The organism is Streptomyces sp. TAA486 (assembly GCF_000426165.1).
In genome coordinates this window covers 1-114,249 of the sequence record NZ_AUEV01000002.1, presented here as the reverse complement: position 1 = coordinate 114,249, position 114,249 = coordinate 1, and the positions used below count along the sequence as shown (strand labels likewise).

General features: G+C 70.8%; 105 protein-coding genes and 2 pseudogenes (1 of these 107 only partly in view). 53 read left to right on the top strand and 54 right to left on the bottom strand.

Features of this window, described 5'->3' with window-relative positions:
• A protein-coding gene (locus tag I004_RS40140) for a sensor histidine kinase (RefSeq protein WP_028434487.1) crosses the window boundary here: on the bottom strand, window positions 1-56 show its start. The gene continues 1,213 nt to the left of window position 1, outside the view; the window shows 56 of its 1,269 coding nt (coding positions 1-56); the start codon lies at window positions 54-56; the stop codon falls past the left edge of the window.
• On the bottom strand, window positions 49-819 hold the full coding sequence (locus I004_RS32185) for a response regulator transcription factor (protein ID WP_051344700.1): 771 nt from the start codon (window positions 817-819) through the stop codon (window positions 49-51). The genes I004_RS40140 and I004_RS32185 overlap by 8 nt, the downstream gene beginning before the upstream one ends.
• A gap of 124 nt (window positions 820-943) precedes the next feature.
• Here I004_RS32185 and I004_RS0104450 point away from each other — a divergent pair, with 124 nt between their 5' ends.
• The 3 genes from I004_RS0104450 to I004_RS32180 all read left to right on the top strand — a co-directional run bounded on the left by I004_RS0104450 (window position 944) and on the right by I004_RS32180 (window position 3,158).
• On the top strand, window positions 944-1,618 hold the full coding sequence (locus I004_RS0104450; RefSeq protein ID WP_051344699.1) for a glycosyltransferase family 2 protein: 675 nt from the start codon (window positions 944-946) through the stop codon (window positions 1,616-1,618).
• A 209-nt stretch (window positions 1,619-1,827) separates the two neighbouring features.
• The gene (locus I004_RS0104445) at window positions 1,828-2,442 is read left to right on the top strand and encodes a DUF2064 domain-containing protein (protein ID WP_028434485.1); all 615 of its coding nucleotides are present in this window, start codon (window positions 1,828-1,830) and stop codon (window positions 2,440-2,442) included.
• Window positions 2,439-3,158, top strand: a complete 720-nt coding sequence (locus tag I004_RS32180) for a methyltransferase domain-containing protein (RefSeq protein WP_051344698.1) — start codon at window positions 2,439-2,441, stop codon at window positions 3,156-3,158. The genes I004_RS0104445 and I004_RS32180 overlap by 4 nt, the downstream gene beginning before the upstream one ends.
• Here the strand turns inward: I004_RS32180 and I004_RS0104435 are convergent.
• Window positions 3,145-4,605 carry a hypothetical protein gene (locus I004_RS0104435; RefSeq protein ID WP_037975004.1) on the bottom strand — a complete coding sequence of 487 codons (1,461 nt, stop codon included), beginning with the start codon at window positions 4,603-4,605 and terminating at the stop codon, window positions 3,145-3,147. The two genes, I004_RS32180 and I004_RS0104435, sit on opposite strands and share 14 nt — an antisense overlap.
• 727 nt (window positions 4,606-5,332) lie before the next feature.
• Here I004_RS0104435 and I004_RS0104430 point away from each other — a divergent pair.
• Window positions 5,333-5,788, top strand: a complete 456-nt coding sequence (locus I004_RS0104430) for a hypothetical protein (protein WP_158677000.1) — start codon at window positions 5,333-5,335, stop codon at window positions 5,786-5,788.
• Window positions 5,789-6,218: 430 nt separating this feature from the next.
• On the opposite strand, the gene I004_RS0104425 is transcribed toward I004_RS0104430, so the two are convergent.
• Window positions 6,219-7,649, bottom strand: a complete 1,431-nt coding sequence (locus tag I004_RS0104425; RefSeq protein ID WP_028434482.1) for a lipase maturation factor family protein — start codon at window positions 7,647-7,649, stop codon at window positions 6,219-6,221.
• 142 nt (window positions 7,650-7,791) lie between these two features.
• Here I004_RS0104425 and I004_RS0104420 point away from each other — a divergent pair, with 142 nt between their 5' ends.
• Entirely contained in the window at window positions 7,792-8,796 is a 1,005-nt protein-coding gene (locus I004_RS0104420; protein WP_028434481.1) for an acetylxylan esterase, read from the top strand.
• Between the two features lie 18 nt (window positions 8,797-8,814).
• On the opposite strand, the gene I004_RS0104415 is transcribed toward I004_RS0104420, so the two are convergent.
• From I004_RS0104415 to xylB, 6 genes are all read right to left on the bottom strand, one after another.
• Window positions 8,815-9,027 carry a hypothetical protein gene (locus tag I004_RS0104415; protein WP_028434480.1) on the bottom strand — a complete coding sequence of 71 codons (213 nt, stop codon included), beginning with the start codon at window positions 9,025-9,027 and terminating at the stop codon, window positions 8,815-8,817.
• Window positions 9,028-9,157: 130 nt separating this feature from the next.
• On the bottom strand, window positions 9,158-10,651 hold the full coding sequence (locus I004_RS0104410) for an acyl-CoA synthetase (protein ID WP_028434479.1): 1,494 nt from the start codon (window positions 10,649-10,651) through the stop codon (window positions 9,158-9,160).
• A gap of 43 nt (window positions 10,652-10,694) precedes the next feature.
• Window positions 10,695-11,471, bottom strand: coding sequence for a bestrophin-like domain (locus I004_RS0104405; protein ID WP_028434478.1), 777 nt, complete (start codon window positions 11,469-11,471; stop codon window positions 10,695-10,697).
• A gap of 72 nt (window positions 11,472-11,543) precedes the next feature.
• Complete coding sequence (locus I004_RS32175; protein ID WP_158676999.1) at window positions 11,544-12,170, bottom strand: hypothetical protein; 627 nt, start codon at window positions 12,168-12,170, stop codon at window positions 11,544-11,546.
• Between the two features lie 320 nt (window positions 12,171-12,490).
• On the bottom strand, window positions 12,491-13,696 hold the full coding sequence (locus I004_RS0104395) for an ROK family transcriptional regulator (protein WP_028434477.1): 1,206 nt from the start codon (window positions 13,694-13,696) through the stop codon (window positions 12,491-12,493).
• Between the two features lie 72 nt (window positions 13,697-13,768).
• The gene (xylB, locus tag I004_RS0104390; protein ID WP_028434476.1) at window positions 13,769-15,199 is read right to left on the bottom strand and encodes a xylulokinase; all 1,431 of its coding nucleotides are present in this window, start codon (window positions 15,197-15,199) and stop codon (window positions 13,769-13,771) included.
• A gap of 127 nt (window positions 15,200-15,326) precedes the next feature.
• Here xylB and xylA point away from each other — a divergent pair, with 127 nt between their 5' ends.
• Entirely contained in the window at window positions 15,327-16,493 is a 1,167-nt protein-coding gene (xylA, locus tag I004_RS0104385) for a xylose isomerase (RefSeq protein ID WP_028434475.1), read from the top strand.
• A gap of 48 nt (window positions 16,494-16,541) precedes the next feature.
• Here the strand turns inward: xylA and I004_RS0104380 are convergent, their stop codons facing one another.
• Window positions 16,542-17,579: a sigma-70 family RNA polymerase sigma factor gene (locus I004_RS0104380; protein WP_028434474.1), complete on the bottom strand. Its 1,038-nt coding sequence runs from the start codon at window positions 17,577-17,579 to the stop codon at window positions 16,542-16,544.
• A 329-nt stretch (window positions 17,580-17,908) separates the two neighbouring features.
• Window positions 17,909-18,175, bottom strand: coding sequence for an SGM_3592 family protein (locus I004_RS0104375; RefSeq protein WP_037974999.1), 267 nt, complete (start codon window positions 18,173-18,175; stop codon window positions 17,909-17,911).
• A gap of 351 nt (window positions 18,176-18,526) precedes the next feature.
• Between I004_RS0104375 and I004_RS32170 the strand changes: the two genes are divergently transcribed.
• Window positions 18,527-20,017, top strand: a complete 1,491-nt coding sequence (locus I004_RS32170) for an amino acid permease (protein ID WP_051344697.1) — start codon at window positions 18,527-18,529, stop codon at window positions 20,015-20,017.
• Between the two features lie 68 nt (window positions 20,018-20,085).
• Here I004_RS32170 and I004_RS32165 read toward each other — a convergent pair whose 3' ends face one another.
• Both I004_RS32165 and I004_RS32160 read right to left on the bottom strand, forming a co-directional pair.
• Complete coding sequence (locus tag I004_RS32165) at window positions 20,086-21,144, bottom strand: EamA family transporter (RefSeq protein WP_078510817.1); 1,059 nt, start codon at window positions 21,142-21,144, stop codon at window positions 20,086-20,088.
• A gap of 379 nt (window positions 21,145-21,523) precedes the next feature.
• The gene (locus I004_RS32160; RefSeq protein WP_486579734.1) at window positions 21,524-21,961 is read right to left on the bottom strand and encodes an ATP-binding protein; all 438 of its coding nucleotides are present in this window, start codon (window positions 21,959-21,961) and stop codon (window positions 21,524-21,526) included.
• A 231-nt stretch (window positions 21,962-22,192) separates the two neighbouring features.
• Between I004_RS32160 and I004_RS0104355 the strand changes: the two genes are divergently transcribed.
• From I004_RS0104355 to I004_RS0104330, 6 genes are all read left to right on the top strand, one after another.
• Window positions 22,193-23,017, top strand: coding sequence for a helix-turn-helix domain-containing protein (locus I004_RS0104355; RefSeq protein WP_486579733.1), 825 nt, complete (start codon window positions 22,193-22,195; stop codon window positions 23,015-23,017).
• Between the two features lie 3 nt (window positions 23,018-23,020).
• A complete protein-coding gene (locus I004_RS32155) occupies window positions 23,021-23,308 on the top strand; it encodes a DUF397 domain-containing protein (protein ID WP_051344696.1) in 288 nt (95 codons plus the stop codon).
• A complete protein-coding gene (locus tag I004_RS0104345; protein WP_028434470.1) occupies window positions 23,271-24,098 on the top strand; it encodes an SAM-dependent methyltransferase in 828 nt (275 codons plus the stop codon). The genes I004_RS32155 and I004_RS0104345 overlap by 38 nt, the downstream gene beginning before the upstream one ends.
• Before the next feature lie 470 nt (window positions 24,099-24,568).
• Entirely contained in the window at window positions 24,569-25,369 is an 801-nt protein-coding gene (locus I004_RS0104340; RefSeq protein WP_028434469.1) for an SGNH/GDSL hydrolase family protein, read from the top strand.
• A gap of 320 nt (window positions 25,370-25,689) precedes the next feature.
• Complete coding sequence (locus I004_RS0104335; RefSeq protein ID WP_028434468.1) at window positions 25,690-25,872, top strand: hypothetical protein; 183 nt, start codon at window positions 25,690-25,692, stop codon at window positions 25,870-25,872.
• Between the two features lie 74 nt (window positions 25,873-25,946).
• Window positions 25,947-26,825: a hypothetical protein gene (locus I004_RS0104330; protein WP_158676998.1), complete on the top strand. Its 879-nt coding sequence runs from the start codon at window positions 25,947-25,949 to the stop codon at window positions 26,823-26,825.
• Between the two features lie 41 nt (window positions 26,826-26,866).
• Here the strand turns inward: I004_RS0104330 and I004_RS0104325 are convergent, their stop codons facing one another.
• Window positions 26,867-27,652, bottom strand: a complete 786-nt coding sequence (locus tag I004_RS0104325; protein ID WP_028434466.1) for a hypothetical protein — start codon at window positions 27,650-27,652, stop codon at window positions 26,867-26,869.
• A 91-nt stretch (window positions 27,653-27,743) separates the two neighbouring features.
• On the opposite strand from I004_RS0104325, the gene I004_RS0104320 reads away from it, so the two are divergent.
• Window positions 27,744-28,649: an oxygenase MpaB family protein gene (locus I004_RS0104320; RefSeq protein WP_028434465.1), complete on the top strand. Its 906-nt coding sequence runs from the start codon at window positions 27,744-27,746 to the stop codon at window positions 28,647-28,649.
• Between the two features lie 73 nt (window positions 28,650-28,722).
• Here I004_RS0104320 and I004_RS0104315 read toward each other — a convergent pair whose 3' ends face one another.
• Together I004_RS0104315 and I004_RS0104310 are read right to left on the bottom strand one after the other, a co-directional pair.
• Window positions 28,723-29,331, bottom strand: a complete 609-nt coding sequence (locus tag I004_RS0104315) for a methyltransferase domain-containing protein (protein WP_028434464.1) — start codon at window positions 29,329-29,331, stop codon at window positions 28,723-28,725.
• Window positions 29,332-29,408: 77 nt separating this feature from the next.
• Window positions 29,409-29,837 carry a PPOX class F420-dependent oxidoreductase gene (locus I004_RS0104310; RefSeq protein WP_028434463.1) on the bottom strand — a complete coding sequence of 143 codons (429 nt, stop codon included), beginning with the start codon at window positions 29,835-29,837 and terminating at the stop codon, window positions 29,409-29,411.
• Between the two features lie 128 nt (window positions 29,838-29,965).
• On the opposite strand from I004_RS0104310, the gene I004_RS0104305 reads away from it, so the two are divergent.
• Both I004_RS0104305 and I004_RS32150 read left to right on the top strand, forming a co-directional pair.
• On the top strand, window positions 29,966-30,358 hold the full coding sequence (locus I004_RS0104305) for a roadblock/LC7 domain-containing protein (RefSeq protein WP_028434462.1): 393 nt from the start codon (window positions 29,966-29,968) through the stop codon (window positions 30,356-30,358).
• A gap of 149 nt (window positions 30,359-30,507) precedes the next feature.
• Complete coding sequence (locus tag I004_RS32150) at window positions 30,508-31,599, top strand: DUF6397 family protein (protein ID WP_051344695.1); 1,092 nt, start codon at window positions 30,508-30,510, stop codon at window positions 31,597-31,599.
• Here the strand turns inward: I004_RS32150 and I004_RS0104295 are convergent.
• Together I004_RS0104295 and I004_RS0104290 are read right to left on the bottom strand one after the other, a co-directional pair.
• Window positions 31,580-32,446, bottom strand: coding sequence for an acyl-CoA thioesterase (locus I004_RS0104295; RefSeq protein WP_028434461.1), 867 nt, complete (start codon window positions 32,444-32,446; stop codon window positions 31,580-31,582). The genes I004_RS32150 and I004_RS0104295 overlap by 20 nt on opposite strands.
• Window positions 32,447-32,480: 34 nt before the next feature.
• On the bottom strand, window positions 32,481-35,009 hold the full coding sequence (locus I004_RS0104290; RefSeq protein ID WP_028434460.1) for a DEAD/DEAH box helicase: 2,529 nt from the start codon (window positions 35,007-35,009) through the stop codon (window positions 32,481-32,483).
• A 184-nt stretch (window positions 35,010-35,193) separates the two neighbouring features.
• On the opposite strand from I004_RS0104290, the gene I004_RS0104285 reads away from it, so the two are divergent.
• The gene (locus tag I004_RS0104285; protein ID WP_028434459.1) at window positions 35,194-35,988 is read left to right on the top strand and encodes a metal-dependent hydrolase; all 795 of its coding nucleotides are present in this window, start codon (window positions 35,194-35,196) and stop codon (window positions 35,986-35,988) included.
• Between the two features lie 70 nt (window positions 35,989-36,058).
• On the opposite strand, the gene I004_RS0104280 is transcribed toward I004_RS0104285, so the two are convergent.
• Both I004_RS0104280 and I004_RS32145 read right to left on the bottom strand, forming a co-directional pair.
• Window positions 36,059-37,930 carry an ABC transporter ATP-binding protein gene (locus I004_RS0104280; RefSeq protein WP_078510815.1) on the bottom strand — a complete coding sequence of 624 codons (1,872 nt, stop codon included), beginning with the start codon at window positions 37,928-37,930 and terminating at the stop codon, window positions 36,059-36,061.
• Window positions 37,927-39,849 carry an ABC transporter ATP-binding protein gene (locus tag I004_RS32145; protein ID WP_051344694.1) on the bottom strand — a complete coding sequence of 641 codons (1,923 nt, stop codon included), beginning with the start codon at window positions 39,847-39,849 and terminating at the stop codon, window positions 37,927-37,929. The genes I004_RS0104280 and I004_RS32145 overlap by 4 nt, the downstream gene beginning before the upstream one ends.
• Before the next feature lie 237 nt (window positions 39,850-40,086).
• On the opposite strand from I004_RS32145, the gene I004_RS0104270 reads away from it, so the two are divergent.
• Together I004_RS0104270 and I004_RS0104265 are read left to right on the top strand one after the other, a co-directional pair.
• Window positions 40,087-40,869 carry a L,D-transpeptidase family protein gene (locus tag I004_RS0104270; protein ID WP_486579732.1) on the top strand — a complete coding sequence of 261 codons (783 nt, stop codon included), beginning with the start codon at window positions 40,087-40,089 and terminating at the stop codon, window positions 40,867-40,869.
• A gap of 238 nt (window positions 40,870-41,107) precedes the next feature.
• Window positions 41,108-42,475: an alpha-amylase gene (locus I004_RS0104265; RefSeq protein ID WP_028434456.1), complete on the top strand. Its 1,368-nt coding sequence runs from the start codon at window positions 41,108-41,110 to the stop codon at window positions 42,473-42,475.
• A gap of 88 nt (window positions 42,476-42,563) precedes the next feature.
• On the opposite strand, the gene I004_RS0104260 is transcribed toward I004_RS0104265, so the two are convergent.
• Window positions 42,564-45,527: an FAD-binding and (Fe-S)-binding domain-containing protein gene (locus I004_RS0104260; RefSeq protein ID WP_028434455.1), complete on the bottom strand. Its 2,964-nt coding sequence runs from the start codon at window positions 45,525-45,527 to the stop codon at window positions 42,564-42,566.
• Between the two features lie 201 nt (window positions 45,528-45,728).
• On the opposite strand from I004_RS0104260, the gene I004_RS32140 reads away from it, so the two are divergent.
• The gene (locus I004_RS32140; RefSeq protein WP_078510814.1) at window positions 45,729-47,645 is read left to right on the top strand and encodes an ABC transporter ATP-binding protein; all 1,917 of its coding nucleotides are present in this window, start codon (window positions 45,729-45,731) and stop codon (window positions 47,643-47,645) included.
• Window positions 47,646-47,764: 119 nt separating this feature from the next.
• Complete coding sequence (locus I004_RS32135) at window positions 47,765-48,583, top strand: endonuclease/exonuclease/phosphatase family protein (protein ID WP_158676997.1); 819 nt, start codon at window positions 47,765-47,767, stop codon at window positions 48,581-48,583.
• Window positions 48,584-48,636: 53 nt separating this feature from the next.
• On the opposite strand, the gene I004_RS40135 is transcribed toward I004_RS32135, so the two are convergent.
• The 4 genes from I004_RS40135 to I004_RS0104230 form a co-directional block, all read right to left on the bottom strand.
• On the bottom strand, window positions 48,637-49,182 hold the full coding sequence (locus I004_RS40135) for a PP2C family protein-serine/threonine phosphatase (protein ID WP_486579795.1): 546 nt from the start codon (window positions 49,180-49,182) through the stop codon (window positions 48,637-48,639).
• On the bottom strand, window positions 49,119-49,601 hold the full coding sequence (locus I004_RS40130) for a hypothetical protein (protein WP_486579731.1): 483 nt from the start codon (window positions 49,599-49,601) through the stop codon (window positions 49,119-49,121). Before I004_RS40130 ends, I004_RS40135 begins: the two co-directional genes overlap by 64 nt.
• A 392-nt stretch (window positions 49,602-49,993) precedes the next feature.
• The gene (locus I004_RS0104235) at window positions 49,994-51,883 is read right to left on the bottom strand and encodes a propionyl-CoA synthetase (RefSeq protein ID WP_028434454.1); all 1,890 of its coding nucleotides are present in this window, start codon (window positions 51,881-51,883) and stop codon (window positions 49,994-49,996) included.
• 299 nt (window positions 51,884-52,182) lie between these two features.
• On the bottom strand, window positions 52,183-52,761 hold the full coding sequence (locus I004_RS0104230; RefSeq protein WP_028434453.1) for a TetR/AcrR family transcriptional regulator: 579 nt from the start codon (window positions 52,759-52,761) through the stop codon (window positions 52,183-52,185).
• A gap of 200 nt (window positions 52,762-52,961) precedes the next feature.
• Between I004_RS0104230 and I004_RS32125 the strand changes: the two genes are divergently transcribed.
• The 3 genes from I004_RS32125 (at window position 52,962) to I004_RS0104215 (ending at window position 55,825) form a co-directional block, all read left to right on the top strand.
• Entirely contained in the window at window positions 52,962-53,819 is an 858-nt protein-coding gene (locus I004_RS32125) for a DUF817 domain-containing protein (protein ID WP_078510813.1), read from the top strand.
• A gap of 156 nt (window positions 53,820-53,975) precedes the next feature.
• Window positions 53,976-54,908: a TIGR03619 family F420-dependent LLM class oxidoreductase gene (locus I004_RS0104220; RefSeq protein ID WP_028434452.1), complete on the top strand. Its 933-nt coding sequence runs from the start codon at window positions 53,976-53,978 to the stop codon at window positions 54,906-54,908.
• A 131-nt stretch (window positions 54,909-55,039) separates the two neighbouring features.
• Window positions 55,040-55,825 carry an aldo/keto reductase gene (locus I004_RS0104215; RefSeq protein WP_199779340.1) on the top strand — a complete coding sequence of 262 codons (786 nt, stop codon included), beginning with the start codon at window positions 55,040-55,042 and terminating at the stop codon, window positions 55,823-55,825.
• 88 nt (window positions 55,826-55,913) lie between these two features.
• Here the strand turns inward: I004_RS0104215 and I004_RS0104210 are convergent, their stop codons facing one another.
• Window positions 55,914-56,915, bottom strand: coding sequence for an aldo/keto reductase (locus I004_RS0104210; RefSeq protein ID WP_028434450.1), 1,002 nt, complete (start codon window positions 56,913-56,915; stop codon window positions 55,914-55,916).
• A gap of 169 nt (window positions 56,916-57,084) precedes the next feature.
• Window positions 57,085-58,080 carry an aldo/keto reductase gene (locus tag I004_RS0104205; protein ID WP_037974998.1) on the bottom strand — a complete coding sequence of 332 codons (996 nt, stop codon included), beginning with the start codon at window positions 58,078-58,080 and terminating at the stop codon, window positions 57,085-57,087.
• A 105-nt stretch (window positions 58,081-58,185) separates the two neighbouring features.
• Between I004_RS0104205 and I004_RS0104200 the strand changes: the two genes are divergently transcribed.
• The 3 genes from I004_RS0104200 (at window position 58,186) to I004_RS0104190 (ending at window position 63,097) form a co-directional block, all read left to right on the top strand.
• On the top strand, window positions 58,186-59,094 hold the full coding sequence (locus I004_RS0104200; protein WP_028434448.1) for a LysR family transcriptional regulator: 909 nt from the start codon (window positions 58,186-58,188) through the stop codon (window positions 59,092-59,094).
• 171 nt (window positions 59,095-59,265) lie between these two features.
• Complete coding sequence (locus tag I004_RS32120; RefSeq protein ID WP_078510812.1) at window positions 59,266-62,568, top strand: amidohydrolase family protein; 3,303 nt, start codon at window positions 59,266-59,268, stop codon at window positions 62,566-62,568.
• A gap of 115 nt (window positions 62,569-62,683) precedes the next feature.
• Window positions 62,684-63,097: an HIT domain-containing protein gene (locus I004_RS0104190; RefSeq protein WP_028434447.1), complete on the top strand. Its 414-nt coding sequence runs from the start codon at window positions 62,684-62,686 to the stop codon at window positions 63,095-63,097.
• A 74-nt stretch (window positions 63,098-63,171) separates the two neighbouring features.
• On the opposite strand, the gene I004_RS0104185 is transcribed toward I004_RS0104190, so the two are convergent.
• Window positions 63,172-64,914, bottom strand: a complete 1,743-nt coding sequence (locus I004_RS0104185; RefSeq protein WP_037974996.1) for a bifunctional 3'-5' exonuclease/DNA polymerase — start codon at window positions 64,912-64,914, stop codon at window positions 63,172-63,174.
• A gap of 94 nt (window positions 64,915-65,008) precedes the next feature.
• Complete coding sequence (locus tag I004_RS0104180; protein ID WP_028434445.1) at window positions 65,009-66,298, bottom strand: glycoside hydrolase family 18 protein; 1,290 nt, start codon at window positions 66,296-66,298, stop codon at window positions 65,009-65,011.
• Between the two features lie 383 nt (window positions 66,299-66,681).
• Here I004_RS0104180 and I004_RS0104175 point away from each other — a divergent pair, with 383 nt between their 5' ends.
• A complete protein-coding gene (locus I004_RS0104175; protein ID WP_028434444.1) occupies window positions 66,682-67,857 on the top strand; it encodes an acyl-CoA dehydrogenase family protein in 1,176 nt (391 codons plus the stop codon).
• A gap of 72 nt (window positions 67,858-67,929) precedes the next feature.
• Here the strand turns inward: I004_RS0104175 and I004_RS0104170 are convergent, their stop codons facing one another.
• Both I004_RS0104170 and I004_RS0104165 read right to left on the bottom strand, forming a co-directional pair.
• Complete coding sequence (locus I004_RS0104170; protein WP_486579730.1) at window positions 67,930-68,601, bottom strand: endonuclease; 672 nt, start codon at window positions 68,599-68,601, stop codon at window positions 67,930-67,932.
• Between the two features lie 125 nt (window positions 68,602-68,726).
• Window positions 68,727-69,116, bottom strand: coding sequence for a hypothetical protein (locus tag I004_RS0104165; protein ID WP_028434442.1), 390 nt, complete (start codon window positions 69,114-69,116; stop codon window positions 68,727-68,729).
• Window positions 69,117-69,316: 200 nt separating this feature from the next.
• Between I004_RS0104165 and I004_RS0104160 the strand changes: the two genes are divergently transcribed.
• The 5 genes from I004_RS0104160 to fxsA all read left to right on the top strand — a co-directional run bounded on the left by I004_RS0104160 (window position 69,317) and on the right by fxsA (window position 75,463).
• A complete protein-coding gene (locus tag I004_RS0104160; RefSeq protein WP_028434441.1) occupies window positions 69,317-69,757 on the top strand; it encodes an Lrp/AsnC family transcriptional regulator in 441 nt (146 codons plus the stop codon).
• A gap of 43 nt (window positions 69,758-69,800) precedes the next feature.
• A complete protein-coding gene (locus I004_RS0104155; protein WP_028434440.1) occupies window positions 69,801-71,441 on the top strand; it encodes an amidohydrolase family protein in 1,641 nt (546 codons plus the stop codon).
• A gap of 702 nt (window positions 71,442-72,143) precedes the next feature.
• Window positions 72,144-74,060, top strand: coding sequence for an apolipoprotein N-acyltransferase (lnt, locus tag I004_RS32115; RefSeq protein WP_486579729.1), 1,917 nt, complete (start codon window positions 72,144-72,146; stop codon window positions 74,058-74,060).
• Complete coding sequence (locus tag I004_RS0104145; protein ID WP_028434439.1) at window positions 74,057-74,827, top strand: polyprenol monophosphomannose synthase; 771 nt, start codon at window positions 74,057-74,059, stop codon at window positions 74,825-74,827. Before lnt ends, I004_RS0104145 begins: the two co-directional genes overlap by 4 nt.
• 3 nt (window positions 74,828-74,830) lie before the next feature.
• A complete protein-coding gene (fxsA, locus tag I004_RS0104140) occupies window positions 74,831-75,463 on the top strand; it encodes an FxsA family membrane protein (RefSeq protein WP_078510810.1) in 633 nt (210 codons plus the stop codon).
• Window positions 75,464-75,612: 149 nt separating this feature from the next.
• Here the strand turns inward: fxsA and I004_RS0104135 are convergent, their stop codons facing one another.
• From I004_RS0104135 to yczE, 4 genes are all read right to left on the bottom strand, one after another.
• Entirely contained in the window at window positions 75,613-75,996 is a 384-nt protein-coding gene (locus I004_RS0104135) for an RNA polymerase-binding protein RbpA (RefSeq protein ID WP_028434437.1), read from the bottom strand.
• A gap of 255 nt (window positions 75,997-76,251) precedes the next feature.
• A complete protein-coding gene (locus I004_RS0104130; RefSeq protein WP_028434436.1) occupies window positions 76,252-77,607 on the bottom strand; it encodes an MFS transporter in 1,356 nt (451 codons plus the stop codon).
• Window positions 77,608-77,695: 88 nt separating this feature from the next.
• Entirely contained in the window at window positions 77,696-78,538 is an 843-nt protein-coding gene (locus I004_RS0104125) for a glycerophosphodiester phosphodiesterase family protein (protein WP_051344770.1), read from the bottom strand.
• Window positions 78,538-79,305, bottom strand: coding sequence for a membrane protein YczE (yczE, locus tag I004_RS32110; protein ID WP_486579728.1), 768 nt, complete (start codon window positions 79,303-79,305; stop codon window positions 78,538-78,540). Before yczE ends, I004_RS0104125 begins: the two co-directional genes overlap by 1 nt.
• Before the next feature lie 125 nt (window positions 79,306-79,430).
• Between yczE and yczR the strand changes: the two genes are divergently transcribed.
• The gene (yczR, locus tag I004_RS0104115) at window positions 79,431-80,930 is read left to right on the top strand and encodes a MocR-like transcription factor YczR (RefSeq protein ID WP_028434434.1); all 1,500 of its coding nucleotides are present in this window, start codon (window positions 79,431-79,433) and stop codon (window positions 80,928-80,930) included.
• Here yczR and I004_RS32105 read toward each other — a convergent pair.
• Entirely contained in the window at window positions 80,918-82,522 is a 1,605-nt protein-coding gene (locus tag I004_RS32105; RefSeq protein ID WP_078510809.1) for an FtsK/SpoIIIE domain-containing protein, read from the bottom strand. The two genes, yczR and I004_RS32105, sit on opposite strands and share 13 nt — an antisense overlap.
• Window positions 82,523-82,595: 73 nt before the next feature.
• On the bottom strand, window positions 82,596-82,790 hold the full coding sequence (locus I004_RS0104105; RefSeq protein WP_028434433.1) for a hypothetical protein: 195 nt from the start codon (window positions 82,788-82,790) through the stop codon (window positions 82,596-82,598).
• 377 nt (window positions 82,791-83,167) lie between these two features.
• Between I004_RS0104105 and I004_RS0104100 the strand changes: the two genes are divergently transcribed.
• From I004_RS0104100 to I004_RS0104070, 7 genes are all read left to right on the top strand, one after another.
• Window positions 83,168-86,197, top strand: a complete 3,030-nt coding sequence (locus tag I004_RS0104100) for a Na+/H+ antiporter subunit A (protein ID WP_028434432.1) — start codon at window positions 83,168-83,170, stop codon at window positions 86,195-86,197.
• Window positions 86,194-86,823, top strand: a complete 630-nt coding sequence (locus I004_RS0104095; RefSeq protein WP_028434431.1) for a Na(+)/H(+) antiporter subunit C — start codon at window positions 86,194-86,196, stop codon at window positions 86,821-86,823. The genes I004_RS0104100 and I004_RS0104095 overlap by 4 nt, the downstream gene beginning before the upstream one ends.
• A gap of 58 nt (window positions 86,824-86,881) precedes the next feature.
• Window positions 86,882-88,576 (top strand): Na+/H+ antiporter subunit D, encoded by a 1,695-nt coding sequence (locus tag I004_RS0104090; RefSeq protein ID WP_051344769.1) that lies wholly within the window; start codon window positions 86,882-86,884, stop codon window positions 88,574-88,576.
• Window positions 88,577-88,641: 65 nt separating this feature from the next.
• Complete coding sequence (locus tag I004_RS32100) at window positions 88,642-89,319, top strand: Na+/H+ antiporter subunit E (RefSeq protein WP_486579792.1); 678 nt, start codon at window positions 88,642-88,644, stop codon at window positions 89,317-89,319.
• Window positions 89,304-89,699, top strand: coding sequence for a monovalent cation/H+ antiporter complex subunit F (locus tag I004_RS37980; protein ID WP_078510807.1), 396 nt, complete (start codon window positions 89,304-89,306; stop codon window positions 89,697-89,699). The genes I004_RS32100 and I004_RS37980 overlap by 16 nt, the downstream gene beginning before the upstream one ends.
• On the top strand, window positions 89,696-90,076 hold the full coding sequence (gene mnhG / locus I004_RS0104075; RefSeq protein WP_051344692.1) for a monovalent cation/H(+) antiporter subunit G: 381 nt from the start codon (window positions 89,696-89,698) through the stop codon (window positions 90,074-90,076). Before I004_RS37980 ends, mnhG begins: the two co-directional genes overlap by 4 nt.
• Window positions 90,077-90,310: 234 nt before the next feature.
• Window positions 90,311-90,727, top strand: coding sequence for an ATP-binding protein (locus I004_RS0104070; RefSeq protein ID WP_051344768.1), 417 nt, complete (start codon window positions 90,311-90,313; stop codon window positions 90,725-90,727).
• Window positions 90,728-90,809: 82 nt separating this feature from the next.
• On the opposite strand, the gene I004_RS37395 is transcribed toward I004_RS0104070, so the two are convergent.
• The gene (locus I004_RS37395) at window positions 90,810-91,094 is read right to left on the bottom strand and encodes a hypothetical protein (protein ID WP_158676996.1); all 285 of its coding nucleotides are present in this window, start codon (window positions 91,092-91,094) and stop codon (window positions 90,810-90,812) included.
• Window positions 91,095-91,707: 613 nt separating this feature from the next.
• Here I004_RS37395 and I004_RS32085 point away from each other — a divergent pair.
• Entirely contained in the window at window positions 91,708-93,207 is a 1,500-nt protein-coding gene (locus I004_RS32085) for a cytosine permease (protein WP_078510879.1), read from the top strand.
• Here I004_RS32085 and I004_RS32080 read toward each other — a convergent pair.
• Together I004_RS32080 and I004_RS32075 are read right to left on the bottom strand one after the other, a co-directional pair.
• Entirely contained in the window at window positions 93,204-94,058 is an 855-nt protein-coding gene (locus tag I004_RS32080; RefSeq protein ID WP_037974992.1) for a putative protein N(5)-glutamine methyltransferase, read from the bottom strand. The two genes, I004_RS32085 and I004_RS32080, sit on opposite strands and share 4 nt — an antisense overlap.
• A gap of 163 nt (window positions 94,059-94,221) precedes the next feature.
• Window positions 94,222-95,220: a ScbA/BarX family gamma-butyrolactone biosynthesis protein gene (locus tag I004_RS32075; protein ID WP_051344690.1), complete on the bottom strand. Its 999-nt coding sequence runs from the start codon at window positions 95,218-95,220 to the stop codon at window positions 94,222-94,224.
• A 78-nt stretch (window positions 95,221-95,298) separates the two neighbouring features.
• On the opposite strand from I004_RS32075, the gene I004_RS0104040 reads away from it, so the two are divergent.
• The 5 genes from I004_RS0104040 (at window position 95,299) to I004_RS0104020 (ending at window position 99,287) form a co-directional block, all read left to right on the top strand.
• Window positions 95,299-95,940, top strand: coding sequence for a ScbR family autoregulator-binding transcription factor (locus I004_RS0104040; protein WP_486579727.1), 642 nt, complete (start codon window positions 95,299-95,301; stop codon window positions 95,938-95,940).
• On the top strand, window positions 95,937-96,890 hold the full coding sequence (locus I004_RS32070) for an NAD-dependent epimerase/dehydratase family protein (RefSeq protein WP_037974990.1): 954 nt from the start codon (window positions 95,937-95,939) through the stop codon (window positions 96,888-96,890). Before I004_RS0104040 ends, I004_RS32070 begins: the two co-directional genes overlap by 4 nt.
• Before the next feature lie 209 nt (window positions 96,891-97,099).
• Window positions 97,100-97,774, top strand: coding sequence for a ScbR family autoregulator-binding transcription factor (locus tag I004_RS37390; RefSeq protein WP_078510806.1), 675 nt, complete (start codon window positions 97,100-97,102; stop codon window positions 97,772-97,774).
• Between the two features lie 337 nt (window positions 97,775-98,111).
• On the top strand, window positions 98,112-98,585 hold the full coding sequence (locus I004_RS38900) for a DoxX family protein (RefSeq protein ID WP_051344688.1): 474 nt from the start codon (window positions 98,112-98,114) through the stop codon (window positions 98,583-98,585).
• 216 nt (window positions 98,586-98,801) lie between these two features.
• Window positions 98,802-99,287, top strand: coding sequence for a DoxX family protein (locus I004_RS0104020; protein ID WP_028434425.1), 486 nt, complete (start codon window positions 98,802-98,804; stop codon window positions 99,285-99,287).
• 9 nt (window positions 99,288-99,296) lie between these two features.
• Here I004_RS0104020 and I004_RS40125 read toward each other — a convergent pair.
• Window positions 99,297-99,629: pseudogene (locus tag I004_RS40125) on the bottom strand (ArsC/Spx/MgsR family protein); the annotation flags it as partial.
• Window positions 99,630-99,689: 60 nt separating this feature from the next.
• Window positions 99,690-100,655: pseudogene (locus tag I004_RS32055) on the bottom strand (helix-turn-helix domain-containing protein); the annotation flags it as partial.
• Window positions 100,656-100,736: 81 nt separating this feature from the next.
• Between I004_RS32055 and I004_RS0104010 the strand changes: the two are divergent.
• Together I004_RS0104010 and I004_RS0104005 are read left to right on the top strand one after the other, a co-directional pair.
• The gene (locus tag I004_RS0104010; RefSeq protein WP_051344767.1) at window positions 100,737-101,642 is read left to right on the top strand and encodes a hypothetical protein; all 906 of its coding nucleotides are present in this window, start codon (window positions 100,737-100,739) and stop codon (window positions 101,640-101,642) included.
• 100 nt (window positions 101,643-101,742) lie between these two features.
• A complete protein-coding gene (locus tag I004_RS0104005) occupies window positions 101,743-102,174 on the top strand; it encodes a phosphatase domain-containing protein (protein ID WP_028434423.1) in 432 nt (143 codons plus the stop codon).
• A 25-nt stretch (window positions 102,175-102,199) separates the two neighbouring features.
• On the opposite strand, the gene I004_RS0104000 is transcribed toward I004_RS0104005, so the two are convergent.
• Window positions 102,200-102,988, bottom strand: a complete 789-nt coding sequence (locus I004_RS0104000; RefSeq protein WP_028434422.1) for an SDR family oxidoreductase — start codon at window positions 102,986-102,988, stop codon at window positions 102,200-102,202.
• A 136-nt stretch (window positions 102,989-103,124) separates the two neighbouring features.
• Window positions 103,125-104,126, bottom strand: coding sequence for a LacI family DNA-binding transcriptional regulator (locus I004_RS0103995; RefSeq protein WP_028434421.1), 1,002 nt, complete (start codon window positions 104,124-104,126; stop codon window positions 103,125-103,127).
• Between the two features lie 166 nt (window positions 104,127-104,292).
• Between I004_RS0103995 and I004_RS32050 the strand changes: the two genes are divergently transcribed.
• Window positions 104,293-104,925 carry a CGNR zinc finger domain-containing protein gene (locus I004_RS32050; protein WP_051344687.1) on the top strand — a complete coding sequence of 211 codons (633 nt, stop codon included), beginning with the start codon at window positions 104,293-104,295 and terminating at the stop codon, window positions 104,923-104,925.
• Window positions 104,926-104,943: 18 nt separating this feature from the next.
• Here I004_RS32050 and I004_RS0103985 read toward each other — a convergent pair whose 3' ends face one another.
• From I004_RS0103985 to I004_RS32040, 7 genes are all read right to left on the bottom strand, one after another.
• A complete protein-coding gene (locus tag I004_RS0103985; RefSeq protein ID WP_028434420.1) occupies window positions 104,944-105,618 on the bottom strand; it encodes a dienelactone hydrolase family protein in 675 nt (224 codons plus the stop codon).
• 165 nt (window positions 105,619-105,783) lie between these two features.
• A complete protein-coding gene (locus tag I004_RS32045; protein ID WP_051344686.1) occupies window positions 105,784-107,631 on the bottom strand; it encodes a family 43 glycosylhydrolase in 1,848 nt (615 codons plus the stop codon).
• 203 nt (window positions 107,632-107,834) lie between these two features.
• The gene (locus tag I004_RS40120; protein WP_484600488.1) at window positions 107,835-107,912 is read right to left on the bottom strand and encodes a 50S ribosomal protein bL37; all 78 of its coding nucleotides are present in this window, start codon (window positions 107,910-107,912) and stop codon (window positions 107,835-107,837) included.
• Between the two features lie 132 nt (window positions 107,913-108,044).
• Window positions 108,045-108,263 (bottom strand): BBE domain-containing protein, encoded by a 219-nt coding sequence (locus tag I004_RS40115; protein WP_028434419.1) that lies wholly within the window; start codon window positions 108,261-108,263, stop codon window positions 108,045-108,047.
• A 131-nt stretch (window positions 108,264-108,394) separates the two neighbouring features.
• Window positions 108,395-108,535 carry a hypothetical protein gene (locus tag I004_RS40110; RefSeq protein ID WP_158676995.1) on the bottom strand — a complete coding sequence of 47 codons (141 nt, stop codon included), beginning with the start codon at window positions 108,533-108,535 and terminating at the stop codon, window positions 108,395-108,397.
• Between the two features lie 149 nt (window positions 108,536-108,684).
• Window positions 108,685-110,295, bottom strand: coding sequence for an FAD-dependent oxidoreductase (locus I004_RS0103965; RefSeq protein ID WP_028434418.1), 1,611 nt, complete (start codon window positions 110,293-110,295; stop codon window positions 108,685-108,687).
• Window positions 110,288-110,803: a MerR family transcriptional regulator gene (locus I004_RS32040; protein ID WP_078510801.1), complete on the bottom strand. Its 516-nt coding sequence runs from the start codon at window positions 110,801-110,803 to the stop codon at window positions 110,288-110,290. Before I004_RS32040 ends, I004_RS0103965 begins: the two co-directional genes overlap by 8 nt.
• A gap of 46 nt (window positions 110,804-110,849) precedes the next feature.
• Between I004_RS32040 and I004_RS32035 the strand changes: the two genes are divergently transcribed.
• Together I004_RS32035 and I004_RS37965 are read left to right on the top strand one after the other, a co-directional pair.
• Window positions 110,850-111,467, top strand: coding sequence for a methyltransferase domain-containing protein (locus I004_RS32035; protein ID WP_037974988.1), 618 nt, complete (start codon window positions 110,850-110,852; stop codon window positions 111,465-111,467).
• 458 nt (window positions 111,468-111,925) lie between these two features.
• On the top strand, window positions 111,926-112,210 hold the full coding sequence (locus I004_RS37965) for an MmcQ/YjbR family DNA-binding protein (RefSeq protein WP_078510800.1): 285 nt from the start codon (window positions 111,926-111,928) through the stop codon (window positions 112,208-112,210).
• A gap of 12 nt (window positions 112,211-112,222) precedes the next feature.
• On the opposite strand, the gene I004_RS32025 is transcribed toward I004_RS37965, so the two are convergent.
• Entirely contained in the window at window positions 112,223-112,750 is a 528-nt protein-coding gene (locus I004_RS32025; protein ID WP_051344685.1) for an MBL fold metallo-hydrolase, read from the bottom strand.
• Window positions 112,751-112,794: 44 nt separating this feature from the next.
• Complete coding sequence (locus I004_RS0103940) at window positions 112,795-113,244, bottom strand: hypothetical protein (RefSeq protein ID WP_028434417.1); 450 nt, start codon at window positions 113,242-113,244, stop codon at window positions 112,795-112,797.
• A 215-nt stretch (window positions 113,245-113,459) separates the two neighbouring features.
• Between I004_RS0103940 and I004_RS40105 the strand changes: the two genes are divergently transcribed.
• Window positions 113,460-113,675: an Lrp/AsnC family transcriptional regulator gene (locus I004_RS40105; protein ID WP_106965258.1), complete on the top strand. Its 216-nt coding sequence runs from the start codon at window positions 113,460-113,462 to the stop codon at window positions 113,673-113,675.
• The last annotated feature ends 574 nt before the right edge of the window (window positions 113,676-114,249 follow it).

The window sequence follows — 114,249 nt, the reverse complement described above, 5'->3', positions numbered from 1 at the left end:
CCGACGGCCGCCGCTCCCAGCGCCGCGTAGAGCGCGATGAGCAGCAGGTCACGCATTACGGCCTCCGACGTCACCGAGGCCGCCGGCGTCCGCGTCTCCGTCGGCCGGGTTCCCGATGCCGGTGGCGTCGAACCGGTAGCCGACGCCCCACACCGTCGTGATCAGCCGCGGGTGTGCGGGATCGGCCTCGACTTTGTGGCGCAGGCGCCGCACATGGACGGTCACAGTCGACAGGTCGCCGAAGTCCCAGCCCCACACGTCCGTCATGAGTTGTTCCCTGCTGAACGCCCGCCCCGGATGGCGCAGGAAGTGCGCGAGCAGATCGAACTCTCGAAGGGTCAGCGACAGAGGACCACGAGCGTCGGAGACCGAACGGGCGGCCGGGTCGAGGGTGATGCCGCCACCCGTCAGCAGCGGTCCGTCCGGCGGCGGTGACCCCGCGCGGCGCAGCACCGATTCGACGCGGAGCACCAGTTCACGCGGGGAGAACGGTTTGGTGACGTAGTCGTCCGCGCCCACTTCGAGGCCGAGGATGCGGTCCTCCTCGTCGCCGCGTGCCGTCAGCATCACCACGGGCACCGGTCCCTGCCGGCGCAGCTGCCTGCACACCTGAAGGCCGTCCAGTCCCGGCAGCATCAGGTCGAGCACGACGAGATCGGGCGGTGCGGCCTGCGCCCTGGACAAGGCGTCGAGCCCGTCGGCCGCGCGGTCGACGATGAAACCGGAGCGGTCGAGGTAACCGGCCACCACTTCCGTGACGGTCGGATCGTCGTCCACGACAAGGACCCTGCGGGCCGCGGCCGAAGGCTGTGTTCGCATACGGCGAGTCTGGCACCGGGCCGGGCGCGGAGGACCTGCCGAGGCGTCGCCGGGGTGCGGATGTCAGCCTTCCGTAAGGTGCGTCGATCCCATATGTCTGTTTTGGGTTCGTAGGGTGAGGCAGATGGAGATGACCACCAACTCGCAGTTCTGGCACGGAGACCTGGTGCTTCCCTGCCTCAACGAGGCCGAAGCGCTGCCATGGGTGCTGGATCGGATTCCGGCCGGATGGCGGGCAATTGTCGTCGACAACGGCTCGACCGACGGCTCGGCGGGCATCGCGCGCGACTACGGCGCCACAGTGGTGCGCGAGGAGCGCCGCGGATTCGGAGCGGCCTGCCATGCGGGGCTACTCGCGGCCGAGGCGGAGTTCGTGGCGTTCTGCGACTGCGACGCCACACTGGACCCGGGCATGCTGCCGCGCGTCTCGGCGCCGGTCCGCGAGGGAACGGCGGACCTCGTACTGGCGCGGCGTCGCCCGACACGGCGCGGGGCGTGGCCGCTGCACGCCCGTCTCGGGAACCGCGCCCTCTCGCGCATGGTGCGGCGGCGCACCGGCGTGAGGCTGCACGACCTTGGGCCGCTGCGCGCCGCCCGTCGCGAAGCGCTCCTCGAGCTGGGCCTGACGGACCGCCGCAGCGGCTACCCGCTGCAAATGGTGGTGCGCGCCGCCGACGCGGGCTGGCGCATCGACGAGACGGAGGTCGACTACCTGCCCCGTTCGGGCAAGTCGAAGGTGACCGGCACCTGGCTGGGCACCTGGCACGCCGTACGCGACATGCAGGCGGTGCTGCGATGAGCGGCCGCGGCCAGGACGGTCGCCAGGCCCTGCGGGGCGACCCCCTGGATGCCGGCCCGCCCGCGGTCGCCGCCCGGCTGCCGCTGCCCGCCGCTGCGTCGGACTCCGGAGCCGGTCCCGCTCGGTCCGCTGCCGGTCCCGTTCGGCGGCCCTCACCGGAGGGACCCGGGCCCGCGAACGCACCTGTACCCGCACCGACAACCCTTCTCGTGATTGCCAAGGAACCGGTGCCCGGCCGGGTCAAGACGCGGCTGACGCCTCCTTTCCGTCCCGAGGAGGCGGCCCTGCTCGCCGAGGCCTCACTCGCGGACACCCTGGAGACGGTCGCCCGAATGCACGTGCGCCGCCGAGTGCTCGTGCTCGACGGGCGGCCGGGACCCTGGCTGCCCGCCGGGTTCGAAGTCGTGCCGCAGCACGGCGGCGGACTCGACGAGCGGATCGCGGCCGCGTTCGGACTGTGCGACGGACCGGCGCTGCTCATCGGTATGGACACCCCGCAGATCACGACCGGCCTGCTCGCCCTCGCGACGAACTCCGGCCCGTGGGACGAGCGCGACGCCTGGTTCGGCCCGGCCGCGGACGGCGGCTTCTGGGCCCTCGGCATGGCGCGCCCCCAGCCCGGACTCGTCCTGGGCGTACCGATGTCCACGGCGGAGACGGGCGCGCGCCAACGGCAGCGGCTCGTCGAGGCGGGCCTGTCCGTACGGGACCTGCCGATGCTCCGCGATGTGGACACCAGCGCCGATGCCGCCCGGGTCGCTGAACTCTCCTCGGGACGCTTCGCCTCCGTGCACGCGGACCTCGCCCGGGCGGTGGCGCAGTGAGCGCACCCGCACTCGCGTGGTGTACGGAGCAGGACCCGTACGCCGACGCGCTCCGCGCCGGCCGGGGCCCGCTGTTCCTGCGGCGCCCCGACGGCTGGCTGCTGCCGCTTGAGGTGGAGCGGTGGTGCGCGCGGGCCGACCGGGCGGACATGAGCGTCCTACGGCGGTGCACGGGTACGGTCCTCGACATCGGCTGCGGTCCCGGGCGGTTGGTGGCCGCTCTGTCGGGGCTGGGGGTGCCCACGCTGGGCGTCGACACCTCTCCGGCCGCGATCTCCCGTACGCGCGGCGCGGGTGGCGCGGCGCTCCAGCGGTCCGTGTTCGACCCGCTTCCGGGTGAAGGACGCTGGCAGAGCGCGCTGCTGCTGGACGGCAACATCGGAATCGGAGGCGATCCGTCGAGGCTGCTGGAGCGCATACGTGAACTCCTCGCGCCCGATGGGCTGTTGTTCGCCGAGGCCTCGTCCGACGAGGTGGAGGAGAGGAGCGAGGTGCGCCTCTGCGACGGCACCGGAGGACAGGGCCCCGCGTTCCTGTGGGCGAGGCTGGGCCGCGAAGCGCTGCGGGAGCGAGCGGAGGCAGCCGGTTGGAGCGTCGTGGAGGAATGGCGGTGCGGCGAACGGCCGTTCATGGCCCTCGGGCGCGCCCGCGCGGCGGGTCCGTCCTGGAGGCCGGACAGCGGTTCGGGCCTGTCGGCCGTACTCACCAGCCGGTGATCAGCAGATGGTTGACCGTCAGCGCGGTGGCAGCTTGCGCGGCGAGCCACCATCGGCGGCCGCTCCGCGGCAGCAGCGCCGTCGCCGGCAGCAGCCACAGGGTGAAGGGCAGCCAGATGCGTTCCGTCTCGCCCTTGCTCATCCCGGAGAGGTCCGCGGCCAGGACGCAGCACACGCCACCGGCCACGAGCAGCAGCAGGGCGGCGCGTCGCCTGGCCGGATCCGCCCCCTCGACCCCGACGTCCGCGCCACTCCCGCGGTTCCGGCCGGCCCGGTAGGCGGCGGCCCCCGCCCTGCGCAGTGACGCGACGACGGCAGGGCCTGCCACGGCGGTCTGCGCGGCCAGGTTCGCCCACACGAAGTAGCCGTACGGGCGGACCGCTGCGGCCCCCTGGTAGTACCGCTCGACGAGCGTCGACCAGCCCTCGAACCACCAGAATCCGGCTGCCGTGAAGAGAACGAACCACGGCGCCATGCCCAGCAGCACGAGGGGAACGGGACGCACCGCACGCGCCGCGACCAGCACCGCCAGGGCGAGGAACCCCATCAGGATCAGCCCGTACGACAGATAGCAGGTCAGACCGAACAGCAGTCCCGAGCCCAGCGCGGCAGTCGCGGGAGCCCGTACGCTCCGTGTCGCCGACAGGGCGAGCAGCGCCAGCGCCCAGGCGCTCACCGCCGCGAAGTAGCCGTCGGCCGAGACACCCGTCCACACCACGGCGGGTGCGAGCACCACAAAAGGGGCGCAGCCGCGGGCAGCCTGCTCCGAGACCAGCGAGCGGACCGTCACCAGCACAGCCGCTACCGCGGAGGACCCGGCCGTGATGACGAAGACGGTTGCCCAGACGCCGCCGCCGAGTCCGATCCGGTCCAGCCCGACGAAGGTGAGAAGCGCCGCAGGCGGATGGCCCGCGACGTGCGGGGGCCAGTTGTCCGGCGCGTCCATGAGGATGCGCGCTGTGAAACCACGCAGCGTCGCACCGATGTCGTCGACGTCTCCGACGGACTGCAGATACTCATAGCCCGTCGTCAAACGTGTGGCGACGCCGCGATGCCAGCCGTCGACCAGCGTCAGCGACCAGCTCCACGCCATCCCGCCGGCCCACGCCGCGGGCAGCAGTGCGCGCCAGGGCAGGGCCCCTGCCAGGCGGGGCCCGTAGGCGATCACGAGCACGGCCACGGCGGCGGCGAGTACGGTGCCGGGCCCTGCGTGCGGCATCCAGTACGCGTAGAGAGGAGGCCAGCGCAGCCGCAGGGTGCCGGCGCTGTCGTCGTATGCGCGCCCCACGAGCGCCGCCGCCGCGAGGAGCAGGGCGGCCGCAGCCACCGCGCAGAGATCGAGGACGGTGCGGCGGTGGCCGGTCCCGAAACGGGCTTCGGTACCACCTGCGCCGGTTCCGGGGCGTCCGCTGCCGCTGTCCCGCCCGTGAGTTCGGGTCGAGGTCATCACCTGCTCACCGTAGGGCGCTGACCAGCGTCGCAGCGGTTCTCCGGGGCAGACGTCCCGGGATTGTCAGATCGGCGGCGTCACGCAGGACGGCCCCCGGACCGCGACCTCGGATCAAGGTCCGCTCCAGTTCCTCCCGCGGAGGCTGCGGGGGAGTCAGGGATCGCGCCTCGACCCTGGCGGTGATCGGTCCGTGGGCGTCCGGTCCCTCAGCAGATTGCAGCCGACGCACCCGTGGAACACCCAGGCGACCGGACGGATGACCCCTGAAAGACCGCGTGGCGGAAATGTGACCCTCCGGCATCTTGCGCAATTAGGACATGCGAGCGCACTCTCGACATCAGTGGTCAGCAGGGCTCGGCGACCGGCCCTGTACTCCCGTTCGCTCCCGTGGGGGGTGGCGAGCGGGGGCGCCCCGTCTGCTCCTGTGGGGGGAGCAGGCGGGGCCTCGCCTTTCACGGCTCACTCGTGGCACCTCCCGCCGTCAGCAGGCGATCAGCCTGACGCAATCGCGACAATGTGAAAGTTCAAGCCGATAGCTTGCTTTCCAGACATCACGGGCGCACTCTCGGCATCACCCCCACTCCGGCTCGGGCCTCCTTCTGTCCGCCGGGTGGGGTTCTCCGTCTCCCGGTCCGTCGCCGCGGGGTACCGGCACCGTTCCCCCAGGGTGCGGGACATGTACGACGGCGGGCCGGGTCCGTGGCTCCGGAGAGGGACGCCGACGATGAGAATGCGAACTGCCCACGTGGAGCTCGCACTTGCCGTTGGTCTAATTGCCGGATGCGGCAGCGCCACCGGAGGTGAGCCGAAGGCGGCCGGGGTCAAGTCGTCCGGTCCGGCGTACGGGACGTTGATCGGTCAGTGGCTGGACGGCCGGCAGGACCATCTGACGTCCCTTCAAGCTCAGTTGACCGACCTGAAGTCGGGTCCGCACCCCGGGACCTGCATCACGCTTCAGGGGCTGGTCGAGACGATGCGCCAAGGGGAGGGCTTCCCGGTGCGCGCCAACGAGGCGGACGCGTACGAAGGGGCGCGTGCCTGGCGGGCCGGCCTGCGGCACTACGCGAACGCCGCCGACCACTGCACCCAGGGCGACGAGGTCCTGATGAACCAGCAGATCCGGGAGGGCCGCGACCAGATGAGCACGGTCACCGACATCATCATGGCGCACTCGGAGTGACAGCCCTCCCCATCGTACGAACCCGCCAGGGTGGCGAGTGCTGACCGGCAACGAGGAGGTCGCCATGCGGAAGGCTCAACCGGGCCGCCGCGGCACACCGTCACAACCGTGACGACGAACCCGGTGAACAAATCAGCCGAAGCCCTCCCCACTCGGCCGTCGGGAGGGCTTCGGTGCGTCCCGGCCGTCATCAGTAACGGACTATGAAAGTTCTGCCGCTGACGTTGACGGCAAACCGGGCAAGGCGCACGATTCCAGCCATCCGGTGCGGCCCGGTCCTCCCCGACTTCATCCGCACCGGAGATGGGCCCCGCCGGCCGTTGCCCTCGGCGGGTCGGCGGGGTCCTCCCCGAAAGGACGCGGTCCGGGAAGGACGCAATCCCGCACCGTCCAAGCGGTAGGCGGCCGCCGATCCTGCCGTGGGCCGTGCCTAACGCGCCCGGTCCGCGTCCGTCGCGGCCCGTACGGGCGGCAGGAACTCCCGCACCAGCGTGCGGTGCCACCATTCGCCCGTCTCGCGCCGCTCCTCGCGCGTCGTGAACCGGTAGCGGTACAGCAACGCCCGTACGTGCGTGGGTGGTTCGTCGGGGAAGGGGTTGCGCCGCAGCAGCCGCAGCGTGTCACGGTCGCCCTCGAGCAGGCGGGCCACGAACGGTTCGAACCAGCCGGCCGCATACGCGGGGGAGAGGGCGGCGAACCACATCTGCCAGTCAAGCCGCAGATGGTACGGAGCGAACTGGCGCGGCAGACGGCTCACGTCACCCGGCTTGCCCTTGAAGTCGTACTCCCGCCAGACCGTCTCTTCATCGGGCTGCTCCTCGTCCGTGCCCTCGAGGACGATCTCGTGCCGCACCCGGGTGACGCTGCCGAAGGCGCCGTAAGTGTTCACCAGATGCAGGGAGTTGAAGGAGGCGTTCATCTGCTGGCCCCGGCTGATCATGTTGCGCACGGGCCAGTAGCTCAGCGCCAGCACCAGCGCCGTGACGGCGCAGACCACCCCCACGTACCACAGCGGCGGTGCGGCGAAGGACGGCGGCGACCCGGAGAAGGCCGAACTGTCAACGGCGGCAAGGGCGATGACGATCGTCAGCCAGTTCAGCCACGAGAAGTTGCCGGACAGCACGAGCCACAGCTGCGTGACGATGACGACCGCGGCCGCGAACGTGGCCACCGGCTGCGGCATCAGCAGCCCGAAGGGCACCACCAGTTGGGCCACATGATTGGCCGCGGTCTCCACGCGGTGCAGCGGCTTCGGCAGCCGGTGGAAGAACCAGCTCAGCGGACCCGGCATCGGCTGCGTCTCATGGTGGTAGTCCAGGCACGTCAGCTCCCTCCAGCAGCGGTCACCGCGCCACTTGATCAGCCCCGCCCCGAACTCCAGCCGGAAAGCCAGCCAGCGCAGCAGCCAGAGCACGAGCACAGGTGGAGCCGTCTCGTCGTTGCCGAGGAACACCGCGAGGAAGCCGGCCTCGAGGAGCAGCGACTCCCAGCCGAAGCTGTACCAGATCTGACCCACGTTGACGATCGAGAGATACGCGAGCCACAGCACGGCCCACATGAGCATCGACGCCCACAGCGGCACGGCGTCCGCGGCGCCCGCCACGATCGCCGCCGACAGCGCCGCACCACCCCAGCACACGCCTGCGAACAGCCGGTCGGAGCAGCGCCACTGGAAGAGGCTCGGAAAGGAGCGGAAGGGCACGCGGCGCACGAACCGCGTCACCGGCGTCAGGCCGCGCTCACCGATCAGCGCCCGGAACTGCAGCGCTCCGGAGATGAAAGCGACCAGATAGATGCCGGCCAGCGCCCTCTGGAGCACGAGCCGGGTCAGCCAGTAGTCGGATGCCGCAAACCAGTCCATGTGGCACGGATACCACCGTCGCGGGCTGTCATGGGTGATGAACAGAGTGAAGAAGTCGCCGCCGGAAGGCGCCGCGCGCCGTGCGATGCTGTGGCCTGCTGGCCGGGCACCTGGACGGCCGGAGCGTTCGCCGAGGAGACACATGCCGCTGACCGACATGCCGCTGGAGCAACTGCGCAGCTACCGGCCCGAGACCACCGCGCCGGATGACTTCGAGGACTTCTGGGCCGGCACTCTCTCCACAGCCCGGGAAGCGGCACACGCTGCACCGCCCGCGACCTTCCCGCGCATCACTGACTCCCCGCTGCGCACGGTGGACGTCCACGACGTGCGCTTCCCAGGATGGGACGGGCAGCCGGTGGCGGCGTGGCTGCTGGTGCCGCGCGGCGCGGACGCACCGCTGCCGGTCGTCGTCAACTACATCGGCTACGGCGGCGGAAGAGGGCTCCACACGGAACATTTGCTGTGGAGCGCGGCGGGCTACGCCCACCTCGTCGTCGACAGCCGAGGCCAGGGCCACGCCACCCCCGACCCCGATCCGGTACCCGGGCCGCATTACGTCGGTGGCTTCATGACGCGCGGCATCGACGGCCCCGAACATCACTACTACCGCCGACTGATCACCGACGCGGTGCGCGCGGCCGAGACCATGCGCAGCCATCCCGCGGTCGATCCGGCGCGCGTGATCGTCACCGGCCACAGCCAGGGAGGCGGTCTGGCCCTGGCAGTCGCAGCGCTGGCCGGGACCGAGGTCGCGGCGGCTCTCGTCGACGTGCCGTTCCTGTGCCACATCCGGCGCGGCGCCGAGCTCGCCGCGGCCGGCCCGTACCCGGAGATCGCGCACTATCTCGGAGTCCACATGCGCGACGACCCCGAGAGCGTCTTCTCCACGCTCGACTACTTCGACGGGCTGCACTTCGCCCGGCGTGCCGCGGTGCCCGCGCTCTTCAGCGTCGCCCTGATGGACCCGGTCTGCCCGCCGTCCACCGGCTTCGCCGCGTACAACCACTACGCGCACTCCGACAAGGAGGTCGTGGTCTGGCAGTTCGGCGACCACGGCGGGGGGCGGGGCTCGCAGACGCTCCATCAGCTGCGCTGGCTCGCCGACCGCGGACTCGGGCCGGACGGTGCGCAGCCGAGCACCTGATCGTTGCGTCGGCCCGCGTCACCGCACCGCTCGCGCCACCTTCTCCGAGGCGCCGCCGACCGCCACGCCCAGCACGACCAGCGTGAGGCCGGCGAAGACCTCGTAGCCGCTCAGGAATCCGATCCGGTGCACCAGGCCCCACAGCTTGAACCAGCCGAAGAAGTGATGGGCGACGGCCCCGACGCCCTGCGCGATCAGGAGGAACGCGAGGAACTCCAGAAGTTTCTTCATGATCGCAGGCTAGGAACGCCGGTGCGGCCGGTCAGTCGGCCGAAGGTATCTGCCGTGGCGACTTCCGTCGCGTGTTCGTGCGGCTCGAAAGTGCCCGGGGCCTCCGAAGCAAGGCCGGGCCCGCGCGAACTCAGTCGGCGGGCTGTGCCGGCTCCGGCGGGCCGGTCAGTTCCCGCTTGAGGATCTTGCCCATGTCGTTGCGGGGCAGGGCATCCCGGAAGTGCACGGTGCGGGGCCTCTTGTGCGGGGCGAGCTGCCCGGCGACGAAATCCGCCAGCACCTCGGCTTGCGGCGGCGACGCCGGGTCGGCCGGCACGATCCAGGCGACGACGTGTTCGCCGAGGTCCGGGTCCGGGGCGGCGGTGACGGCGGCCTCCGCGACGGCGGGGTGCGACAGCAGCACGTTCTCGATCTCGCCCGCACCGATCTTGTAGCCGCCGCTCTTGATGAGGTCGGTGGCCTTCCGCCCCACCAGCCGCACGTAGCCGTCCGCGTCCAGCGTGGCCATGTCGCCCGTACGGAACCAGCCGCCGTCGAAGACTCCGGCCGTGGCGTCCGGGCGGTTGAGGTACTCGGTGAAGAGATTGGGGCCGCGCACCTGCACCTCCCCGACCACGTCCGTGCCTTCCGCCTCCTCCTCGCCGCCGGTGCCGATCCGTTTGCCCGCGTCGTCGACGAGGCGTAGGTCGACGTCGCGCAACGGCACACCCACGGTGCCGGGGCGAGGTTCCCCGTCGGCGCGCACGCTGGTGTTCATCAGGGTCTCCGTCATCCCGTAGCGCTCGATGACGTGGCGGCCCGTCGCTGCGGTGATGCGCCGGTGGTCGTCCAGCGGCAGCGGAGCGGAACCGGAGACGAGCAGCCGCGCGCCGGAGAGCGCCTCGACGAGCCCGGGTTCGGAATCCAGGGAGTCGGCCAACCGGTGGTACATCGTGGGCACGCCGAAGAGCATGGTGCCTCCTCCGGCGAGAGCGTCCGCCACTCCCTGCGTCGAGAACCTCCCCAGGTGGTGGAGACATCCGCCACGGCGCAGAGGCCCGAGGACACCCAGGATCAGGCCGTGCACATGGAACAGCGGCAGCGCGTGCACGACGACGTCGTCGTCCGTCCACTGCCAGGCGTCCTCCAGCGCGTCGAGCGTGACGGCGACGGCGCGGCGGGAGAGGACGACGCCCTTGGGCGGTCCGGTGGTGCCGGAGGTGTAGACGATGAGCGCCGGCGATTCGGCGTTGGGCTCGGGTGCGAGGTTCCACGCTGTGGCGTCGGCCTCCGCGGTGACGACGATGTCCGTGCGGGGGACCGCGGCCAGCGCCTCGGGCAGCTCGGCGTCCGGCTCGGCCAGAACCATGGAGGGTGCGCTGTCGGCGACGACGTGCGCGAGCTCGCGCTCACCGCTGCGCGGGTTGACCGGCACCACCGGAACTCCGGCCAGGAGCGCGCCCACCACGGCGACTGCGGTCTCCAGGGTGGGGGTCGCCCACACCGCGATGCGTCCCGCGTCGCCCATACGGGTGGCCATCTCGCCCGCCGCGGCCGCGAGTTGCCGGTAGCTGAGGGCACGCTCGCCGAAGCGCAGCGCCAGGCGGCTTGATTCGGTGTGCAGCGCGGGCAGGAGCAGTGGCACCCGGTTCTCCTCAGACGATCCCGACCGTGGAACCGCCAGCATCTCATCCGGCCGAGATGTTGCCGCCTGCCTGGGGAAAGAGCGCTGTGAACGCCCCGGCCGGATCGGTCAGCCCACGTGCGAACGGCTCGTCGAATTGCCGTACGAGGAAGAGCAGGAACGCGATCAGTGCGGTGAAGATACCGGCCAGCAGCAGCTCTCTCGTCGATCGCTGGATCTGCAGGGCGAAGAGCATCCCGACCGACACCACCGCGCCGGCGAACAGCCCCAGCCAGACGACGCCCGGCAGCGTCGGCTCAGCGCTGCCCGCACGGCTGGTGCGTGCGGCGTCGACCGCCGCGACCCTGTCCGCCAGCGCCGCGTAGGCCTGCTCCTCGCGTGACGTGCGCGGCTCCCAGTCCAGTACGTCCTTGCGCAGGTCCGCCAGCAGCTTGCCGCCCTGAGGGGTGAGCCGGCCGTGTTCCACCATGTACGGCCACTCCGTGGCGACCGTGTGGTGCACATAGGCGGCGACATCCGACCTGATCCGCTCGCGATGGACGGCGGGCACGGCACGCGCGCGCTCGTGGACCTCGTGGAGGGCCTGTGCCTCGTCGGTGGCCACGCCGTCGGCGACGTTGCGTGCCTCCCAGACGCCCGCGATGGCCAGACCGAGCACGATCGCGTACACCACCCCGGTCATCATCGTCATGTACTCGATCACGTCGGGGGTTTCGGAGGGGTCGTCACCGTCCGTACGCCGCTGCCGGAGCACGACGGCCCAGGTCACGGCGGCGCAGGCGGTGAGGATCGCGAGGATGAGGACCAGCCATTCGGGCACGGTTGCACTCCCGGGTGATCGACGGGACGGACAGCGGACGGGGGAGCGAAGGCGCCGGGTGGGCACCCTCGTTCAGCGGCCGAAGGGGGACGACGACGGGGGCGAGCCTGAACCGGCGCCGCCGCGTTGCGCGTTGCCGGAGCGGCCGCTGCGGGCGCGCAGCGCGGCGGCGGCGAGCACCGCGGGAGCGACCAGCAGCAGAAGGCGGCCGGTGAGCGACAGTCGGCCGGTGTCGCTCCGGGGGACCGGTTCGAGACGCGCGGGTGCCGTCAGACGGGAGTGAGTGGGCGCGGGGGAAGGGGAGGGGGAGGGCGCCGTTTCGGGTGGGCGCTGCTGTGTCTTGGGACGCGGTACGTGTGCGGGGCGCGGCGGGCGGTGCACGACCGGGGCCTGAGCCTGCGGTTCGTCGCTGGGCGTCGGCGGCGGGGAGGCGGAGGTCGTCGGTTGGGGCGTGCTGAGGGACGGCGTGGGTGTAGGCGTGGGTGTGGGCGTCGGGACGGGCGGGGGCGGTACTTGGGGCACGCACGTGCACTCCCAGGAACAGTGCCGCGCGGCCAGCGCCAGCCGCAGGTGGGTGGCGACGACGGTGAGAGACACGACGTGGCACCTGCCGCCGTGCGCCGAGAGCTCGATCCGGGCACCGGCCGCTTCGAGGGAGAGGTCAAGACCGTCAGGCAGGCGGTCCGTGACGTCGTCCACGTGGGGTACGGGTATGCGGCCGGTGCTGTCGTCTGCTCCGGCCGGCGGCGGGGAGGACCAGGCCGCCGCGGGTGCGCTGCACGTCAGAGCAAGTGCCGCACCGGCCACGGCTGTTGATGCTGCGCGGTGCCATCTGTGGCGTCGTGTCACATGATCGAGCATGTGGGGCGCCGCCTGCGCACGGCACGGCATCCCCCGGGTATTCGCCCGAAGTACTGAATTACATGGTGAAGTTGACGGGTCGTTCGGCTGTCGGACGGCGGCCAGGGACCTTGGCCAAGCTCATCGGCAGTCCGTACGGCCGTGTGCGGTACTGGGCTTCAGTGTGCGACGGCGTACGGCAACGGGTCGTCGAGCACGGACCGTACGACCGAGTGCGCCGCGCCCAGCGAGGGACCGTCGCTGCCGACCGCCGAGACGGCCACCTCGGGCACGGCGTCCGGTGCAGCCGTGCGCTGCCGCAACTCCCGCTCCAGCGGGGGCAGCAGCCACGGTGCCAGCCCGACGAGGGCGCCGCCGAGCAGCACCGCCCGCGGATCGAGAAGGTTGACCGCACCGGTCAGCGCGATGCCAAGTGCCCTGCCCGCGCGGCGCAGAGCCCGCAGCGAGGCTTCGTCGCCGTCCTCGGCCCGGGCGCGCAGCCGCGCCAGCGCCGCGGTGCGCCCGCCCGCACCGCGTACCGCGATGCCCGCGGCACGCAGCAACGCCGCCTCGCCGGCGTACTGTTCGAGACATCCAGAGCCGCCGCACGCACAGCGCGGCCCGTCGGGCTGCACCGGGACATGGCCCAGTTCCCCTGCGAACCCCCTGGTGCCGCGCAGGAGTTCACCGTCAAGGACGACTCCGGCGCCGATGCCGACCTCGGCCGAGACATGGATGAAGTCACGACGCGCTGTGCTCTCCCCTGTGAGCCAAAGCTCCGCCAGCGCACCGAAGTTGGCCTCGTTCTCCACTGTCAGCGGAAGCGGCGGACCTGCCGTGGCGAGATGCGCAGCGAGGTCCGTGTCGTGCCAGCCGAGGTTCGGCGCGCGCACCACGTTCGTCGACGAACGGGTGACGAGCCCCGGAACGGCCACGGCCAGGCCCGCCGGACGCAGCCCCGCGGCGCCGGCATCCGTGACTACACGGTCGAGGAGCGAATTCAGGCGCCGCAGCACGGAGTCCGCCCCGGCCTCGCCGTTGGGCCTCTCGTCGCCCTCCCTGACCCGGACTCGGCCTCCGAGGTCGACAGCACACACCGTCAGATGGTCGACGCCGATCTCAGCACCGATACCGCACGGGCCCAGGCCGGTCAGCGCCAGCGCGTTGCCGGGCCGGCCCACACCCCCGGAACGTCCCGGTCCCAGCTCGACGAGGAACCCCGCGCGCAGCAGCTCTTCGACGAGAGTGGAGACCGAGGCACGCGTCAGCCCGATCCTCGCGGCGATGGCCGCACGCGACACAGGACCGGCGGCGGCCACCGCGTACAGCACACGCGAGAGATTGCGCTGACGCATCTCCTGCTGCGAGTTGGGCGGGACTGCCATGAACCTAACGTCCGTTCCTCCGGGTCGAATCGACGTACCGCCCGCCGGGCCGGACGGTCCGCGGCAGGGGTGTCAGCGCTGCCGGAGCAGAGTATCCGCACCCGCGAGAGTGTCCGCGACACGGGTCAGAGTGGCTTCGTCCCGCGGGACGGCCTCGTAGGCAGGGCCGTCCGCGGTGCCCCATCGCCGGGCCACTGCTGCCGGGTCCTCTTCCAGGAGCAGCCCCGCTGCCTGGGCGGCCGCCCCCAGCGCCACGAGCTCCTCCGCCCGCGGCACCTGCACCGGCCTGCCCGACAGGCGCCGTACCGACTCGCGCCAGGCGGTGCCCTTCGCGCCGCCGCCGATGAGCAGCAGCGGTGCGTTCTCGTCCGCGTTCTCCCCCTCCAGCACCTTGTCGAGTGCCCGCAGCAGCGCGAAGACCGCCCCGTCGTAGGAGGCCTGCAGGATCTGGCCCGCGGTGGTGTCGTGACGCAGGCCGCTCAACAGCCCTGAGGCGTACGGGAGGTTGGGCGTGCGCTCCCCGTCGAGGAACGGCAGGAGTGCCGCCTCACCGCCGGCTTCGACGGCCTCGCGGTCCAGGGAGAGCAGCGCGGCGACGCGGTCGACGGCGAGCGTGCAGTTGAGGGTGCAGGCCAGCGGGAGCCAGTCGCCGCGTGCGTCGGCGAAGCCCGCGACAGTGCCGGTCGGATCGGTCGGCCGCCGCGAGGAGACGGCGTACACCGTTCCCGAGGTGCCCAGGCTCAGCACGGGCTGACCGGGACGCAGTCCCAGCCCGAGTGCGGCGGCCATGTTGTCGCCGGTGCCGGTCGCAACCAGGGCGCCGGCGGGCACCGGCAGACCGGGCAGCACGGTGCCCGCCGCCTCGCCCGGCGTCGTGACACGCGGCAGCAACTGCGGTGAGAGGCCGATGAGTTCGAGCATCTCATCGTCGTAGGCACTTGTGGAGCTCGCCCACCAGCCGGTGCCGGAGGCATCGCCCCTGTCTGTCGTGCCCTCACCGGTGAGGCGCCCCGTCAGATAGTCGTGCGGCAGCCTGACTGCTGCCGTGGCGGCGGCGGAGTCCGGCTCGTTCTCGCACAGCCATGCCCACTTGGTGACGGTGAAGGCGGGTGCGGGGACGCTGCCGAACCGGTCGGCCCACGCGGCCGGGCCGCCCAGCTGCTCGATGAGCCGGTCGCTCTGCGGCGCGGAGCGCACGTCGTTCCACAGCATCGCGGGACGCACCGGCCGCCCGTCCGCGTCGAGTGTCACGAGCCCGTGCTGCTGTCCGCCGACGGACACCGCCGAGGCCCCCTGCGCCAGGCGGCCGCACTGTTCGAGCGCGGAGCCGAGGGCCTGCCACCATTCCTCCGGGTCGCTCTCGTGGCCCGGCCCCGGGGTCACGGTGTGCGGCGCCTGGCCCCGGGCGACGACCTCGCCGGTGGCGGCATCGACGACGAGTGCCTTGGTCGACTGCGTGGAGCTGTCCACGCCGATGACGAACGGTCCCTCTGGTGCGGACATGAAACCCCTCAGCCTCCTTCTTCGCGGCCTCTTCCCACGCTGCGGCCCTGGGCGCATACTAATTTGTCAACGGTCATGACTAATAGCCGTGTGCGCGAGGAAGCGCCACGGGGAGAGGGGCGGCGGAATGAACTACGCGCCGACGCCGGAGGACAGGTTCAGCTTCGGTCTCTGGACGGTGGGCTGGCTGGGACGCGACCCGTTCGGCGAAGCGACCCGCGCCCCCCTCGACCCGGTCGAGGCCGTGCACCGGCTCGCCGGACTGGGCGCCTGGGGAATCACCTTCCACGACGACGACCTCATCCCGCACGGCTCCGCACCGGCCGAGCGCGAGGCCCACATCAAGAGGTTCCGGCAGGCCCTGGAGGCCACCGGCATGGTCGTCCCCATGGCGACGACCAACCTCTTCTCGCACCCGGTCTTCAAGGACGGTGCCTTCACCGCCAACGACCGCGACGTGCGCCGGTACGCCCTGCGCAAGACGATGCGCAACGTCGATCTCGCCGCCGAGCTGGGCGCGAGGACATATGTGGCCTGGGGCGGCCGCGAAGGAGCCGAGTCCGGTGCGGCCAAGGACATCCGGGCGGCGCTGGACCGCATGAAGGAGGCATTCGACCTCCTCGCCGAGTACGTGACCGAACAGGGCTACGACCTCCGCTTCGCCATCGAGCCCAAGCCGAACGAACCTCGCGGCGACATCCTGCTGCCCACCGTCGGCCACGCCCTGGCGTTCATCGACCGGCTGGAGCGGCCGGAGCTCTTCGGCGTCAACCCCGAGGTCGGACACGAGCAGATGGCGGGCCTCAACTACCCCCACGGCATCGCGCAGGCCATGTGGTCGGGGAAGCTCATCCACCTCGACCTCAACGGCCAGTCCGGCATCAAGTACGACCAGGATCTGCGCTTCGGGGCCGGCGACCTACGGGCCGCGTTCTGGACGGTGGATCTGCTGGAGAGCGGAGGCTACGAGGGCCCCCGCCACTTCGACTTCAAGCCGCCCCGCACCGAGGACTACGACGGGGTGTGGGCGTCGGCGGCCGGCTGCATGCGCAACTACCTGATCCTGCGCGAACGGGCGGCAGCCTTCCGCGCCGACCCGGCCGTGCAGGAGGCGCTGCGTGACTCCCGGCTCGACCAGCTCACCCTGCCGACCCTGGAGCCGGGCGAGACACCCGGCCGGCTCCTCGCGGACCGCTCCGCCTTCGAGGACTTCGACCCGGACGCGGCGGCGCAGCGGGGCATGGCCTTCGAACGCCTCGACCAGCTCGCCATGGACCACCTGCTCGGTGCCTGAGCGCCCGCCGCTCACAACCGGGCCGTGCCCGCGGAGGGCGGCAGGTGCTCAGCGCCCGGCCGCTTCCGCGGGCACGGACTCCGGCAGCCCGAACAGGGGAAAGAGCTCGTCGCCGAAGAAGGCGCCCACGTGTGCCACGTGGCCGTCCTCGATCCCGAGCACCTGCAGCTGGAAGGGCTTGTAGTCACCGCCCTCGTGCCGGCTGTAGAGCGCGAAGGCGGGCTGGCCGTTGGCAGCGGTCGGGATCATCAGACCCTCGCCGGGGCCTATAGGGCACTGCGCGCCGATGAGGCGCGCTATGGCGTCGCGGCCGCGGAACCACTCCGGGAACGGAGGCATCTCCCAGACCGCGTCCTCCTTGAAGAGCTGCACGATCGCCGTGACGTCGGAGTTCTCGAACGCCTTGGCGTAGCGGTCGAGAAGCTCGCGCTGGGCGGGATCGGTCGGCTCGGACAGCTCGTCCTCCGTGAGCGCCGCCTGCTGCAGTTGCGCACGTGCGCGCTGCAGGGCGCTGTTGACGCTCGCCGTCGAGGTGTCGAGCAGTTCGGCGACCTCGGCCGCCCGCCACTTGAGGACCTCGCGCAGCAGCAGCACCGCACGCTGCCTCGGGGGCAGATGCTGCAGGGCGGCGACGAGGGCGAGTCTCATGCTGGAGCGCGAGACGACGACCGCGGCCGGGTCCGAGGGCTGCTCACCACGGAACATCGCATCGGGCACGGGCTCCAGCCATGGAACCTCCGGTGCCTCCACCACGGGACGCTCCGGATCGTCGCTGGGCGCACCGATCCCGGACGGCATGGGACGGCGGCCACGGCTCTCGATGGCTGTCAGGCACGCGTTCGTCGCGATCCTGTAGAGCCATGTACGCAGCGACGAGCGGCCCTCGAAGCGGTCGGCGGCGCGCCACGCCCGCAGATACGTGTCCTGCACGAGGTCTTCGGCGTCGTGGACCGACCCCATCATGCGGTAGCAGTGAGCCAGCAGTTCGCGGCGGTAGGGCTGTGCCCGGTCCAGCAGATCGTCGCGGCTGAGAGGAGCATCGGCGGACGGCGCGGTGACGGATTCGCCGAGGGTACTGTCTGTCATGACCAGGCCTTTCGCCTTTCGACCGCGGTGGCGGGTGGTGACCGGCCCGTAAGTATCGCAAGGGCGTGCGAATTTCGGGAGCCGGGCGGGAAGATGTCTCGGTTCATACTGCTATCGATACGGACATTCTCCGCCCATCAGACCCCTGACCGGAATGGTCCGGCTGGTAAAGAAGGGTCGTGTGAAGGGAATTCCCCGGAATCGCCGGCCACGGAGCGTGCCGGGCAATACCTGGTCAAGGCGGTGACAGCGGGGTGGCGGACGCACTCGTCTCCGCCCACCGGCCGCGCGGCGGCGAGGGTCGGGGTCCTATGCCGTTGTGACTGGTCTCAGTCGTCGTTGCCGCGGCGCCGCTTGCGCGCTCTGCGGCGGCTCTTGCTGAAGAACCACCCGGCGGGAGGAGCGTCCGCCCGCCAGGGCTGCGGTTCGGGCGGGCTCTGCCGCCAGCGTTCCCGCAGCATCCGCGTCCGCGCTGCCGGCTCCTTCACCTCGGCGCCCCGGATGAAGTTCTCATCGAGGTCGAGCCCTTCGTCCCAGTTCTGCCCGCTCTCCTGTTCGTCCCCGTTCCCGCCGCGGCCCCGTGGCTCGGTGCCCATGGGCCATGCCTCCATCCCTTTTGTCCGCCTCGTCGAGATCTGATATTTCAACGCCTCGCCGTGCGTCTGTGTTCCACGTGTCCGCCTGACGAGGTACTGCTGACGGAATGCGGACGCCCGGGCGATATCAGCCCAGGCGGAATGTGTCGCTCCGCGCGATAGCTCCCCAAGCCACGACACCTCTGGGGAGGCGCGCATTCACCATCCGTGACAGTGACACAGATCACATTGACCTTGCGGTCTTCCTGGCGGTTCAGTGGCCCACTGACTCAGTCCGCAGAGAATTCCTTGGCAGAACCTTTGAATGGAACCTCAGTTCACGGAATGCCCAGGGAAATAAAGGAACTAGCAATGGGCATGCGACCGTCGAATGTAACTGAGAGTGCGGATGGCAAGCGCTCAGGGCATGCGTCTACCGATGGGCCCGCGGAACAGGACTCACTGAGGGCAGGCCTCAAGAACCGGCATCTGTCGATGATCGCGATCGGCGGGATCATCGGCGCAGGTCTGTTCGTGGGTTCCGGCGCGGGGATCGCGAAGGCCGGCCCGGGAATCATCGTCTCCTACCTGATCGCGGGGCTGCTCGTCGTCCTCGTGATGCGGATGCTGGGCGAGATGGCGGCGGCCGACCCCTCCTCGGGCTCCTTCTCCACGTACGCCGACCGCGCCCTCGGGCGGTGGGCAGGCTTCGCCATCGGATGGCTCTACTGGTGGTTCTGGGTCGTCGTGCTCGCCGTGGAGGCCACGGCGGCGGCGACCATCCTCACCGGTTGGGTGCCCGCCGTACCGCAGTGGACCTGGGCCCTGATCGTGATGGTCTTGCTGACCGCCACCAACCTCGCGTCCGTCGGCTCGTACGGCGAGTTCGAGTTCTGGTTCGCCGGGATCAAGGTCGTGGCGATCGTCGCCTTCATCGTGCTGGCAGGCATGGGCGTACTGGGGCTGCTGCCTGGCGCCGAGGCCACCGGGGTGTCGAACCTGACGGCACACGACGGGTTCCTGCCGAACGGACCAGGAGCGATCCTCTCCGGAATGCTGCTCGTCGTCTTCTCCTTCATGGGCAGCGAGATCGTCACGCTGGCCGCCGGGGAGTCGGCCAACCCGGAGAAGATGGTGCGCCGCGCGACCAACAGCGTGATCTGGCGCATCGGCACCTTCTACCTGGGCTCGATCATCCTCGCGGTGGTGATCGTGCCGTGGAACTCCAAGGCGATCGTGGACAAGGGTCCGTACGTGGCGACCCTCGACCAGCTGGGCATTCCGCACGCGGGCACGATCATGGACGTCATCGTCGTGACCGCTGTGCTCTCCTGTCTCAACTCCGGTCTCTACACCGCCTCGCGGATGGCCTTCTCGCTGGGCCGCCGCGGTGATGCGCCCAAGTCGTTCTCGCAGGTGAACAAGAGGGGTGTGCCGGCGACGGCCATCTGGTCCTCCGTGGCCTTCGGATTCGTCGCCGTCATCTTCAACTACACCTCGCCGGACACCGTCTTCCAGTTCCTGCTGAACTCCTCGGGAGCGGTGGCGCTCTTCGTCTGGCTCGTCATCTGCTTCTCGCAGCTGCGGATGCGGCCACTGATCGAGCGGGACATGCCGGAGCGGCACACCGTGCGCATGTGGCTGTTCCCGTATCTGACGTACGCGACGATCGCGCTGATGCTCTTCGTCATCGGCTACATGTTCTACGACTCCGAGGGCCGGCAGCAGATGATCATGTCGGTCGTGGTGGCGGCCGTCGTACTCGTCCTCGGGGTCCTGCTGCAGCGCAGGCACGCCCTGCAGGAGTCCGACGGGACATCCGAGAAGGCGCGGGAACACGACCCGTCCGCCGTGGAGAAGTAGCGGCGGGGAAGCGGCTGTTGGCGGCGGGGCCCGGACCATCCGGAGCCCCGCCGTCCGCACGTGCGTGACTAGATCTCCGTCTCCCGGGACGGAGATGCATCCCCGAGGACCCGTCCGGGTGTGCTCCGCCGCAGTGCTCCGGGCATCCGCCCGGACACCGTGAGAACGAGGAGTCCGAGCAGGACCAGTCCCGTGCCTGTCCACGCCCAACCTCCGAGGCGCTCACCGACGACGGCCACGCCGAGCGCCGCGGCGACCACCGGCTCGAAGAGCGACAGCGTCGTCGCCGTCCCGGCCGTGACGCGGGCCAGACCGGCACCGAAGAGCACGTAGGCCACGCACATCGGCACCACCGCCAGATATGCGGCGACCAGTACGCCGCGCGGCTCGCTCAGTAGGGGTCCGCCGGTGAGGGCCAGCACGGGGAGCAGTACGAGCGCCCCCAGCCCGAAGAGGCTGCCCATCGCCGCGCGGGAGGTGTGTCCCGCGCGGATGATGCGTGCCCCGTAGCAGGCGAAGACGGCGTACGACGCTCCGGCGAGGAGAGCCAGTGCGACTCCGCCGGGCACGTCGTGTCCGGTCTCCGCCCCGTCCCCGGCCGTCAGCGCCAGCAGCGCGCACCCCGCACCGGCGGACACCGTCGCCGCGAGCCAGCGCAGCGTCAGCCGCACACCGACCAGCAGCCGCTCCAGCAGGGCGGCGAAGACGGGCGAGCAGCCGATGGTCACCACCGTGCCGGCAGCCACTCCCACCCGGTCCATCGACGAGTAGAAGGCAAGGGGATAGATGGCGACGGCGACGCCCCCCAGGAGCGCCCACAGCGACACCGGCCGCCGGGCGCGCAGCACGCGGAGCGCCGAACGTCCCGCGATCAGAAGGGTGAGGAGACCGCCGACGCCCATGGTGGCGGCCCCTGTCGAGAGCGGTGACGCCGAGGCGGGGGCAAAGCTTGCGGCCGTGCCGGTGGTGCCCCACAGCGTCGCCGCGGCGAGCACGAGCAGAGGCCCGCCTCCGCCGCGCCGACCGCGGGTGAAGGAGGGTGCGCCATCGGACGAAGGCGGCTGCGGGCCGGGTGCGCCGGAATGCGGGCGCGCGTGCGAGGACGAACTGGCAGAGAAGGATGACATGCGGTTCGCGTCCTGATCCGTTGAAGGCCGGTGATGACGGTCATCGGAAGGGCGCAGCAGCCATGGGCAGCGGGGGAGACCTCGATGGCGGCACCGCGTCGGGCGGTCCGCCGGGAGGAAGAGCCCGGACTGCCGGGGAGCGGGCGGAGCGTTGCCGCTCGCGCCCGTGGATCAGTGCGCCCTCAGCGGGACGCGGGAGGCGGTGTGACCGCGTGCCAGTAGATGCTGTCCATGCCCGTGAGCGTAACCGATGGCAGATGGGCGGGCAGCGGGGTGGTCGCCCCTTGCACAGCACAGCGCCACCGCCCCCCGTGCCGGGGCGATGGCGCTGTGCTGTGGCAGCCGGCGAGCGACAGCCGGCCACATGACGGAGGTTCCCTCAGCCCTCACCAGGGTTGAGGGAACAGGTCAGTTCCGCCCACACCGCGTGGCCGCTGTCGGGGCCGCCGTCGAGACTGCGGCGGATGCCCCAGTCGTCTGCGAGGACGCTGACAAGCAGCAAGCCGCGTCCGCTTTCCCCGTCGGAGTCCACCGGGCCGCCCGGGCGGGGCCGAAGCGGGTCGGGACCTCCGCCCTGGTCGGTCACCTCAAGGCACAACCGCAGGCCCACCAGCCAGAGTTCACAGCTCACCTTGTCGCTGCCGGTGTGGCGCACAGCGTTGGTGAAGAGCTCGGACACCAGCAATTGTGCGTCCTCGCAGGCCTGTTGATCGACTCGCCATTCGTGCAGGCGGTCGAGAACTCGTCTTCGCGCCCGCGACACCGAGGTGTCGAGGGCGGGCAGACGGAACGCGTCCCGGAGCGGGCGTACCGACACAGCTGAGGGCCGATCTTCTAAAGACAGGGCGTCATGGGGGGAAGCCACAGCTCCACTATGAGCTTGTTCAGTCACACCTGGCAAGGATCAGTCTGCAAATTACAGAATCGTTCGAGTCAGGCTGTCGTCCGACAAGGCGTCCATGCCAAACTGCTTGCCCATGACAGGAGTTGGAGGCGAGCGATAGTGGTGGACTCGCGGACGGGCGGTGGGGCGCCCACCGTTCTGCGGGTGGTTTTGGGCAGGCGCCTGCAGCATCTGCGGGAGAAGCGCGGCCTGTCGTACGAGGAAGCAGGGCAGGCGCTCGACGTCACCCACGCCACTGTCCGGCGGATGGAGAAGGCCGAAGTCGGCCTGAAGGTCCTCTACGTCGAGAAGCTTCTGCAGACTTACGGCGTCACCGACCCGACGGAGCTCGAACAGTTCCTCGCCCTGGCGCGCCAGGCCAACCAGCCGGGCTGGTGGCACCGCTACCGCGACGTGCTGCCCGAGTGGTTCAGCGCATTCGTCAGCCTGGAGAGCGAGTCGCACAGCATCCGCGCGTACGAACCCCACTACGTGCCGGGGCTGTTGCAGACCGAAGGGTACGCAAGGGCGGTGCTGCGCTCAGGGATGCCCCAGGCGCCGGAGGAGGAGATCCGGCGGCAGGTCGCGCTGCGGCTGGAGCGGCAGGCCGTCCTCGACCGCGACGAACCGCCCATGCTGTGGGTGGTGATGGACGAGACCGTGCTGCGCCGCTCCCTCGGTGGGCCCGATGTGATGCGTGAGCAGATCGACGTCCTCATCGAGGCCGGCCGGCGCCCGCACGTCCGGCTGCAGATCATGCCGTTCACCGCCGGGCCCCATCCGGCGATGTACGGGCCGTTCCACCTCTTCCGTTTCCCCATCGACGAACTGCCGGATGTCGCATGCGCGGAGAGCCTGGTCGGAGCCGTCTACTTCGACCAGCGCGACGACGTGACGACCTTTTTGGAGGCACTGGACCGGATGTGTGCCCAGGCCGCACCCGTGTCGCGGACGGAGGCGATGCTCAGTGCACTGCGCAAGGAGATCTGAACCATGGGTCGTATCTACAACGGGATGCCTGCCAAGAACCTCGGCACAGAGGGCTGGCACAAGCCCTGGAGCGGTGGCAACGGCGGCAGCTGTGTGGAGGCTCTGAAGCTGGATGACGGGCGGGTGGCCCTGCGCCAGTCCACGGACCCCGACGGGCCCGCCCTCATCTACACCCCCCACGAGATCAAGAAGTTCATTCAGGGCGTGCAGGCCGGAGATGCCGACTTTCTGCTCGCCCGACCAGCAAGACCACATGGAGGACGACGTGTCGGAGACGGGCTTCAGCCCTGAGCAGATCGACACCACCACGCCGCATCCGGCGCGGATGTACGACTACTACCTGGGCGGCCTGGACAACTACGAGGTCGACAGGGAAGCGGCCGAGCGCGTCCTCGGGCATGCACCCTTCATCCGTCCGACCGCCCAGGGGAACAGGGGCTTCCACCACCGCGCGGTGCGTACGGTGGTGGAGAGCGGCATCCGGCAGTTCATCGACATCGGCACCGGCATCCCCACCTCGCCCAACACGCACGAGGTGGCGCGCGCCATCGCGCCGGAGACGCGCGTGGCCTACGTCGACAACGACCCCATCGTGGCGACGTACGCGGGCGCCAAGCTGACCAACTCGGGCAACGCGAGCTTCGTACTGGCCGATCTCCGCGAACCCGATGCGATTCTCGACCATCCCACCACGCGGGACCTCATCGACTTCGACCGGCCGATCGCCCTGATGCTCGTTGCCGTGATGCACTTCATCCGCGACGACGAGGATCCCGGAAAGATCGTCTCCGCCCTCACCAGCCGTCTGCCGGAGGGGAGTTGCCTGATCCTGTCGCACATCACCTCCGACTTCGACGACGGCGAGGCGGCGGCGAAGGCTTCCGAGGTGTACAAGGGCTCGACCGCGCAGCTCATCTTTCGCAGCTACGACGAGATCATGCCGTACTTCAACGGCTTCGAGCTCATCGAACCGGGCCTGGTGAAGCCGCCGTTGTGGCGTCCCGACGGCCCGGTTCCCGGCGAGGACGAACTCGTCGACCACCGCGGCTACGCCGGTGTGGGATTCAAGGGCGGCGCGTAGCCGCGGAACCACCGCACACCGGCAGGGGACGCACAATCGCATAGAGCCAGCCCCGGGCAGGGCCGCCGTCACGTGGGGGTGCGGTCCCTGCCCGGCGGTGTGTGTGCGTACGTTCGTCGCCGAGTCCGAGGACCGGGACACGTGACGCTTCGCTGCCTGACTTCTCCTCACTCCTGACGGCGGCTGCATCCCCCGTACCTACGCGCGTAACCCCCCCCAACTCCCGTCGCGTGTAGGGATCTTCGCCTGGTGGAATCTAACTTCCGGTACCGCGTCGCGCCCGGAGTTCGGACCGCCGATCCGTGAAGGCGGGGTTCCTGCCCCGAGTTTCGTCAACACCCCTGCTGTGCAAGCCCGCTCACAGTTTCTACAGCTTTCTTGACATGAGCACTTCCAGTTGAGCCCGGCGGCTGATACCTCTGTACATGACAAAAGCACCCTCCATGTCTCCCCCCACCATGAGAGGTTCCATGAAGCCACGCAGATGGACGACCACGGGCGCTGCCGTGGCGTCGTCGCTCGGAGTCATCACGCTCACCGGGGCCGTGCCCGCCTCCGCGCAGGACGCGGCCCCCGCGTATGTCGCCCTGGGCGACTCCTACTCCTCCGGTCTCGGAGCCGGCGACTACGGCGACAGCGGCGACTGCAAGCGGAGCTCGAAGGCCTACTCCCAGCAGTGGGCCGCGGCCAACTCGCCCTCCTCGTTCGACTTCACGGCATGCTCCGGAGCCGTCACCGACGACGTACTCAACGGTCAACTCGGGCCGGTCACCTCCTCGACCGGCCTGGTGAGCATCAGCATCGGAGGGAACGACGCGGGCTTCGCCGACACCATGCAGGCATGTGTGCTGCAGGGCGAGAGTGTGTGCCTGGAGAAGATCGACGAGGCGAAGAGCTACATCTCGGGCACCTTGCCCGGCAAGCTCGACTCCGTCTACAACGCCATCAGCGACAAGGCACCCTCCGCCAAGGTCGTGGTGATGGGCTATCCCCGCATATACAAGCTGAACGGCGAATGTTCCGTCGGTATCAGCGAGGCGTCACGCGCGGCGATCAACTCCGCGGCCGACGTCCTCAACGACACGATCGCCAAGCGCGCGGCCGATCACGGCTTCACGTTCGGCGACGTGAGCGGCACCTTCACCGGACATGAGATCTGCTCCGGCGACTCGTGGCTGCACAGCGTCACCTTCCCGGTCGGGGAGTCCTACCACCCGACGGCGGAAGGTCAGACCGGCGGTTACCTGCCGGTGCTGGAACAGAACGCGTGACCCCGCGCCACGGCCTCCACGCGGAGCCGTGGCTGAGGCGGCGAAAGTCGTCACGTCCCCGCGTCGACGGGGCTTTCCCCGGCCGGGGCGAGCAGGGCTCAGGCCCTCTCGCCCCGGCCGGGTTCGTTGTGTCACGGGGTGCCGGAGTGCGCGCGATCAGAGGCATGGAACCAATTCATCAAATTTGAGTAGCTCTTTCGAGGAGGCCGGGGCCGCTGCAGAAGCACGGAAGACCGGAATCCCGAAGGAACCCCAACGGTCGAGTCGGAGTTCTAATGGGTAGAGGCGGGCGGGCAGACTCGCCCTGAAGGAGGACGACAATGACCAACAGAGGCAAGATCGCCGTCGGCGGCGTGGCTGTGGGACTTCTCCTGTGGTGGCTGACGTCGTTCTGGATCGCCCTCGCGGTGATCGTCGGCGTACCCGCGATCGCCTACCTGGTGCTGGACCCCTCGCAGCGGCGCCGGCTGCGCCGGGTGAGCCGCAAGGAGCTCAACCGCTGACCGGGAGCGCGGACGCTCCCGCCACGAGGTAGGTGCCCGCACGCAACGTGCGCGCGGGTCAATAGAGTTGAGCCATGAGGTGGTTGGCGCTCGAGGCCGGTGACGCCGCGACGTGGGGCAGCACCGTGGTGACGTTCGGCATGGCGTGCTACGCGATCGCACAGGGCATGAGCCAGCGGCGCGATCTGCGCCGGCAGAACGAACTGCAGGCAGAGACGTCGCAGTTGCTGCGTCGGCAGATCGAGACGGCCGAGCGCCGCACGCTCATCATGGAGGACCTCCTGCACCGGGTCAGCGCGGTGGCATGGCCCGCAGCGCCGGATTCTTCGCGCCCCCGGCTCCGGCCCGTGCCTGCTCAGGAGCCGGAGCCGTCCTTTGACGGGGTGCCGCCACCGCCTCCGCGGCACGCAGGGGATGAGGACGTCCAGGCTGCGGATGTCCCGGATGAGGACGTTCCGGAGGACGCCGACGAGGCGGAACCCGAGCCTCCCTGGAGCACGGGGCCCGCCGGCCCGCCCGGCGGATACGGATCTCCGCAGTGGTTTCCGCCGCCGCAGCAGCAGAGCGGTCCTGTTCCCGTGGGAGCGGCCCCGGCGGGCGGCAGCTGGGTCGGCTCTCAGGATTCTCGGACGGCCTGGCCCGCAGCGGCCGCGCCGCCGCTCTACGCGCCGCCACAGCGGCAGGCACCGACGGGCCCCTGGCGCATCGAGCGCTTCGGACGGCACAGCTTCGCCCTGCGCAACACCGGCACTACGACACTTACGGGCGTCCGCGTCGGCCGTGCGAGTCTCCCGTCGTCCGCCCGCGGTGTCCCGGAGAACGCCGTCGTGCGGCCGGGGGAGACCACCGAGTTCCTGATGGCGGCCGAGCGCGGGCAACCGCTGCCGGGCACCGTTGCCGTCTCCTGGGACGGGCAGCCCGTCGAAGTGCACGTACCGATTCCGCTCGGCTGAGGGGCGCCGTGGGCCGGCTCCGACCGCGCCGGCAAATGGCGTCAGGCCGCCGGGCGGACCGCCATTCCGTCCAACGCTTCGAGCAGACCGGGCAGTTCGGCTCCGCGTCCGACCGGCAGGACTTCACCCGGCTCGTCGTCCAGAAGAAGGAAGGCGATGTCGTCGGTGCGGGCGACCATGCTCCATCCGGGCCCGTCCGCGCGCAGGGTGCGCGCCTCTCCGGAGGCGAAGGCCGAGCGGACACGGCCGGGGGGTGGCGGCGTCTCCACGTACGCCCGCACCTCCTCCAGGACCCGCTTCACCGATGCGTTGGGGTTCTCGCCGGCCTCGACGAACTCGACGTCGTCCTCAACCTGTTCGCGCCAGGCCGCCCACTGCAGCGCGATCTCGTCCGCGCCCAGCCGGCGCTGGGCCGGTCCCCAGTGTTCCGTGTCCGGCGGCACGAGCGCCGATCGTCCACCGTCCATCTCCGGGTCGGGCTCGGGGTCGTGCGGCGCGGGCACTCCGGGGGCCGAGACGGCCACGTTCAGCGGCCAGCCCGGCAGCGCCGCGGCAACGGAGCGGTCCGAGGGGGAGAGGTCGTACTCCATGCCGCAGTCCCACGCAGCGATCGCGCAGGCCACGAGGGTCACGTCGTCGGTGGCCACGGTCCAGCGGGCGCCGGAGCCGTCCTGGCCGAGAACCAACCCGTAACCCTCGGCGTACGGTTCGAGGTCGAGTCTCGCGCAGGCCTCTGGGTAGTCGTCGCCCAGAACGCTCGGAAACTGGGCGGGAGTCAGGAGTACAGCCGTCAGCACAAACAGCGCGTCATCGTCCTCGGCGGCCACGTGCCCTCCCCTTCCATGAGTTCTGGGGAACCTTAACTCTAGAGTCAGTTCGTTTACAGAGCAGGGCCGCTGACGGAGGGGACACGACGACGTGGGGCGATACGACCGGCTCAAGCACATCTTGCAACTCGACCCGGAAGAGGACTTCGAGGAGATCTACCGGCTCTCGGCGACCTACGAGTTCCCCTGGGACTTCACCCGTGCCCTGGAGTTGGCGCTCTACCGCACCTACGCGGTGCCCAGCATAGGGCGGTTGCTGGCGCACACCGCGGAGCTCACGGACCGCACGCAGAAGCGCTACGACGACACCGCGCTGCTCCTGGACGCCGTCATGGAGCACGGCCACAGATCCGAGAAGGGCCGTACCGCGATACGCCGGATCAACCAGATGCACCGCAGTTACGACATCTCCGACGGCGACATGCGTTACGTGCTGTGCACATTCGTCGTGATGCCGAAGCGGTGGCTGGACATGTACGGGTGGCGGCGCCTGACGCGCCACGAGCAACACGCGTCGGCCGTCTACTACCGCGTGCTGGGAAAGCACCTGGGGATCACCGAAATCCCGGAGAGCTACGGCGATTTCGAGACGTATCTCGACGAGTACGAGGAAGCGCACTTCGGCTGGGACCCCGACTCGCGCCACGTCTCCGACTCGACGCTGGCGCTGATGGCGTCCTGGTATCCGTCCCCCCTCGCCCCCGCGGTGCGTGGCGCGAGCAAGGCGCTGCTGGACGACTCGCTGTTGCGCGCCTTCCGTTACGACCAGCCGCGTCCCGCGGTCCGCAGGCTCGTCCAGGGTGCTCTGCGCACGCGGGCGCGTGCCGTGCGCCTGATGCCGCCGCGGCGCAAGCCGCACTACGCCCGGCAGAACCCGGAGATCAAGGGGTATCCGGGCTATCCGGTCGGCTACCGCCTGGAGGACCTGGGCACCTTCCCGCGGCAGGCGGAACGAGGGCTCGGCGGCGCGTGTCCTGTGCCGCACGGCAAGGTGTAGTGCTGGCGGTCCCGTCGGCCTGACTCCCGGCCGCCCGGATGCCGTTCGTGGGCGGTGCTACGCCTGCGAACGGCTACGCCCGCGTTGCCAGGGCCAGATAGCGGTCGGCCTCGTCGGTGTACGAGGTCAGCCGCCAGCCCGAAGTGGCAAGCAGCGTACGAAGGTTGGGTTCGGCACGGATGTCGTCCGCGGTCAGGGCGCGGCCGTGGCGCGCGGCGAGCGCCGCGCGCCCGACGGGATGGAAGAGGGCGAGCGTGCCTCCGGGACGGACCACCCGGGCCAGTTCCCGAAGCCCGGTGTCCGGCCCGGCCATGTGGGAGATCAGCCCTGCCCCGAAGACGGCGTGGAGGCAGCCGTCGCGCAGCGGAAGCCGGCAGACGTCCGCGAGCAGCAGACGCGCACAGGAGTGCCGCCCGGCGCGCACGGCCTCGGAGATCATCTCCGGGGTGAGATCGGCGCCGAGGACGGTGCCCGTGCGCCCGACCGCAGCGCGGAGCGGAGGCAGCGCCCGCCCTGTGCCGCAGCCCGCGTCGAGAACGGCGTCGCCCTCGCGCAGTCCGAGTTCACCGACGGCCGCCTCGTATGCGGGGCCGTCGTCGGGGAAGCGTGCGTCCCAGCGGGCCGCGCGGGCGCCGAAGAACTCGCGCACCCGCGCGGGATCGCTGCTCGTCTCGTGCTGCATGGACCTCATGATGGCGGACGCCGGCGCGGGGCGCCTCGGTGGACAGGGTCCGGAGGCGCCCCGCATCTGGCGGCGGTTCAGTCCGCGATGCCGGAGAGCGCCACCACCTTCGAGACGCGCACGCGTACGAGCAGCTCGCCCGGAACGGCGTTGCGTGCACCGAATCGGGCCCCCGCCTCCTCGCCCATGTAACGGGCGCCGATGCGGGTGGCCCAGTGCAGCATCGTGTCCATGTCGCGGCTCAGCTCCGCCCGGCCGGTGAGGACGACGAAGGCGAACGGAGGCCGTTCGTCGTCCACACAGATGGAGACGCGGCCGTCGCGGGCAAGATTGCGTCCCTTGACCGTGTCCTCACCTGTGTTGAAGAGCAGATCGTCACCGTCGAGCACGAACCACACCGGCGCCACATGGGGGCTTCCATCGGCGCGGACCGTCGAGAGTTTCCCCGTACGTGTGCCCTCGGAGATGAAGCCGCGCCACTCGTCTTCCGTCATCTTCTCAGCCATGTGTCCATACTGCGCGAGGCGTACACGGCTCGTGGCGCTGAGTGCGGCAGGTGAGCGTGTGGTTGCTCCCCGCGTTGTGGTGGGTAAGGGTGGCAAGGCAGCAGCTGAGGAGAAGGGGGAACGCCGGGATGGCGCTGAACACAGGGCTCGACTGGCTGCTCGACGACCTGACCGACCGGATGCCGTCCGTACGGCACGCGATGGTGCTCTCGACCGACGGCCTGGTCACCGCGAACAGTCAGACCCTGGAGAAGGCCGACGCCGAGCATCTCGCCGCAGTGGCATCCGGTCTGCAGTCCCTGGCCAAGGGGTCGGGGATGCACTTCGGTACAGGGCAGGTACGGCAGACGATGATCGAGTTCGAGGAGGGACTGCTCTTCGTCACCTCCGCGGGTGAGGGAAGCTGTCTGTGCGTGCTGACGGGAGCCGAGACCGATGTCGGTGCCGTCGCCTATGAGATGACGCTGCTGGTGAGCCGCGTCGGCGAGCATCTCGGTCTGGCGGCGCGCAACGGGACGTAGCGGCAGGCCGCGCACCGTGCGGTATCCCGGAGCGTGCCCGTGGCGGGAGTTATCCACAGGCCGGGCGGGATTTTCTTCCACCGTCTAATGTCGTCACTGTCAGTAGCTGGACCGCTGCTGGAGATGACGGCAACGACGGGGGAAGAACCATGCACGACGACGTCGCGATGAGTACGGCCGCGAAGGAACTGGGCCTGGAACCGGGCGAGATGGCGCTCGCCGCGCAGCTGGGCCACGTACGTACGGTGCGCGCAGCGGCCTCGGCGACCACGCTGCGTGCGGATCGGGGGCCGGTTCGCCGCCGGGTGCCCCGTGACGAACTGGCCAGGCTGCGGGCCGCGGAGGATTTCCCGGACGGACTGCGGGAGCAGCTGCGAATCGTCGACGCGGGCGGCGGCGCCGAGCTGCTCGGCGTCACGGGGGCTCGGTTCGCCCGCCTGGCACGGGGCGGCTGTTTCAGCCCGGTGAGCTTCTACGTGAACCGCTATCGGACGGTGGTGTGGCTGTATCTGGCGCAGGAGTTGAGCTCCTTCGCGGAGACCCGTCCGGAGCTGCTCTCCGGAATCCTCCCGCGCGGGCTGCGCATGCTGCTGGCCGAAGGGGTGGACCTGCGGGCGGGGCACTGGCGCGGCCGCCGCGTCGGCCAGCTGTGCCGGCAGGCGGAGGGGCCGTGGCAGGCAGCAGCTGCCCGGGCTGCTGTGCTCAGCGAGGAGATCCTGCGGGAGGCCGTCCCGGACGCGGGTGAGCGGGCCCGCCTGAGCGCCTTGCAGCCCGAGTTGGCGCCCTTCCGTGGCAGATCCCCGGCTGTCCGCGAGGTGGCGGAGGAGCTGTGCAAGGCAGCCGCCGAGGATGAGATCTTCTGGCAACGCCTCATGCTGGTGGCCGATGTGGAGGGCGCACGGGCATCGGAGGCCCGCGCCGCCGAGGACGCCGCTGGGCCGGCCCACTCGGCCGCCCACGGCGCCGGTCCGTCCGATTCCGCGGCAGAGGAGGTCAGTTGGCCGGGGGGACGAGCTCAGTCGTGCACCTGGCGCCCGCCGGTGCGTACGGAACATGACCCGCGTCCGGACAGGGGAGCGCGCACGGGCGCGGCCGGAAGCCATAGCCACGGGCGGGCGGGCCAGGTCGAGCAGAGAGCCCGCGTGCTGAACGCCCTGCGCGCTCCGCGTCAGCGGCCACCATGGCGGGGCAGCGCTATCGGTCCTGAGCGGCCGAGGGGATTCAGCCGCCCAGCTTTCTGAACAGTCCCTCCTGCATCACCGAGACGATCAGCCGGCCTTCGCCGTCGAAGATCTGTCCGCGGGCCAGTCCCCGGCCGCCCGTCGCGATGGGGGACTCCTGCTGGTACAGGAACCACTCGTCGGCGCGGAACGGTCTGTGGAACCACATCGCGTGATCCAGGGAGGCCATGTCGAAGCCCCGCGGGCCCCACAGCGGCTCGATGGGGATGCGTACGGCGTCGAGGAGCGTCATGTCGCTGGCGTAGGTGAGGGCGCAGGTGTGGACGAGCGGGTCGTCACCGAGCGAGCCGATGGCCCGCATCCACACCCCGCTTCGCGGCTCGATGTCCCGCAGCTCGCCTGCCTCCCAGCGCAGCCGCTCCACATAGCGGATGTCGAACGCCATGCGGCGCTCCATGCGCTCAAGAGATTCGGGGAGTTCGCCGAGGTGGTCCCGGATCTCGTCGGCCAGCTTCGGGAGGCTCTCCGGGTCCGGCACGGCGGGCATCGGGACCTGATGGTCGATGCCCAGTTCCGGCTGATGGAAGGAGGCGGTGAGATTGAAGATGGTCCGGCCCTGCTGCACGGCCACCACGCGCCGCGTGGTGAACGAGCGGCCGTCCCGCACTCGTTCGACCTGGTACACGATGGGGACCCCGGGCACGCCCGGCCGCAGGAAGTACGCATGCAGCGAGTGCACGGGGCGCTGCCCGTCCGTGGTGCGCCCGGCGGCGACGAGAGCCTGCCCGGCGACCTGGCCGCCGAAGACGCGCTGGAGATTCTCCCGCGGGCTGCGCCCCCGGAAGATGTTGATCTCGATCTGCTCGAGGTCGAGCAGCCCTGCGAGCTGCTCTGCGGGGCTGGTCATGGGGCCTGCTCCTCTTTCACGTGCTGCGGGCCCCTCACAGGCGGCCCACGTTGGTCACCTTGATCACGGCGCGGCCCTCCTCGTCGGAGGCGGTGAGGTCGACCTCGGCGGAGATGCCCCAGTCGTGGTCGTCATCCGGGTCGGCGAAGGTCTGCCGTACGCGCCACAGAGCCTCCTCCGGCACCTCCTCGATGCTCAGGAGCCCCGGGCCGCGGGCGTCGGGGCCGGTGCCCAGGTCGTCGTACTCGTCCCAGTAGCCGTCCAGGGCCTCGGCCCAGGCGTCCTCGTCCCAGCCGGAATCGGCGTCCATCTCGCCCAGTTCCGCGACCTTGTCCAGCGCGGCGAGCTCCACCTGCCGGAACATCGCGTTGCGCACGAGGACGCGGAAAGCGCGGGAGTTGGCTGTGACGGGCCGGACGTGGTCGGCGCGTTCCTGCGCCTCCTCGGCGCTCTCCTCCTCCGGGTTGGCGAGCTGCTCCCACTCGTCGAGGAGGCTGGAGTCGACCTGGCGGACCATCTCGCCGAGCCACTCGATGATGTCCTGGAAGTCCTCGGACTTCTTCTCGTCGGGGACGGTGTGCTCCAGGGCCTTGTAGGCACTGGCGAGGTAGCGCAGCACGATGCCCTCGGTGCGGGCCAGTTCGTAGAAGGAGACGAACTCCGCGAAGGTCATCGCACGTTCGTACATGTCACGGATGACCGACTTGGGGGAGAGGGGGTGATCGCCGACCCATGGGTGGGACTTGCGGTAGAGCCCGTAGGCGTGGAAGAGCAGTTCCTCCAGCGGCTGCGGGTGGCTGACGTCCATCAGCCGCTCCATCCGCTCCTCGTACTCGATCCCGTCCGCCTTCATCTGCGCGACGGCCTCGCCCTTCGCCTTGTTGGTCTGGGCGGCCAGGATCTGCCGCGGGTCGTCGAGCGTGGATTCGACGACGGAGACCATGTCCAGCGCGTAGGAGGGGGATTCGGGGTCCAGGAGTTCGAAGGCCGCCAGCGCGAAGGTGGACAGGGGCTGGTTGAGCGCGAAGTCGTGCTGGAGGTCGACGGTGAGGCGCACGGTGCGGCCCTGCGCGTCCGGCTCGTCGAGCCGTTCGACGACGCCGCCGTCCAGCAGCGAGCGGTAGATGGCGATCGCCCGGCGGATGTGCCGCAGCTGGGAGCGGCGGTCCTCGTGGTTGTCCTCCAGCAGCTTGCGCATCTGCGCGAAGGCGTCGCCGGGCCGCGCGATCACGGACAGGAGCATCGCGTGGGTCACGCGGAACCGCGAGTTGAGCGGTTCCGGGTCGGAGGCGATCAGCTTCTCGAAGGTCTGCTGCCCCCAGTTGACGAAGCCTTCCGGGGCCTTCTTCCGCACGACCTTGCGGCGCTTCTTCGGGTCGTCCCCGGCCTTGGCGAGGGCCTTCTCGTTCTCGACGACGTGCTCGGGGGCCTGGGCGACGACGAAACCGGACGTGTCGAAGCCCGCCCGTCCCGCACGGCCCGCGATCTGGTGGAACTCCCGCGCGCGCAGTGTGCGCACGCGGCTGCCGTCGTACTTGGTGAGGGCGGTGAACAGCACCGTACGGATGGGCACGTTGACGCCCACTCCGAGGGTGTCGGTACCGCAGATGACCTTCAGCAGACCGGCCTGTGCGAGCCGCTCCACGAGCCGGCGGTACTTGGGCAGCATGCCCGCGTGGTGCACTCCGACGCCGTGCCGCACGTACCGCGAGAGGTTGCGTCCGAAGCGGGTGGTGAAACGGAAGTTGCCGATGATCTTGGCGATCTCGTCCTTCTCCGCGCGGGTGCACATGTTGATGCTCATCAGCGCTTGCGCCCGCTCCACCGCCTGCGCCTGCGTGAAGTGCACGATGTAGACCGGTGCCTGGCGCGTCTCCAGAAGCTCCGTGACGGTCTCGGTCAGCGAGGTGGTCCGGTACTCGTACGACAGCGGTACGGGGCGGGTCGCGGAGCGCACGACGGCGGTGTCGCGGCCCGTGCGCCGTTTGAGGTCCTCCTCGAAGCGGGCGACGTCCCCGAGGGTCGCCGACATCAGCACGAACTGCGCGCGGGGAAGCTCCAGCAGGGGGATCTGCCAGGCCCAGCCGCGGTCAGGCTCGGCGTAGAAGTGGAACTCGTCCATCACCACCTGGCCGATGTCGGCCTCCGCGCCGTCCCGCAGCGCGATGGAGGCAAGCACCTCGGCCGTGCAGCAGATCACCGGGGCGTCGGCGTTGACGGACGCGTCGCCGGTGAGCATCCCGACGTTCTCGGTGCCGAAGATCTTGCACAGGTCGAAGAACTTCTCCGAGACCAGGGCCTTGATCGGAGCGGTGTAGAAGGTGACCTCGTCCCGCGCGAGAGCCGCGAAGTGGGCACCCGCGGCGACCAGGCTCTTACCGGAGCCGGTCGGGGTGGAGAGGATCACGTTCGCACCGGAGACCACTTCGATCAGCGCTTCCTCCTGCGCGGGGTAGAGCGAGATCCCCCTCTCCTCCGCCCAGCCGGAGAAGGCTTCGTAAAGGGCGTCGGGGTCGGCGTCGCTCGGCATCTGATCGATGAGGGTGGCTGTCACGCACCCCATACTGCCTTCCTTGTTTCCGCTATCGGGAACCGGTGCTCCTGGCGTGATCATCTGCCGATACGCTGTCCCGCCGACAAGGCGTCAGCGCGGCGGGCGATCAGAGCGCTTCCGAGGGCCAGTTGGGGCCGCGGCAGCCTGCGGCCCGCTGCGCTGACGCGAGCAGCCACAGGGGTGGGGGACGGACATGATGGGACCGGCGCATTCGCTGTCGGGAGCGGCCGCCTGGCTGGGAGTAGGTGCTGCGGCAGCCGCACTGGAGCACCCGATGCCCTGGCCGGTGCTCCTGGCCGGCGCCCTGATCAGCTCGGGTGCCGCTCTTGCGCCGGATCTCGACCACAAGGCCGCCACCATCTCCCGCGCCTTCGGCCCGTTCTCCCGCGGCCTGTGCGGAGTGATCGACAAGCTGTCCGAGGCCGTCTACAACTCCACTCGCGGGAACGGCGAGCGGCGGCGCTCCGGGGGGCACCGCACCCTCACGCACACGTGGCCCTGGGCGCTCTTCCTGGGGGTCGGCTTCTCGGCGGCGGCGGTCTTCGGCGGCCGCTGGGCGGTGCTGGTGATCCTCTTCATCCACATGGTTCTCGCCGTGGAGGGGCTGCTGTGGCGTGCGGCCCGGGTCTCCAGCGACATCCTGGTGTGGCTGCTCGGTGCGACGAGCGCCTGGAGCCTCGCCGGCGTGCTCGACGAACCGGGCAACGGCGCCGGCTGGCTCTTCGGTGGGCATGGCCTGGAGTACGTGTGGCTGGGGCTTCCGATCGTTCTCGGGGCGCTGGTTCACAACATCGGCGACGCGATCACCATTTCGGGCTGCCCGATCCTGTGGCCGGTCAAGATAAGCGGCAAGCGCTGGTATCCGCTGGGCCCGCCGGAGTTCATGCGTTTCCGGGCCGGAGCGTGGGTCGAGACGCGGCTGCTGATGCCCCTGTTCATGCTGCTCGGCGGGGCGGGAGCGCTCTTCGCGCTCGGTGTCTTCGGCTGACGGACGTCCGGGGGCGGCAGGCGCCGGCGGGATGCCGAGGCCGTGCCGACTGCCGGTGGCCGGGGCGTTCTCAGCCGTGCCAGGAGCGCCAGAGCGCCGCGTACGCGCCGTTCTCCTCGACCAGGGCGTCGTGGCTGCCCAGTTCGCTGATGCGGCCGTCCTCCACGACGGCGATGACGTCCGCGTCGTGAGCGGTGTGCAGCCGGTGCGCGATGGCGACGACGGTGCGCCCATGGAGCACCTGCGCCAGGGAGCGCTCCAGGTGCCGGGCCGCACGCGGGTCCAGCAGCGAGGTGGCCTCGTCGAGCACCAGAGTGTGCGGGTCGGCCAGCACCAGCCGCGCAAGCGCGATCTGCTGTGCGTGCGCCGGAGCGACGAAGATCCCCCCGGAGCCGACCTCGCTGTCCAGGCCGTCCGGCAACGACCGCGCCCATCCTTCCGCGTCGACAGCGGCGAGCGCCGCCCACAGTTCGGCGTCGCTCGCCCCCGTGCGGGCCAGCAGCAGGTTGTCGCGGAGCGACCCGACGAAGACGTGATGCTCCTGGTTGACGAGCGCCACGTGACGGCGGACGCGATCGGCGGGCATCCGCGACAACTCGGCCTTCCCCAGGGCGACTTTGCCGGTGCGAGGTCCGTAGATGCCCGCCAGCAGCCGCCCCAGGGTGGACTTGCCCGCCCCGGAGGGCCCCACGAGCGCGACGCGGGTGCCGGGCGGCACGCGCATCGTGACCCCGTGCAGCACGTCCGTGCCGGTGCGGTAGCCGAAACGCACGTCGTCCGCGCGCAGTTCGCGGCCCCGCGGAGCCAGTTTCCCGTCGCCGGAGTCGGGTTCGATCTCCCGGACACCGACGAGCCGGCCCAAGGAGACCTGGGCGACCTGGAGTTCGTCGTACCAGCGCAGGATGAGCCCGACCGGTTCGAAGAGCATCTGAGCCAGCAGCGCGCCCGTCGTCAGCTGGCCCACGCCGATCCAGCCCCACAGCACGAACGTGCCGCCGAGGATCAGGACACCCGCCACGAGCAGCAGGTTCGTGACGTTGACGACGGGGAAGAGCACGGAGCGCAGCCAGAGCGTGTAGCGCTCCCAGGCCGTCCACTGCGAGATGCGCTGCTCGGACAGTGCGACGCGGCGGGCGCCCAGCCGGTGGGCCTCCACCGTGCGGCCCGCGTCGACGGTCTCCGCCAGGGCACCTGCCACGGCCGCGTATCCAGCGGCCTCGGAACGGTAAGCGCTGGGTGCGCGGCGGTAGTACCAGCGGCAGCCGACCAGCAGCACCGGCAGGGCGATGAGCACCGCCAGCGCCAGCGGCGGAGCCGTGGCGGTGAGCGCCCCCAGCAGCAGCGCCGCCCACACGACACCGACACACAGATGCGGCACGGCCTCGCGCATCGCGTTGGCCAGCCGGTCGATGTCCGTGGTGATCCGCGAGAGCAGATCCCCCGTGCCGGCGCGCTCCAGCACCCCCGGCGGCAGACGGACCGAACGCACGAGGAAGTCCTCACGCAGGTCCGCCAGCATCCGCTCACCGAGCATCGCCCCACGCAGCCGCACTTCCCGCACGAAGAAGCTCTGGAGGACGAGGGCCAGCAGGAACAGGCCGACGACGCGGCCGATTTGCATGTCCCGGCTGCCCGACGTCAGATCCTCGACGAGGCCGCCCAGCAGGTAAGGGCCCACCATCGACGCCAGCACCGCGACGGTGTTGACGAGGATGAGTGTGACGAAGGCACGCCTGTGCCTCCGCAGCAGCTCGCGCACGTAGCCGCGGACGGTGGCCGGGCCTCCGACCGGCAGTGTGGTCGCGCTCTCCGAAGCGGCCGGGTCGTAGCCGGGAGGGGCGACGCCGATACGGACGGAGGAGTCGGCAGGGGCCTCGGAGCCGGTCTGGTTGGTTGAGCCCGCGGCGGCGGGGGAGGCAGTCGGCGTTGTCGGGGCGGTCATGCGTGCTCAGCTCCTTCCGCCTGTGCGAAACGGGGACTGTCGGGTACGGGGGAGGGCCCGGCGGAAGGGGAGGCGCCGGCGGCGGCATCCGCGTCAGGCACCGTGTCCTCTTCCGGCTCGCGCGTGACCACGGCCCGGTATCCGGCGTGTGTGCGCAGCAGTTCGCGGTGCGATCCGGCAGCGAGCACCTCCGCGCCGCGTACGAGGACGACCCGCTCGGCCTGGTCCAGCATCAGCGGGCTCGAGGTGAAGACGACCGTCGTACGGTCTGCGCGCACCCTGCGAAGGGACCGTGCGATACGGGCCTCGGTGTGGGCGTCCACCGCCGATGTCGGCTCGTCCAGAACCAGCACCTGCGGGTCGGTGACCAGCGAGCGCGCCAGCGCGAGCCGTTGCCGCTGCCCGCCCGAGAGTGACCGTCCGCGTTCGGTGACGGACGCTTCGAGCGGATCGCCGCCGGTCTCGGGAGCGCCCTGCATCAGCGCGTCCAGTACGTCCCCGCACTGTGCGGCCTCCAGCGCGTGCTGCTGCGGCACCGCACCGGATCGGGGCACGTCGAGCAGTTCGCGCAGCGAGCCCGACAGCAGCACCGGATCTTTGTCCTGGACGAGCACCGCTGAGCGCGCGCTCGCGAGCGGTACGTCGTCGAGCGGCACGCCTCCGAGGAGGACCGATGCGGAGCCGTCGACTTCCGGCGGATGACCGCCGAGCCGGTCGGCCAGCCTGCCCGCCGCCTCAGGGTCGCCACACACCACAGCGGTCAACTGCCCGGCAGGAGCGAGCAGCCCGGTGACGGGGTCGTAGAGATCGCCGCCCAGGGCGTAGTCGGCCTCCTGCTCCGTTCCGGCCCCTTCCGTCTGCGCCGCATCCTCTCCCGTCCCGGTGCCGGCGGTGTCCCGGGAGCCATCGGCGCTCTCCGGTCCGCCCCTGCGGAGCGACAGAACGCGGACGGCGCGCTGCGCCGACGGACGTGAGAAGGAGTAGGCCATGGCGAACTCCTGGAACAGCCGCAGCGGGAAGAGCAGGAAGGTCACCGCGCCGTAGACGGTGACCAGTTCGCCCACGCCGATGCGTCCGTCGAGTGCGAGGCCCGCCCCGTGCCATACGACGCCCATGAGGAGCAGGCCCGGAAGCGCCACCTGAAGCGCTTCGATCAGCGCCCACATCCGCGCGGTGCGCACGGCCGCACGGCGGACCTCCTGGGATGCCTGCCGGTACCGGGTCAGGAACAGTTCCTCGCCGCCGATGCCGCGCAGCACGCGCAGGCCCGCTACCGTGTCCGCCGCCAGCTCCGTGGCGCGTCCCGCCTTCTCACGTTGCAGGTCGGCGCGGCGCGTGGCGCGGGGCAGCAGCGGAAGCACCGTGAAGGCCAGGACCAGCATCCCGGCAGAGACGAGCAGCCCCAGCTGAGGTTCGTAGACGACGAGGCCGACGCAGACGCCGACGGTGGTCAGCAGCGCTGCGCTGAAGCGGGAGGCGGCCTCCACGCACCAGCCGATCTTCTCGATGTCGCCGGTGGAGACGGCCACCACCTCTCCCGCCGCGACCCGCTGAGTGAGTGTCGCCCCCAGGGCGGCCGTCCGGCGTGCCAGCAACTGCTGCACTCGGGCCGCCGAAGTGATCCAGTTGGTGATCGCCGAGCGGTGGAGCATCGTGTCCGCGACCGTGACCGAGACGGCGATGATGAGGAGCAGCCCGCCCGCCTCGGCCAGTCCGCCGCCCGAACCGGCCACCACGGCCTGCAGGGCCAGCCCGACGATCGCGGGGACAAGGGCGACGGAGGCCATGTGCAGGGTGCCCCAGCCCAGAGCCTTGGCCTGGCCTCCGAGCTGCATGCGGCCCAGCCACAGCAGGAAGCGCGGACCCGACCGCACATCGGGAACGCCGGGGTCGGAGTAGGGAAGATCGCGAATGTGCATGACGTCCCAGAGCGGTCGGTGCGAGTGGTGACCCGGTGTGTGTGCGGCTCGATAGGGGTGTGTCCGCCCCGCAAGACTCGCCGTGTCCGAGCTGCCACGCAACGGGTTTTCCGGAGCGGTGCGCCGACCGGCCCAACTCCCGCCACCCTTCCCGGACCTGCGGAAGCGAGCGAATCCGCGGGGTTCGCGGACGCTCGGCCCGCGTGCCGCCACCGGGGGAGTGCGACCATGGTGGACATGCACAGGACTGGGGTGGACCGGGTGCGGAACGGGCGGACGTCAGAGCGCCGCGCGGCAGCGGTAAGGGCGACGAGGACGGCCTTCGCCGGTTCAGTGGCCGTTACCCTCGCCGTGACGCTGGCGGCGTGCGGCGGTGACGCCGGTGCCGCGAAGGAACCGGGAGGGAAGCCCGGCGGCGATGCCGCACGCAAGACCGATCCCACCCGCATCCCCGGTGTGGGCGATGCTCTGCACAAGCGGATCCCCGGCAAGTCCCGTCAGGTGGTGGCCGTCTACGGCAAGGAAAAGGACTCCGCCGCGGCGACCGTGAGGCTGTTCACCAAGAAGGGTGACAAGTGGACCCCCGGGCGCAGCTGGCAGGGACACAACGGCCGTAAGGGCTGGACCCGCGACCACCACGAGGGCGACAAGCGCAGCCCCGTGGGCGTCTTCACCCTCACCGACGCCGGCGGCGTGCGTTCCGCACCGGACGCGAAGCTGCCTTACACCGCGAGCGCCGCCTTCACCCCGCCCTCGTACTGGCCCAAGAAGACCCGGCACGACTTCGATCACGTCATCGCCGTCGATTACAACCGCAACAAGGGAACCTCCCCGCTCGACCCGGCGCGTCCCGACGGCGACGACAAGGGCGGCAGCATCTGGCTGCACCTGGACCACGGCAGCGGCACATCCGGCTGTGTGAGCATCTCCCGGGCAGGCATGGAGTATCTGCTGCAGACGCTGGCCCCGGAGAAGCACCCTGCGGTGGTCATGGGAGACAGGGCGGCCCTCGCCGGCTAGACCGGCCGTATGCGGGCGGCACCGCATACGGATGTCCGCAAGTAATCCTGCCAGGCAGCGAAGTTGGCCGACTCCACCTGGACGCAAGAGTTTTCAGAAAACCATTGGAAACGCTTGCTGCGCATCTTGACGTGCACACGAGCGCAACGGCAGGCTCCCTTCCAACCCCCCACGGCGGCCTGGCGCGTGGCTGCCTTCCTCGGCACCTCTGTGTCCGACGACGAAGGAGCCGCACACGATGAGAAAGCGTCTGATCTGCGCGAGCACGGCCGCGGTCCTGGCGGCGGGCGCCGTCACGGCACTCAACGCATGGCCGTCCCAGGCGGCGCCCCCGGGTGAAAAGACAGTCACGGCAACGCTCTTCGAGAAGCCGTACGCCGACGTGGGCAAGGAGTGCAAGGACACGCTCGGCCCGGCGGGTTACGGCTACGTCGAGGTCTCGCCCGCCACCGAGCACATCAAGGGCGAGCAGTGGTGGACGTCGTACCAGCCCGTCAGCTACAAGATCGCGGGGCGGCTCGGTGACGCCGACGCGTTCAAGAGCATGGTGAGCGCCTGCCACGACGCGGGGGTGAAGGTGATCGCCGATGCGGTCATCAATCACATGGCCGCCGCGTCCGGTACGGGCACCGGCGGTACTCAGTACAGCAAGTACGACTACCCCGGCACCTACGGCGACTCCGACTTCCACGGCTGCCGCAAGGACATCTCCGACTACAAGAACCGGGAGGACGTGCAGAGCTGCGAACTCGTGAGTCTGTCCGACCTCGACACCGGGAGCGACAAGGTGCGCTCCACGATCGCCGGCTACCTCGACAGCCTGAGGGACATGGGCGTCGACGGGCTCCGCATCGACGCCGCCAAGCACATGTCCGCGGACGACATCAAGGCCATCAAGGGCAAGATGGCCGACCCCGGCTTCTGGGTGTCCGAGGTGATCCACGGGGACGGGGAGGCCGTCCAGCCCGAGGAGTACACGGACCTGGGCGACGTGGATGAGTTCCGCTACGGCAAGCACCTCAAGAGCGCCTTCCAGGGCGGCGACGTCGGCGGCCTGAAGAACATCGCCGAGGGCAAGCTGACCGCCGACAAGGCCCGTACGTTCGTCGACAACTGGGACACCGAGCGCAACGGTTCGACGCTCACCTACAAGGACGGCGACGTCTACAAGCTCGCCAACGCCTTCTTGCTGGCTCACCCCTACGGCGCGCCGAACGTCTTCTCCGGCTACGAGTGGTCCGAGAAGGACGCGGGCCCGCCCAGCGGTGATGGAGGCTGGACGGACATGCACGCGCAGCGAGAGATCACCGGCATGGTCGGCTTCCGCAACGCCGTCGGCGGCGCGGAGTTGACGGACTGGTGGTCGGAGGGGTCCGCCCTGTCCTTCGGGCGGTCCGGCAAGGGCTTCGTCGCCCTCAACGCGGGCGACGGAGAGCTCAAGCGGACCTTCTCCACGTCGCTGCCCGCCGGAACCTATTGCAACGTCGCCAAAGCCTCGCCGGACAAGTGCGACGGCAACACCGTCACCGTCGGCGACGACGGCAAGGCGGAGGCAACCGTCCCGGCGAAGGGCGTGCTGGCGCTGCACACAGGCGCCAAGTCCTAGCGCGCACACTGACGATGGCCCCGACGGCCGCACGCTGAACTGACCTTCCAGGGCCGCTCCCGGCCCCCGCCGGGTGCGGTCCTGGAGTTCAGTCGGGCCGGGTGGCCCGCTCCAGCTCCAGCAGCACGGAACGGTAGCCGCGGCCGCCCGTCGCGTGGTCCATGCCCACCTCGCACATCCGGTTGGCCGACAGGTACGCCTCGAAGTCCCGCGCGGTCACCTCGGCGGCCTCGCGCGCCGTCGCGGAAGCGGTGAGCTCCTTGTGCAGCATGCCCCTGTCGCCGGCGAAGCCGCAGCAGCGAGCGTCCACGGGTACGACGACCTCCTCGGCGCACGCCTCCGCCACCGCGCGCAACTGCTCGGTCCCGCCCAGGTGTTGCATGGAACAGGTCGGATGGAGCACCGCGGAGTCCCGCCGCCGCTCCACCGTCAGCCGCGGCAGCAGCTCCTGCGCCGCCCATGCGACGGAGTCGATGACCTTCAGCCGCTCGTGCACCTTGCGGTTGGCCGGAGTCAGGTACGGCACGACCTCCTCGCCGATGCCCAGCGTGCAGGAGGAGGCATCCACCACCAGCGGCAGTTCACCGCCGTCCGTCCAGCGCCAGGCAGCCTCCACGATCCGGTTCGCCATCAGCTCGTTGCCCGCCGCATAGCCCTTGGAGTGCCAGATCGTTGCGCAGCAGGTGCCCACCACGTCCTCGGGAATCCACACGGGCCGCCCGGCCCGCGCGGAGACGATCACCATGGACTGCGGCAGCGACGGGCCCTCGTATCCGTCCGGTTCGCCGAAGATCCGGTTGACGCACGCCGGGTAGTAGACGGCCGCGGCGCCGTTGCGGTCCGTGGCGGGCAGCCGCTTGGCCGCCGCCGAGGGGATCTGCGGCAGCCACTCGGGGACGAGGTCGGGGCGTACGGCCTTGCGCGCGGCGCCCGTCAGCGACTCGAGCAGCCGCTCGCCCCGGCGCGGCAGCACCCTGCGGCGCAGCGTGTCCGCCGCGGCCACTGCCAGCCGCGCCGACCGCTCCACGAGATGGAAGCGCCGGGCAGCACGCTCCGCGTTGCGCTCCTCGCGAGGCGAGTGCCGCTGGTGCCGGAAGTCCTTCATCATCGCGCCCGTGTCGATGCCGACGGGGCAGGCGAGGGCGCACGTCGAATCTCCCGCGCAGGTGTCGATGGCGTCGTAGCCGTAGCTCTCCAGCAGGCTCTCGTTGACGGCGGACCCGGCTGGCTGGCGCAGCATCTCCCGGCGCAGCACGATGCGTTGACGAGGTGTGGTCGTCAAGTCCCCACTGGGGCAGGTCGGTTCGCAGAAGCCGCACTCGATGCACGGGTCGCCCACCGCCTCGACCTTCGGGATCGACTTCAGGCCGCGCAGATGAGCCTTCGGGTCGCGGTCCAGAAGCACCCGTGGCGCCAGCACGCCCGCCGGGTCGACGGTCTCCTTGATTCGCCACATCAACTCCGTGGCCCGCTCGCCCCACTCCAGCTGGAGGAAGGGCGCGATGTTGCGTCCGGTGGCGTGCTCCGCCTTGAGAGAGCCGTCGAAGCGTTCGACCGTAAGCCGGCAGAACTCGTCCATGAACGCCGCGTACCGCGCCACGTCTCCCTCGTCGGCGGCGTCGAAGGCGAGCAGGAAGTGCAGATTGCCGTGGGCGGCGTGCCCGGCGACCGCGGCGTCGAATCCGTGCCGCTCCTGCAGCGCGAGCAGCGCCTCGCACGCCTCGGCGAGACGGGAGGGCGGCACGGCGAAGTCCTCCGTGATCAGCGTCGTCCCGGAGGGACGCGAACCGCCGACCGCCGAGACGAAGGCCTTGCGCGCCTTCCAGTAGAAGCCGATGGTCTTGGCCTCGCGTGTGAAGGCGTTGGTCACCGACGGTACGGGGGCGACGAGTTCGAGGTCCGCCATCACCGCGGACGCCTCCCGCTCCCGCTCCTGCTGTGCCGCCTCGTCCGGTTCCCGGAACTCCACCAGCAGCGCGGCGGTCTCCTTCGGCAGTTCGGCCCAGTCAGCCGGTACGCCCGCCACGCTGACCGATGCCCTCAGGGTGTTGCCGTCCATCAGCTCGACCGCCATGGCTCCCGCCTCGTTGAAGCGGGGTACCGCGGAGGCCGCCGCGGAGAGGGAGGGGAAGAACAGCAGCGCCGTCGAGGTGTGCCGGTTCAGGGGGAGCGTGTCGAAGACGACTTCGGAGATGAAGCCGAGTGTGCCCTCCGAGCCGACCGCGAGTCCCCGCAGGATGCTCACGGGGGTGTCCCCGTCGAGGAAGGCGTCGAGGCGGTAGCCGTTGGTGTTCTTCAGCTCGTACTTGGCACGGATGCGGGAGGTGAGTTCCGCGTCCGCTTCGATGTCGGCCTTCAGGGCGATGAGGCCCTCGCAGAGGGCGGGTTCGGCGCGCGCCAGAGCTTCGTCGGCGTCAGGAGCGGCGGTGTCGACGACCGTGCCGGACGGCAGGACGAAGGTGAGCGAGGCCAGGGTGCGGTAGGAGTTGCGGCTCGTGCCGGCGGTCATGCCGGAGGCGTTGTTGGCGACGACGCCGCCGAGTGTGCAGGCGATCGCGCTCGCCGGGTCCGGGCCCAGCAGCCGCCCGTACGGGGCCAGCGAGGCGTTGGCCCGCACCACGGTCGTGCCGGGCCCGATACGGGCACGTGTGCCGGCCTCGTCGAGCACCTCGACGCCCGTCCAGTGGCGGCGCACGTCGACGAGGATGTCCTCGCCCTGTGCCTGGCCGTTGAGGGACGTGCCGGCAGCGCGGAAGACGACCTGACGCCCTTGGGTGCGGGCGTAGGAGAGCACGGCCGAGACGTCATCGGCGTCCCCGGCGACCACGACCACCTGCGGCACGAACCGGTACGGGCTCGCGTCGGATGCGTAACGGACCAGGTCCGAGACCTTCCACAACACCTTCTCCCGGCCCAGCAGCCGTACCAGGTCGTCGCGGAGCGGCTGCGGCGTGCCTCCCGCCAGAGCCTCCGGGACCCGGTCGTGCGCGGGCACGTGCCCGGCGCTCGTACGGGGCCGCAGGGCGCCGTGTCCTGGGTCGAGCAGCGGCATGATCTCTCCTGGGAGGGCGCACGGACGGGTGTCCGGCCCATGCTAGGGGCAGACATCGGGTCCGGTTCCGGCCGGATTCCGCGTTCGGCGGCTCCGCGGACGGCGCGTAGTCTCGAATGACCGTTTGACACCCGGCGTCCGGACCCGCCCCGGAAGCCCGACCCGGAAACACCGATCGAGACCCCGAGCCCGAGGAGTCCGTTGCACCACGACACCACCGAGTGGACCCCACCGAAGAAGGACGGCGACGCCGCCGGGGAGCAGCCCCGGGAAGTGAGGCGCATCCTGCGCATCTTCCGCCCCTACAGGGGTCGGCTGGCCGTCGTCGGACTACTGGTGGGAGCCTCCTCGCTGGTCTCCGTGGCCTCGCCCTTCCTGCTCCGGGAGATCCTCGACGTCGCCATTCCCGACCGGCGCACCGGGCTGCTGAGCCTGCTCGCGCTCGGGCTGATCCTCATCGCGGTCGTCAGCAGCGTCTTCAACGTGCTGCAGACGTATCTGTCCACCACCGTCGGGCAGCGCGTCATGCACGACCTGCGCACCGACGTCTACGCCAAGCTCCAGCGGATGCCGCTGGCGTTCTTCACGCGCACCCGCACCGGCGAGGTGCAGTCCCGCATCGCCAACGACATCGGCGGCATGCAGGCGACCGTCACCTCCACCGCGACCTCCCTCGTCTCCAACCTCACAGGCGTCGTTGCGACCGTCGCCGCCATGCTCGCCCTGGACTGGCGGCTGACGGTCGCCTCTCTGCTGCTCCTGCCGTTCTTCGTCTGGATCAGCCGACGCGTCGGACGGGAGCGCAAGCGGATCACCACGCAGCGGCAGGCACAGATGGCCGCGATGTCCGCCCTCGTCACGGAGTCGCTGTCCGTCAGCGGCATTCTGCTCGGGCGGACGATGGGCCGTGCCGACTCCCTCACCCGTCACTTCGCCGGCGAGTCCGAACGGCTGGTCGGACTGGAGGTCCGCTCCCACATGGCGGGCCGCTGGCGGATGTCGACCATCGGCATCGTCATGGGTGCCATCCCCGCACTGCTGTACTGGACGGCCGGGATGCTCGTCCACATGGGCGGGCCGGGCCTGTCCATCGGCACGCTCGTCGCGTTCGTCACCCTCCAGCAGGGGCTGCTGCGGCCGACGGTCTCGCTGCTGTCGACAGGCGTCGAGATGCAGACCTCGCTCGCTCTCTTCCAGCGCATCTTCGAATACCTCGATCTGCCCGTCGACATCGAGGAACCCGCCTCGCCCGTCAGGCTGGAGCAGGTGCGCGGCGAAGTCCGCTTCGAGCAGGTCGACTTCGCATACGGCGGGAAGGACGCCCCCGCCACCTTGCACGGCATCGACCTCACCGTGCCCGAGGGCACCTCCCTCGCCCTCGTCGGCGTCACCGGTTCGGGCAAGACCACGCTCGGCCATCTCGTGCCGCGCCTGTACGACGTCACCGGCGGCCGCGTCACCCTCGACGGCGTCGACGTGCGCGACCTCGACTTCGACACCCTCGCCCGGGCTGTCGGCGTCGTCTCCCAGGAGACCTACCTCTTCCACGCCTCCGTCGCCGACAACCTGCGCTTCGCCAAGCCCGACGCGACCCGCGAGGAGCTGCACGACGCCGCCCGGGCCGCCCAGATCCACGACCACATCGCGGCGCTGCCCGACGGCTACGACACCCTCGTCGGGGAGCGGGGCCACCGCTTCTCCGGCGGCGAGAAGCAGCGCCTCGCCCTCGCCCGCACGATCCTGCGCGATCCGCCGGTCCTCATCCTGGACGAGGCGACGAGTGCGCTGGACACCCGCACCGAGCGCGCGGTCCAGCAGGCCGTCGACGCCCTCTCCGCGGGCCGCACCACCCTCACCATCGCCCACCGACTCTCCACCGTCAGGGACGCCGACCAGATCGTGGTGCTGGACGCGGGACGCATCGCAGAGCGCGGCACGCACGCCGAACTGCTCGCCGCCGACGGGCGGTATGCGGCCCTGGTGCGGCGGGACGCCCGCGTCGCGGCGGCAGCCCCCGGCCGGCCTGGTGCGGCACAGGCCACGCTGCCCGGTTCGGCGACCGGCGCCGGACCGGCGCCCGCACAGGACGGCTCCCCGGCGGACGCCCCCGTGCACTGACCGCGATCGGTCAGCGATGCCCCCAGCGCTGGCTGGGGTTGCCGAGCACCAGCGCCTGTGGGGATGCGGCCCCGGCGAACGGGACGCGGTGATACGGATGTGCCATGGAGCTTCGCGTGATGACGTTCAATCTCCGCTTCGCCGACTACGACCCGGCCGTTCCGCACTCCTGGCCGGAGCGACGGCCGGCCGTGGCCGCCCTGCTGAGGGAGGAGGCACCAGACCTCATCGGCACCCAGGAGGGGCTGCACCGTCAACTGCGGGACATCCACGAGGACATGCAGCAGACCGGCCGGAGATACGACTGGATCGGCCTCGGCCGGGAGGGCGGCAGCCGCGGCGAGTTCATGGCGGTCTTCTACGACGCCGGCCGCCTGGACCCCGTGGAGTACGAGCACTTCTGGATCGCCCCGGACCCGCACGCGGTCGGGCAGAAGTGGCCCGGTGCGGGCTCGCCGCGCATGGTCACCTGGGTGCGCTTCCGCGACCGGGCGGACGGCGGCGAGTTCTACGCGCTCAACACCCATCTGGACAACGTGAGCGCCGAGGCCCGGCTCGAGGGTGCCCGGCTTCTCGTCCAGCAGATGCGCCGCCCCGGTGCCCCGCTGCCGCCCTTCGAGCCGGGCCTGCCGTGCGTCGTCATGGGTGACTTCAACGTCCCGCCGGTCCTGGGCGACGGCGGTGTCCACGAAACCCTCGTGAAGGACGGTGAGTTGACCGACTCCTTCACCGCCGCACCGGCCGAGCAGCGGGGCGAGGACCACCACACCTGGCACAACTACGCCGGCATGTCATCGAGCGGTGCCCGCATCGACTGGATCCTCACGTCACCGGGTGTCCGTACGACGTCGGCCCGGATCAGCACCTTCACCCACGAGGGCCGGTACCCCAGCGACCACTTCCCTGTTCTGGCGACGCTCGACCTCGGCGGGCCATGACCGCGCTCTCGATGGCAGGACCTCACGGTGAGCAGAGACCGGAGGCTCCCGCCTCACGGCACGCGCTGCAGGGCGACCAGCGCGGCGTCGTCGCCCAGCGCTCCGCCGACGTGACGGCTCAGGTCGTGGCTGATCCGCTGCAGCAGCTCCTCCGGGCCCGACTCGGCCCAGGTCAGGACCCGGTCCGCCAACGGGTAGAAGTTGCCGTGGCGGTCCCGGGCTTCGGTGAGGCCGTCCGTGAAGAGCAGCAGCATGTCCCCGGTCTCGAGCTCGAACGTCTGCGCGTGGTACTCGGCTGCCGCGAGCAGGCCCAGACCGAGCGGCGGAGCCGGCTTGTGCGGAGCCACTTCGGTCACATGGCCCTTCCTCAGAAGCAGCGGCGGTGGATGCCCGCAGACGACCATGGCCGCCGAGTGTTCCTCGTCGGGGATGTCGAGGAAGGACGCGGTGATGAAGATTTCCTGGGACTGCTCGGCCCTGACGGGGTCGCCCAGGTTCCATGAGACGCTCTCGTCGAGGAACGATGCCGTTCCGATCAGGCTCGCACGCTGATGGACGGCCGCCCGGAACGCACCGAGGGCGAGGGCGGCGTCCCCGATCGCGGTGATGCCTTTCCCTGTACGTCGCCGATGATCAGCCGGGTGCTGTGGTCGGTGCGGGCAGCGGCGTACAGGTCTCCGCCGATCCGGGCCTCCGCCTCCGCGGCGAGATACATCGAGGCCACCTGCAGCGACCCGATCCGCTGGGGCAGGGGCCGCAGCACCAGCCGTTGCGCGACCTCCGAGACGTAGCGGACCTGGGAGAGCTCCCGCTCACGCCGCTCCCGCACGATGCAGTAGGCCACCAGCGAGGCACCGACGAGGACCAGCGCCGCGATCTGGGCCTGGTGGTTGGCCGAGAAGAGCTCGTCCCTGTCCCGCAGCAGCGCGATGACGGCCTGAGCGACCACGGCGAGGAAGGCGATGAGTCCAGTGGTCCACGCTCCCGCGAACGAAGCCGTGAGCGCCGGGGCCGCCACCAGCAGCGGGCCGAGATGGATCTCGGGGGCGCGGCCACGTCGACCACGACGACGAGCACCAGCCAGGCGACCGGGACGGCGGTGATCCAGGGGCTTGCGCTCAGGGACCGGCGGAGACCGGCGAACCGCTGCGACATGTCTACTCTCTACCTCTGTGCCGTGCGCCGCGCCGACCGGCCCACCCGTACGTACGCAGGGCCCCACTTCATCGCCGCACGGCACGCCCCGGGAACGGCGTCCGCCCGGCCCGCTGCCCGGTCAGCCGTTCAGGTGGCACCGGAGCCGGACGATGCTCTCGCGCAGGGATTCGTTCGCGACCAGTTCGAGTGCCGCACCCGAAGGCTGCGCGCCGCCGTGCCACACGTGGGCCCCTGGGCCGGGAGCCGTGAGCGTCACTGCTTCCGCAGCGTGGGCCGCAGCGCCTCCAGCACGCTGGCGTCGTCGATCGTGCTGGGCACGGGCTCGTCGGTGCCGTCGGCGATGCTCCGCATGGACTTGCGCAGGATCTTTCCCGACCTGGTCTTCGGTAGGCCGGCCACGACGGCGACGTCCTTGAGCGAGGCGACGGCGCCGACCTGGTCTCGCACCAACTGCACCAGTTCCCGGCGCAGTTGCTCCTGGTAGCCGTCGCTGGTGGCGTCGACGCCGGACTTGAGCACCACGAAACCGCGCGGCACCTGCCCCTTCATCTCGTCGGCGACTCCGATCACGGCGCACTCCGCGACGTCCGGATGTCCGGCGAGCGCCTCTTCCATGCCGCCGGTGGAGAGGCGGTGGCCGGCGACGTTGATGACGTCGTCCGTGCGTCCCATCACGAAGAGGTAGCCGTCCTCGTCGAGATAGCCGCCGTCACCGGTGAGGTAGTAGCCGTCGAAGGCCGACATGTACGACTGCACGAAGCGATCGTCGTCGTTCCACAGCGTCGGCAGCGCGCCCGGGGGCATCGGCAGTTTCGCGACGATGGCGCCGTTGGTGCCTGGCGGGACCTGCTTGCCGTCGCCGTCGAGCACCTGGATGTCCCAGCCGGGCAGCGGCTTCGTCGGCGAACCCGGCTTGACCGGCAGCAGCTCGATCCCGGCGGGATTGGCGACGATCGGCCAGCCCGTCTCCGTCTGCCACCAGTGGTCGATGACGGGGATGTCCAGCAACTCCGAGGCCCAGCGGTAGGTTTCCGGGTCGAGCCGTTCCCCCGCGAGGAACAGGTACTTCAGCGACGACAGGTCGTACTGCCGGGCCAGTTCGCCGTCCGGGTCCTCCTTCTTCAGCGCACGGAAGGCCGTCGGTGCGGTGAACATCGAGCGCACGCCGTACTCGGACGCCACACGCCAGAACTGTCCCGCGTCCGGAGTGCCGACCGGCTTGCCCTCGTAGAGCACCGTCGTCGCTCCCGCGAGCAGCGGCGCGTAGACGATGTAGGAATGCCCGACGACCCAGCCGACGTCGGAGGCGGTGAAGAGCGTCTGCCCGGGCCCGACGTCGTAGACGTTGGTCATGCTCCAGGCCAGGGCGGCGGCGTATCCGCCGCTGTCGCGTACGACGCCCTTGGGCTTGCCGGTGGTCCCGGAGGTGTAGAGGACGTAGAGGGGGTCGGTGGAGCGCACGGTCACCGGGTCGGCCGGCGAGGCCGTGGCGCAGGCCTGCGCCCAGTCGACGTCCGTCGCGCCCATCGCCGCCTCGGCCTGCGGGCGTTGCAGGATGATCTGGCACGCGGGCTTGTGCGAGGCCATCTCGATCGCCTGGTCGAGCAGCGGTTTGTACTCGATGACGCGGAACCCCTCGATACCGCAGGACGCCGAGACCACGACGGTGGGTGAGGCGTCGTCGATCCGCACCGCGAGTTCCTTCGCCGCGAACCCGCCGAAGACCACGGAGTGCACCGCGCCCAGCCGTGCGCAGGCGAGCATCGCGACGGCGGCCTCGGGGACCATCGGCATGTAGATCACGACCCGGTCGCCCGCCGAGACGCCCGCGTCCCGCAGCACGCCCGCGAAGACGGCGACCTCGTCCCGGAGTTGGTCGTAGGTGTAGGTGGTCTTCACGCCCGTGACGGGGGAGTCGTGGATCAGCGCCGCGCGGCTTCCGTGGCCCGCCTCGCAGTGGCGGTCGAGAGCGTTGTGGCAGACGTTCAGCTCCCCGTCGGGGAACCAGCGGTAGAAGGGCGGCCGCGAATCGTCCAGCGCCTGCGACGGCGCCCTGTGCCAGTCCAGCGCACCGGCAGCGTCGAGCCAGAACCGCTCCCGGTCCGCGACGCTCGCACGGAAGATCTCCTCGTAGTCGCCCACCGTGGGCCTCCTTCCGGGCGGTCCTGCGGGGCCGCCCGCTTGTGCGTTGTCGTCCGACGGTGAGCGTGCCCAACTGGGACGGAACCATGGCCGCCGCCGCAGCCGGGGGCGCGCGGCGGGCGCTCACCGCCCCGGCAGGTACGGCGACGATACGGCCGCACGGCGCGGCGGTCAGCCTCGCGGACGCCTGTGTCCTGTGCGGATGCTGCGACGGGACGGCCTGGAGCTCTGCTGGTACGGGGCGGACGGCAGCCGGTGCGGCCCTCGGCCGGCCGGTGGTTTCCGCGTGCGGCGGTGGGTCAGTCGCCGGAGCCGGGGATGCCGGCAGTGAGAAGGACGCTCACCGCGTCACGGGCCTGCAGGGCCGCCTCGGGCATCCCGCTGACGGTTCCCACAGTGATCGCTCCGTCGAACAGCACGATGATCTGGCCCGTCATGCGCTCGGGATCCGCGACACCGGTGCCGTCGACCAGGCGGCGGAAGATGGCCCTCAGAGCCGCCTTGTGTTCCCTGACGACCTGGGCGACCGCCGCCGAGCCGCTGCCGAGTTCCCCGAAGGCGTTGTTGAACGCGCAGCCGTGGAAACCGGGTTGCTGGAACCAGGCGTGCAGCCACTCGAACATGGCGAGAAGCTTTTCCCTGGGCGTGTCGTAGCCGGCGATGTGCTCCTCGATCGCACCTCGTGCGATCTTGTCGCGGCGGCGCAGATAGGCCTCCACGATGGCGCCCTTGGACGGGAAGCACTGGTAGAGACGCTTGAGGGACACCCCGGAGGAGTCACGTATGCGGTCGATGCCGACCGCCTGCACCCCGTGCGCGTAGAAGAGGGCGTCCGCTGCGTCCAACACCCTTGTGCTTGTTGGGACTTCGGTATCCATGCCGCCTCTTCGACACTTGAAGAACCATCCTTGCGCACTGTACTCTCCGCCGAGGAGAACGGTCGTTCTCGAGCTGTTCGGCCAGGCGGGCCGCATCGGGCGGCGTCCCGGTCGGCTGCTTGGGGGGCCGCCTGGCCGAACAGCTCATCCCGGGCAGCCGGGGCGAACCGCTCCGCGACTGTTCCGCGTCATGTAGGGGCATGGACGGGATATCGCGAGCGGTGCGTCGGCTGCTGCTCTTCGGCTGGCTCCAGGCGCGCTGCTGCGCCTTCGCCGCCGCACTGCTCGGGGGGATCGCGGCCTCACGGCTGCTGCCCGAACTGCCGTTGGCCCGCTACGACATCGTGCTGCTCTACGGCATTGCGCTGGCGCTGCTGGCCAGACGGGTGGGCTGGGACAGCGCGCGGGACACGGTGGTCCTCGCCGGGTGCCACGTCATCGGCCTTCTCTTCGAGTTGGTCAAGGTCCAGCTGGGTTCGTGGAGTTATCCGGAGGCTGCGCTGACGAAGATCGCCGGGGTCCCGCTGTACGGCGGGTTTCTCTACTCCGCCGTCGGGAGCTATGTGTGCAGGTCCTGGCATCTGATGCAGCTGCGGCTGACGGGCTACCGTCCGCGCATCATGGCGGTGCTGGCGGGCGCGATCTACATCAACTTCTTCAGCCACCACTGGCTGCCCGACGCCCGCTGGGTGTTGGCGGGGCTCATGCTGTTCGCGACGATCGGGACTTGGGTCCACTACAGGGTCGGGACGGCGCAGTACCGCATGCCGCTGGCCCTGGCGTTCGCGCTCATCGGCTTCTTCCTCTGGATCGCCGAGAACATGGCGACCTACGTGGGTGCGTGGAGTTACCCGGACCAGCTGGACGGCTGGCAGCCGGTGTCCCTGGCGAAGGCCGGGGCCTGGGCGCTGCTGATCAGCGTCACCTTCGTCATGGCGGCGCTCTCCCGGGGCACGGCTCCGCCAGGACCGAAGCCCGCGGCGTCGGAAGCCGGCGATCCGGCGGAAGAGAGGCCGGCGGGGGAGAGGGAGGAGAGACCGGAACCGGCGGCGCGATGAGGACCGGCACCGGATCCGGACGGTGCGCCGCCAGGTGGTGCCCGGATCCCTCCGGCGGTCCGCACCGTGATCGCTGTCGTCGGCGAGGAAGACAAGCGCCCGTCACGCGGGTGCCGTGACGGAATGTGCCCGCACGGGCGGGGGACGGAGAGTGCAGTGCGATACGGCGTCAACATCCTCAACTTCGGTACCGGCACAGGCCCGGAGACGCTGCTCCGCTGGGCCCGGTACGCCGAGGAGCGGGGCTTCCACTTCGCGATGATCTCCGACCATGTCGCGGTCACGCCCGAGATCGCCGAGCAGTACGAGGCGCCCTTCTACGACCCGTTCACGACTCTGGCATGGCTCGCCGGGCTGACCGAGCGGATCGAACTGGGGACCACGGTGACCGTGCTGCCCTTCCGGCATCCCCTGCTGACCGCCCGAGCGGCGGCGAACATCGACAGGTTCAGCGGCGGGCGGCTCATCGTCGGTGTCGGGGTGAGCTGGAGCGAGAGCGAGTACCGCTCGCTCGGGGTGGAACACCGCCGGCGGGGTGCGATCACCGACGAGTATCTGGAGGTCGTCACCAAGGCCTGGCGGCACGAGAAGATCTCCCACCACGGCGAGTTCGTCTCGTTCGAGGACGTCGCCACGGGGCCGCTGCCCGTCCGCGTACCGCCGGTCTGGGTCGGAGGCGGCAGCAAAGCTGCGCTGCGCCGCGCCGTCCGGCACGGTGACGCGTGGCATCCGCTCAACCAGAGCATGCGCTTCTACCGGGACGCGGGGCTTCCCGCGCTGCGCCGCATCGCCGAGGAAGAGGGCAGGCCCGTACCGCAGTTCGCGCCGCGGCTGCCGCTGAGGCTCACCGACTCGCCGCTGCCGGAGGAGACGCGCCTGGCCGGGCAGGGGAGCCTCGGGCAGGTCAGGAGCGACCTGGACGGGCTCGCGGAACTGGGCGCGACGCACATCCTCTTCGACACCTACCGCGGCGAACCGGCATTGATGCGGCCGCAGAAGGAGGACGAGGAAGTGCTGGAGACGCTTGCCGAGCACATTCTCGGCGATGGGCCAGGCCATCCTCTTCGCGGTGAGACGCTCGGCAGCTGAGCGGAATGGGGCATTCCTTAGAGTGGTTCAGGTAAGGGTCCGCGACACCCGCGCTGACACGCCGGAACCGAGGAGTCGAGGAACGCCACGTGAGCACGATCCCCGAAGTCACCCTGAACAACGGAATCCGCATGCCGCAGCTGGGCTTCGGCGTCTACCAGGTACCGGAGGACGAGACGCACAGCGTGGTCGCCACCGCGCTGGAAGCCGGCTACCGCAGCATCGACACCGCCGCCCTCTACCGGAACGAGGCCGGCACCGGCCGTGCCCTCGCCGAGTCCGGGATCCCCCGCGAAGAGCTCTTCGTGACCACCAAGCTGTGGAACACCGACCAGGGCCACGACGCCGCACTGAAGGCCTTCGACGCCTCCATGGCGAAGCTGGGGCTGGACCACGTCGACCTGTACCTCATCCACTGGCCGCTGCCGGCGCGCGATCTGTACGTCGAGACCTGGCGGGCGCTGGAGAAGATCCATGCCGAGGGCCGGGCCAGGGCGATCGGCGTCTCCAACTTCCAGTCCGCGCACCTGCGCCGGCTGGCGGAGGAGACCGACATCGTTCCTGCCGTCAACCAGATCGAGCTCCATCCGCGCCTCCAGCAGCGGGAGTTGCGCGAGTTCGACGCCGACGCCGGGGTCGCCACCGAGGCCTGGTCGCCGCTGGGGCGGAACAACGGTGTGCTCGACGACCCGGTCGTGACCGGCATCGCCCAAAAGCACGGCAGGACCCCGGCGCAGGTGGTGCTGCGCTGGCACCTTCAGCTGGGGAACGTCGTCATCCCCAAGTCGTCCACGCCGGCGCGCATCCGCGAGAACCTCGACGTCTTCGGCTTCGAACTGGACGACGACGACCTCGCCGCCGTCGAGACCTTGGAGACCGGCGTACGCGTGGGGCCCGACCCCGACACCTTCAACTGACCAGCCGCCGCACGGGCTTGCTCGCGGTCGCTGACGCGCGAGCAAGCCCGTCCGGCGGGCGGGCGGCAGCGCCTTGCGGCCCTCGGCTTCAGCCGAGCGACGGTCCCTGCGCCAACAGCTCCTCGATGCGGGCCAGTTCGTCGTCCGCGAAGCCGAGGCACTCGGTCGCCGCGACGCTGTCGGCGAGCTGTTCCGGGCTGCTCGCGCCCACGAGAGCCGACGTGACGCTGTCGCGCAGCACCCATGCCAGCGCCATCTGCGCCAGCGACTGCCCGCGCTCACGCGCCAGTTCGTTCAGACCGCGCAGCATGGTGACGGTCTCCGCGGTGATCTGCTCACTGCTGAGGAAGGGGCTCGCCCCCGCGGCACGTGACCCCTCCGGTACGCCGTCGAGGTAGCGGCTGGAGAGCAGCCCCTGCGCAAGCGGTGAGAAGACGATGCTGCCGGCGCCGATGTCGGTCAGGGTTTCCAGCAGGCCCTGCTCCGGCCCCCGGTCGAGCATCGAGTAGCGCGGCTGGTGAATGAGGAGGGGCGTGCCCAGCTCCCGCAGGATGCGGGCGGCCTCGCGCGTCTGCTCCGGCGAGTAGTTGGAGATCCCGGCGTAGAGGGCCTTGCCCTGGCGCACCGCGTGGTGCAGGGCCCCCATCGTCTCCTCCAGCGGAGTGTCCGGGTCGGGCCGGTGCGAGTAGAAGATGTCGACGTACTCCAGGCCCATGCGGCCCAGGCTCTGGTCGAGGGAGGCCAGGAGGCTCTTGCGGGAGCCCCATTCTCCGTACGGGCCGGGCCACATGAGGTGCCCCGCCTTGGTGGAGACGAGGAACTCGTCCCGGTAGGGGCGCAGGTCCTGGTGGACGATCCGCCCGAAGGCCGTCTCCGCCGCACCGGGCGGCGGGCCGTAGTTGTTCGCCAGGTCGAAGTGGGTGACGCCCAGATCGAAGGCCCGGCGGACGATGGCCTGCTGGCGCTCCAGGGGCCGGTCGGTGCCGAAGTTGTGCCACAGGCCCAGCGAGATCGCCGGCAGGTGCAGGCCGCTGCGGCCGGTGCGGCGGTAGGGCATCGACTCGTAGCGGTCGTCGTCGGCTACGTACACGGGGTCTCTCCTCGAGTGTTACCGGATGAATCGGAAAGGGCCGGAAGGGGCCGCAAGGGCCGGAAGGGGCTGCCAGGGACGGAAGGGGCCGGAAAGGATCGGCAGGCAAGCGAGGGCAGGACGTGCATGCGGGACCGAGCTGGTCGGCCGGCCCGGTCGTGCGGCTGCCTCAGGCGACGCCCTCGGGGCTGGCGCCCTCGATCTGGACGCCGTCGGCCGCGATGCTCTCGATCTCGGCGAGCTCGTCGTCGCTCAGGGTGATGTCCGCGGCGGCGGCGCTCGATTCGATGCTGGAGCTGCTGCGTGCGCCCACCAGCGCCACGTCCACGCGCGCCAGCACCCACGCGATCGCGATCTCGCTGACGCTGTGACCGCGTGCCTCGGCGAAGTCCGAGAGCCGCCGCACCACGGCGAGGTTCCGCCGCAGCGCGTCGCCGGTGAAGGCCGTGGCCTTGCTGCGCCAGTCGTTCTCGTCGAAGCGGGTGTCCTCGTCGAAGCGGCCGGTCAGCAGCCCGCTGGCGAGCGGGCTGTAGGCGAGGACGCCGATCCCGTGCTTCTGCGTGTACGGAAGGATCTCCGCCTCGATGCCGCGCCGGAAGAGGTGGTACGGCGGCTGGAGCGTCTCCACCGGGCGTACGGCGGCGAACTCCGCCATCTGCGCGGCGTCATAGTTGGAGACGCCGACGTGGCGGAGCTTGCCCTCGTCGACCATCTCCTGCAGTGCGCCCGCTGTCTCGGCGGCGGGCGTCTCCGGGTCCGGCCAGTGGACCTGGTACAGGTCGATGGTCTCCACGTCCAGTGCCCTCAGGCTCTGCTCGACGCCTTCGCGCAGGAAGGCGGCCGAGGCGTCCCGGCCGCCGCCCCTGGGGGTACCTTCTGGCCCCTTGGGGCCAGGAGGACGCACACCGCCCTTGGTGGCGATCACGACGCCGTCGCGGTCACGGGCCAGGTCCCCGCGCAGGGCCTTGCCGAGAAGGCGCTCCGAGGCGCCGAAGCCGTAGGCCTGCGCCGTGTCAAAGAAGTTGATGCCCAGCTCACGGGCCCGGCGGATGGCGGCAGTCGCAACGTCCTCGTCGAACGGGCCCCAGTCGCCGCCCAGTTGCCAGGTGCCGTACGCGACACGGGAGACCTCCAGGCCGGTCGCTCCGAGTGTGGTGGTCCGCATGCTCTCGCTCCTCCTCACGGCAGTGGACCTCTCCAGCCTCGCCCGCCCCGGCCGACCCGTCCAATAGAAGAAAGCGAACGGATTCAGCAGCTACTCTTCTCAATCGTGGAACTACGGCATCTCGAGTACTTCGTCACCGTCGCCGAAGAGCGGCACTTCACCCGCGCCGCGGAGCGGCTCGTGGTCTCCCAGTCCGGGCTGTCGGCGTCCGTGCGCGCGCTGGAACGGGAGCTGGGGGCCAAGCTTTTCGTACGGACCACCCGCAGTGTCGAGCTGACCGGCCCCGGCAGGGCACTGCTGGACGAGGCCACCCGGACGCTGGCGAGCGTCCGCGCCGCCAAGGAGGCCGTCGCCGCCGCACAGGGGCTCCTGCGCGGCACCCTGTCCGTCGGCACCGAACAGTGCATCGCGGGCGTGCATGTGCCGCGGCTGCTGGCCCGGTTCCGTGCGGAGCACCCTCAGGTGGAGATCCGGCTGCGGCAGGCCGGTTCGCGCCGGCTCGCCGAGGACGTCGGCGCAGGGCGGCTGGATCTCGCCTTCGTCGCCCTGTGCGGCCCGCCCCCGCAGGGCGTGCACCTCACTCGGCTGACCGGGGAGCCACTCGTCCTGCTCTGCCACCCGGGGCACGCGCTCGCCGGGGGAGACGCAGCACGGTGGGCGGAGATGAAGGGCGAGGCGCTTGTGGACTTCCAGCCCGACTGGGGTGTGCGGCAGCTGACGGACCGCACCTTCGCCGCGGCCGGTGTGGAACGCCAGGTCGCGCTGGAGGTCAACGATGTGCACAGCCTCATCGAGCTGGTCGAGCAAGGTCTCGGAGTGGCGGTCGTCCCGGGGCACTTCGCACGCAAGCCACAGGCCGCGGGCTTGTGCGCCGTGCCGTTGACGGAGGGACCGCAGCCGGTGTGGGAGGTCTCGCTCGCCCGGCCCACGGGGGATGCGGCCAGCCCCGCCGCGCGGAAGCTCTGCGCCCTCCTGGACCTCCCGCGGGGTGAGGCGGACACACCGTCCGCATGAGCGCCGCGCATAGGTTCGGCTGAAGCATTCAGGGATCAACACCCCTGCGCGTACGCGGTGTTGACCAGCGCTGCAGTCCTGGACACCATCGGTGATCTGCCGTGCAGGGGAACGCGCACGATCACTTCCTCCCGCGGTGATCCCACGCCGGACCGGTGCCCGGGAGGGCCGATGACTGCCACAGAACCCGTCGATGATCCCGCCACCACCGCACCGGACGGACCGCCGCCGGCCCAGGGGGTCGCGCACCGGCGCAGCCCGCTCTCCAGGGCCGCCCGGCTCTCGCGCCGCCGCTTCCTCGCCACGGCCGCGGCGGGCGCGGCGGCCGCCGGCACCGTCGTAGGATCGCCGGGCTCCGCCGTCGCGGCACCGGCCGCCGCGCCCTCCGGCTCCGCCTCGCGGGTCACGCTCTCCTTCACCGCCGCAACCAACGGCGCGGCCACCCTCGCGCCCGGTGGCCACCATCTCGTCGCCGAGGTGCAGAACATCCTGTGGTCCGTGCCCCGCAAGGGCGGACGCGCCGTGCCGCTCACGGACCCCGAACTCGAGCCGACCCGCCCCGAGTTCTCACCGGACGGCAAGCAACTGGCCGTCTGCGCCTTCAAAGGCGGCGGATTCCACCTGTGGACGATGCGCCCCGACGGCTCCGGACTGCGGCAGCGAACGGACGGCCCCTGGGACGACCGCGGCCCGGCATGGTCCCCAGACGGAACGCGCATCGCCTTCTCTTCCGAACGCGGCGGCGACACCGTCACCGGCAGCCCGTACCGCATCTGGGTCCTCGACGTCCGCACCGGCGCGCTCACCCGGCTGACGGGCCTGCCCGGCCAGGACGGACCCCAACAGGACGGCGCATGGGAGGACTTCGACCCCGCGTGGTCACCGGACGGCGAGCGCGTGCTGTTCGTGCGGGGCGCCCCCGCCCAGGGGGAGAACGGGCCGGTGCTGCGCAGCCGCACCGTCGCGTCGGTGCCGGCCGACGGGGAGGGAGCGGTACGCACGGAGTACACCGAGAGCGCCGAGGCCGACGTGATGACCCCCGCCGTCTCGCCCGCCGGGAGGCTCGCGCATCTGCGCACCACCCCTTCGCCCGCCGCCTCCTGCACGCTGCTCGTCGACGGTGAAGTCCTCGACGTGGACGGCCAGGTGCTGCCCGTGCCGCCCCGCTGGATCTCCGCCGAGGAACTGCTGCTCACCATCGACGGACGCTTCAGCATCGTGCGGACCGCCGCCCCGAAGGACGCCGAACACATCGCCCTCGCCGCCTCGTTGCCCGCCGAACGCCCCCGGTACCGCGTCAAGGACTACGGCTTCGAGTCCGGCGGCGGACCCGTACGCGCCCTGCACCTTCCCGCAATCTCGCCGGACGGCCGCCGCGTCGCCTTCGCCGCCCTCAACTCGCTATGGGTCGCGCCGACTTCAGGTAGCGGACGGGCGCGAGAGGTCGTCAAGGGCAGCCCGACCCGCTACCCGCTCGCCCCCACCTGGACGCCGGACGGGCAGGGTCTCGTCTACTCCGACGACCGCGACAGCCTCCTCGCCGCCCGCCGGCACGACCTGCGCACGGGCAAGGAGAACGTGCTCGCGGACGGCGGCCGCGTCTTCCCCGTGCTGTCACCCGACGGCTCCCGCCTCGCCTGCCTCGACATGACGGGCAACCTCGTCCTGAAGGACCTGCACGGCGGGAGCGAACGCGTACTTGCCGAACCCCTCGGCGCCGCAGGCCTGCCCGGCCGGCCCAGCTGGTCGCCCGACGGCCGGTACCTCGTCCTGTGCGACCGCAACCGCCTCAACCAGCGCTTCCGCGAGGGCTACAACGTCATCCGCGTCGTCGACGCGCACAGCGGGGACGACCGGCTCCACGCCCTCGCCCCGCACACCTCGCTGTCCGACCGCTACGACAGCGGTCCCGTCTGGTCGCCCGACGGCGCGCATCTCGCTGTCATCAGCGAATCGGCGCTGTGGCTGCTGCCCGTACGCGCCGACGGTACTCCCCGGGGTGAGCCGCGCCGCCTCACCGACGAGAGCGCCGACCACCCCTCCTGGTCGGCCGATTCGCGCACTCTGCTGTATCTGTCGGCGGGCAGGCTGCGCCGGCTCGACGTCCGCAGCGGTGAGGTGCGCACCGTGCCCGTCCGGCTGCATCACCGGCCGCCGCGCGCCCGCGACACCGTCGTACGGGCCGGCAGGCTCTGGGACGGCACGGGCGAACACGTCCGCGAGGACGTCGACATCGTGGTGCGCGACGGCCGCATCCGGTCGGTGCTCCCGCACCGCGGAAGGCGTGCCGCCGCCCGCCACGTCGACGCGGAACGGATGACCGTGGTGCCGGGCCTGTGGGACTCCCACACGCACCCCTGGCAGAGCACGTACGGCGCGCGGCAGACCGCCACACAGCTCGCCTACGGCATCACCACTGCCGTCTCCCTCGGCGGCTTCGCCTACGAACAGGCCCGCATCCGCGAAGCCGTCGCCGCCGGAGCTCTCGCCGGGCCGCGGCTGCTGGCCACCGGCGAACTCCTCGACGGTCCGCGCGTCGCCTACAGCATGGGCCGAGCGCACCGCACCAGGGACGGGCTGCGGCGCTCTTTGGAGCGCGCCGAAGGCCTCGACTGGGACTTCGTCAAGACGTATGTGCGGGCGCCCGGCTGGATCATGGCAGAGGCGGCGCGGTTCGCTCACGAGAGGCTCGGCGTGCGCGCCGGCAGCCATCTGTGCACCCCCGGCATACAGCTCGGCGGTGACCTGACCACTCATCTGCAGGCCACACAGCGCCTGGAGTTCGGGCACGCGACCACTGCCACGGGCCACGCACACCAGGACGTCGAGGAGATCTACACCGCGCGCGGCGCCCGCTTCCACCTCATCGCCACCCCGTTCACGGCGGCGCCGCTGCTGGGCGCCGACCCGTCCCTGGCGGACGACTCCAGGGTGACGCGCCTGATGCCGCCCTGGGACACCGGAGCTGTCGAGGAGCTCGCCGGCACACCGCCCACGGACGCCCAACTGGCAACGCTGGCACGCGAGACGGCGATATACAGGCGGGTCCTCGAAGGCGGCGGCCTCGTCGCGCTCGGCACCGACCAGCCGCTCGTACCGGTCGGCCTCCACCTGCATCTCGCGCTGCGGGCACTGCACCGGGGTGGCCTGTCAGCGGCGGCTGCGCTGCGCACGGCGACGGTGCTGCCCGCGCGGGTCTTCGGCGCCGAAGACGACCTCGGCACGGTCGAGGAGGGCAAGCTCGCCGACCTCACCCTCGTCGACGGCGACCCCTTCACCGACTTCGACGATCTCGTACGGACGACTTCGGTGCTGCGCGGTGGCCAGCATTTCCGAGCGTCCGAACTGACCGGCGCCTTCCCCGAGCGGGACGTGGAGACGGCGAGCGGTCCCGAGGCAGCAGGTCAGGCGGCCGACTGGCGTCGTGTGAGCCGCCAGCTGCGCCGGGAGGGCTGCTGCGACATGGGCGTCTGAACTCGGCGCCCGCCCCCTCCGGCTGGGCATCCCGTCCGTCTGCGCTCGCTGCCGCTGCCGCTGCTGGGCCCGCGGCCTGTTCCTGCGGGTCGGCGGCAGGCTGTTGACTGGGGGAGTGGACTGCATCTTCTGCGATATCGTCGCCGACCGCCGTGAGGGTCACCGCGTCTTCGAGGACGAGCGCGTGGTGGCCTTCCTCGACGCGCGGCCGCTCTTCCCCGGCCACACCCTCGTCGTACCGCGCGAACATCACAAGACGCTGACAGACCTGCCCGCCGACACGGTGGGCCCCTTCTTCGAGCGGGTACAGCGCATCACCGCCGCCGTGGAGGCCGGCATGGAGGCGGCCGGTTCCTTCGTCGCCGCGAACAACCGGATCAGCCAGTCCGTCCCGCACTTCCACATGCACGTCGTCCCCCGCAACCCCAAGGACGGGCTGCGCGGCTTCTTCTGGCCCCGCAGCCGCTACGCCGGCGAGGCCGAGGCCGAGGCAGTCGCGGCCCGGCTGCGCTCCGCGCTGGGGGAGTGATCCGCAGGGCCCCCCGCTTGTATGCGGGACGGTCGGCCGCGGAGACCGCCCGGCCCCTACGTGGCGTCCACTACCTACTTGGCGTCCGCGTAGCACTCCACGACGGCCGTGCTGAAGGCGAACCGCACCGGGGTGTCGCCGAAGGCCGCCCGGCCGGCCCGCTCTCCCGCCTCAGTGATCGCCTCCGCGACCTGCTCCGCCTGCTTCTCGGGGCAGTGCACGATCACCTCGTCGTGCTGGAAGAAGACCAGCTCGGCCGGCGAGCCGGCCAGCGTCTGGCGGAGCGCCGCCAGCATCAGCACCGCCCAGTCGGCCGCGCTGCCCTGCACCACGAAGTTCCTCGTGAAGCGCCCGCGTGCACGTGCCGCGCCCGAACTCGCTCCGTACCCTGCCGACGGTGCGGGCGTCGGCGTTTCCCCGCCGCCTTCCCAGGCTCTCTCCGCCTCCGGCCCGGAACTCTCATCTTCCCCGGCCGGGGACCCGGCGGGCGGGCAGGTGCGGCCCAGATGCGTACGCACCAGCCGCCCCTCCTCCCCGGCCCTCGCCGCGTCGTCGACGTAGGCGACCGCGAGGGGGAAGCGCCTGCGCAGTGCCGCCATGTTGCGCAGCCCGTCGCCACTGGTCTGCCCGTACACCGCCCCGAGCAGCGCGAGTTTGGCCTGCGCACGATCCCCGCCGAACGCCCTTTGCGACAGCCCCGTGTACAGGTCCTCGTCACTGCCGGCGACCGCCATCAGCCCGGGATCGCGGGAGACCGCCGCGAGCACCCGCGGCTCCATCTGCGCGGCGTCGGCAACGACCAGCCTCCAGCCCGGATCGGCGACGACCGCGCGCCGCACCACCTTCGGGATCTGCAGCGCACCGCCGCCGTTCGTCGTCCAGCGGCCCGACGCGGCGCCGCCCGGCACGTACTCGGCGCGGAAGCGGCCCTCGCGCACCCAGGAGCGCAGCCAGGACCAGCCGTGCGTGGTCCACAACCGGTAGAGCTTCTTGTACGCCAGCAGTGGCTCGACGGCGGGGTGATCGACATCGCGCAGTTCCCACGCCCTCGTCGACGACAGCTTCACGCCCGCCTGCGCGAAGGCACGCAGCACGTCCGCCGGCAGATCGGGACGCACCCGCATCCCCGGGCCGAACGCCGCGGAGATCTCCTCCTCCAGCTCGGCCAGCCGCCGCGGAAGGCCGCCGCCTCCGTACCGCTCACCGAGCAGCTCCTCGAGCAGTTCACGGTGGACATCCGCCCGCCAGGGCACCCCCGCGCGCCCCATCTCCACCGCGACGAGCGTGCCCGCCGACTCGCCGGCCAGCAACAACCGCATCCGCTCCGGGTGTTGGGCCGACCTGGTGCGTTCCAGCTGCGCGGCGTAGACCTCCAGCAGCGCCGTCATCGGCTCGACGCCGTCCGGCAACGGCGTGGGCCCCGCGTCGAACAGCGACGGTTCCTCCTCCGCGCCCCGGGAGGCGGCCGGAGGGTCCTGCGGTACGGGCAGTCCGTGCAGGCGGGCCCACGCCGCCGCCAGCGAACGCGGGGCACCGTGCCGTCCCTCGTACGCCAGCAGCAGCGCCTCCGCCGCCTCCACGTCGTAACACCGCTCCACGTGCACGCCGGCCTCGGCCAGCCGCGGATGCACGACGGCGCTCGACCGCCACACCCACCGCCCCACGCCGGGTCGTGAACGCACCGCCGCGACGCAGGACTTCTCGGTGCTGACGGGCCCGGCCGGCTTCCCTTCCTCGTCCAGCGGGCAGACCTGAGCACGTCCGTCCTCGTTCTCGGCCAGCGCCCATCGCACCGCCTTGACCAGGTCACCCGTCATACGGGGGAGTCTTCCACCGGGCACTGACAACGCCTCGCGCCCCGTGAGGAGATCCACGGGGCGCGAGACGGTGACGACCCAGGGACCGCCGGCTCTAGCGGATGGCCTTGATCAGCTCGCCGTCCGGTGTGTCACCGCTGAGCTCCCAGACGAAGGAGCCGCCGAGGCCCTGCTGAGTGCCCCAGTCGCTCTTGCTCCCGATGGTCGCCGGGGTGTCGTAGCTCCACCACTGGCTGCCGCAGTGCGCGTACGCCGTGCCCGCGACCGTGCCGGTGGAGGGGCAGCGGCTCTTGAGGACCTTGTAGTCCTCGATGCCCTGTTCGTAGGTTCCGGGCGCGGGTCCCGTCGCGGTGCCGCCCGGCTCCGACTGGGTCACTCCGTTCCAGCCGCGTCCGTAGAAGCCGAGGCCCAGCAGGAGTTTGCCCGCGGGCACGCCCATGCTCTTCAGCTTCGAGAGGGTGGCCGCGGTGTTGAAACCGTCCTTGGGGATGCCGTCGTAGCCGGTGAGCGGGGAGTGCGGCGCGGTCGGGCCCTGAGCATCCCAGGCGCCGAAGTAGTCGTAGGTCATGGGCAGATACCAGTCGACGTACTGCGCGGCGCCCGCGTAGTCCGCGGCCTCCAGCTTGCCGCCGGCCGAAGCGTCGGCGGTGATCGCCGCCGTCACCAGCTTCTCGCCGCCGAACTTCGCGCGCAGCGCCTTCATCACCTCGGTGAAGGCGCCCCGGCCGCTCGCGTCACACGTCAGACCGCACGCGTTGGGGTACTCCCAGTCGATGTCGATTCCGTCGAAGAGCCCGGCCCAGCGCTCGTCGTTGAGGAGCGCGTGACAGGAGTCCGCGAACGCCGCCGGGTTCTTCGCCGCCTCGCCGAAGCCGCCGGACCAGGTCCAGCCGCCGAAGGACCACAGCACCTTCAACCCTGGGTGTTTCTCCTTGAGTTTGAGCAGCTGGTTGAAGTTGCCGCGCAGCGGCTGGTCCCAGCTGTCGGCCTTTCCGTCGACGCTCTGATCGGCCGTGTACGACTTCTCGTAGTCGGCGAATCCGTCGCCGACGGTGCACTTTCCGCCCTGCACATTGCCGAATGCGTAGTTGATGTGCGTGAGTTCGGCGGCGGAGCCTGAGGTGTCGATGTTCTTGACGTGGTAATTGCGCTGGTAGACGTCCCAGTTGGCGAAGTAGCCGACCACCTTTCCGTCGGCCTGCTGCCGGTCCTGCGCGGGTTGTACGGCGGCCGCTTGCGTACCGGCCGAGGGGGCCGCGGCCGCACCGGTGCCCGGGAGCGTGAGGGCGAGGACGGCCGCGCATCCCGCGGCGGCGACGGCGAGAAGGCGGCGCCGGGGAGCGGATGAGACAGATCTGCGTCGTCGTACGAACGGTCCGGTCATGGCTCTCCTCAAGGGAGTTGTGGGGAGGTGCTCCTGAAGACCCCTCGGTGCGAGGTGGGGTGACTGACCGCCACGAGTGCGGTGGGAAGTTACCGCGGGAATCTAGAAGGACTAGACCATTGCGTCAATGGTTTGAACCAATTCGATTTCCGGGCTTTCCTCCCCGCAGCACCCCACCCGTTCCTGCCGCCGGTGACGCGATGCCTCCGATCGGGCATACTTTTTTCGCCGCAACCCCTGGTCAGCCGCCGTCGTAACCCGGCGCGGCGATGAGGGCGAAGCGGACTCGCACAGGTCCCGGCCTCCGGTCGCGGCCCTGGTACGGCGGCGCCACCACACCCCGGTCCGCCGCCGCAGCCCCCGAACAGGAGGAGAGCGTCGTGATGCCTCAATACGGACCGCAGCCGGTCCAGCGTCAAGTGCCCACGCAGGAAGCCCGCGACCTGCTGGCCCTCGTGCGCGAACTGGTCCAGCGGGAGATCCGCCCCGACGCGAGCGACGAAGAGGCCGCGGGCCGCTTCCCGCGCGAGATCTTCACCCTGCTGTCCGAATCGGGGCTGCTGGGACTCCCGTACTCGGAGGAATTCGGCGGCGGTGATCAGCCGTACGAGGTCTATCTCCAGGTGCTCGAGGAGCTGGCCGCGGCGCGCCTCACCGTCGGCCTCGGGACCAGCGTCCACACGCTCTCCTGCCACGCGCTCGCCGTCTTCGGCACCAAGCAGCAGCGCGCGGACCACCTCCCCGCCATGCTCGGCGGCGGCACCCTGGGCGCGTACTGCCTGTCCGAACCCTCCTCAGGCTCCGACGCCGCATCCCTGCGCACCCGCGCCACGAGGGACGGCGACGAGTGGGTCCTGGAGGGCACCAAGGCGTGGATCACGCACGGGGGAGTCGCCGACTTCTACACCGTTCTGGCCCGCACGGGCACCGAAGGCCCGCGTGGTATCACGGCGTTCCTCGTGCCCGCTGACGCCGATGGCCTGAGCGCCGCGGCGCCCGAGCGCAAGATGGGGATGAACGGATCGCCGACCGCACAGGTCCACTTCGACGGCGTACGCGTCAGCGACGCACGCCGCATCGGCGATGAGGGACAAGGTCTGACCGTGGCGCTCTCCGCTCTGGAGTCCGGCAGGCTGGGCATCGCCGCGTGCGCCGTCGGGGTCGCACAGGCCGCGATGGACGAGGCACTCGCGTACGTTCTCGGGCGCGAACAATTCGGCCGGCCCATCGCCGACTTCCAGGGCCTGCGCTTCATGATCGCGGACATGGCGACGCAGATCGAAGCCGGACGTGCCCTGTACCTGAGCGCCGCCCGGCTGCGGGACTCCGGGATCCCCTTCGGGAAGGAGGCCGCCATGGCGAAGCTGTTCTGCACCGACGCCGCGATGCGGGTGACCACAGACGCCGTCCAGCTCCTCGGCGGATACGGCTACACCGCCGACTTCCCTGTCGAGCGCTACATGCGCGAGGCCAAGGTCCTGCAGATCGTCGAAGGCACCAACCAGATCCAGCGCATGGTGATCGCCCGTCAGCTCGCCGGCCCGGACAGCGGCCGCTGACGCCGACCGGCGCGTCGCGCCGCCCCGTCCGCAGGAGCACGGCGCCCCCGCGTCCGCGCGGGGGCGGCAGGGCTACACCGCTGCCCGCACGTCCTCGACCACCTTCTTGTCGAGCGCCGCACGCACCAGCGCCGCCGCGAACCGCGCCCGGTCACGCTCGTCGACCAGTCCCGCCAGCCGCGAGGACGAGGTGGGCAGTCCCAGCCGCTCCGCGCCCTGCTGCGCCTTCCCGTCGATGTACGGACCGAACTCCGGCCACACCTCCTGCGCCTCCCGCAGGAAGATGTCGACGCCCGTCGGCCCGATCCCGGGCACCTCGCGCAGCCCTTCCTTGATCCGCCCCTGCTCCCGCATGCGCCGCACATCGCCCTTGTACTCGCGCAGCAGCAGCTCCGCACCGTCCCCGAGCTGAGTGGCGGTGCGCTCGTCGTAGCGCCGGTAGTGGCCCACGCCAAGGGCGTCGACCCGCTGCTGCCACGTCGCATCCGCCATCCGCTTCGCGCCGGTCATGCCGGCGTCCGACAGGGCGCGCGCCGCGGCGACGGCGGTGTCCGCGCGGATACGGGCGGAGAGCAGCAGCGAGAGCACCAGCAGCCGGTACAGCGGCGACGGGGTGTCACGCAGCTTGATGCCCGCCTGATCGGCGTAGGTACGGCCGTGTGTCTCCAGCAGTGCCCGTACCTTCGCCCGGTCCGCGGACTCCCGCGCGGGCTTCGCCCGGGGCCTGTTCTGCGTCTGTGTCATGGGGCCCTCGCTCGAGTGGATGCGGTGCCTTGAGAGACGGGACGAGTGCCCACCGAAAGCGCCGTATCCACCTGCCGGGCGACGAACGAACGATCCGCGGGCGAACCCCGCGCCCCCTGTGCCGGCTATGCCTCGCCGAGAAGCGACGGCGTGCGCGGGCCACTCGCGTGCGAGAACGGCTGCATCCGCCAGTCCAGCCCTTCCGGAAGCGTCAGCAGCGCCGTCAGCCCGTGCTCCTGCACCGACTCCCCGTCGCGGGACGCCGCCTCTGACGCGGCACGGCCGGATCCCTGGCAGACCGTCAGCCCGAACGGATTCCACGGCGAGGCGCACAGCGCGTGCTCGGGGAGCCTTTCCTCCTCCGCGAGAAGCGCGATCGGCTGGCCGCAGTCCGGGCAGGTCACCCGGAAGATGTCGAAGGTTTCCTCTTCGTACGCCCCCTCGGCGGCCGTTTCCTCCGCCGGTACCGCCGTGGCGGCCTCCTCGGAAGTGCGGACCCGCTTCTCAGTGCGCATGCAAATCCCCCTCTGGTGGACCTGCCGGGCATCGTGCCCCGGCCTCAGCAAGCACTTCCCGTGGCGTCATTCGCATAATCGCCGCACGCGGGGGGACACGGGAGCACCGGTGTGGTCTTGGTCACACGCAGGGCCCTGATGTGCGCTCCTCCCTGCGCCCGGTGTGCCGGAGTGCGCCCGGCAGCGTAGGTTGACCTGCTGTGGAGGAAGTGGATCGCCAAATCGTCGAGCTGCTCGTCAAGGACGGGCGGATGAGCTACACCGACCTGGGCAAGGCGACGGGCCTGTCCACCTCGGCCGTGCACCAGCGCGTGCGACGGCTCGAACAGCGGGGTGTCATCCGCGGATACGCGGCTCTCGTGGACCCCGAGGCCGTGGGTCTGCCGCTCACGGCCTTCATCTCGGTCAAGCCCTTCGACCCGAGCGCGCCCGACGACATCTCCGAACGCCTCGCGGAGGTACCGGAGATCGAGGCGTGCCACAGCGTCGCCGGCGACGAGAACTACATCCTCAAGGTCCGCGTCGGCACGCCCATCGCTCTCGAGCACCTGCTCGCCCGCATCCGCACCCTCTCCGGCGTCTCCACCCGCACGACGGTCGTCCTCTCCACCCCGTACGAGGCACGCCCCCCGTCGATCTGACCCGCCCGGCGCCCGCGCGTGGCGTGGCGGGAGACTTGTCGCCATGAGTGAGCGCACCGCCCCCGGGCACGAGACCCGCACCGTCCTGCTGCGCGGCGGGGAGGTGCACAGCCCCGCGGATCCTTTCGCCACCGCGATGGTCACGCAAGGCGGCAGCATCGCCTGGATCGGGTCCGAGGGAGCCGCCGACTCCTTCGCCGACGGAGTCGACGAAGTCGTCCACCTCGACGGCGCGCTCGTCACCCCCGCCTTCACAGACGCACATGTGCACACCACCGCCACGGGCCTTGCCCTGACGGGTCTCGACCTGACCGGCGTGGCCACGCTCCGCGACGCTCTTGCCCGCATCCGCGACTACGCCGCCTCGCGCCCCGGCGACCGGGTGCTCCTCGGCCACGGCTGGGACACCACGCACTGGCCCGAGGCGCGACACCCCAGCCGCGCGGAGCTCGACGAGGCCACGGGCGGGCGGCCCCTGTACCTCTCCCGTACGGACGTGCACTCGGCGCTCGTCACGACCTCCGCCCTCGAACTCGTCCCCGGCATCGCGGAGTTGGCCGGGTTCGCCGATGACGAGCCGCTCACGCGCGACGCCCACCACGCCGTACGAGAACAGGCACACTCCACGCTCACACCGGCTCGCCGGGCCGAGGCCCAGCGGGCCGCGCTGGCCCACGCCGCCTCCCTGGGCATCAGCGACCTCCACGAGTGCGCGGGCCCGGCCATCTCCAGCGAGGACGACTTCACTGCGCTGCTCTCTCTCGCCGCGCAGGACGGCGGGCCCCGCGTACACGGCTACTGGGCGGAACCCGTCACGTCCGAGGCGGATGCCGCCCGCATTCGCGCTCTCGGCGCCGTCGGAGCCGCGGGCGACCTCTTCGTCGACGGCTCGCTCGGCTCCCGCACCGCACACCTGACGGCGCCCTACGCCGACGCGCCCCACACCGGCAACGCCTACCTCGACGTCGCCGGAGTCGCCGCCCACGTCGCCGCCTGCACCGAGACCGGCCTCCAGGCCGGCTTCCACGCCATCGGAGACGCCGCGGTGGCGGCGGTGACGGACGGCGTGCGGGCCGCCGCCGAACGCGTCGGCACGGACCGGGTGCGCGCCGCACGGCACCGCGTGGAGCACGCCGAGATGCTCAGCGAGGAGACCATCGCCGCCTTCGCCGAGTTCGCCCTCACCGCATCCGTACAGCCCGCCGTCGACGCGGCCTGGGGCGGCCCCGACGGCATGTACGCCGCACGGCTCGGCCAGGAGCGCGCGGCCGGCCTCAACCCGTACGCGGCACTGCAGCGCGCCGGCGTCCCCCTGGCCTTCGGCTCCGACAGCCCCGTGACGCCGATGGGCCCGTGGGCCGCCATCCGTGCAGCCGCCTTCCACCGCACGCCGGAGCACCGCATCTCCGTGCGTGGCGGCTTCACGGCGCACACCCGCGGTGGCCGGCGCGCCGTGGGCTCCGACGACGCCGGGGTGCTCGTCCCCGGCGCACCCGCCGACTACGCGCTCTGGCGCACCGGTGAACTGGTCGTACAAGCGCCCGACTTGCGCGTCGCCAACTGGTCGACCGACCCCCGCTCCGGGACTCCCGGGCTGCCCGACCTCACGCCCGGCGGCCAACTGCCCGTCTGTCTGCGGACGGTGGTAGGGGGACGGACCGTCCACGACCGGCCGAACGAGTGATGTATGAGTGTCCGTTACGGGCCGCCGACGCCCCCTCAGACTGTGACGCCCGCGTTCCTTGCGCCTTACTGACCTGCTGATTCGGCGAAACGCCGCAGGTAGCGTCGCTGTTGACAGGCGCTGCCCGGCGACGGGTAGGTTCGGCCAGGTCCACCACAGGACGTCCGGCCAGCGATTCCCCGCGCAGTCGTCGAACGCCGCTGGGCCAGGGGGTGGTGTACCGCACCGGGACACCACCACTGGGAGCCAGGTCCAGCGCCAGCGGCCCGGGGTTGAAGGTCGAGGCTGGCCGGCGGGTGTGACCCGGGTGGGGCCCGGATGCTCAGTAGACAACGGCTCTCGGTCGACTCGCAGCCAGCGGGTCCCAGGTCGGCCCGAAGGGCACCGGGCCCCGACCCGCAGACACATTGCTCCTCGGCCCGTGATTCACGGACCGGGCCGCTGACTCCCCGCTTCTGCTCCTGCCTCCTGCCTCCTGCCTCCTGCTCCGCCGGGCCCGCCCCTCAGAGCCTTCGGTCCCGGCAGCTCGACGGCCCTCCCACGTCTCCGGCCGAGACGGCGTGCGGAGGCACGTGTGGAGCGTGCCGCAAGCCGCCACACGCCCCTGGCCCGCCGTGGCATTCCCGGCCCCGGCCCCGCAGAGGCACATCGCCGTTATACGGTCGCTTTCACCACCGCACGACCTGCAGGAAGGGCGCACTCTTGCCATCGGGTTCCGACACCACCGCCGAATCCGCCGCCGGCGGCCAGTCCGCCGACCCGGCGAACGATGCGGAGGAGTCGCCGCGCCCACAGGAAGCGCAGAGCGGCGAGGGAGCCGCAGGCCCAGAGCGGGACCCCGTAGCGACGCAGGCACCGCCCTCCACCGCGGAGGCAGCGGCCGCCGACGCCCCGTCAACGGCAGAGGCGGCGCGCCGCGGCGGCAGGCTGCGACGGTTCCGCGCCCTCGTCAGGCGCGAGGCCCTACGCACGGTGGCCGCGGCCGTCGCCGGTATCGCGCTGGCGCTGGCCTTCCCGCCCTACGACCTGTGGCCGCTGTCGCTGCTGACGGTCGCCGCGCTCAGCCTGCTCACCCGCGGCCGCACTCTCCGCCAGGGCGCCTGGACGGGCTTCGCCTTCGGATGGCCGTTCTTCGTCATGCTGCTCCAGTGGCTTCACGTGATCGGATGGGACGCGGTCCTCGGACTCGCCTTCATCGAGTCGCTGTTCGTCGCCGCGCTCGGTGCCGCACTCGCCGCCACGTCCCGGCTGGCGCTGTGGCCGCTGTGGGGTGCGTGCCTGTGGGTCGCGGAGGAATGGGCCCGCGACCGCGCCCCCTTCGGCGGCTTCCCCTGGGGACGGCTCGCCTTCGCCAACACCGGTTCGCCCTACACCCCGCTTGCCGCGCTGGGCGGGGCACCACTGGTCACCTTCGCGGCGGCACTGACGGGTACAGCGCTTGCCGCCGCGGTGCTCGCGCTCTGGCACCTCCGTGCCACGCGGGCCGCAGGCCAGGAGCCGCAGGGGGAGCGCGGGGAACAAGAGGCCAGCAGCCCTCCCGTCCCGGTGCGCACGGTCGCGCGCCGCCCCCTGGTGCCGCTCCTCTCCTCCCTGGCTCTTGCGGCGGCCGTCACCGCCGCCGGCTACGCCGTGCCCGTCCCGACCGCCGCGGACGACACGGCGGACATCGCCGTCGTGCAGGGCAACGTGGAGCAGCCCGGAATGAACTTCCTCGGCCGCCCCATGAAGATCCTCAACAACCATGTCGACGCAACCCTCGACCTCGCACGAAGGATCAAGGCGGGCAAGGCCGAGCAGCCCGACCTCGTCATCTGGCCCGAGAACTCCTCCGACCTCGACCCGTACCGCTGGCCCGAGGCCCGCGAGCGCATCGACCAGGCGGCCAAGGCAGTGGGCGTCCCGATCCTGGTGGGGGCCCTCGTCGACCATCCCGGTACCGAGGGGTACGTCGAGAACCAGGGCATCGTGTGGGACCCGAAGAAGGGGCCGGGAGCCTCGTACACGAAGCAGCACCCGGTGCCCTTCGGGGAGTACGTGCCTTTCCGCGACGAGCTCAGCAAGGTCATCACCCGCCTCCAGCAGATTCCCCGCGACTTCTGGCCCGGCGACCACACGGGTGTCCTGCAGACGGGGCCCGCGCGCCTCGGCGACGTGATCTGTTTCGAGGTCGCCTACGACGAGATCCCCCGCGCCACCGTCAACGACGGAGCCCGAGCCCTCGTCGTCCAGACGAACAACGCCACGTACGGCAGGACGGGCCAGCCCGAGCAGCAACTGGTGATGTCCAAGCTGCGGGCGGTCGAGCACGGCCGTGCGGTCGTCACGGCGGCCACCAGCGGCATCAGCTCCGTCGTCGGCCCCGACGGCACGATCAAGCAGCGCACACAGGAATTCGAGCGCGACGTGCTCAGCGCCAGGCTTCCCCTTCGTGACGACATCACGATCGCCGACCGCGTCGGCGCCGCCCCGGAGTGGGTGATCGCTATGGTGGGCGTTCTCGCCTGCGCCGCGGCCTGGTTCGCAGGCCGGCGCGGCCGGACCGACCACCGGCGGGCGCAGCGGGCGGGGCAGGTGCAGCAGACCGATGCACAGCGGAAGCAAGAGGGGCAGCAGCGGTGACGGACGGCGGACAGGCGCGGCAGTACGGCCCGCTCGGTACGGTTCTGGTGATCATCCCGACCTACAACGAGGCCGGCAACATCGAATCCGTCACCGCACGCGTACGTGAGGCCGTGCCCGACGCGCACATCCTGGTCGCCGACGACAACAGCCCGGACGGCACCGGCAAGATCGCGGACGATCTCGCCGCGCACGACGAACAGATCCACGTCCTGCACCGCCCCGGCAAGCAGGGCCTGGGCGCCGCCTACCTCGCGGGTTTCCGCTGGGGCATCGACCACGGCTACGGCGTGCTGGTGGAGATGGACGCCGACGGCTCCCATCAACCGGAGGAGCTGCCCCGCCTGCTGACGGCCCTCAAGGGTGCCGACCTGGTGCTCGGTTCGCGATGGGTGCCGGGCGGACGGGTCGTCAACTGGCCGCGCTCGCGCCGTCTCATCTCCCGGGGCGGCAGCGTCTACTCGCGTGTGATGCTCGGCTTGCCACTGCGCGACATCACTGGCGGCTTCCGTGCCTTCCGCAGCGAGACCCTCAAGGGGCTGGGCATGGACGAGGTGGCCTCACAGGGCTACTGCTTCCAGGTCGACCTCGCGAACCGGGCGGTGAGCGCCGGATATCACGTGGTCGAGGTGCCGATCACCTTCATCGAGCGGGTGCGGGGCAATTCGAAGATGAGCCGCGACATCATGGTCGAGGCCCTGTGGCGGGTGACCGCGTGGGGTGTCGAGGGCCGCGTGAAGCGGGTGCTCGACCGCAGGCACACTTGAACCATGACGAGTCGCGCACCGTACCCCTTTGAGCCGCCTGACGACGAGCAGGGCTCAGGCCGTTCCACGAGCGGACGGCAGGACCAGGGTGGCCCCCGCCCCTCACGCGTCCGCAGGTTTCTGCCGCTGGCGGTGGCGGCGTGGGCGATCCTGGAGATCTGGCTGCTGATCATGATCGGGGAGGCCGCGGGCGGCCTTGCCGTCCTGGGCCTGCTGGTCGTCGGCTTCCTGCTCGGCGTCTTCGTCATCAAGCGTGCCGGGCGCCGCGCCTGGCGTCGGCTCACGGAGACCGTCCAGCAGGCGCAGCAGGCCGCTCAGAGGGGGCAGGCCCCTCCGGAGAGCTCGGAAGGTTCGCGCGGTGGCAACGCGCTGACGATGCTCGGCGGACTGCTGATCATGGTGCCGGGTGTCATCTCGGACGTGGCGGGTCTGTTGTGCATCTTCCCGCCCACCGCCGGCCTGATGAGGCGCACCACGCAGCGCTACCTGGAGCGGCGTTCCGGATTCGCGCCCGGCACCATCGGCGACGCCTACCAGCAGGCCCGCAGGGCGGAGGAGCAGATGCGCATGCACAAGCCGGACGGCAAGGTCGTCGAGGGTGAAGTCATCCGTGACGACGAGCCGCCGTCCCGCTGAACGCCCCGGGTGAGCGGCGGGGATCCGACGTGACCGCAGTGATGGACTGAAGAGAGCGGCCCGTACACAGCAGAGCGCGGCCCGATGACCTCAACAGGTCATCGGGCCGCGCTCTGCTTGCGTTGGACCGTGGAGCGTCCCGTTGTGCCTTACGCGGACTTGCGCTTGTTGTTGCCGTCGCGCGGGTGCACCGCGAGGTTCATCGTGCCGGACCTGAGAACGGCCAGCCGCTCCGCGAGGACCTCCTCCAACTCCTCGCGGGTGCGTCGCTCCATGAGCATGTCCCAGTGCGTACGCGCGGGCTTGCCCTTCTTCTCCTCCGGGCCCTCGCCGTCGACCAGGAGTGCCTGTGCACCGCACACCTTGCACTCCCACTCCGGCGGGATCTCGGCCTCTACAGAGAACGGCATCTCGAATCGATGCCCGCTCTCACATGCGTACTCCACGGCCTGGCGCGGTGCCAGGTCGATACCGCGGTCGGTCTCGTAGCTGGTCACCACGAGTCGCGTGCCGCGAAGAGCTCGCTCACTCATGAATTCGTGCCTCCCGGGCTTGTCGCCCACAGGACAGGTGTCGCTGTCGTCGTCATCTGCTCAACGTCCGGTCGGCGGTGAAGATTCCCGAATCGGGAGATGCGTCGCCCGTCGTGCCGCCCTTCGTGTACCCACCAACGACCGGTTTGTCACAACTGACAGGAGATGTCACCCAGCGTTCGCATCTCTTTGGCGTGCAGTAACGGTCCATCCGGCGAGCCGAGGGCGTACACTACCGCGCCGCTGCCCCAAGTTCTAAATCCGGTCGGGCAGAGGGTTGCCCGCGGCCACTGCCGCCCGTCCCACCGGTACCCGCAGCAGGAGAACGAAACCCAGCACGAAGAAGACCACCAGCGAGATGATCGCCGCACGATAGCTCTCCGTCAGTTGGTAGGCGAGCCCGAAGACGAGAGGTCCGAGCCAGCTGGTTCCGCGATCGCTGACTTCGTACAGAGAGAAGAATTCGGCCTCCTTGCCCGCGGGCACCAACTGCGAGTACAGCGACCGGGAGAGGGCCTGGCTCCCACCCATGACCAGGCCGATGCCCGACGCCAGGGCGAAGAAGAAGACCGGCGCCCCGGCGGGCAGGAAGTATCCCGCTCCGACGATCCCCGTCCACGCCACGAGCGAGCCGAGAACCGTGCGCTTCGCTCCGTAGCGGACCGCCAGCCTGCCCATCAGCAGCGCCCCCGCCACCGCGAGCACCTGGACGAGCAGCACCGCCACGATCAGCGTCGTCTGGTCGACGCCCAGCTCCTCCGAGCCGAAGACCGACGCCTGGGTGATGACGGTCTGCACCCCGTCGTTGTAGACGAGGTACGCCAGCAGGAAGGCCATCGTCAGCCGGTAGTGGCGCAGTTCGCGGAACGTATGGGCGAGCTGCCGCCAGCCGCTGAGCAGCGAGACACGCGCGCCCGCGACCGCGCCCGGCCGCTCCCGCAGCCGCAGCAGCGGCACCACAGTGAACACCGCCCACCACATTCCGGCGGAGGCCAGACAGATCCGCACGGCGGACCCCTCGGAGACGCCGAGCGCCTCGTGCTGGAGAAAGAGCGCCAGGTTTCCCACCAGCATCACCGAGCCGGCGGCGTAGCCGAAGGCCCAGCCGCGCGAGGAGACCCTGTCCCGCTCCTCCGGTCCGGCGATCTGGGGGAGGAAGGCGTTGTAGATGACGGCCGAGGTGGCGAACGAGACGTTCGCCACCACCAGCAGCACGCCCCCCAGGACATAGCGGTCGCCCTCGAGGAAGAACATCGCGGCCGTCGCGCCCGCGCCCAGATACGCGAAGAGCCCCAGGATGGGCTTCTTGCGGCCCGTGCGGTCGGCCACGGCACCCGCCAGCGGCATCACCAGCACCGACAGCAGAACCGACAGCGAGACGGTGTAGGCGAAGTAGGAACCCGCGCGCACCGGCAGGCCCAGCGGATGCACGTAACCGTCGGCATCCGCGGCCGCCTTGGCGACCTCCGTCAGATAGGGGCCGAGGAAGACGGTCAGGACGCTGGTGGAGAAGACCGAGTTCGCCCAGTCGTAGAAGTACCAGCCCCGCTGTTCACGGCGGCGTTCGGCCGTGCCGTCCCCGGCACCGGTCACGACAGCAGTCACAGCCATGCCCCCCTTGTCTCCGGCGCCGTGCGCGGCCCCGGTACGCGGCGCCGCCCCGTGCGTGCGCAGGCGGCGCTCACGTAGCGGAGCCGCTCTACCGGGGGCCAGGACCCGGCATCCACGCACCCCGATCGGTGAGGACGTCGCGCAGTGTCTCGATGTGATCGGTCACAATGCCGTCAACTCCCAGGTCGAGCAACTCCCGCATCCGGTTTCTCTCGTTGACGGTCCATACGTGCACCTGCATCCAGCGCGCATGTGCCGCCCGTACGAACGCGCCGTCCACCACGCGGATACCCGACCGGTGTTCGGGAACCTGGACGCACACGGCGCTCTTGCGGACAGCCCGCGCAGGCACCAGCCCGTACGAACGCAGCCGCAGCCTCACCACGCCACGCGTGCCGAGTGAGGTGGCCAGCCGCGGCCCGGCCATGGCCTGCGCCCGCGCCACCCGGTCCTCCTCGAAGGAGCCGACGCACACACGGGCCCACGCGTCCAGCTCGGACAGCAGCTCCAGCAGCGGTACGAGGGCGGACTCCGCCTTGACGTCGATGTTCCACCGCGCTTCGGGGAAGGCCCGCAGCAACTCCCGCATCAGCGGCAGCGGTTCACTGCCGCCGACTCGGGCACGGCTCACCTGGGACCAGGGCAGTTCACTGATCGGGCCGCTCGCGTCCGTGATCCGGTCCAGCGTCTCGTCATGGAAGGCGACGAGGTGCCCGTCGGCCGTGGCGTGCACGTCCGTCTCCAGATAGCGGTAGCCCAACTCGACGGCACGGGCGAAGGCGCTGTGCGTGTTCTCCAGCCCGTCCGCCGCGCCGCCGCGGTGGGCGAGGGCCAGCGGGCCGGGATGGTCGAGGAACGGATGGCGCGGCTTGCGGCGCAGCACGGCCGGATGGGCGGGAAACGCAGGGAGGTGGCTCGGGTCGGTGGACATCACCGCCGCAGTATCGCGCCCCCGCGCCACCACGCGCGCCGCCGCCCCCCGGCTCCGTCCTCGTCGCGTTCGCCCGTCCCGCGTGCCACCACGTGCGGGCCGCCCGTGTCGGTGCTCGGAGGTCCGTCCGCGGATTCCAGCCGGGTTGCGGGCACGGCGAAGACCCGCAGGAAGAGCTGTGAGAGCGGGCCGATCCCGAGCGCGTACACGACGGTTCCGACGCCGGCCGTGCCGCCCAGCAGCAGCCCGGACACCAGCACGGTCGCCTCGATCCCTGTACGTACGAGGCGGACCGAGCGACCCGTGACGCGGTGCAGGCCGGTCATCAGCCCGTCCCGGGGGCCAGGGCCGAAGCGGGCCGAGATGTACAGGCCGGTGGCGACGCCGTTGAGCACCACCGCGATGACCAGCCCCGGAATCCGCAGCGCGAGCGCGTCAGGCGTGGGGGTGAGCCAGATCGTGCCGTCCATCGCCATGCCGACCAGGACGACATTGGAGACGGTCCCGAGGCCGGGCCGCTGCCGAATTGGCACCCAGAGCAGCAGCACCACGGCACCCGCGACGACCGAGGCGGTGCCGATCGAGAGTCCGGTGTGCCGGGCGAGTCCCTGGTGCAGCACGTCCCACGGCGGGAGGCCGAGACCGGACTCCACCATCAGCCCGATGCTTCCTCCGTACAGGAGCAGGCCCGCGTAAAGCTGCACCAGACGCCGGCCGATGTGCCCTCCCTTACCCGTCGGACGGGACGGGCGTGACGGATGAGACAAGGGAGGCTCCTTCCCCTCCGGCGCGGTGCCGGTGGCCTACTGGCTCCGGTGAGTGGTTGCGTGGCAGTCTGGTGCCAGGAATCAGGCCACATCCATGGCCAATCAGGGAGAGGTGGACCGCAATCATGGTGCAGTGGACCTCAGCCGTGGGTGCTCCGCAGCTGTCCAGACTGCTGGCGTCGCAGCGCGCGGCCACTGCGGCCGACGCAGGTCACCGCGTACCGGCCTATCGTTCACTCGCCGACGGTGTGCGCCTCCTCGTGCTCGAGGGCCGCATCCCGGTGGCCGCCCGTCTTCCCGCCGAGCGGGAGCTCGCCGCGGCGCTGCGCGTCAGCCGTACGACCGTGGCCGCCGCCTTCGAGGCGCTGCGCAGCGAAGGATTTCTCGCCTCCCGGCGCGGCTCGGGCAGCTGGACCGCCGTGCCTGCCGGCAAGCCGCTGCCCACGCGCGGGCTGGAGCCGCTGCCGCCCGAGTCCGCCGGGTCCGTGATCGATCTGGCCTGTGCGACCTTCCTGGCCCCCGAGCCGCACCTCACCGATGCCTTCCAGGGCGCGGTCTCGGACCTCGCGCCCTACACGGACACCCACGGGAACTACCCCGGAGGACTGCCCGCCCTGCGTGAGGCACTCGCCGCTCGCTACACCGCCCGCGGCGTCCCGACGATGCCCGAGCAGATCATGGTCACCACCGGCGCGATGGGCGCCGTAGCCGCGCTCGCACGGCTGCTGGTCCCGCGCAGCGAACGCGTCGCCGTCGAACACCCCTCGTACGCCAACGTCCTGCACCTGCTGCGCGACGCGGGCGCCCGTCTCGTGCCCGTACCGATGGCCGACGGCCTGGCCGGCTGGGATCTGCCCGCCTGGCGGCAGGCGTTCCGGGAGAGCGCCCCGCGCATGGCGTACGTCATCGCCGACTATCACAACCCCACGGGCGCACTCGCACCGGACGACCAGCGGCGGGAGATGGTGGCGGCGGCACGCGCCGCCGGTACGGTTCTCGTGGCCGACGAGTCCATGACCGACCTGACGCTGGACGAGGACGTCGAACTGCCGCGCCCCATGGCCGCGTTCGACCCCGGCGGCTCCGCCGTGATCACCGTCGGCTCCGTCAGCAAGGCCGTCTGGGCAGGGCTGCGCATCGGCTGGGTCAGGGCGGCACCCGAGGTGATCCGCAGCCTCGTCGCGGCCCGTGTCTACGCCGACTTGGGCAGCCCGGTACTCGAACAGCTCGCCGTGGCACGGCTGATGACGGGCGACGGCTGGGAAGCGGCGGTCGCCGCACGCCGGGCGGGAGCCCGCGAGAACCGGGACGCGCTCGTTGCCGCGCTCCATGACAGGCTGCCCGACTGGGAGTTCACCGTTCCCCGCGGCGGACTGACCCTGTGGACACGTACAGGCGGCCTGTCCGGCTCGCGCATCGCCGACGCGGGGGAGCGGATCGGGGTGCGGGTGCCGGCCGGAACCCGCTTCGGGGTCGACGGGGCCTTCGAGGGCTACGTGCGGCTGCTGTTCACGGTCGCCGGACCGGTCGTCGACGAAGCTGTCGCCCGTCTGGCCAAGGCGGCGGACCTCGTCCGTACGGGCGCGGTCGCCGACGGCGACGTACCCCGCACCTACGTGGCCTGAGCCTTCGCCTCCGGTTTCGCACGCGACGCGTCGGACGCCTGCCCGGCCTGCGCCCCCAGCGCCCGGGCCTGCGACGCGGTCAGCGGGGGCAACAGCCCCAGCACGGCCTGCCGTTCGGCCTCACCCGCCGCGTCGTCCAGGGGGTCGGGCGCCGCCGGCACCTGAAGCCGGAGCACCGGCCCCGCGCCGAGCCGCGCGAAGCCACGCCCCGGCGCCGCGTGCGTGCCGGGCGGCGGGACCGTGGCCTCGCCGAGCACAGCCCACATCTCCTCCGGCGAGGCATCGCCGAGCAGGACCCGCGCCCTGGTCTGCGAGCGCACCGCCCGGCCCAGCTCGTCGGCGCACTCGAAGTGCTCCGCCACCGCCACCGTCACCTGCGCCGCGCGCCCGTGACGCAGCGGCACCTGAAGGAGCTCCCGAGGGTCGCGCCGCCCCTCCGTGCGCGCGAGATGGCTGACTGCCGCGGGCCGGTCGACGACCACCCACAGCGGCCGCCGCGCGTCCTCCGGAACGGGGTGGCCGGCCTGCCGCGCGCGGCTCGCCGCTGTCAGCCGCCGTTCCGTCTCGTGCACCACCCACTCCAACGACGCCACGGCCCCGCCCGCCGAGGTCTCCACGGCCAGCACGCCGTCGCGCCCCGTCAGGCATGCGAACTCGCCGGAGCCGCTGCCGTCCACCACGAGAACATCTCCGTGCTGGAGCGCTTGGAGCACCACCGAACGCAGCAGTGTGCTCGAACCCGCGCCCGGGGCACCGACAACCAGGAGATGGGACTCGGCCGAGCGTGCACCCGTGCGCCACACCACCGGCGGGACGTCGAGTGCCTGCTCACCGTCGTTCACCGGGATACGGCGGTGCACCGCCTCGGCGTCCGTGAACCCGAGCACGATCTCGCCGGGGCCCGTCACGAACCGCTGGGCCCTGATGCCCTGCGGCAGGGGACCGGGGACGGTCATCTCGAGCTGGTTGCGCTCCTCGTCCCATACGAAGCGGTACTCGCGGTCCCGTCCGGATTTGGCGCCCAGCCGCTGCTCCACCGCCAGCCGGTGCGCGGGGTCGCCGTCGGGGAAGTGGGCCGGATACCGCACCAGAAGGCGTTCGATGCGGCCCTCATCGGTGAACTCGGCCTCCTCGAAGGCTCGTTCCCACGCTCCGTCGTGTGCGTAGATCGGGTCCGGGTCGGGGTCGTTCTGCAGAGTGAAGAAGGGCACCAGCGCGTCGTAGACGGCTTGGAGGCGCGCGTTCTCCGCATCCTCACGGGCGGCTCCGGCGACCGTCCGCGCACCGTCGCGTCCTTGCCAGGCGGCTGCGCCGACAACGACCGCGATGGCGAACGCCGGACCCCACGGCATCAGCGCCACCACCATCACGGCCACTGCGGCCAGGAAGAACACGGGGCCGCGCCGGTCCTTGGGCGCCCGGGCCCACCAGCGCAGCACCAGCATCGTCAGCCGCGCCAGACCGCGTACGACCACGATGAGCGGATGCAGTACGTCCAGCGCTCCGGCGGCACCGGCCCGCAGGGCGCGGCGGGCCGGACGCACGGCGGCACCCGTACCCGCCGGCTGCCGGGGGAACGGCCAACGCACCACGGAACCTCCTGTGACGAATGCGCCGCACAGCGCGCGGGACGAGCCGGCCCGCGCACGCGCCGTGCGCGCCGCGTTAGAACTTCAGTCCGCTGAGCAGCCCCGCGAGGCTGGCGCCCCCCGCCTTGATGCTGGGGGCGAGAGCCGTGCCCGCCAGGTAGAAGCCGAAGAGGGCACACACCAGCGCATGCGAGATCTTGAGCCCGTCCTTGCGGGTGAAGAGGAAGATGATGAAGCCGAGCAGGAGGACGCCGGAGATGCTGAGGATCATGGGGGACTCCTGATGTCGGGGATGGTCACCCTGAGTTCTCCAAGAGTCACAGAAAGTGCGTGAGCAGGGAAACTGGCACACGGGTGATTTGCCGGGCGGGGCCTTGGTCTGGCCCGGGTGCGCCCGCGGAACTCCTGCCGCAGTGGCGGGTGTTGGCGACCCGGGAGTCCACGGGGGTCCCGGCGTCCGCGAGGAGGGCCGACCCTGAAGTGCGCAGGTCGGAGGCCGTGTGCACCGGTGCATGTCATCGGCACGCACGCGGGAGTCGCTCACTGGGGCCGGAGCGTGCCCCCCGCACCCAGATTGCGTCCGTTTCAGAATTCGATTGAGCACTTTTGTGCGCAGAATGACTGATTCATCATGGAATCATTCGCGCTGTGCTGTCGCTGATCCTCCTCCACTTCGCCGGAGCCTGCTGTGCTCCGCTCCTGGTGCGATGGACCGGCACGCGCGCGTTCCTCCTCCTGGCCCTGATCCCGGCCTCGGCACTGGGATGGGCGGCCTGGCATTACGCGGACGTCGCGGACGGGGAGGTGCTCGTCGAGCGGTGGCCGTGGATGCCCGCCCTGGACGTGGTCCTGGACCTGCGATGTGACGCGCTCGCCCTGCTGATGGTGGCCGTCGTCGGCGGCATCGGCGCCCTGGCGCTGGTCTACTGCGCGGGCTACTTCAGCCGCCCGGCGTTCTCGCTGGGCCAGTTCGCGGGGACCTTCACCGCGTTCGCCGGTGCGATGCTCGGCCTCGTCCTCGCCGACGACCTGATCGTCCTGTACGTCATGTGGGAGCTGACCACGGTCTTCTCCTTCCTCCTCATCGGCCACGTACCGGAGCGCCGTCGCAACCGCCTCGCGGCGCTTCAGGCGCTGATCGTGACCGTTGCCGGCGGACTGGCCATGCTCGTCGGGTTCCTGATGCTGGGCCATGCGGCGGGCACGTACCGCATCTCCGCCATCCTCGACGGCCCGCCGCCCGCGGACGGGACCGTAGCCGTCGCGATCGTGCTGATCCTCGCCGGAGCGCTGTCGAAGTCCGCCCTGTGGCCGTTCAGCTTCTGGCTGCCCGGAGCCATGGCCGCACCGACACCCGTCTCCGCGTATCTGCACGCCGCCGCCATGGTCAAGGCCGGTGTCTACCTCGTGGCACGACTGGCTCCCGCCTACGCGCACGCACCGCCCTGGCAGGTGACGGTGCTCGCGTTCGGGGCGGCGACGATGCTGCTCGGCGGATGGCGCGCCCTGCGCGAGAAGGACCTCAAGCGGCTGCTGGCCTTCGGCACTGTCAGCCAGCTCGGCTTCCTCATCGTCCTGACCGGCACGGGCACACGCGACGCGGCGCTCGCCGGTACGGCCATGCTGCTGGCGCACGCCCTGTTCAAGGCCCCGCTCTTCCTCGTCGTCGGCATCATCGACCACGCGACCGGAACCCGGCAGATGGACCGGCTCTCGGGGCTGGCACGCTCCATGCCCCTCGTCTGCACCGTCGCCGTGACGGCGGGGATGTCCATGGCGGCGCTGCCGCCCATGCTCGGATTCGCCGCGAAGGAGGCCGCGTTCGCCGCCCTCCTGCACACCGGCAGCGCGGGGCTGCCCGGCTCGGCGTCGGTCGCGGTGACGGCGGCGGTCACAGCCGGCTCGGCGCTCACCGTGGCGTACACCCTGCGCTTCCTGTGGGGGGCATTCGCCACGAAGCCCACCGGTGACGGCATCCATGAACCCACGCCCATGCGGGCCCGCACCGGCGTGCTCCTGACCGCACCCGCCACCGTGTGCGTGCTGGCCGGAGTGGCCCTGGGACCGGCCGTCTTCAGCATCGCGCCGCTGCTCGCCCGCTACGCCCGCGCGTTTCCCGCACCAGGGGAGGCGTACCGGCTAGCCCTGTGGCACGAGCCGAGCGTCTCGCTCCTGCTGTCCGCTCTCTCCTGGCTCGCGGGCGGCGCACTCTTCCTCATGGCGCGTCAGCTGGAGGGCCTGGGGGAGAGGCTGGCGGTCCCGGACGCCAAGCAGGTCTTCGCCCGCCTGCTGTCGGGCCTCGAACGCACCGCACTCGAGGTCACCGGAACCGTGCAACGCGGATCACTGCCGGTCTACCTCGGAACCGTCCTCGCCGTGCTGATCGCCGCACAGAGCACCGCCATGATCGTCGACCCGCCGTGGCAGCACACCGGGCCGGTGCGCTGGTTCGATTCCGTACCGCAGCTCGGCGTGGCCGTCGTGGTCTGCATGGTGGCCGCTCTGTGCGTGGCGTCCCGGCAGCGCATGACGGCGGTGGTCCTGGCCGGCGTGACCGGCTACGGCACAGCGGTGCTGTACGTGCTGCACGGCGCACCGGACCTGGCACTGACCCAGTTCGCCGTGGAGACCGTCTCCCTCGTGGTGTTCGTGCTCGTGCTGCGCAGACTGCCGGCCCGCTTTCCCGACGAGCGGCGGACCAGCACGCTGCGGCGCGTCACGCGGCTTGTCACCGGTCTGGCCGCGGGAGGCTTCGCCGCCGTACTGACGTACGTGGCCGGAACCGCCCGGGAGGCACTGCCCGCCGGCCCCGAACTGATCACCGCCACCTCACATCACGGGCTGAAGAATGTCGTCTCCACGACCCTCGTGGACCTGCGCTCCTGGGACACCCTGGGTGAGTCCGCCGTGCTCGGCGTCGCCGCCGTCGGCGTGACCAGTCTCGTCTTCCTGCGCCGCCGCTCCGGGAGCCCCGTGACGGCCTGGCCGACCGCAGCCGTGCCGCCGGGCGCGGGCCCGTCCGCCCATGTGCGCCGCGGCCTCGGCGTGGAGGCCCGCGGTACCCAGCGCGCCGGGCACGTGTGGCCCGTGCACGCGGAACACGTCGAGAGCGGCGCACCGCCACCACGCCGCGGAGCGGGCGCCGTTCCCCGCCGCACATGGCTGACCGCCAGCGGCACCCTCGACCCCGAACGACGCTCCGTGATCTTCGAGGTGCTGGCGCGGCTGGTGTTCCACCCCATCGTCGTGCTCTCCCTCTACCTGCTTTTCTGCGCCGAGAATCTGCCGGGCGGCGGCTTCAGCGCGGGCCTCGTCGCCGGGCTGGCGCTGGCGGTGCGCTATCTGGCGGGCGGACGGTACGAACTCGACGCGGCCGCACCGTTCGACGCCGGCTTCCTGCTCGGGCTCGGGCTGATGACGATGACCGCGACCGGACTCGCCGGGCTGGTACTGGGCGGCTCGGTGCTCCGATCGGGCACCTACCACGGGGAGTTGCCGGTCATCGAGAAGTTCCACGCGGCCAGCCCCGTGCTCTTCGACACCGGCATCTACCTGCTCGTCCTGGGAGTCGTGCTGGACGTGCTGCGCAGCCTCGGCTCCGAGATCGACCGCCGCGTCGAGAGAGCACTCCGCGAGAACGACAGCGGAGCCCGCGCCGGCGGGGAGGCCGGAAGATGAACGAGACGGTCGCGCTGGTCGCCACCGGCGGCGCACTCATCGCCGCCGGCACGGTCCTGCTGCTCAGCCGCCCACTCACCCGCATCGTCCTCGGCACGGTCGTGATCGGCAACGGCGTCAACCTCCTGCTGCTCGCCTCGTCCGGGGCGGCCTCCCGTGCGCCGCTGCTCTACAAGGTCTTCGGGCCCCAGCGGATCTCGGACCCGCTGCCGCAGGCGTTCGTGCTGACCGCCATCGTCATCACCCTCGCCCTGACCGCGTTCCTCTCCGCGATGGCCTACCGCGCCTGGCAGCTCTCCGGCAGTGACGACGTGCAGGACGACGTGGAGGACCTCCGCGTCGCACACCGCGCCGAACACGGCGAGGAACACCGCGGGGAGGCACGGCGGGCACCACGGGAGCGTGAACGGCGCGCCAGGCGCCGCGAGTTGCTCGCCGTCGGGGAGGAGGACGAACGGCCGGGCCAGGAGGGCGTGTCGCGCCGTTTGCGGCGCGCCGGAGCCCACTACCACGAGGCGCGGCGCCGGGCCCGCGCCGAGGCACGTCCGCACCGCGCCCGCGCCGCACGCAGTGACGAGGACGTGGCGGACGACCTGTGGGAGACGATCCTCGGGGCGGACCGTTGAGCGCCCCCGGCACGTCATCCGCCGCCTCAGTCATCCGCGCGTCGGGAGACCCCAGGTGATCGCCGCGGGGTCCGCGGGTGTCGACGGCCCTTCCTCCGTGCTGGTGGCCCTGCCGGTGCTGCTCCCTCTCTTCGCCGCGGGGCTGAAACTCGGCGTCGGCGTACGGCTGCAGCGCACCCAGCGGGTCATCAGCACCGTCGTCCTCGCGACCGTCCTCGCCGTCGCGCTCGTCCTGCTCATCGACGCCGACAGATACGGCCCGCAGGTCATGTACGCCGGAGGCTGGAAACCGCCTGTCGGCATCGTCCTCGTCGCCGACAGGCTCTCGGCACTGATGCTGGTGATCTCCTCGTCCGTGACGCTGTGCGTGCTGCTCTACTCCATCGGCCAGGGCATGGCCGACCGGGAGGAGGGCACCCCCATGTCGGTCTTCCATCCGGCCTACCTGGTCCTGGTCGCCGGGGTCTCCGACACCTTCCTTGCCGGCGATCTCTTCAACCTCTACGTCGGGTTCGAGATCATGCTGACCGCCAGCTATGTGCTGCTGACGCTGGGCGGCACCGTCACGCGCATCCGGGCCGGGGCCACCTACGCGATCGTCTCGCTGCTCTCCTCCGTGCTCTTCCTCGCGGCGGTCGCCGTCGTCTACGCGGCCACGGGCACCGTGACCATGGCCGAACTCGCCCGCCGCTTCGACGAACTGCCCGGCGGCGTGGCCGTACTGGCGCAGATCTCCCTGCTGACCGTCTTCTGCACCAAGGCCGCCGTCTTCCCCCTCGCCGCATGGCTGCCCGACTCCTATCCGACGGCGCCCGCTCCCGTCACCGCCGTCTTCGCGGGACTGCTGACCAAGGTCGGCATCTACGCGATACTGCGCACCCAGACCCTGCTCTTCCCGGGCGACAGGCTCAGCGACGCACTGATGGTGCTCGCGCTGCTGTCCCTGCTGGTGGGGATCCTGGGTGCGGTCGCACAGACCGACCTGAAGAGGCTGCTCTCCTTCACGCTCATCAGCCACATCGGATTCATGGTCTTCGGCATCGCCCTGGCCACCCGCGCCGGATTCGCCGGCTCGGTCTTCTACGTCGTGCACCACATCACGGTGCAGACGACGCTCTTCCTCGTCGTCGGGCTCGTCGAACGCCGCGGCGTCACCACCGACCTGCGGCGGCTCGGCGGCATCGCGAAACTCTCACCGGCCCTGGGGCTCGTCTTCTTCGTCCCGGCCATGAACCTCGCCGGGGTGCCGCCGCTGTCGGGTTTCCTGGGCAAGTTCGGGCTGCTGCGCGCGGGTGTCGCGCACGGCGGCGCCATGACGTACGTCCTGATCGCCGCCGGCTCGGCCACGAGCCTGCTCACCCTGTACGCGCTCACCAAGGCGTGGAACCTCGGCTTCTGGCGAGCCGCACCGCCGCAGCTGTACGTGGTGGGGGTCGTGCTCGACACCGTCGAGACGGACGAGGAGTCACCGCGGGAACCCGCTGCCGTGCCGGGAGGGGGAGCGGGCTTCTCCGGAGGGAGCGGGGCGGTCGACGTCGATGTGCTCGCGGGGAAGGCCGACACCGCGAGCTTCGGTGGCCGCGCCATCACCACCGGACAGCCGCCGGCCGCGATGCTCGGACCGACCGCGGCTCTGGTGGCGTTCGGCCTGGCCTTCACTGTGTTCGCCGGACCGCTGTCCTCGCTGACGGTTCGCGTGGCGGACGAACTGACGGCACGTACGCCCTATGTGACGGCGGTGACGGGACGATGAGCCAGCCATCGGAGACCGGACCGGACGGGCCACGTGAGACCCCACTCGGAGGGCCGCCGGGAGCCGTGGCCGCCGGACCGCCGGGCGGCGGACCCCGGGGACGCAGACGTCTCCCGGCGGCACAGTGGCCGACCGTGCTCGGACTGACCGTGGTGTGGGTGCTGTTGTGGGGCACGCCGAGCGTCGCCAACGTCATCACCGGCATCCTTGTCGGCGTCATCGTGTGCGTCGTCTTCCCCCTGCCGCCGATCGAGACCCAGGTGCGGCTGCGCCCCGTCGGCCTCGTGCGCTTCACCGTCCGCTTCGTCATCGACATGGCAGTCTCCAGTTGGCGCCTCAACCGGTACATCCTCGGGTCGCGGCCGCCCCAGTGCGCAGTGCTGGCCGTACGGATGCGCACCCCTAGCGACCTGTTGCTGACGGCCACGTCCGTCGCGGTCGCCGCCATCCCCGGCAGCAACGTCCTCGACGTGCACCGCGCGTCCGGGATGCTGTTCGTGCACGTGGTGGGCGCCGGGGAGGAGGCGGAGCGGGAGCGGGCCCGCTACGAGGTGCTGCGCCTGGAGGACCGCGTCGTACGGGCCTTCGGCACCCGCGCTGACGTCGCCGCGCTCGACGCCTGGGAGGGCCGCGGGCCCTCGGACGGACTCGGGGGCGGCAGCCTCGGAAGCGGCGGCCCCGGCAAAGGCACAGGCGGCACCAGCGACTCCGAAGGGAGGGGCGGCCCGTGGAAGCGGTCCTGAGTATCGTCATCGCCTTGCTGCTCGCCTCCGGAGTGCTCGTCACCGTGCGTCTGGTACGCGGACCTTCCACGCTGGACCGCGCAGTCGCCCTCGACGCGCTGGCCGCCGTGGTGATGGCCGGCATCGGCGTTCTCACTGCGGTGCGGCAGATCCCGTACTACCTCCCGGTGTTGCTCGTCCTCTCCTTCCTGGGCTTCACCGGTTCGGTGAGCATCGCCCGCTTCCTCGCGCTGCGGGACGAGGCCGGGAGCGAGGATCCCGACCTGGGCGACGGAAGGGGCGGAGAGAACGACGGCCCGGAGAGCGCCGCCGCGGACAGCGGACGAGGCGGCGGCCCCGAACCGAACGGCGGTGCGGTGGAGCAGGGGAGCGGCGGATGAACTGGACGCAGCACAACTGGTCGGGGGCCGCGGACGTGGCGTCCCTGGTCTGCATGCTGGCGGGCGCGGTGCTCTGTCTGCTCGCCGGCATCGGATTGGTGCGGCTGCCGGACGTCCTCACACGCATCCATGCGGCGACCAAGCCGCAGGTCGCGGGTCTGCTGCTTGTCCTCCTCGGAGCCGGGCTGCGGCTGCGCAACGTGGCGGACCTGGGAACGCTGGTCCTGGTCGGCCTCTTCCAGTTGCTGACCGTCCCGGTGGCGGCGCACATGGTCGGACGTGCCGCCTACCGCACCGGCAGGACGGACCGTGAGCATCTCGTCGTCGACGAACTCGGCACGGCGCTGGACAAGTCCCGTGGAGACCAGGGCGAATAGCCGACGGGAACGGATCGTCGGCGAACGAACACCCGCCGGGCAATGCGGAGGGTACGGCCTGCTTTCGAGCGGAACGCGACGGAATGGTGGATTTTCCGTGACCGGATGCGTCCGAGCGGTTTCCCGGAGAATGCTCCCGCGCCCCAAGGGAAGAACACCCGAAGGTCTGGATTCGCGCATCCGGCCGCTCCGGTCGCACGGGGTGGGAGCCGGAACCGAGAGGAAGTGAACGTCATGCGCGTGAGCCCGCGTCCGTCGAGGCGCACCGCACGCGTCGAGTACACACTGCCGCGGGATGCCGCGTCGGCCCGCACCGCCCGCCGGTTGACGACCGGATTCCTCACCGGCACCCGCACACCGCCCGAGGCGGCGGGGCAGGTGGAAGAGGCCACACTGGTCGTCTCCGAACTCGTCACCAACGCGGCGCTGCACGGCAGGGGCCGGTGCCGGTTGCGTCTGAGCAGCGGCGAGGGAACCGTCACCGTCGAAGTCCGCGACGACGGCGGCCTGTTGCCCCGCGTTCGCCGCACGGGGAGTGACTCCGAGAGCGGGCGGGGCATCGCGATGATCAGCCGGCTCGCCAGGCGTCTGGATGTCACCACCGCACCCGGCGGAGGCAAGACCGTGAGCGCCGTGCTGGACGCCGCGTAGCGCTGCTCCGGCTCTGCCGGACCCCAGGCACCCCCGAGCGACTCCCGTCGACTTGGGTCTGATCAGGCCTGGTTGCCCGCCTTCAGGACTGCCGGGACCACTCCGCCCATGCGGAGGCGACGTCCGAGTGGAAGCGGCACCGCGCGTCGGCTCCGAGTGGCACCTGGAAACTCTCGTGCGCTCCGACGATGTGGAAGCGCAGACGGCTGCCGGGGGGCAGTAGCCGTGGAAGCTCGGCCGTGGGAAGCGCGTCGCCGCGCTGCACCGCGTTGAGGTCGAGATAGAACTGCGTCCGCTCGTCCGTGACGCGGGCGCACAGACTGTAGTGCAGGACTCTGAGCGTCGCGGTGCACAGTGTGCCGCTCACCGCCATCCACACACGTCGGCCCGCGACGGCAAGGACTCGGACCTGTATCGTCGGCGTCCCCATGAAAGCCCTTGTCCAGACGGTACGTTCCGGCACGCAACGAGCAACACCCGTACCCGCTCCGGCCCGTACAGAAAATTCGGTGTAGCTGCCGTTCTCGTTGGCGCACACAACTATCACGGCCAGTACAGCAACCGGGCAGGTGGGTCACCGACCGGCACGCTCTCCCCGCATTTCCTCACGAGAACACCCCGGTTCCCGCCGGCCGGTCCGCCGGCGCCGGGCGCACAGCGGTCGGCCGCGAGGCGCTCGGCCGCGGCGTCGCGGTTCGGCAGGACCGCTGGTCATGGCAGAACGCGGTTGCGGGGAGGGTCCAACTTGCCACGAGTGCAGGGCACTTGGTGGTTGTGTCCCCCGGAGGGAATGCGGCGACCGCCGACTTCCCTTGACGCAGACGCTCAACGGCACCGCCTCGGCGCGTACTTGACGCCGTGAGAAGGCGACAGCAGGCTCCATGCGACGGAACCGGCGGAACGGGGAGGGCGCTGTGCCCGGCACTGGGGCGGTCTCACAGGAGGGCGAGGTACGGGACAACTCCTCGCGGAAGTTCGCCGTGGAGGCCAACGGGCTCGACGTCATCGCCGACGCCGAGCGGAAGGGTCGTCCCGCGCAGCTGTTCTGGCCGTGGTTCGGATCCAATGTCTCGGTGCTGGGCCTGAGTTACGGCTCGTTCGCGCTCGGTTTCGGCATCGGGTTCTGGCAGGCGCTGGCCGCCGGCATGGCGGGCATCGTCTTCTCCTTCCTGTTGTGCGGCTTCGTCGCAGTGGCAGGGAAACGCGGATCCGCACCGACGATGGTCCTCAGCCGCGCCGCGTTCGGAGTACGGGGCAACAGGCTTCCCTCCGCGGTGTCCTGGGTCCTGACCGTCGGCTGGGAGACGGTGCTGGTGATCCTCGCGACGCTCGCCACGGCGACCGTCTTCGACAGGCTGGGTTGGGGCGGAGGCACGGGCACGAAGATCGCCGCCCTGGTCGTCGTCTCGGTGCTCACCGTGCTCGCCGGGGTGATCGGGTTCGATCTGATCATGCGGATGCAGACGGCCATCACCGTGGTGACTGCCGCGCTGACCGCCGTCTACATCGTCCTGACCGCCGACGAGATCCACTGGGAGTCCGTACAGGCGTTGCCCTCCGGATCGGCGCAGGAGGTCATCGGTGCGCTCGTGTTCATGATGACGGGTTTCGGCCTCGGCTGGGTCAACGCAGCGGCGGATTACGCCCGTTACCTGCCGAGGCGCACCCGGGGCGCGGCCGTCGCGGGATGGACTGCGTTCGGCGCGTCGGCGGCCCCTGCGGTTCTCCTCGTCTTCGGGCTCCTGCTCGCCGGCTCCTCGAAGGACCTCAGCGAGGCGATCGCGGCCGACCCTGTGGGCGCCCTCACGGGTGCGCTTCCGGGGTGGTTCCTCGTACCGTTCGCGCTCGTGGCCGTGTTGGGGCTCGTCGGCGGCGCCGTGCTGGACATCTACTCGTCCGGGCTGGCGCTGTTGGCTGTCGGGGTGCGGGTGCCGCGCTGGGCCGCGGCCGCTGTCGACGGCGTTCTGATGGTGGTTGGGACCGTCTACATCGTGTTCTTCTCCGAGGGCTTCCTCGGCTCCTTCACCGGCTTCCTCACCACTCTCGGCGTACCAGTGGCGGCATGGTGCGGCATCATGCTCGGCGACATCGCCCTGCGCTCCCGCCCGTACGATGACGGCGACCTCTTCTCCCGCAACGGGCGGTACGGTGACGTACGTTGGCTGCCCGTCGCGGTCCTGGCCGTTGGCACGGCCGCGGGCTGGGGCCTGGTGACCAGCGCCGCCGCCGGCTGGCTCTCCTGGCAGGGCTATCTGCTGGGGCCTCTGGGTCTGGGCGGCACGACGGGCGGATGGGCGTCCGCGAACCTCGGTGTGCTCGCCGCCCTCGTTCTCGCCTTCGCGGCGACGCTGCTGACTCAACGCGGCCGGATCCGGGCGCAGGAGAGCGCACCACCCTCCCTGCCGCCGGGAGCGGCAAGGAGGTCCGGGGAGTCCGCCAACGGCACCGGGACTTCTGCCTCCGCCTCAACAGGCGCCTAGCGAGGGCAAGTTGGCGCCCGCGCCACACCTGTGTTCGTCCCGGCGAGGACCGTGGCGCCCAGCTCTTCGCAACGGTCCACGCGCACCGTCAGCCCGCTGCCCTCCATGGCTGCGGTCGCGGCCTCCACCTGGGCCTCGGTCGTCTCCATCAGCAGATGCCCGCCCGGCGCGAGCCATTCCGGCGCCGATGCCGCGACCCGCCGCAGCATGTTCAGTCCGTCACTGCCGCCGTCCAGTGCGGCACGCGGTTCGTGGACGCGTGCCTCCGCCGGAAGCAGACTCAGCGAATCCGTCGGTACGTAGGGGACGTTGGCGATCAGCACCTCGATGCGCCCCCTCAGTTCGGCCGGCAGTCCGGCGAAAAGGTCCCCCTCATGGACACTGCCGCCGAAGGCCGCGACGTTGTGCCGCGCGCAGCGCACCGCCGCGGGGTCGATATCGGCGGCGTGCAACTCGACCCCGCCGCAAGGCTCTTGACCGGGCCGGGCGACCGCCGCCGCCAGTGCCGCACCCAACGCGCCGGAGCCGCAGCACAGATCGACGACGAGGGCGTCCGGACGAGTGAGTTCCGCGGCCCGCCGCACAAGGAACTCGGTGCGCCGCCGGGGGACGAAGACACCCGGTTCCACCACGATCCGCAGATCGCCGAACTGCGCGTGGCCCAGGACGTGTTCGAGCGGGAATCCGGCGGCTCTGCGCTCAGCCATGGCCGCGAGTTCCTCGGCCGTGCGGGCGGCGGAAAGCATCAAGTCCGCCTCGTCCTCGGCAAAGACACAGCCGGCGTCGCGAAGCCTGGCGGCGAGGGCCGAGCGGGAGAGCGATGAGGGGAAGGACGGGGGAGTCGCAGTCATACGGGCGTGCCTCTCGGGATTCCGGAGGTGCTTCGGCCCCGGCTCCCGGGCAGGGCCTAGACCAGCGGGACGGCAGGCGCAGGGGAGAGGAGTGGAGCACCGTGTTCCACAGCGGTGATCGGTCCCACCTCCCCGGGTGACGTGTGCGGCTGGGTCGGCAACCCTACCCGAGCACCTCGGCGTGCGCAGTGGCATCGGACTCGGTGGTGAAACCGACGAGCGCGGTGAAGGCCTTCTCGCCGTGCTGGGTGATGCTCACCGTCAGCGTGCGTTCGCCATTGGACAGGTCGTCGTCCGCGGCGCCGCCCGGGCCGGAGGAGACCTCGACCCAGCTGGGGGCGTCGAGATCGACGTAGCGATGGAACTCGGCCTCCATTCGGGTCAGGCTCGGACGGTGCGGTGACGCGGCCAGGTGCACCGACTGCCGGGCGGCCTCCATCAGCAGCATGCCGGGAGCGTGGTCGACGGGGTGGTCAAAGAGCCAGGGGCTCGTCGTGAGGACCCGCAGTTGCCGGCAGCCGACGCTCTCGTCAGCGGCCGGAGCGAGCACCACCTCGCGCTCGCTCTCCCGGCCCACGAGCGAGGGAGGCAGTGCCGGCGGCGGTGTGAGAGCCGCGGCCATGGCGTCCGGGGGCGCCGGGGTCTTGGGCCCGCGGAGCCTGCCGTAGACCTGAGGGCTGTGCGCGGTGTACACGGTGGAGGCGCTGCCCAGAGTCCGGTCGCCACTCCGTATGGTCATGCTGAGCCCTATCCGCCGCGGCCGCGTGCCGCGGTCCGGGGCCTCCGAGGCCGACAGGTGCAGCACGACCTCTGCCGGGGAGCCGGTCACGGGTAAGAATGGCGTGGAGAAGGCGCAGTGGTGGTGATCCCATATCAGCTGGTGCCCCGGTGGCACCCCGTAGGCGGCATGCGCGATCAGCGGCAGCACCTGCCGGGTCGTCTCGACCAGCAGCATCGGATCCTGCACGCCGTGCTCGTCCGTGCGCCAGAAGCCGTGGTCCCGCGGCCACTGGGCACCCACCTCGAACTCCCGCTCCCCGCACCGCCGCCAGCCCGTCAGGAGCACTTCCGCGTGAGCCGTCTTGTGTACGAACTCCCGCGGTACCGGCCACGAGTACGCTGTGCTCTCCGGGAGATCGGGCACAGCGGGGGTGTGAGCCATGCGGGCCTCCGGTGGGACGGTGCGAGGATGACGGTGACCTGTGCCTGAAACGATAGAACCTTCTGGGGGCGAGCTCCGATGGCGCCAGGAAGAGCAAAGCCGATGCAGCAACGGGCTGTCGAGACAAGACAGTTGATTCTTGACGCAGCAGCCGAGGTTTTCGACGAGGGAGGCTACAAGGCGGCAAGGATCTCGGAGATCATGCACCGCGCCGGGATCACGCAGGGGGCCCTCTACTTCCACTTCTCCTCGAAGCTGGAACTTGCCCGTACCGTCATGCTCGCGCAGCGCGACTCCGTCGTCCTGCCTCCCGGTCCCGACGGGCTCCAGCGTCTGATCGACACGACCCTCCTCCTGGCGCACGAGCTGCAGACCAACAAGCTCCTGCGCGCGGGGGTGCGGCTCGCGGTGGAGCAGGAGGAAGTCGGCTTCCACGACGACTCCCCGTACCGCGAGTGGGCTGAGGTCTTCCGCGGCCAGCTCGCCGCTGCCGCCGAACGAGGGCAACTGCGAAGCGGAGTCGATGTCGAACGGCTCTCGATGCTCCTCGTCGGCTGCTACACCGGCGTGCAGCACTTCTCCAAGCTCTCCTGCAAGCGGGCCGATCTGCCCGACCGCATCGCGGACCTGTGGCAGTACATGCTCCTTGGGATCGCGCCGCCGCAGGTCGCGGCGGAGATGATCGTCAGCCCCGACTCCTCGCTGCTGGCTGCCGGATGACGGTGCCTCTCGTGCTGACGGGGGCGAGCGGTTTCATCGGCTCGGCCGTCCTGCGCCGCCTGGCACGGCACGATGTGGACGTACGGGTCCTCACCCGACGGGAGCATCCGTTGCCCGGCGAGGTGGAACTGGTCCACGCCGATCTGGCCCGTCCCGAGTCCCTTCATGAGAGTTGTTCAGGTGCGCGCGTCCTTGTCCACGCCGCTTCCTACGTCGGCTCCGACGAGCAACTGGCCACCCAGGTCAACGACTTGGGCACGGAAGCACTGATGAAGGAGGCGCGGCGCGCCGGCGTGGAGCACATCGTGCAGCTGTCCACCACCGCGGTCTATGGGCGTGGCCCCCACCGAGGGGCGGCCGTCGGCGATTTGAAACCCGATCCTGGCTCCGCCGCGAGCCGCAGCCGTCTCGCGGGTGAGGAGCACGCCCTGCGCCACGGGTCCGCGGTGCTGCGTGCGGGCCTGATCACCGGACGAGGAGACCGCTGGGTCGTGCCGGCGCTGGCCGAACTCGTCCGCCGCGTACCGGGGTTCTGGCGGGCAGGGCAGGCACAGCTGTCTCTGATCGACGTGGACGATCTGGCGCGGCTCGTGACGCTGACCGCGCTCCAACTCGCCGGGCACGGCGGCTCCTCCGGCCCGGTCCAGGGCGTCCACCACGCCGTGCACCCCACCCCCGTACGCAACCGGGACCTGCTGGAGACACTCGCGAGGCTGGACGTACTGCCCCCCGTCACACGGGAGTTGACCTGGGAGGAATGCCTCGCCCTCATGGACGAGAACCCGGGACGGATCAGCGCGCGCCAGCTCACACTGCTCGCCTTCGACCACCACTACGCCACAGACTTGTGGCAGGCATGCGATTCGCCCCCAGGGCCGGGGCCGTTGGCCGCTCTCACCGAAGCGGCCCCCTGGTACCGCACCCATCTCACAGGTACCGCCGGGCTCTGACGGCTCGGCCATCCGGCACCACCTGTCCCACTGGCCTCATAGGCGCACCCGTTGACGCTCTCCGTCAACGAACTGACTCAGCCCTTCTGGCGCAAAAAAACAGAACACTTTGTATGTTTGTGGGGACGGCAGCTCTCATCTCCCCCCACAGCCGCCGCTCCTGACGGCCCGTCTCCCCGCGGACCGGAACGCACGAAGGGACACAGCCGATGAGGCAAGAGCGAGCAGAACTCACCCGTCAGGCACTGACGATGGCCGCCGCGAAATCGTTCGACCGGCTGGGCTATCAGCGTACGACACTGTTCGAGGTCAGCCGCGGCGCAGCGATGAGCAAGGGCGCTCTCTCCTTCCACTTCGGGAGCAAGGAGGAACTGGCCGACACCGTACGGCGTGAGGCGTGCAGGAGGTCGAACCAGGCCGCCGAGCTGCTGCGGGCGAAGGAGCAGCCGGCACTGCAGACCCTCATCGACCTGACGCACCTCGTTGCGCATCAGCTCGAGCACGACCACCTGGCGCGAGCCGCGGTGAAGCTCGCGCGCGAACTCGACACCCCTCCCGACCCGGAGATAAACCCGCTGGCCTGCTGGCAGCAGGTCTTCACCGACGTCGCACGCGAAGCGGAGAAGGACGGCACGCTGCGCTGCGAGGCCACCACGGAGGCCGTCGCCGAACTCGCCTTCTGCCTCGCCTCGGGTGCGCACTCGGTGCAGACGAGCGGGACGGACGACTTAGTCGTCGACGTCCACCAACGCCTCTCCGCCCACTGGGAGTTGCTCCTGTTCGGACTCGTGACGCAGCCCGGGCCGGGTGAGTTGTGGAGTGCGGGCACCGAGGCGGACTGGGTACTGGCGACGCAGGGCGGGCAGCCGAGCCCCGCACACTGAACCCACCGGTCGCCTCGCCGGTGAGACACGGCGAAGAGTCCGTGGCGAAGAGTCCCGGTGACCGCTCCGCATGGTCACCGGGAGTACGCACGATCCGATGGGCCCGGCCGCGAGGGGACGCCTCGCGGGCCGGGATGTTGACCATGATGGACAACTGTCTGCGCTGCTTACCGAGCACGTGATACGCAAATGGCAAGCCCCGGCGCTGCGCGCACGGGTGCCGCCCTCGCTTCCGCTGTGGCGAGGGAGTTCCGCCGCGGGTGTGCCGGTGGTAGAAGGTCAGCTGCCGGGCTGCCCCGGTCAACCGCTTGTGCACCGTCCGCAGAAGGAGTCCATCATGGCGAACGCGAGCGGCATTCCGCCGACCTCCCACGCAGGTTCACCGGCCGCCCGTACCTCACGTCCCAAGGGTCCGGCCCGCATTGCCCTCGAAGTCGTCCTGTGGGCTGTTCAGCTGTCCGTGGCCTACTTCATGATCACCATCGGCGCGATTCCCGCGCTGACCGCCGACTCGGGCGCAAAGGGCACGTTCGAGGAGATCGGCTTCGGCCTCTGGCTCATGTACCTGACCGGTGCGCTGGAACTGCTCGGTGCCATCGGTCTCATCACACCGTGGTTCTCGGGCCTCGCCGCGCTCGGCCTGATGTGCGTGATGGCGGGTGCGTGCCTGAAGCATCTGACGCTTGACGACGGCAAGTTCGTCGAGACTCCGGCCATGCTCCTCTTCGCCCTCGCTCTCGTCGTCGTCGGTCGGTGGTCGACGGTGAAGAAGCTGGGCACGTGGCTGACGGGAGGAGTGGACCGGCGCTGAGCCGACGGCGCAGCGCGGCCGGTGTCCGTCCCCGCTCCGGCGAGAACGGACACCGGCCGCGCCAGGCCGCGCCCCGGGGGAGTATCGATCCCCGGCCCGCGTCGCGCCGCGAACAAGCTCGCGTGAACAGGCTGCCGCCGCCGCGATGAGAAACGTGCGGCAGCCGGGTCTGCTCCAGGTGTGTACGTCCCGTACGCGCCCTGAGAGGAGACCGTCATGAACCAGTCACCCGGAGCACCCTCCGGATCCCCGGCATCCGCCTCGGGCCCGGCGCCAGTCCCGGCGCGCGCGGTCCGTCACGACCGCGTCAAGCACATCTCCCTGCTCGCGCTGCAGGTGATCCTCGGCCTGTTCTTCGTCATCGCCAGTGCCGTTCCCAAGCTGATCGCCCATTCCTCCGCGGTCGAGGGCTTCGAGGAGATCGGCTTCGGCATGTGGTTCATGTACCTGGTCGGCGTCCTGGAACTGGCCGGCGGGATCGCCCTGGCCACACCGTGGCTCTCAGGACTCTCGGCGCTCTCACTCATCGGCTTGATGATCGGCGCGTTCATCACCCAACTGGCCGTCTTCGACGGTGAGTACGCCGCCACGCCGCTGCTGATGATCGTGCCGCTGGCCCTCATCGCATGGGGTCGCAGGGACACTCTCACCGCACTGCCGGGGCTGCTGCGGGGCAACGGACGTGGCGGAACAGCCAGTTGAGCGCAGGCCTCACCCCAGTACGGACTTGACCGACTCCGGCGAGCGGCCCACGACGGCACTCCCGTCGTCAGCGGTGATGATCGGCCGCTGGATCAGTGAGGGGTGGGCCGCCAACGCGTCGACCCACCGGGCGCGGTTGTCCGCATCGCGCGGCCAGGACTCCACGCCCAGTTCGCCCGCGACGGGCTCGCCGGTGCGGGTGATGTCCCAGGGCTCCAGACCCAGACGCAGCAGCACGTCTTCCAGCTCCCGCGCACTCGGCGGCTCCTCCAGGTAGCGGCGGACGGTGTACTCGGCGCCCTCCTCGTCCAGCAGCGACAGCGCCGAACGGCACTTGGAACAGGCGGGGTTGATCCAGATCTCCATACTCCGGTCCTTTCTTCGGGCCTGTTTGCGCTCGCCGCCTGCCAACGGCGTCCCGGCGTGGAACGTCCGGCGGTGAGCGGCTGGGGCGACGCCGCGGCGGGCTGCGAAGTGATGACGCAAGGTGTCCGCGCTGCCGAAACCGGAACGGGCCGCCACGGCCTCAACCGGCAGCGAAGTGTTCTCCAGCAGCTCCTCGGCGAGCTGGAGACGCTGGTCGAGGATCCACCGGTGCGGGGTGGTGCCGGTCGCTTCCTTGAACCTCCGGGCAAATGTGCGCGGCGACATGGCGACGCGTGCGGCCAGGTCCTCCACGGTCAGCGGTCGGTCCAGATGCGCCTGGATCCAGTCGACCAGCTCCGTCATGCCGTACCCGGCGCGTGCTTCGGGCAGGGGCATCTCGACGAACTGAGCCTGCCCGCCCGCGCGATGGGCCGGCACGACCATCCGCCGCGCCAGTGCGTTGGCGGTAGCAGCACCGTGCTCCCGGCGCACCAGGTGCAGACAGGCGTCTATCCCGGCCGCCGCTCCGGCGCTGGTAAGCACCGGGCCGTCCTCCACGTAGAGCACGGCGCTGTCCACCTGGATGCGGGGATGGAGGCGAGCGAGACGGCCGGCGAACTGCCAGTGCGTGGCGGCCCTCCGGCCGTCGAGGATTCCCGCCGAAGCCAGCAGGAAGGCACCGGAGCACACCGACAGGACGCGGGCCCCGCGGGCGACAGCTTCGCGCAGCGCGTCGAGCAGTGGCTCCGGCGGGTCCCTCTCCAGCTGCGGCCATGCCGGAACGGTGACGAGGTCCGCCTGCGCGATCCGCTCCGGGCCGTGCGCGATCTGGAGGGTGAAGCCCGACGTCGTCGGGACGGGGCCTGGCCGTGTGCCGCACAGCGCGAACTCGTGCACGGGGAGACCGTCGTCCGAGCGGTCCAGCCCGAAGACCTGAGCGACCACCCCCAGCTCGAAGGCGGCGGCCTGCTCACCGACGAGGGCGACGACATTCCGAAGCACCCGCTCATCATGGCAGGAAATGCCCGAGCCATGGCAGTCCTGCCACTGTCTCTTCCTTCCGGGCGGCAGCAGGATCCCGGTATGAAAGCACCTGCGAACAGGCACATAACGGACTCCGCTGCCGGCGCCTTCCCGCTTCCCGGCCTTCAAGATGGCCCCGCCACCGTGGCCGTCCCCGCACCCGGAAGCGGCCCGCAGAGCTGGGCCGGGGCGCCCAGCGCGCAGTGGGACACCGATGGCTCGCTCCTGCTCGCCTACCGCATACGGGCCGAAGAGGACCACAACGTCATCGCGCGTTCCGTGGACGGCACCACGTTCACCACGCTCGCCGTGCTCACCCGCGAGCGGCTGGGCGCCGCGATGGTCGAGCGCCCCGCACTCGTGCGCACCGAAACCGGCACCTGGCGGCTGTACGTGAGCTGCGCGACGCCGGGTAGCAAGCACTGGTGGATCGGCGTGACCGAGGCGGCCAGCCCTGAAGGCCTCGCGGACGCACCCGTACGCCCCGTCTTCGAGGGAGACCGGCGGACAGCCGTGAAGGACCCCGTCATCCGGAGAACGGGAGACGGGTGGCAGGCATGGCTGTGCTGCCACCCCCTGGACGAACCCGGCGAGGAGGACCGGATGTTCACCGGGTACGCCACCAGCCGTGACGGGCTGCAATGGCAGTGGCATGGCACGGTGCTCACCGGAACACCCGGCACATGGGACGCGCGGGGCGCACGCCTGACCAGCGTGCTGCCGGACGGACGGGCCACGTACGACGGACGGGCCTCCGCGCAGGAGAACTGGTCCGAACGCACCGGCCTGGCCGCGCCGGCGGAGTCCGGCGGCAGCCCTCTCCTGAATGCGGCCGGGGACGGTCCCGTCCGCTCCGTGCGCTACCTCGAGGTCCTGGCCGAGCCGCAGGGCGGCTACCGCATCTTCTACGAGGCGCCGCTCGCGGACGGAAGTCACGAACTGCGCACCGAATCGGTCCCCGCGTGACTGGCCGTGCCGACGGCGTCCCGCTAGCGGGGAAGCGGTGCGAGTCCGCCGGCATCGCACGCGAGGCGCAAGCCGCAGAGCACGGGGCTAGCCTTGTCCGGTGAGCGAGACATGGGAGCCGGCCGGTGCCGGTGTGCTGCGTCTTCCGTCGGGACGTCTCGTGCGCGGACGCGGTCTTCGCCGTCCGCTTCCGCCCGGTCCCGAGCCCGCCTTCTCGGTCTTCCTGCTCGGCAAGCAGCCGCCCCAAGTGGCCTGGGATTCCCGGTGGTTGCGCTGGCCGGACTTCCGGCTGCCGACGTGCCGTATGCAGGCCCTGGCCCTGCTGAGCGAGGCATGGTCGCGGGCGGAGGCCGAGCGCGTCGAGGTGGCGTGCGGCGGAGGGCGGGGACGCACGGGCACGGCGCTGGCCTGTCTGGCCGTGCTCGACGGCGTTCCGGCCGGGGAGGCGGTCGCCTTCGTGCGCCGTCACTACGACCCTCGCGCCGTGGAGACGCCATGGCAGCGTCGCTACGTGCTGCGCTTCACGAGGTGATCCGGCGCCGAGCCACCCCGCCCGGTCACGCCCCAGCGCTCTGGAGGAGGTCCGGGTCCCGTCCCAGGACCGTGCGTCCGCCGTCGACAGGAAGCGTGACGCCCGTGATGTAGGCGGCCTCGGGCGAGAGCAGATGCGCGACGGCCGAGGCGACCTCCTCCGGGAGACCGGTCCGTCCCAGCGGATGCAGATCGCGCATCTCCGCCTCGACGCGCGCCGCGACGTCCGGTTGCTGCGCGGCGAGAAGCGATGCGTAGCGTTCCGTGCCGATCGATCCCGGCGCGACGGCGTTGACGCGGATCCCGTGCGGCCCGTACTCGACGGCCAGCGCGCGGGTGAGTCCCTCGATGGCGGCCTTCGCCGTCGCGTACGGGGTGCAGCCGGGAACGGGACGGCGCGCCTGGTGCGAGGTGATGTTGACGACGGACCCCCGCGTGTCTTCCGCGAGGAACCGTCGTACGGCGGTGGCGCACCCGGTGACCGCGGGGTCCATGACGGCCGATATCAGTTCCAGGACCGTCCGCGTCGGAGAGGTGCCGAGCGAGGCGTCGCGGAAGAGCGCCGCATTGTTGACCCAGCCGCGAAGGGTGCCCGCCGACTCCGCGAGGTCCGCGGCATGTTCCGTCACGGCTTCGTCGGAGGCGCTTCCCTCCACGAACGTGACGCGCGAGCGGGCCGGATGCTCCTCGGTCCACCGCATGGAGTCCGCATCCAGTTCGACCGCCACGACGCTGTGGCCGTCGGCGAGCAGGCGCTCCACCACTGCCCGGCCGATGCCGCGCCCTCCTCCTGTCACCACGTAGGCGCTGCCCATGGATGCGGTCTCTCCTTCGCCTCGCCTTGCGCGTACGGGGGCAGCCTCACCCGCCGCGCATCGCCTGTCAACAGCATTTGTCGAAGCACTTCGATGTCGAGGCGGCGCGCATCTGTGGTGATCCGCCCCGGGGTCTTCAGATGGAGCCCCGCCGGACGAGTTCCAGCCGCAGCGTGACTTCCCGTACAGCCGAGGGCGCTCCGCCCATGCGCTGCATGAGCAGCTCCGCCGCGGCGCGGCCGGAGTCCTCCAGCGGCTGCCGGACCGTCGTCAGGTCCAGCGCCTGCGCCAACTCGGTGTCGTCGAAGCCACCCACCGCCAGGTCTCCCGGCACGTTGAGACCGAGCCTGCGTGCTGCACGTAGCGCACCGGCGGCGAGGGTGTCGTCGCCGGCGAACAGGGCGGCGGGCCGGTGCGGCCCGGACAGCAATTCCTCCGCCGCGGCCGCCGCCTGCTCAAGTCCGTGCTCCGTGAAGCGGACGCTCCCTGACGGGAGTTGGTGCCCAGCATCGTGCAGAGCCGCCCGGAACCCCGCCAGCCGACGCTGTCCGGGAGAGACGTATGCGTCGGACTGCTGGGACTCGCCGAGAAACCCGAAGCTGCCATACCCGCGCTCGAGCAGGTGCTCCGCCATGAGACGGCCGCCCTCGGCGTCGTCCGTGTGGACGGAGTCGAAGCCGGGACGGCTCACATCCATCAGCACGACCGGCAGCCCCAGGCCGGTGAGTCGTTCGGCCGCGCTGTCCTCCATGGGGAGGCTCACGACGATGAGCCCGTCCAGCCGTCCCGTCAGGGGCAGCCCGGCGAGCAGGGGGGAGGGGGAGCGGGCCGCCGAGGGGTGGTCGAAGACGACGACTTCCAGGGGCCGGTTACCCACTGCCTGAAGCACCCCCCGCAGGCGCCGTGCCACCGAGGGATACGAGGTGTACGGGGCGATCACCCCGATCCGGCCTACTCCCTTGCGGGCCTTGGCCACCGCGTCCGGCTTGGGTGTGTAGCCGAGGCTGTCCGCGGCCTGGAGGACCCGCTGCCGCGTACGGTCACTGACCCGGGCGGGCGTGTTGAGCGCCAGCGACACCGTCGAGATGCTCACCCCCGCCTCGGAGGCGACGTCGTAGATGGTGGCCCGGCGCGGCAACTTCCCTCAGCTCTCCTCGACTTCGGAGCGTGACCACGGCATCGTACCGGGGCGCCGTGCGAACGCGTCTGAAAGCCACCCAAGAGCCATCCGATCAGCCAGATCAGGCGCAGACGCTTCGCGGCGGGAATGGATCCCGACCCGTGAAACCACTTATAGTGGTTACATGACAGAGGCGGCCAACGGGCTCGTCCTCCGCTCGCCGGAGGGCACACGTTTCGTTTTCGACGCCGGGGCGCTGTGTCTGGAGTTCCTCACCACCGGCGGTCCCGGCGCCTCCTCCCACGACGAGACGCTGCGCACGCCGGACGACCTGGCCGAATGGTGCGCCGCATCCCGGCTCCGACTTGCCCCCGGTGACGTGCACATCAGCCGCAACGAGTTCCGAGCCGCCCGATGGCTGCGCGATGCGTTGTCCCGCCTCGCTCGTGCCGTGGCGCACGGCCGCCCCCCGCATCCCCGGGACGTCGATGAGGTGAACCAGGCGGCTCAGCTGCCGCCTCTCGTCCCGCAGATCGCCGCGGACGGGAAGCACAGCAGCCACCTTCCCGGCGACGCCTTCCAGGTGCTCTCCTCCGTCGCCCGCGACGCCGTCGAGCTCTTCACGGGGCCCCTCGCCGCGCGGGTCCGCGAGTGCGCCGCCCCCGACTGCTCGCTCGTCTTCGTCGACACCTCCCGCCCTGGGCGGCGCCGGTGGTGCGCCATGGAGCGGTGCGGCAACCGGCACAAGGTGCGTGCGCTGCGTGCCCGGCGCGGAACGGAGACGCACGACGCGGGAGCCGAGGCCGCCGCGTCCTGATGTCCGGGCCCGCGCGGGTTATCGCAGGCCGTTGCCGCCCGGCCGTGCTTCGGCTGCGTAAAGGAACCAGTCATGGGCTGCGGCCGCGACCTGCTCCAGCGCACCCGGCTCTTCGAAGAGGTGCGTCGCACCCGGCACGACCTGGATCCGGTGCTCGGGGTGGAGTTGCTGTGCCGCATCCTGGTTCAGCTGCAACACCTGCTCGTCGCGCCCTCCGACCAGCATCAGCACGGGCACATCGACCCGTCCCAGAGCGTCACCCGCCAGGTCGGGCCGCCCGCCGCGCGAGACGACGGAGACGACGGGCCCGGACCGTGCCGCAGCGGCGGCCAGCGCCGCCGCAGCGCCCGTGCTCGCACCGAAGAGGTGCACGGGGAGCGCCTCGGTCACCGGGTACTTGCCGAGCCAGTCGACCGTCGCCACCGTCCGCTCGGCGAGCAGAGCGATGTCGAAGCGGTACTGCCCTGTCACCGCGTCGGTGCGCTCCTCCTCTTCGCTGAGCAGATCCGTCAGCAAGGTCGCCCACCCCTGCCGCCGCAGGTCCTCGGCGACCGCGCGGTTGCGCGGGCTGTGCCGGGAGCTGCCGCTTCCGTGCACGAACAGCACCACGCCGCGCGGGGATGGGGGTACCTCCATGTCGCCCGGGAGTTCCACACTGCCGGGCACCGCCACCGAGACCGTCTCCGAGATCATCAGCGTCTTCCCTTCGGGCTCGCGGTCCTTGCCCTCCGGGGTAGCCGGGCAGCCGCCGTGTCATGCACGTACGGACCCGCTGTACGGCGCCGGCCGCGCCAGGCCGTCCCGCCGGGAGGGCCTGGCCCTGGCTCTGTCCGCCTACCGGCGGGGCGGCCGTGGTGCTCAGCGCTTGTAGAGGCGGAAGTAGTCGAACTGAGCCGTCGCTCCCTTCCCGCCCATCGAGGCCAGCCCGAAGCGCAGCCGCTCCCCGGCGGGAACCGTCCATGTGCCGCCCGCGATCCACTTCTGCCCGTCGCGGCTGGTGAAGGCCTGGACGCGGTGCTCGCCGCCCGCCGCAGCGGTCGTGTGCTTCAGACGCAGCCAGGTGGTGCGCGCCGGCGGGCCGACGGACGTGGAGCCGTAGGCGATGTCGTCCGCGTAGGGCTCCTCCTTGCCGTACTCGGTCTGCCGGGTGTTCCAGATGGCGGCGTGCGCCAGGCGCAGATACCTGTCGTCGCCGGCATAGGCGACCAGCCCGGCCTGCTGATAGTTCCGTACGGTCTGCTCGCCCAGGTCGATGGTCAGCTTCGTCTCCACCGTGAAGTCGCTGCGTGGCACCTCCCGCAGCATCAGCGACGCCGTGTTCTCGTCCTTGTGCAGCTCGGCGTCCTGCGTGGGCCAAACGTAGTGGCCGCCGGCCACGCGGCCAGCGGGCTCGCGCACCCACTGCCATCCGGGGCCGGGTTGCCCGCCGTCGAACTCGTCGCTGCGGGAGGGATCCAGGCGGCCCGGCCGCGGGACCACTGAGCCGGCGCCCTGTACGCCGTCGGAACGCTGAACACCCTTGCCCCCGGCTGCCCTTGGAGAGGCGACGGGCGCGAGCTGCCGGCCCTGAGAGGCTCCCTCGCCTCCACGCACGGCGGGCCACCCGCCGCTCCAGTCGAGGCGGTCGATGAGCATCGGGCGGCGGTTGATGCCGAAGGATTCGTCCAGGTACGGCTGGGCGCGGTCGATGGCGTGGTAGACCATCCAGTCCTGCCCGGCGAAGTCCCTCACCACGGCGTTGTGCCCGGTGCCCACCCACCGGTTGCCGTTGGGCGTGAGCGCGATCGTCCCGCCCGTGCGGGAGGCCGTGAGCGGCGTGCCTTCCCGGTCGGTGAAGGGACCCCGCACCGAGCGGGATCGGCCGACAAAGACCGAGTAGCCGGTCGTCGGCCCGGCGCAGCAGTCGCCGGACGACGCGAACAGATACCACCAGCCGCCCCGCCGGACGACGTAGGCGCCCTCGAACCGGTTGTCCGTCGCGACCTTCGTGGGGCGGCCCTTGGTACGGGTGCCGTCGTCGGACAGCTCCGTCACGTGGATCCCGCCGTAGTACGAGCCGTAGTACAGATAGCGCCGCCCGTCCGGGGTGACGACGTGCGCCGGGTCGAACGTCCAGAGGAAGTCGTCCTGTCCGCCGCTGCCGTGCCGCGGCGCGACCACCGGTTCGTCATGGCTCTTCCAAGGGCCTGCCGGGCTCGGGGCGGTGGCCACGCCGATGGCGCTGTCGTCCTGCTCGCCGGTGACCTTCGTCTGCGTGGCGACGAAGTAGAGCCAGTAGCGGCCGTCGTGGTAGCTGATGTCCGGCGCCCAGTAGGCCGCGTCCTTGGCCGCCCACACCGGTTCGTTGTGCTCACCGAGCGCGTCATTGACGTACGACCAGTGCACCAGATCGGTCGATCGCGCAACGGGCAGAGAGTGCGACTCGCCCTCGCCGCTGCGCAGCGGATCCGTGGTTCCGAAGGCGTACCAGTAGCCGTCCTTGCCGCGGATGACAGCGGGATCGGCGAAGGTGTCGGCGAAGCCGCGCGAGACCGGATTGACGTAAGTGTGCCGGGAGGCGCCTTCGGCCGCGGCCTCCGCCGGGGACGGCTGCGGGTCGGCGGAGGCGGTGGGGCCGAACGCCTGCGGCAGACCGGCGGCGATGACGAGCAGGGCTGTCCCTGCCGCGGCCTGGCGGATGCGGGACCCGGTTCTCCGTGCTCTCACGTGTCCTCCCGGACGCTGTCGGCGGCAGAGCATGTGTACTGCGTCGCTACAACGTTGTAAAGACGGGAGGCCGTGACTGTTGCGCCAGCGGCGCACATTGCCCGCACACACAGGCGGCCGCCCACCGCTCGTTTCCGTGCGGTGGGCGGCCGTTCAGCGTCCCGTGCGGCCGGGATCCGGCCCGGCCAGCGTGGGACAGACCCTCAAGTCTGGGGCTTGCGGCCGTGGTTGGCAGCGTTCTTGCGACGTGCCTTCTTCTTACGACGGCGCTTCGACGACATGTCGACTCCTCTCTGAAGTGATTTGTCTTGGGCGGATCCGTGCGCAGGGGATCACGATCACGTGGGCACGTACCCGGCTACGAGGACACCATCCACTCTCACAGCATTCCGCACCGGGGGTCCGGCGCCGGGTCACCCCTGGATGCTCTGGGCGAAGGAGAAGAAGTCGCCGGGGTCGTACGTCCGCTTCACCCGGGGCAGACGAGGATAGTAGGCCCGCTGCCAGGACCGCAGATCCGGGTCGATGCAGTTGTGGTACGCGCCGCCGTTGCCGTACGGCTTCAGCTCGCGCGTCAGTTCCGCCAGTGCTTGCTGACGCGGAACCGGGGAGCCTCGTCCTGCTCGGCCCACGTGGTCTGGGATGCCAGCAGGAATCGTGCGGAACGGTGGATGAATGCCGTCTCGCGAGGCCAGGTGTCCGAGATGGCTCCGCCCCACGCGAACAGGGCGATGTTCGCACCGTCGGGATTCGCGCTGCCGATTCACTCGTCGACCGAGTCCGTGAGCGCCTCCACCCCGCGTTGCGGCAGCGGCCAGCCGAATCCCGCGAGGTCGCCCGGCCACGACCGTGGCCGCCGCCGCTTGCTCGCTCCCAGTACCCACCCGGTGCTGACTGTCCGCATCGTTCACCTTCCATGCAGAAGATCGTTCTGTGCCGCGTCAGCGGTCTGGGGGTCAGGTGCGGTCTGTGCCGTTGAGGCGGGGCGGGTTCCGGCCGGTTCGTGCGCAGGTGGGGTGCGTCGTATTTGGGCATCTTTGCATCTGGTTCGCGTCATCGGCGGGGCAGGCTGGGCCAGGTTCGTTCGATGCCCTCGCGTTCGAGGAGCCGGCAGAAGTCTTCGCGCAGTGTTGCCTGTTCGTGGACTTGGTGGGGCTCGGTGCCGCGTTCGAGGCAGAACGCGGCGAGCAGGGAGGAGGCTTCGCCGATGTTCCATTCGACGGGGTGGAGTCGCAGGCAGCCGTTGGAGATGTGTGTGGTGCCCGCGTTCTTGCATGCGGGCAGCAGGTTGCGCATCCGCACGGGTAGCAGGGCGCCGAGGGGGATCTCGAAGGGGACGCTGTCGATGTCGATGTAGTTGTCGCCGCCTGTGGAGGGGTGGAGGTCGATGCGGTAGGAGCCGATGCCGACCGAGTCCTCGTAGTGCGGGCCACCGCCGGGGCCCACCACGTCCGCGGCTACGTGGTTCTCGGTGACGGTGCGCAGTGCCCGTATGCGGCGTGACTCGCGGATGTAGGGGGCCTTGGCCAGACCGTCCGCCGTGCCTGTCACCTCCGGTCGCAGCCGCAGGCCGGGGAAGCCGGTGCCGCCGTCCCTGCGTGGTGCCTCGGTCTGCAGCCAGTGCAACAGCGAAAGGCTCAACTGGCGTGCCTGGTCCAGGTGATGGGCGGCTTCCTGCTCGCTCGTCTCCACGATAGGGCCCAGCCAGTAGTCGTTCATCGGCCAGTTCACCAGCGTGATGTCGGAGCCGAAGGAGCCGGGGGTGTGCAGACCGGCGGCGAGGATGCGGCGGAACATCCATAGCTCCCGGTCGCCGTTGTCGCGTGCGGGGTCGGCGAGTTCGTCGATCGGGTCGCCCGGCGGGTTCGGGTCCAGCCACCGCTCGTAGGGCTCCTGTGTGCTCGGTATGGGTGCGCGGAAGCCGAGCAGCGGTCCCGGCCAGAATTCCGGCTTGTAGGCGCGCCAGTGTTCGTAGGAGGCGGGGCGGCCGATGGTGTGGTCCTCCCCGTCGTGGTGGGAGAGGGCGAAGGTCACTGTGAAGCTTTGGATGTTGTCCGACTGCGCCTCGGCCGGGGCATGCGGTTCGCCGTGTTCGCCGGCGCCCTCGGCTCCGATGACGTACTCGGCACCGGCTGCCGGAAGCACATCACCGTGCTCCGTGGCGTCCAGGAAGAACGGCGCGCACACCGAGAGGGCCTCGCCGTCGGGCCCGGCGACCTGCAGGGCCTCCACCCAGTCGCCGTCGCGGACGGCGGCGGTCACGCGGTGACGCAGCAGCACCTTCAGACGCTGCGCCGCCACGTACGGGGCGAGACGGGCCTCGATCACGGCGAGTGCGGCGCGCGGCTCGTGGCAGAGGCCGGACACCCGCGCGGCGCCCGGGTTGAGGGAGCGCCAGGCTCTGGCCCGCTCGGTGAGCGGATACCAGGTGCGGTAGTAGGAGCGGATGTCATCGCGCAGCTGCCGGTAGGAGGCCGTGCAGCCGAACTGCTCGATCCAGGGGTGCTCGTCCGGAGGCACGGCCTGCGAGGTGAGCTGACCTCCGAGCCAGTCGGTCTCCTCGATCAGCAGCACCCGGTGTCCGCGGCGGCACGCGGCCAGCGCCGCTGCCACTCCTCCCAGGCTGCCGCCGGCGACGACGAGGTCCACTCGTATCTCACGCATGCCCGCCGTGCTCTCCTTCTGTACTGGTGTAAGGGAGCCGCACCGGCTGCGGCCAGAAGAGTCCCTTTCCAGGTGAGGGCACTTCATGACCGTGCTCGGCGGCGAGTTCCTCGAAGGAGACACCCGCGAGAGTGCGCTCGAGGGTCTCGACCATGAACGGGCAGCCGGTGACGGGGTGTTCGGCCGGGCACTCCAGGGCGTGCTGCAGGAAGTGCCGCGCGCCCTCGGCCCGGGCGATCAGTTCCTCCAGCGCGGCGAGGGTTCCGTCCACGGTCTGGCGCCACTGGTCGCCGGCGTCGTACAGGACGGCACGGGTGTCCTCCAGACTCAGTCCCAGACGCCGCATGAACTGCACGAATGCGAGCATGTGCAGCTCCTGCGGCCCGTACATGCGCCGGCCCCCGTGCCGGGCGGCCGGTGTGACGACGCCCCGCTCCTCGTAGTAGCGCAGCGCCGAGGTGGCCACGCCGACCCTGCGCGCTGCTTCGCCGATTCCCACGAGCTCCATGGGCGTCATTTGACTTCAAGCCGACTTGAAGCGCCAGGGTGGCGTCATGGACACCGACGCACACTCGTGGGCTGCCGGCAGGCCCGTCACCTCGCCCTTCGCCCGTCCCGCCGGCGTCGCCGGGCGCCTGGCCGGGAGGTTCATGCTGTGGACCAACAAGCAGGACGATGTGCTGGACCTCCTCGACGTCCGGCCCGGAGACGCCGTGCTGGAGATCGGGTACGGGCCGGGCGCCCTGGTGCGTCTGCTGGCCGCCCGGACCGGCGCCGCCACCATCCGCGGGGTCGATCCGTCACCGGATATGCGCCGGGCCGCGGCCCGCACCAACCGCGCGGCCGTACGCGCCGGGCGGGTCTCCCTCGGTCTGGGCACGGCGGCGGAGACGGGCGAGGAGGGCCGTAGCGCTGACCGTGTCGTGAGCGTCAACAACGTGGCGCTGTGGCCCGACCTGGAGGCCGGGGTGCGGGAGGTGCACCGCGTGCTGCGTCCGGGAGGCCAGGCGGTCATCGCCTGGCACGGCGGCAGTTCACCGGGCCGCATCGCACGCAGCCTGCGTCTGCCGGACGAGCAACTGGAGCGAATCGAGGGGACGCTGGCCGATGCGTTCTCCGAGGTGCGACGCACCCAGCTGCGCAACCTGGTCGCTTTCACCGCAGTGCGCTGACCTCGGCGACCTTGCCGACGGAACCATCAAGGTCGAGGTGTGGGACGCCATCGGTCCTGGCTCCAGCACCCTCGGCACAGAGGACTCCTCGTTCGTCATGACCCCCTTCAGCTGAGAGGCACACCTGGCGCGGCGGCTCCATCGACCGACGATGCTCACCAACAGCCAGCAGATGCCGGGTTATTCAGACCAGCTTGCTCGTCCGTCTCCGGCCCTCTCTCAAACGGTCAGACGTTGATGGTCAGGCCGTCGTGTGCGGTGTCCCACCCAGTCAGGTCCGCCTCGAGCGTGGTGGGGGAGAGGTGGGTGAGGATCAGCCGTGTCTCCAGCCGCTCGCGGTGTCCTCGAGCGTGGCGAGATCGAAGTGCCAGCGCACGGCGGTGGGGAGTAGTCCTCACACAGGAACAGGTCGTCGATGAGTGCGTCGGTCCACACGCGATCGCAGTTGAGCTCCGAGCATGAGCCGAAGGGGCCGGGGACGCCCACCGATCAGTAGTTGTCCGCGTCCCCGCGGGCCACGATCCGCTCGCCCGGCATCCCTGAAGGCCGCCCCGGGTGAGCAGGAGGCCTTGGTTCAATCCGATCCGGAGCGCTACTACGTTCCCGCCCACCTCGGGGCCAAGGGCTGGGTCGCCGTACGCCTGGACCTGTCCACCGTCGACTGGGATGAGATCGGCGAACTGGTCACGGAGGCCTACCGGCTCCAAGCTCCCCGAGGTCTCGCGGCGCGGATCGATCCGTAACCCCCGCGGGGATTAACTCCATTCGGTGTCGCCGGAGCAGGCGATGCGTGCCTGGCTGTCGGTGTCTGCGACGCGGATCGCATACGAGGGTGCTCCGGCTGCGTGGCGCACCTCGTAGGGGACCGCGGTGAACCGGCCCGTCGCCCAGGGGGTGCGTTCCTGGTGTTCGAGGACGCGCACCGCGAAGCGGCGCGTCACTTTCGTGGAGCCGGGGAAGCCGGCCTCCGTCGCCTCATTCAGGCGGCGCTGCGTCCCTGGCGGTCCGGCCACGGTCAGATCCCGGGTGCGGTGGCGGAACTGTCCGTCGAGGATCAGGGACACGATCCCGCCGAAGTGGTCTGCGTGGAGGTGGGTGACCAGCAGGGTCTCGATGGAGTTCGTATCGAATCCCTGCTGCTTGAGGGCGGTGGCGCTGGTGGCGCCGCAGTCGATGAGCGTGTGGGAAGCGGCCCGGGCATCGTCGGGTCCGAGGGCGATGCAGGTCTGGAAGCGACCGCCGGATCCGAAGGCGTCACCGCTGCCCACCACCGTGACCCGCATGCTTCCCCGCTCCTTCCTCTCCGCCGCTTTGTAGGTCCTGCCGGCTAAGTGCTGTGGTCGAGCAGGGCGGCCAGCCGCCGCAGGGCGTGCTGGTTGCCGCGCCGCAGCAGCCACCTGATCAGGGGCGCGGCCAGCCGTTCACTCAGGGGTGCACTCTGCCAGGCGTATTTGAAGAAGATGCGCGTGCCGCCGCCCGGAAGCTCTTTGAGGAGGTACGTGCCATGGGCGACACGGCGTCCGACGGCGCCGGTGTTGCGCTCCACGATCCGCAACGGGCGCTGCGCCGCGACGACTTCGATGTCGATGCTCTCGCTGCGGCCGACGACGACGGCCGTCACGCGGGCCGTGGCGCCGACACCGCGCGCGGGGCCGGAGCAGTCCCAATCGCGCAGCATGTGGTCGGTGAACTCCTCGTGCGCCGCGAGGAGGTCGAGGACGTCGTAGACCTCTTCCCGTACCTGGGGCACGTCGACGTGCACAACTACCGGTCGCACAGGCCTCTCCGAAGCATCTCGGTCAGCAGATTGCCTCACCATGACAGCTCAGCGACGATGACCGCACCATTACCACCCACCCACAGAGCAATCTGCGCAGCAGGCGGGTCCGGCCGGGACAGCGAGGTCAAGCACAGTGACAGGCGAGGAACCCCTCGACGTCTCGACGCGAAGCTGCTGCTGGCGTTCAGCGACGAGCCCCGCGCACCCGTGGCCTGGCCCAGCGCCTCGGACTCTCCCGTAACACCGTCCAGGCCAGGCTCGGAAAACTCCAGCGTTGTGGCGTCCTGCGTTCTTTCGAACGGCGTATCGATCCGGCGGCTCTCGGTTATGTGTTCTGGGTCGTGGTCGCCACGCGCGTGACGCGGCGCGGGCTCGAGGGGCCGGCCGACGCCTTCGCTCGCGTTCCCCGGTTTCTGGTGGGGTTTTAGGTGGTGGTGCGGTTTATCCAGATGATGCTTACCAGGACGGTGAGGGGGATGGAGATCATGGCGAGGAGTTGGAGTGGGCCGGCGGTGTTGAGGGAGTCCCAGAACTTCTGTGTTCTGGTCGGTCTGTCTGCTGTGCGGGTGCGGGTGCGGGTGCGGGTGCGGGGTTGGGTGTGGGGTTGGGGGTGTGGGCGGGTGGGGGCCTTGGTGTGGGGGGTGTGTGGGGTGGTTTCGCCGATGGTGGGGGCCGGGAGGGGCGTCGGCTGGTGATGCGTCTCGGGTGCGGGTGCGGGTGGGGCGGTGCTGGACACTGCTGTCGGTGCGGGCCGGGTCTGGGTCTCGGCGTGGGTTGTTGCGCTGAACGCGGGTGCGGTCACCGCCGGTTCGGGGGGTGTGCCGGGGTGTGGTGTGGTGTCGGGGAGGGGTATGGGGATCGCCGGTCCCGGAGCCGGCTCGGGCTGAGCATCCTGGTGTGCGGCGGGTGTTGTTGTTGTGTCCTGGGGGGCCCAGGGTTCCTCCGCGGCGGGTGCCGCAGCTGTTTCTGTGCCGGTGGTGGCTGCTTGTGGGCGAGGGGAGT

Coding starts and splice junctions, on each gene's coding strand:
- I004_RS32185 (WP_051344700.1), bottom strand. CDS start 819: ATGCGAACACAGCCTTCGGCCGCGGCCCGCAGGGTCCTTGTCGTGGAC.
- I004_RS0104450 (WP_051344699.1), top strand. CDS start 944: ATGGAGATGACCACCAACTCGCAGTTCTGGCACGGAGACCTGGTGCTT.
- I004_RS0104435 (WP_037975004.1), bottom strand. CDS start 4,605: ATGACCTCGACCCGAACTCACGGGCGGGACAGCGGCAGCGGACGCCCC.
- I004_RS0104430 (WP_158677000.1), top strand. CDS start 5,333: ATGAGAATGCGAACTGCCCACGTGGAGCTCGCACTTGCCGTTGGTCTA.
- I004_RS0104425 (WP_028434482.1), bottom strand. CDS start 7,649: ATGGACTGGTTTGCGGCATCCGACTACTGGCTGACCCGGCTCGTGCTC.
- I004_RS0104420 (WP_028434481.1), top strand. CDS start 7,792: ATGCCGCTGACCGACATGCCGCTGGAGCAACTGCGCAGCTACCGGCCC.
- I004_RS0104415 (WP_028434480.1), bottom strand. CDS start 9,027: ATGAAGAAACTTCTGGAGTTCCTCGCGTTCCTCCTGATCGCGCAGGGC.
- I004_RS0104395 (WP_028434477.1), bottom strand. CDS start 13,696: ATGGCAGTCCCGCCCAACTCGCAGCAGGAGATGCGTCAGCGCAATCTC.
- xylB (WP_028434476.1), bottom strand. CDS start 15,199: ATGTCCGCACCAGAGGGACCGTTCGTCATCGGCGTGGACAGCTCCACG.
- xylA (WP_028434475.1), top strand. CDS start 15,327: ATGAACTACGCGCCGACGCCGGAGGACAGGTTCAGCTTCGGTCTCTGG.
- I004_RS0104380 (WP_028434474.1), bottom strand. CDS start 17,579: ATGACAGACAGTACCCTCGGCGAATCCGTCACCGCGCCGTCCGCCGAT.
- I004_RS0104375 (WP_037974999.1), bottom strand. CDS start 18,175: ATGGGCACCGAGCCACGGGGCCGCGGCGGGAACGGGGACGAACAGGAG.
- I004_RS32170 (WP_051344697.1), top strand. CDS start 18,527: ATGGGCATGCGACCGTCGAATGTAACTGAGAGTGCGGATGGCAAGCGC.
- I004_RS32165 (WP_078510817.1), bottom strand. CDS start 21,144: ATGTCATCCTTCTCTGCCAGTTCGTCCTCGCACGCGCGCCCGCATTCC.
- I004_RS32155 (WP_051344696.1), top strand. CDS start 23,021: ATGGGTCGTATCTACAACGGGATGCCTGCCAAGAACCTCGGCACAGAG.
- I004_RS0104345 (WP_028434470.1), top strand. CDS start 23,271: ATGGAGGACGACGTGTCGGAGACGGGCTTCAGCCCTGAGCAGATCGAC.
- I004_RS0104340 (WP_028434469.1), top strand. CDS start 24,569: ATGAAGCCACGCAGATGGACGACCACGGGCGCTGCCGTGGCGTCGTCG.
- I004_RS0104335 (WP_028434468.1), top strand. CDS start 25,690: ATGACCAACAGAGGCAAGATCGCCGTCGGCGGCGTGGCTGTGGGACTT.
- I004_RS0104330 (WP_158676998.1), top strand. CDS start 25,947: ATGAGGTGGTTGGCGCTCGAGGCCGGTGACGCCGCGACGTGGGGCAGC.
- I004_RS0104315 (WP_028434464.1), bottom strand. CDS start 29,331: ATGCAGCACGAGACGAGCAGCGATCCCGCGCGGGTGCGCGAGTTCTTC.
- I004_RS0104310 (WP_028434463.1), bottom strand. CDS start 29,837: ATGGCTGAGAAGATGACGGAAGACGAGTGGCGCGGCTTCATCTCCGAG.
- I004_RS0104305 (WP_028434462.1), top strand. CDS start 29,966: ATGGCGCTGAACACAGGGCTCGACTGGCTGCTCGACGACCTGACCGAC.
- I004_RS32150 (WP_051344695.1), top strand. CDS start 30,508: ATGCACGACGACGTCGCGATGAGTACGGCCGCGAAGGAACTGGGCCTG.
- I004_RS0104295 (WP_028434461.1), bottom strand. CDS start 32,446: ATGACCAGCCCCGCAGAGCAGCTCGCAGGGCTGCTCGACCTCGAGCAG.
- I004_RS0104290 (WP_028434460.1), bottom strand. CDS start 35,009: ATGGGGTGCGTGACAGCCACCCTCATCGATCAGATGCCGAGCGACGCC.
- I004_RS0104285 (WP_028434459.1), top strand. CDS start 35,194: ATGATGGGACCGGCGCATTCGCTGTCGGGAGCGGCCGCCTGGCTGGGA.
- I004_RS0104280 (WP_078510815.1), bottom strand. CDS start 37,930: ATGACCGCCCCGACAACGCCGACTGCCTCCCCCGCCGCCGCGGGCTCA.
- I004_RS32145 (WP_051344694.1), bottom strand. CDS start 39,849: ATGCACATTCGCGATCTTCCCTACTCCGACCCCGGCGTTCCCGATGTG.
- I004_RS0104270 (WP_486579732.1), top strand. CDS start 40,087: ATGCACAGGACTGGGGTGGACCGGGTGCGGAACGGGCGGACGTCAGAG.
- I004_RS0104265 (WP_028434456.1), top strand. CDS start 41,108: ATGAGAAAGCGTCTGATCTGCGCGAGCACGGCCGCGGTCCTGGCGGCG.
- I004_RS0104260 (WP_028434455.1), bottom strand. CDS start 45,527: ATGCCGCTGCTCGACCCAGGACACGGCGCCCTGCGGCCCCGTACGAGC.
- I004_RS32135 (WP_158676997.1), top strand. CDS start 47,765: ATGACGTTCAATCTCCGCTTCGCCGACTACGACCCGGCCGTTCCGCAC.
- I004_RS0104230 (WP_028434453.1), bottom strand. CDS start 52,761: ATGGATACCGAAGTCCCAACAAGCACAAGGGTGTTGGACGCAGCGGAC.
- I004_RS32125 (WP_078510813.1), top strand. CDS start 52,962: ATGGACGGGATATCGCGAGCGGTGCGTCGGCTGCTGCTCTTCGGCTGG.
- I004_RS0104215 (WP_199779340.1), top strand. CDS start 55,040: ATGCCGCAGCTGGGCTTCGGCGTCTACCAGGTACCGGAGGACGAGACG.
- I004_RS0104205 (WP_037974998.1), bottom strand. CDS start 58,080: ATGCGGACCACCACACTCGGAGCGACCGGCCTGGAGGTCTCCCGTGTC.
- I004_RS32120 (WP_078510812.1), top strand. CDS start 59,266: ATGACTGCCACAGAACCCGTCGATGATCCCGCCACCACCGCACCGGAC.
- I004_RS0104185 (WP_037974996.1), bottom strand. CDS start 64,914: ATGACGGGTGACCTGGTCAAGGCGGTGCGATGGGCGCTGGCCGAGAAC.
- I004_RS0104180 (WP_028434445.1), bottom strand. CDS start 66,298: ATGACCGGACCGTTCGTACGACGACGCAGATCTGTCTCATCCGCTCCC.
- I004_RS0104175 (WP_028434444.1), top strand. CDS start 66,682: ATGCCTCAATACGGACCGCAGCCGGTCCAGCGTCAAGTGCCCACGCAG.
- I004_RS0104170 (WP_486579730.1), bottom strand. CDS start 68,601: ATGACACAGACGCAGAACAGGCCCCGGGCGAAGCCCGCGCGGGAGTCC.
- I004_RS0104165 (WP_028434442.1), bottom strand. CDS start 69,116: ATGCGCACTGAGAAGCGGGTCCGCACTTCCGAGGAGGCCGCCACGGCG.
- I004_RS0104155 (WP_028434440.1), top strand. CDS start 69,801: ATGAGTGAGCGCACCGCCCCCGGGCACGAGACCCGCACCGTCCTGCTG.
- fxsA (WP_078510810.1), top strand. CDS start 74,831: ATGACGAGTCGCGCACCGTACCCCTTTGAGCCGCCTGACGACGAGCAG.
- I004_RS0104135 (WP_028434437.1), bottom strand. CDS start 75,996: ATGAGTGAGCGAGCTCTTCGCGGCACGCGACTCGTGGTGACCAGCTAC.
- I004_RS0104130 (WP_028434436.1), bottom strand. CDS start 77,607: ATGGCTGTGACTGCTGTCGTGACCGGTGCCGGGGACGGCACGGCCGAA.
- I004_RS0104125 (WP_051344770.1), bottom strand. CDS start 78,538: ATGTCCACCGACCCGAGCCACCTCCCTGCGTTTCCCGCCCATCCGGCC.
- yczR (WP_028434434.1), top strand. CDS start 79,431: ATGGTGCAGTGGACCTCAGCCGTGGGTGCTCCGCAGCTGTCCAGACTG.
- I004_RS0104105 (WP_028434433.1), bottom strand. CDS start 82,790: ATGATCCTCAGCATCTCCGGCGTCCTCCTGCTCGGCTTCATCATCTTC.
- I004_RS0104095 (WP_028434431.1), top strand. CDS start 86,194: ATGAACGAGACGGTCGCGCTGGTCGCCACCGGCGGCGCACTCATCGCC.
- mnhG (WP_051344692.1), top strand. CDS start 89,696: ATGAACTGGACGCAGCACAACTGGTCGGGGGCCGCGGACGTGGCGTCC.
- I004_RS0104070 (WP_051344768.1), top strand. CDS start 90,311: ATGCGCGTGAGCCCGCGTCCGTCGAGGCGCACCGCACGCGTCGAGTAC.
- I004_RS32080 (WP_037974992.1), bottom strand. CDS start 94,058: ATGACTGCGACTCCCCCGTCCTTCCCCTCATCGCTCTCCCGCTCGGCC.
- I004_RS32075 (WP_051344690.1), bottom strand. CDS start 95,220: ATGGCTCACACCCCCGCTGTGCCCGATCTCCCGGAGAGCACAGCGTAC.
- I004_RS0104040 (WP_486579727.1), top strand. CDS start 95,299: ATGGCGCCAGGAAGAGCAAAGCCGATGCAGCAACGGGCTGTCGAGACA.
- I004_RS32070 (WP_037974990.1), top strand. CDS start 95,937: ATGACGGTGCCTCTCGTGCTGACGGGGGCGAGCGGTTTCATCGGCTCG.
- I004_RS37390 (WP_078510806.1), top strand. CDS start 97,100: ATGAGGCAAGAGCGAGCAGAACTCACCCGTCAGGCACTGACGATGGCC.
- I004_RS38900 (WP_051344688.1), top strand. CDS start 98,112: ATGGCGAACGCGAGCGGCATTCCGCCGACCTCCCACGCAGGTTCACCG.
- I004_RS0104020 (WP_028434425.1), top strand. CDS start 98,802: ATGAACCAGTCACCCGGAGCACCCTCCGGATCCCCGGCATCCGCCTCG.
- I004_RS0104010 (WP_051344767.1), top strand. CDS start 100,737: ATGAAAGCACCTGCGAACAGGCACATAACGGACTCCGCTGCCGGCGCC.
- I004_RS0104000 (WP_028434422.1), bottom strand. CDS start 102,988: ATGGGCAGCGCCTACGTGGTGACAGGAGGAGGGCGCGGCATCGGCCGG.
- I004_RS32050 (WP_051344687.1), top strand. CDS start 104,293: ATGACAGAGGCGGCCAACGGGCTCGTCCTCCGCTCGCCGGAGGGCACA.
- I004_RS0103985 (WP_028434420.1), bottom strand. CDS start 105,618: ATGATCTCGGAGACGGTCTCGGTGGCGGTGCCCGGCAGTGTGGAACTC.
- I004_RS40120 (WP_484600488.1), bottom strand. CDS start 107,912: ATGTCGTCGAAGCGCCGTCGTAAGAAGAAGGCACGTCGCAAGAACGCT.
- I004_RS40110 (WP_158676995.1), bottom strand. CDS start 108,535: ATGCGGACAGTCAGCACCGGGTGGGTACTGGGAGCGAGCAAGCGGCGG.
- I004_RS0103965 (WP_028434418.1), bottom strand. CDS start 110,295: ATGCGTGAGATACGAGTGGACCTCGTCGTCGCCGGCGGCAGCCTGGGA.
- I004_RS32040 (WP_078510801.1), bottom strand. CDS start 110,803: ATGGAGCTCGTGGGAATCGGCGAAGCAGCGCGCAGGGTCGGCGTGGCC.
- I004_RS32035 (WP_037974988.1), top strand. CDS start 110,850: ATGGACACCGACGCACACTCGTGGGCTGCCGGCAGGCCCGTCACCTCG.
- I004_RS37965 (WP_078510800.1), top strand. CDS start 111,926: ATGAGCCGAAGGGGCCGGGGACGCCCACCGATCAGTAGTTGTCCGCGT.
- I004_RS32025 (WP_051344685.1), bottom strand. CDS start 112,750: ATGCGGGTCACGGTGGTGGGCAGCGGTGACGCCTTCGGATCCGGCGGT.